This is a genomic window from Pseudohaliea rubra DSM 19751, from assembly GCF_000764025.1.
Classification (GTDB): Bacteria; Pseudomonadota; Gammaproteobacteria; order Pseudomonadales; family Halieaceae; genus Pseudohaliea; species Pseudohaliea rubra.
The window spans coordinates 1-107,962 of sequence record NZ_KN234750.1 but is presented as its reverse complement, the minus strand read 5'-3'; the positions used below and the strand labels follow the sequence as shown (position 1 = coordinate 107,962).

At 66.6% G+C, this 107,962-nt stretch carries 75 protein-coding genes and 1 tRNA gene; 44 read left to right on the top strand and 32 right to left on the bottom strand.

What is annotated here, in order from left to right:
* Window positions 1-310 precede the first annotated feature (310 nt).
* From HRUBRA_RS04020 to HRUBRA_RS04010, 3 genes are all read left to right on the top strand, one after another.
* A complete protein-coding gene (locus tag HRUBRA_RS04020; RefSeq protein WP_201771525.1) occupies window positions 311-1,042 on the top strand; it encodes a DUF6733 family protein in 732 nt (243 codons plus the stop codon).
* Between the two features lie 313 nt (window positions 1,043-1,355).
* Complete coding sequence (locus HRUBRA_RS04015) at window positions 1,356-1,880, top strand: bactofilin family protein (RefSeq protein WP_168139629.1); 525 nt, start codon at window positions 1,356-1,358, stop codon at window positions 1,878-1,880.
* Window positions 1,881-1,903: 23 nt separating this feature from the next.
* Window positions 1,904-2,506 (top strand): hypothetical protein, encoded by a 603-nt coding sequence (locus tag HRUBRA_RS04010; RefSeq protein ID WP_052094353.1) that lies wholly within the window; start codon window positions 1,904-1,906, stop codon window positions 2,504-2,506.
* Window positions 2,507-2,511: 5 nt separating this feature from the next.
* Here the strand turns inward: HRUBRA_RS04010 and HRUBRA_RS04005 are convergent, their stop codons facing one another.
* The gene (locus tag HRUBRA_RS04005; RefSeq protein WP_035514721.1) at window positions 2,512-3,786 is read right to left on the bottom strand and encodes an MFS transporter; all 1,275 of its coding nucleotides are present in this window, start codon (window positions 3,784-3,786) and stop codon (window positions 2,512-2,514) included.
* A gap of 220 nt (window positions 3,787-4,006) precedes the next feature.
* On the opposite strand from HRUBRA_RS04005, the gene HRUBRA_RS04000 reads away from it, so the two are divergent.
* The 16 genes from HRUBRA_RS04000 (at window position 4,007) to HRUBRA_RS03930 (ending at window position 41,465) form a co-directional block, all read left to right on the top strand.
* Window positions 4,007-6,133, top strand: coding sequence for a type I secretion system permease/ATPase (locus HRUBRA_RS04000; protein WP_035514719.1), 2,127 nt, complete (start codon window positions 4,007-4,009; stop codon window positions 6,131-6,133).
* The gene (locus tag HRUBRA_RS03995) at window positions 6,130-7,575 is read left to right on the top strand and encodes an HlyD family type I secretion periplasmic adaptor subunit (RefSeq protein ID WP_236629776.1); all 1,446 of its coding nucleotides are present in this window, start codon (window positions 6,130-6,132) and stop codon (window positions 7,573-7,575) included. The genes HRUBRA_RS04000 and HRUBRA_RS03995 overlap by 4 nt, the downstream gene beginning before the upstream one ends.
* An 8-nt stretch (window positions 7,576-7,583) precedes the next feature.
* The gene (locus HRUBRA_RS03990; protein ID WP_035514717.1) at window positions 7,584-8,210 is read left to right on the top strand and encodes a helix-turn-helix transcriptional regulator; all 627 of its coding nucleotides are present in this window, start codon (window positions 7,584-7,586) and stop codon (window positions 8,208-8,210) included.
* 253 nt (window positions 8,211-8,463) lie between these two features.
* Window positions 8,464-15,084, top strand: coding sequence for a retention module-containing protein (locus HRUBRA_RS03985; RefSeq protein ID WP_035514715.1), 6,621 nt, complete (start codon window positions 8,464-8,466; stop codon window positions 15,082-15,084).
* Between the two features lie 268 nt (window positions 15,085-15,352).
* The gene (locus HRUBRA_RS03980; protein WP_035514713.1) at window positions 15,353-24,394 is read left to right on the top strand and encodes a retention module-containing protein; all 9,042 of its coding nucleotides are present in this window, start codon (window positions 15,353-15,355) and stop codon (window positions 24,392-24,394) included.
* Window positions 24,395-24,919: 525 nt separating this feature from the next.
* Window positions 24,920-29,962, top strand: coding sequence for a retention module-containing protein (locus HRUBRA_RS03975; protein ID WP_035514710.1), 5,043 nt, complete (start codon window positions 24,920-24,922; stop codon window positions 29,960-29,962).
* Window positions 29,959-30,084 carry a hypothetical protein gene (locus HRUBRA_RS15730; protein WP_322786717.1) on the top strand — a complete coding sequence of 42 codons (126 nt, stop codon included), beginning with the start codon at window positions 29,959-29,961 and terminating at the stop codon, window positions 30,082-30,084. The genes HRUBRA_RS03975 and HRUBRA_RS15730 overlap by 4 nt, the downstream gene beginning before the upstream one ends.
* Window positions 30,081-31,904: an immunoglobulin-like domain-containing protein gene (locus HRUBRA_RS14595; protein ID WP_052094352.1), complete on the top strand. Its 1,824-nt coding sequence runs from the start codon at window positions 30,081-30,083 to the stop codon at window positions 31,902-31,904. Before HRUBRA_RS15730 ends, HRUBRA_RS14595 begins: the two co-directional genes overlap by 4 nt.
* Window positions 31,905-32,121: 217 nt before the next feature.
* On the top strand, window positions 32,122-33,771 hold the full coding sequence (locus HRUBRA_RS03965; RefSeq protein ID WP_052094351.1) for a peptide ABC transporter substrate-binding protein: 1,650 nt from the start codon (window positions 32,122-32,124) through the stop codon (window positions 33,769-33,771).
* 1 nt (window position 33,772) lies between these two features.
* Window positions 33,773-34,708 carry an ABC transporter permease gene (locus tag HRUBRA_RS03960; RefSeq protein WP_035514708.1) on the top strand — a complete coding sequence of 312 codons (936 nt, stop codon included), beginning with the start codon at window positions 33,773-33,775 and terminating at the stop codon, window positions 34,706-34,708.
* Window positions 34,705-35,589: an ABC transporter permease gene (locus tag HRUBRA_RS03955; RefSeq protein ID WP_035514706.1), complete on the top strand. Its 885-nt coding sequence runs from the start codon at window positions 34,705-34,707 to the stop codon at window positions 35,587-35,589. Before HRUBRA_RS03960 ends, HRUBRA_RS03955 begins: the two co-directional genes overlap by 4 nt.
* A 5-nt stretch (window positions 35,590-35,594) precedes the next feature.
* Window positions 35,595-37,178, top strand: a complete 1,584-nt coding sequence (locus HRUBRA_RS03950) for an ABC transporter ATP-binding protein (RefSeq protein ID WP_035514704.1) — start codon at window positions 35,595-35,597, stop codon at window positions 37,176-37,178.
* 96 nt (window positions 37,179-37,274) lie between these two features.
* Window positions 37,275-38,129, top strand: a complete 855-nt coding sequence (locus HRUBRA_RS03945) for a class I SAM-dependent methyltransferase (RefSeq protein ID WP_035514702.1) — start codon at window positions 37,275-37,277, stop codon at window positions 38,127-38,129.
* Window positions 38,130-38,139: 10 nt separating this feature from the next.
* Window positions 38,140-39,621 carry a 1-hydroxycarotenoid 3,4-desaturase CrtD gene (gene crtD / locus HRUBRA_RS03940; protein ID WP_035514701.1) on the top strand — a complete coding sequence of 494 codons (1,482 nt, stop codon included), beginning with the start codon at window positions 38,140-38,142 and terminating at the stop codon, window positions 39,619-39,621.
* A gap of 11 nt (window positions 39,622-39,632) precedes the next feature.
* A complete protein-coding gene (purT, locus tag HRUBRA_RS03935) occupies window positions 39,633-40,823 on the top strand; it encodes a formate-dependent phosphoribosylglycinamide formyltransferase (protein WP_035514699.1) in 1,191 nt (396 codons plus the stop codon).
* Window positions 40,824-41,012: 189 nt separating this feature from the next.
* Window positions 41,013-41,465 (top strand): Hsp20 family protein, encoded by a 453-nt coding sequence (locus HRUBRA_RS03930; protein WP_035514697.1) that lies wholly within the window; start codon window positions 41,013-41,015, stop codon window positions 41,463-41,465.
* A gap of 292 nt (window positions 41,466-41,757) precedes the next feature.
* Here HRUBRA_RS03930 and HRUBRA_RS03925 read toward each other — a convergent pair whose 3' ends face one another.
* The 12 genes from HRUBRA_RS03925 to HRUBRA_RS03870 form a co-directional block, all read right to left on the bottom strand.
* Window positions 41,758-42,198 carry a SufE family protein gene (locus tag HRUBRA_RS03925; protein ID WP_035514695.1) on the bottom strand — a complete coding sequence of 147 codons (441 nt, stop codon included), beginning with the start codon at window positions 42,196-42,198 and terminating at the stop codon, window positions 41,758-41,760.
* A gap of 19 nt (window positions 42,199-42,217) precedes the next feature.
* Entirely contained in the window at window positions 42,218-42,760 is a 543-nt protein-coding gene (gene sufT / locus HRUBRA_RS03920; protein WP_052094350.1) for a putative Fe-S cluster assembly protein SufT, read from the bottom strand.
* 4 nt (window positions 42,761-42,764) lie between these two features.
* Window positions 42,765-43,121, bottom strand: a complete 357-nt coding sequence (locus HRUBRA_RS03915) for a HesB/IscA family protein (RefSeq protein ID WP_035514693.1) — start codon at window positions 43,119-43,121, stop codon at window positions 42,765-42,767.
* Between the two features lie 11 nt (window positions 43,122-43,132).
* The gene (locus HRUBRA_RS03910) at window positions 43,133-44,377 is read right to left on the bottom strand and encodes a SufS family cysteine desulfurase (RefSeq protein WP_035514691.1); all 1,245 of its coding nucleotides are present in this window, start codon (window positions 44,375-44,377) and stop codon (window positions 43,133-43,135) included.
* The gene (gene sufD, locus HRUBRA_RS03905; RefSeq protein WP_035514689.1) at window positions 44,374-45,675 is read right to left on the bottom strand and encodes a Fe-S cluster assembly protein SufD; all 1,302 of its coding nucleotides are present in this window, start codon (window positions 45,673-45,675) and stop codon (window positions 44,374-44,376) included. Before sufD ends, HRUBRA_RS03910 begins: the two co-directional genes overlap by 4 nt.
* Window positions 45,675-46,424 (bottom strand): Fe-S cluster assembly ATPase SufC, encoded by a 750-nt coding sequence (sufC, locus tag HRUBRA_RS03900; protein ID WP_035514688.1) that lies wholly within the window; start codon window positions 46,422-46,424, stop codon window positions 45,675-45,677. The genes sufD and sufC overlap by 1 nt, the downstream gene beginning before the upstream one ends.
* Window positions 46,425-46,484: 60 nt before the next feature.
* Window positions 46,485-47,924, bottom strand: coding sequence for a Fe-S cluster assembly protein SufB (sufB, locus tag HRUBRA_RS03895; protein WP_035514685.1), 1,440 nt, complete (start codon window positions 47,922-47,924; stop codon window positions 46,485-46,487).
* 33 nt (window positions 47,925-47,957) lie between these two features.
* Window positions 47,958-48,446 (bottom strand): Fe-S cluster assembly transcriptional regulator IscR, encoded by a 489-nt coding sequence (gene iscR / locus HRUBRA_RS03890; RefSeq protein ID WP_035514684.1) that lies wholly within the window; start codon window positions 48,444-48,446, stop codon window positions 47,958-47,960.
* Between the two features lie 367 nt (window positions 48,447-48,813).
* Complete coding sequence (locus HRUBRA_RS03885; protein WP_035514683.1) at window positions 48,814-50,805, bottom strand: ATP-binding protein; 1,992 nt, start codon at window positions 50,803-50,805, stop codon at window positions 48,814-48,816.
* 1 nt (window position 50,806) lies between these two features.
* Window positions 50,807-51,625 (bottom strand): enoyl-CoA hydratase/isomerase family protein, encoded by an 819-nt coding sequence (locus HRUBRA_RS03880; protein ID WP_035514682.1) that lies wholly within the window; start codon window positions 51,623-51,625, stop codon window positions 50,807-50,809.
* Between the two features lie 15 nt (window positions 51,626-51,640).
* Window positions 51,641-53,275 (bottom strand): acyl-CoA carboxylase subunit beta, encoded by a 1,635-nt coding sequence (locus HRUBRA_RS03875; RefSeq protein WP_035514677.1) that lies wholly within the window; start codon window positions 53,273-53,275, stop codon window positions 51,641-51,643.
* On the bottom strand, window positions 53,272-55,107 hold the full coding sequence (locus tag HRUBRA_RS03870; protein ID WP_035514676.1) for an acyclic terpene utilization AtuA family protein: 1,836 nt from the start codon (window positions 55,105-55,107) through the stop codon (window positions 53,272-53,274). Before HRUBRA_RS03870 ends, HRUBRA_RS03875 begins: the two co-directional genes overlap by 4 nt.
* A gap of 145 nt (window positions 55,108-55,252) precedes the next feature.
* On the opposite strand from HRUBRA_RS03870, the gene HRUBRA_RS03865 reads away from it, so the two are divergent.
* A complete protein-coding gene (locus tag HRUBRA_RS03865) occupies window positions 55,253-56,002 on the top strand; it encodes a TetR/AcrR family transcriptional regulator (RefSeq protein WP_035514675.1) in 750 nt (249 codons plus the stop codon).
* A gap of 90 nt (window positions 56,003-56,092) precedes the next feature.
* Here HRUBRA_RS03865 and HRUBRA_RS03860 read toward each other — a convergent pair whose 3' ends face one another.
* From HRUBRA_RS03860 to HRUBRA_RS03845, 4 genes are read right to left on the bottom strand one after another with little or no spacing between them, the layout of a single operon-like run.
* Window positions 56,093-58,285: a TonB-dependent receptor gene (locus HRUBRA_RS03860; protein WP_035514674.1), complete on the bottom strand. Its 2,193-nt coding sequence runs from the start codon at window positions 58,283-58,285 to the stop codon at window positions 56,093-56,095.
* A 33-nt stretch (window positions 58,286-58,318) separates the two neighbouring features.
* Window positions 58,319-59,935, bottom strand: coding sequence for an AMP-binding protein (locus HRUBRA_RS03855; RefSeq protein ID WP_035514673.1), 1,617 nt, complete (start codon window positions 59,933-59,935; stop codon window positions 58,319-58,321).
* A gap of 4 nt (window positions 59,936-59,939) precedes the next feature.
* On the bottom strand, window positions 59,940-60,602 hold the full coding sequence (locus HRUBRA_RS03850) for a TetR/AcrR family transcriptional regulator (RefSeq protein ID WP_052094349.1): 663 nt from the start codon (window positions 60,600-60,602) through the stop codon (window positions 59,940-59,942).
* Entirely contained in the window at window positions 60,599-61,780 is a 1,182-nt protein-coding gene (locus tag HRUBRA_RS03845) for an iron-containing alcohol dehydrogenase (protein WP_035514672.1), read from the bottom strand. The genes HRUBRA_RS03850 and HRUBRA_RS03845 overlap by 4 nt, the downstream gene beginning before the upstream one ends.
* A gap of 155 nt (window positions 61,781-61,935) precedes the next feature.
* Between HRUBRA_RS03845 and HRUBRA_RS03840 the strand changes: the two genes are divergently transcribed.
* The 4 genes from HRUBRA_RS03840 to HRUBRA_RS03825 are packed head-to-tail and all read left to right on the top strand — an operon-like array spanning window position 61,936 to window position 65,748.
* Complete coding sequence (locus HRUBRA_RS03840; protein WP_035514671.1) at window positions 61,936-63,570, top strand: acyl-CoA mutase large subunit family protein; 1,635 nt, start codon at window positions 61,936-61,938, stop codon at window positions 63,568-63,570.
* A 15-nt stretch (window positions 63,571-63,585) separates the two neighbouring features.
* On the top strand, window positions 63,586-63,966 hold the full coding sequence (locus tag HRUBRA_RS03835) for a cobalamin B12-binding domain-containing protein (RefSeq protein ID WP_144244373.1): 381 nt from the start codon (window positions 63,586-63,588) through the stop codon (window positions 63,964-63,966).
* 10 nt (window positions 63,967-63,976) lie between these two features.
* The gene (meaB, locus tag HRUBRA_RS03830; RefSeq protein ID WP_201771524.1) at window positions 63,977-64,951 is read left to right on the top strand and encodes a methylmalonyl Co-A mutase-associated GTPase MeaB; all 975 of its coding nucleotides are present in this window, start codon (window positions 63,977-63,979) and stop codon (window positions 64,949-64,951) included.
* Window positions 64,948-65,748 (top strand): enoyl-CoA hydratase/isomerase family protein, encoded by an 801-nt coding sequence (locus HRUBRA_RS03825; protein ID WP_035514670.1) that lies wholly within the window; start codon window positions 64,948-64,950, stop codon window positions 65,746-65,748. The genes meaB and HRUBRA_RS03825 overlap by 4 nt, the downstream gene beginning before the upstream one ends.
* Before the next feature lie 128 nt (window positions 65,749-65,876).
* Here HRUBRA_RS03825 and HRUBRA_RS03820 read toward each other — a convergent pair whose 3' ends face one another.
* Complete coding sequence (locus HRUBRA_RS03820; RefSeq protein WP_084592432.1) at window positions 65,877-67,373, bottom strand: wax ester/triacylglycerol synthase family O-acyltransferase; 1,497 nt, start codon at window positions 67,371-67,373, stop codon at window positions 65,877-65,879.
* A 22-nt stretch (window positions 67,374-67,395) separates the two neighbouring features.
* Window positions 67,396-69,693 carry a glycerol-3-phosphate 1-O-acyltransferase gene (locus tag HRUBRA_RS03815; protein ID WP_035514669.1) on the bottom strand — a complete coding sequence of 766 codons (2,298 nt, stop codon included), beginning with the start codon at window positions 69,691-69,693 and terminating at the stop codon, window positions 67,396-67,398.
* A gap of 163 nt (window positions 69,694-69,856) precedes the next feature.
* On the opposite strand from HRUBRA_RS03815, the gene HRUBRA_RS03810 reads away from it, so the two are divergent.
* The gene (locus tag HRUBRA_RS03810; protein ID WP_035514668.1) at window positions 69,857-70,384 is read left to right on the top strand and encodes a retropepsin-like aspartic protease family protein; all 528 of its coding nucleotides are present in this window, start codon (window positions 69,857-69,859) and stop codon (window positions 70,382-70,384) included.
* A gap of 4 nt (window positions 70,385-70,388) precedes the next feature.
* Here the strand turns inward: HRUBRA_RS03810 and HRUBRA_RS03805 are convergent, their stop codons facing one another.
* Window positions 70,389-70,694, bottom strand: coding sequence for a DUF6482 family protein (locus HRUBRA_RS03805; RefSeq protein WP_236629777.1), 306 nt, complete (start codon window positions 70,692-70,694; stop codon window positions 70,389-70,391).
* A gap of 137 nt (window positions 70,695-70,831) precedes the next feature.
* Between HRUBRA_RS03805 and HRUBRA_RS03800 the strand changes: the two genes are divergently transcribed.
* The 4 genes from HRUBRA_RS03800 (at window position 70,832) to HRUBRA_RS03785 (ending at window position 75,423) form a co-directional block, all read left to right on the top strand.
* Window positions 70,832-71,773: a GIY-YIG nuclease family protein gene (locus tag HRUBRA_RS03800; RefSeq protein WP_144244376.1), complete on the top strand. Its 942-nt coding sequence runs from the start codon at window positions 70,832-70,834 to the stop codon at window positions 71,771-71,773.
* On the top strand, window positions 71,770-73,245 hold the full coding sequence (locus HRUBRA_RS03795) for an FAD-binding domain-containing protein (RefSeq protein ID WP_035514666.1): 1,476 nt from the start codon (window positions 71,770-71,772) through the stop codon (window positions 73,243-73,245). Before HRUBRA_RS03800 ends, HRUBRA_RS03795 begins: the two co-directional genes overlap by 4 nt.
* 95 nt (window positions 73,246-73,340) lie before the next feature.
* Window positions 73,341-75,179 carry an AsmA family protein gene (locus tag HRUBRA_RS03790; RefSeq protein WP_035514665.1) on the top strand — a complete coding sequence of 613 codons (1,839 nt, stop codon included), beginning with the start codon at window positions 73,341-73,343 and terminating at the stop codon, window positions 75,177-75,179.
* Between the two features lie 7 nt (window positions 75,180-75,186).
* Window positions 75,187-75,423: a hypothetical protein gene (locus HRUBRA_RS03785; RefSeq protein ID WP_035514664.1), complete on the top strand. Its 237-nt coding sequence runs from the start codon at window positions 75,187-75,189 to the stop codon at window positions 75,421-75,423.
* Here HRUBRA_RS03785 and HRUBRA_RS03780 read toward each other — a convergent pair.
* The 3 genes from HRUBRA_RS03780 to HRUBRA_RS03770 are packed head-to-tail and all read right to left on the bottom strand — an operon-like array spanning window position 75,420 to window position 79,355.
* A complete protein-coding gene (locus HRUBRA_RS03780) occupies window positions 75,420-75,791 on the bottom strand; it encodes a YMGG-like glycine zipper-containing protein (RefSeq protein WP_035514663.1) in 372 nt (123 codons plus the stop codon). The genes HRUBRA_RS03785 and HRUBRA_RS03780 overlap by 4 nt on opposite strands.
* 52 nt (window positions 75,792-75,843) lie before the next feature.
* Window positions 75,844-77,448 carry an amidohydrolase family protein gene (locus tag HRUBRA_RS03775; protein WP_035514662.1) on the bottom strand — a complete coding sequence of 535 codons (1,605 nt, stop codon included), beginning with the start codon at window positions 77,446-77,448 and terminating at the stop codon, window positions 75,844-75,846.
* A 32-nt stretch (window positions 77,449-77,480) separates the two neighbouring features.
* Entirely contained in the window at window positions 77,481-79,355 is a 1,875-nt protein-coding gene (locus tag HRUBRA_RS03770) for an N-acyl-D-amino-acid deacylase family protein (protein WP_035514661.1), read from the bottom strand.
* A gap of 135 nt (window positions 79,356-79,490) precedes the next feature.
* Here HRUBRA_RS03770 and HRUBRA_RS03765 point away from each other — a divergent pair, with 135 nt between their 5' ends.
* The 4 genes from HRUBRA_RS03765 (at window position 79,491) to HRUBRA_RS03750 (ending at window position 84,350) form a co-directional block, all read left to right on the top strand.
* Window positions 79,491-80,963: a protein adenylyltransferase SelO gene (locus HRUBRA_RS03765; protein ID WP_035514660.1), complete on the top strand. Its 1,473-nt coding sequence runs from the start codon at window positions 79,491-79,493 to the stop codon at window positions 80,961-80,963.
* Between the two features lie 75 nt (window positions 80,964-81,038).
* Complete coding sequence (locus HRUBRA_RS03760) at window positions 81,039-81,710, top strand: class I SAM-dependent methyltransferase (protein WP_035514659.1); 672 nt, start codon at window positions 81,039-81,041, stop codon at window positions 81,708-81,710.
* Window positions 81,711-81,788: 78 nt separating this feature from the next.
* Window positions 81,789-83,420: a tRNA-dihydrouridine synthase gene (locus HRUBRA_RS03755; RefSeq protein WP_035514658.1), complete on the top strand. Its 1,632-nt coding sequence runs from the start codon at window positions 81,789-81,791 to the stop codon at window positions 83,418-83,420.
* Between the two features lie 72 nt (window positions 83,421-83,492).
* Window positions 83,493-84,350: a sterol desaturase family protein gene (locus HRUBRA_RS03750; protein ID WP_052094348.1), complete on the top strand. Its 858-nt coding sequence runs from the start codon at window positions 83,493-83,495 to the stop codon at window positions 84,348-84,350.
* Between the two features lie 187 nt (window positions 84,351-84,537).
* Here HRUBRA_RS03750 and HRUBRA_RS03745 read toward each other — a convergent pair.
* The 4 genes from HRUBRA_RS03745 to HRUBRA_RS03730 form a co-directional block, all read right to left on the bottom strand.
* Window positions 84,538-84,614, bottom strand: a tRNA-Val gene (locus HRUBRA_RS03745).
* A 149-nt stretch (window positions 84,615-84,763) separates the two neighbouring features.
* On the bottom strand, window positions 84,764-86,461 hold the full coding sequence (locus HRUBRA_RS03740) for a bacterial transcriptional activator domain-containing protein (protein WP_144244372.1): 1,698 nt from the start codon (window positions 86,459-86,461) through the stop codon (window positions 84,764-84,766).
* On the bottom strand, window positions 86,454-87,392 hold the full coding sequence (locus HRUBRA_RS03735; RefSeq protein ID WP_035514656.1) for a glycosyltransferase family 2 protein: 939 nt from the start codon (window positions 87,390-87,392) through the stop codon (window positions 86,454-86,456). The genes HRUBRA_RS03740 and HRUBRA_RS03735 overlap by 8 nt, the downstream gene beginning before the upstream one ends.
* Before the next feature lie 82 nt (window positions 87,393-87,474).
* Window positions 87,475-89,187, bottom strand: coding sequence for a hypothetical protein (locus HRUBRA_RS03730; RefSeq protein ID WP_035514655.1), 1,713 nt, complete (start codon window positions 89,185-89,187; stop codon window positions 87,475-87,477).
* A 138-nt stretch (window positions 89,188-89,325) separates the two neighbouring features.
* Here HRUBRA_RS03730 and HRUBRA_RS03725 point away from each other — a divergent pair, with 138 nt between their 5' ends.
* From HRUBRA_RS03725 to HRUBRA_RS03710, 4 genes are all read left to right on the top strand, one after another.
* Window positions 89,326-91,047: an HAD-IB family hydrolase gene (locus tag HRUBRA_RS03725; RefSeq protein ID WP_035514654.1), complete on the top strand. Its 1,722-nt coding sequence runs from the start codon at window positions 89,326-89,328 to the stop codon at window positions 91,045-91,047.
* A gap of 44 nt (window positions 91,048-91,091) precedes the next feature.
* Window positions 91,092-92,096, top strand: coding sequence for an NAD(P)H-dependent glycerol-3-phosphate dehydrogenase (locus tag HRUBRA_RS03720; RefSeq protein ID WP_035514653.1), 1,005 nt, complete (start codon window positions 91,092-91,094; stop codon window positions 92,094-92,096).
* A gap of 28 nt (window positions 92,097-92,124) precedes the next feature.
* Window positions 92,125-93,783, top strand: a complete 1,659-nt coding sequence (locus HRUBRA_RS03715; RefSeq protein ID WP_084592431.1) for an alkaline phosphatase — start codon at window positions 92,125-92,127, stop codon at window positions 93,781-93,783.
* A 76-nt stretch (window positions 93,784-93,859) separates the two neighbouring features.
* Window positions 93,860-94,672 (top strand): M48 family metallopeptidase, encoded by an 813-nt coding sequence (locus HRUBRA_RS03710; RefSeq protein WP_035514652.1) that lies wholly within the window; start codon window positions 93,860-93,862, stop codon window positions 94,670-94,672.
* Here HRUBRA_RS03710 and HRUBRA_RS03705 read toward each other — a convergent pair.
* Both HRUBRA_RS03705 and HRUBRA_RS03700 read right to left on the bottom strand, forming a co-directional pair.
* The gene (locus tag HRUBRA_RS03705; protein WP_052094347.1) at window positions 94,669-95,820 is read right to left on the bottom strand and encodes an alpha/beta hydrolase family protein; all 1,152 of its coding nucleotides are present in this window, start codon (window positions 95,818-95,820) and stop codon (window positions 94,669-94,671) included. The two genes, HRUBRA_RS03710 and HRUBRA_RS03705, sit on opposite strands and share 4 nt — an antisense overlap.
* Window positions 95,821-95,892: 72 nt before the next feature.
* Window positions 95,893-97,104: an acyl-CoA dehydrogenase gene (locus tag HRUBRA_RS03700; protein ID WP_407681008.1), complete on the bottom strand. Its 1,212-nt coding sequence runs from the start codon at window positions 97,102-97,104 to the stop codon at window positions 95,893-95,895.
* 79 nt (window positions 97,105-97,183) lie between these two features.
* Here HRUBRA_RS03700 and HRUBRA_RS03695 point away from each other — a divergent pair, with 79 nt between their 5' ends.
* Window positions 97,184-98,017 (top strand): response regulator transcription factor, encoded by an 834-nt coding sequence (locus HRUBRA_RS03695; RefSeq protein ID WP_035514753.1) that lies wholly within the window; start codon window positions 97,184-97,186, stop codon window positions 98,015-98,017.
* Window positions 98,018-98,296: 279 nt separating this feature from the next.
* The gene (locus tag HRUBRA_RS03690) at window positions 98,297-99,670 is read left to right on the top strand and encodes an aspartate aminotransferase family protein (RefSeq protein WP_035514650.1); all 1,374 of its coding nucleotides are present in this window, start codon (window positions 98,297-98,299) and stop codon (window positions 99,668-99,670) included.
* 24 nt (window positions 99,671-99,694) lie between these two features.
* Here the strand turns inward: HRUBRA_RS03690 and HRUBRA_RS03685 are convergent, their stop codons facing one another.
* The gene (locus tag HRUBRA_RS03685) at window positions 99,695-100,054 is read right to left on the bottom strand and encodes a nuclear transport factor 2 family protein (protein WP_035514649.1); all 360 of its coding nucleotides are present in this window, start codon (window positions 100,052-100,054) and stop codon (window positions 99,695-99,697) included.
* A 129-nt stretch (window positions 100,055-100,183) separates the two neighbouring features.
* Here HRUBRA_RS03685 and HRUBRA_RS03680 point away from each other — a divergent pair, with 129 nt between their 5' ends.
* The gene (locus tag HRUBRA_RS03680) at window positions 100,184-100,717 is read left to right on the top strand and encodes a chalcone isomerase family protein (RefSeq protein WP_052094346.1); all 534 of its coding nucleotides are present in this window, start codon (window positions 100,184-100,186) and stop codon (window positions 100,715-100,717) included.
* 1 nt (window position 100,718) lies between these two features.
* Here the strand turns inward: HRUBRA_RS03680 and HRUBRA_RS03675 are convergent, their stop codons facing one another.
* Window positions 100,719-102,353 carry a glycerol-3-phosphate dehydrogenase/oxidase gene (locus tag HRUBRA_RS03675; RefSeq protein ID WP_052094345.1) on the bottom strand — a complete coding sequence of 545 codons (1,635 nt, stop codon included), beginning with the start codon at window positions 102,351-102,353 and terminating at the stop codon, window positions 100,719-100,721.
* Window positions 102,354-102,441: 88 nt separating this feature from the next.
* On the opposite strand from HRUBRA_RS03675, the gene HRUBRA_RS03670 reads away from it, so the two are divergent.
* Window positions 102,442-103,578, top strand: a complete 1,137-nt coding sequence (locus HRUBRA_RS03670; RefSeq protein WP_236629775.1) for an MBL fold metallo-hydrolase — start codon at window positions 102,442-102,444, stop codon at window positions 103,576-103,578.
* Between the two features lie 3 nt (window positions 103,579-103,581).
* The gene (locus HRUBRA_RS03665; RefSeq protein ID WP_035514648.1) at window positions 103,582-104,472 is read left to right on the top strand and encodes an alpha/beta hydrolase; all 891 of its coding nucleotides are present in this window, start codon (window positions 103,582-103,584) and stop codon (window positions 104,470-104,472) included.
* A gap of 6 nt (window positions 104,473-104,478) precedes the next feature.
* Here HRUBRA_RS03665 and HRUBRA_RS03660 read toward each other — a convergent pair whose 3' ends face one another.
* Complete coding sequence (locus HRUBRA_RS03660) at window positions 104,479-105,678, bottom strand: iron-containing alcohol dehydrogenase (protein ID WP_035514647.1); 1,200 nt, start codon at window positions 105,676-105,678, stop codon at window positions 104,479-104,481.
* 133 nt (window positions 105,679-105,811) lie between these two features.
* On the opposite strand from HRUBRA_RS03660, the gene HRUBRA_RS03655 reads away from it, so the two are divergent.
* Both HRUBRA_RS03655 and HRUBRA_RS03650 read left to right on the top strand, forming a co-directional pair.
* Window positions 105,812-106,813: an NAD(P)H-quinone oxidoreductase gene (locus tag HRUBRA_RS03655; protein WP_035514646.1), complete on the top strand. Its 1,002-nt coding sequence runs from the start codon at window positions 105,812-105,814 to the stop codon at window positions 106,811-106,813.
* A gap of 45 nt (window positions 106,814-106,858) precedes the next feature.
* Window positions 106,859-107,962 (top strand): PKD domain-containing protein (locus tag HRUBRA_RS03650; RefSeq protein WP_236629774.1); only part of this gene is annotated, 1,104 nt, incomplete at its 3' end.

Here is a 107,962-nt window from a genome sequence, read left to right as displayed (position 1 = left end):
CCCCCCCCGATCCATCCCCGCCCTCCCTGAGAGGCCCGCAAGCGGTACCTGCCAGCGCTGCAAGCGGCCCAAGGCAAGCCGCCCCAAAAAAAGGCGTCGTCGAGCTACGCGCACCATTCCAGAGCGGCCGCCCTCCGAAAAGCCCCTATTGATGGCAGTTTTCTTATTAAAATCAACTTGTTGAAAGACTTGGCACAGTCCCTGCTTATCCCCTTCACGGAGGATTCAGGAGCGGCGTCTTTAACGAGAAGCCAGACAAGGACACATGAGCCGCTCCCAATTCGTGATAGCAATGACTGAGGGTATGACCATGATCTGCAAACAACTTGCTCGCTTGTCCACCGCCGTCGTCCTCGCCGGCATCGCCCAGGGCGCACTTGCCCAGGATGATGACCGCCTGGACGTGTCTGTCTCTTACAACACGGATGCCTTTTTCGGCCCGAACCCTTTTGCCGGTGTCTCCTATGACACAGGGAAAGGCTATGACCTTACCTTTTATGGCATCGCCTGGGGCGCCGGCACCGGCGGCGCGTGGGGCAACTGGACCGAGTTCGGCGTCGGTGTCGGTTTCGAAATGATGGAGGGTGACCTCTACGTGAACCCGCAAATCGGTTTCACCAACGGCAACCTTGTTTCCTCGGGCACCGCCGATGATGGCGTGGTCGGCGACGCCATCGTCCCCAACCTGACGCTCGTCTATGACGACGGCGAGTGGGAGGGCAATCTCTACGCCGGCTGGTATGGCGAGCTTCGCGACGAGGCACCCGACGGCGGCACCACGCTGGAGTACCTGCACTACTGGGTAAACGGCGGCAAGAAGTTCGCCGACTACTTCTCGGTCGGCCTGCACTTTGAGGAGCTGTCCCTGGAAGGCGGCTCAAACGTGAGCAGCCAGGACGGCTACCAGTGGCTAGGACCCTATATCCAGATCGCCAAGGAAAACGCCGGTATGCGCTTCTCCTTCGGCACGGACCTCACCAACGATGACGATTCGTTCTCTACGAGCGACTTCTACAAGCTGCAGTTCTTCTACAGCTTCTGAGCCCCGGGTCGGGACCGGTAACGGCCCCGACCCATGCTTTTCACTCCTGCGAGGAAAGGCACGATAAGAGCTCCCCGGTTATCGACCCTGGCCGGTAACCGGGACGCAACAGCCTTCCGCATAGAAGCCCGCTAGCCGCATCGATCTTTTTTCTCCTTCCTACCGGCCTGCATGTTGCGCTCGGCCTTGAGGGCGTCATGCTCCGGCCGGGGCAGCGTCCGGTTTGCGCGCACCCCGGGGCTGTACTAGCATCGGCAATTCCCGGCGACCGTGGGTCCGCCGGCAACAGCATAAAACAACAGGGGGCGGTATCATGTTCGAGCGTAAGAGTGCGCGGCCCGAGGCCGAGCCTGCGCCCTCCGCGGAGACCGGCGCGCCGGCGTCACAGCCGGAGCAGGCAAAGGCACCCACCCAACGAGCACCCAGTGAGGCCAGGGCCATGATCGGTTCGAAAGTGAAAATCACCGGCGATATCGAAAGCGCGGAAGACCTTCTTATCGAAGGCGAGGTCAACGGCACGGTAACCCTGCCGGACAACGAGCTGGTCATCGGCAACTCCGGTCGCGTCAGCGCCGACGTCGAGGCCAAGACCATCCGCATCGAGGGCGAAGTCCAGGGCGACATCACCGGGCGCGAGCGGGTGGTGATCACGGCCTCCGGCAACGTGCAGGGCAACGTCAACGCGCCCCGTGTCATGCTGGAAGACGGCGGGCGCTTCAAAGGCAGCATCGACATGGGCGGAACAAAGGCCGCCGCTGCGCCCGCTCCGAAGCCAGCCCCGGCGGAAGCGGTCCCCGCGCCCAGGGCCGGCGCACCCGGCGTGGAGAAGGCCGGCTAGTCGCACAGGGGCCGGACGCTGCGATGACCACAGCCTCGGCTTGCGGGGAAGACTGGCGGATCCTGCGCAGCCGCTTGCTGCCCCGGCTGCTCGGTGCAGAGCGGCTGGAGAAACTCGGTGCCCCGCGCATTCTCGATTTCGGTCGTGCGAATGCCGACAGCCTCAGCTACTTCGGCAACCACCCGTGCCGGCTGCAGGTGCTCGACGCAGCCGATGCGCTCCAGTCCCTCGCAGCCCGCCCCCGGGACGCAGACAGCCAGCCGGCTACCCCGGATGACTTTGCCGCTCTCTTCGGAGAACTTGCAGGCCAGCGCTTCGATATCGTCCTGCTCTGGGACTGCATCAACATCCTGCCGTTGGCTGACCTGCCCGCTTTTTTCCGCTTTCTCGGCGAGCACCTGCACGACGGCTGCCGTGGCCACGGCTTCATTCTGCACAAGCGCACCGTGGAACCCCGGCTTCGGCACTTCGGCGTCGCCGGCGAGGACGTGCTGCGCCTGATCGCCGAGCAGCCCATGACCCTGCACCTGCACAACCGCAAGGCCATCAACGAGGCCATGGTGCCGCTGACCATCGAGCATGCCGTGCTGCATGGGGACGGCCGCCAGGAGATTCTCTTCGGCTAGGTTCTTCAGGCCACGCTTGTCGCCGATGGCGCGTTTGCCGCCTCCTCCGGCACGACCTCCTTATCTTCCGGATGCAACACCGAGCCCACAACCGCCACCGGCGCCTGCATGGTGGTAGTCGTCTTGTACTCCGCCGGCAGAGCGGGAATCGTGAGCACGCGCCAGATACTGATCGCCGCCATGAGGAACAGCAGCCCGGCCATCAGCAGGAAGAAGCTCTTCAGCCCGAAGTTGGCCTGCACGAAGGACACCGTCAGGGGCCCCGCCACCGAGACAATGCCCGACAGCAGCACGATCGTGCCGCTTGCCGGCGTGATCTCCGCCGGCCGGAGGTGGTCGTGGATCAGCGCCACGACCAGCGAGTACTGCGACAGGCAGAAGCCCCCGAACACGAAGGCAACAGCATAGAGCCGCGGGCCCGCGCTGGTTTCCGCCGAAGCGTAGACGGCAGCGACGCCGGCGAGAATGCTGGCGATGCCGAGGACCCAGCGGCGGTCAACGTGGTCGGAAAGCTGCCCCAGGGGCCACTGCATTACCATGGCACCGCCGAGGATCGCACCCATGAACAGGGCGACTTCCTCGGCACTGAGGCCGAGCTTGGCCGCATAGACGGCGCCCATGCCATAGACCATGCTGCCGCACCACTGGATAAGCACGAGCCCGATGACGCCCATCTTGGCGCGGTACCAGAGGTGCCCCAGGCTGACCCGCTCCGAGGTCTCGATCACCGGTGTGCGCAGCACCGTCATCAGGATAGGCAGGGCCGCGACGCTCACCAGAACCGAAACCAGCACGAAAAGGGCAAAGCCGCTGGGGTCCGCGAGGGTGAGCAGAAACTGTCCACCCGCCGTCCCGCCAAGGAGAATAACCATGTAGGCTGCGAGGATGCGGCCCCGGCTTTCATTGGTCGCCGCCTCGTTAAGCCAGCTCTCGGTCACCACAAAGATGGTTGAGAAAGCGAGACCCGTCACCAGACGCATGGCGGCCCAGGCCCATGGATTGACGAAGCTCGCGTGCACCAGGATGGTGACGGAAGCCACCGCGGAAACAGCAGCAAAGGTGCGTATGTGCCCTACCCGGTCGATAAGCCGCGGCGCCCACACGGAGCCGAGCAGAAACCCGGCGAAGTAGGCCGACATGACCAGACCCGTGAGCCCGTCCGCGAAGCCTTCCTGCTCTGCCCGGAAGCCGAGCAGCGTACCCTGGACGCCGCTCGCCAGGCCGACAAGCAACAGGCCGAAGAAAAGAGGCCAGAGGGAAAGAAGCGTACGCGCAGCCATGGTTGTCTACCGGTTCGGGGGCGGCGAGTCTACGAACCCGGCAGCTGCCTGGACAAGTGCCAAAGACGCGGAAAAATACACCTTTCAGGGCTGTGAACCGGTTCCGTTCCTGCCGTGGCCGCACAGAGCAATATCCCTTATGCTAACGGTCGCTATCGAGACTGATGCATTATGCGCTTTATGCTGAGAACGGCCATCGCAACGCCGGAGCCGACATCGCGTGCAGGCTGACGACACAGACCACCTCCTTGAGTGCCTGCTGGGCCTGTGCCGGCTGCATCGGCTGCCCACCACCCGCGAGGCGCTGCGCGCCGGCCTGCCCCTCGCCGACAGCGGCCTGACGCCCTCGCTCTTCGACCGCGCCGCCAGCCGCGCGGGCATGACCAGCCGCATCCTGCGGCGCGCCCCCCGGGCTATCGATCCGGCCCTTCTGCCCGGCATCGTGCTCCTGGAAGACGAGAAGGCCTGCCTGCTCCTCGGCTGGAGCGAAGACAGCGAGCACGCGAGGGTTGTCTTTCCCGAGCTGAACGATGCCGAGGTCGAACTCGAGGCCGGGGAGCTTGAGCGCCGGGCCACCGGCGATGTGATCATCTGCCGACCACGCTTCCGCTTCGACGCCCGCACGCCGCGCACCGGCACGACCGATCGCGGCCACTGGTTCTGGAGCGCCCTGCGGGAAAACACGCCCATTTACCGGGACGTGCTCCTGGCGGCCTTCTTCATCAACGTGTTCGCCCTGGCGCTGCCGCTGTTCACCATGAACGTGTACGACCGGGTGGTACCGAACTACGCCGTTGAGACACTGTGGATGCTGGCGGCAGGGGTGGTGGTCATCCTCCTGGCCGACATCACGCTGCGCACCATGCGCGGTTACTTTCTCGACCTCGCCAGCAAGCGCGTGGACGTGAAGCTGTCCGGCCGCATCCTCGAGCGCGTGCTCGGCATGCGTCTCGAGCACCGGGCGCCGTCCGTCGGCTCCTATGCGGTGAACCTGCGCGCCTTCGAGACCGTGCGCGACTTCATTACCTCGGCAACGATCGCCACCATGATCGACGTGCCCTTCGCTTTCATCTTTATGGCCGTGATCGCCTGGATCGCCTGGCCGGTGCTGATACCCATCGCCATCGGCCTCACCATCGTGCTGGTCTATGCCATGATCCTCCAGGGCAAGCTGCACGAGCTGTCGGAGACCACCTTCCGGGCAAGCGCCCAGCGCAACAGCACGCTCATCGAGAGCCTGGTAGGTCTCGACTCGATCAAGGCCATGGGCGCCGAGTCAATCATGCAGCGCAAGTGGGAGGACGCCACGGCCTTCCTCAGCCACGTCGGCGTGCAGCTCCGATTGCTTACCAATTCCAATGTCAACCTCACCCAGTGGGCGTCGCAGATGGTGACCATGTTCGTCATCATTACCGGCGTCTACCTGATCACCGCCGGCGACCTGACCATGGGCGGCCTCATCGCCTGCACCATGCTGTCCGGCCGGATTATGGCACCCATCTCCCAGGTGGCAGGGCTGCTGACCCAGTATCACAACGCGGAAATCGCCCTGAAGTCTCTCGACGAGGTCATGAAGACGCCCATGGAGCGGCCGGAGGGCGCGCAGTTTCTGTCCCGGGAGATTTTCCGCGGCGATATCGAGTTCAAGAACGTCAGCTTCAGTTATCCGAATGCCGCCATGGCCTCGCTGGAGAATGTGTCTTTCCGCATCAAACCCGGCGAGCGCGTCGCCATCCTCGGGCGCGTCGGTTCGGGAAAGTCGACGCTGCAGAAGCTGGCCATGGGCCTGTACCAGCCGACGGACGGGGCGATCATGATCGACGGCATCGACCTCCGGCAGCTCGACCCTACGGAACTGCGCTCACGGATCGGCTACGTGCCCCAGGATGTGACCCTGTTCTACGGCAGCCTGCGCGACAACCTGACCCTGGCTCATACCGGCGTCAGCGACACGGCGCTGGTGCGCGCGGCCGAGATCGCCAACCTCGGCGAGTTCATCAACCGCCACCCGGAAGGCTTCGACATGATGATCGGTGAGCGCGGCGACTCGCTCTCCGGCGGCCAGCGCAAGTGCGTCGCCCTGGCCCGCGCCATCGTCGCCGACCCGCCGATTCTGCTCATGGACGAGCCCACGGGCTCCATGGATCATTCCACGGAAACCGCCGTGCGCAAGCAGCTCGAGGAATACATCCAGGGCCGAACCTGGCTGGTCGTCACCCATCGCAACTCGCTCCTGTCCATGGTCGACCGCATCCTCGTTATCGACAACGGGAGACTCGTCGCCGACGGCCCCCGCGACAAGGTCATCGAGGCCCTCCAGCAGGGCCGCATCGGGAAGGCAAAATGAGCGACGGGGAGCCCAGAGACGTCGACCAGAACACGCCGCCGCCGGCCCCGATGCCAACGGCGGACGCAGGCAAGCCGCACCGCAGCGGCGCCGGGCGTCGCTTCGTGGACCGGCTTTTCGCACCCTGGATGCGGGAAGTAGAGGCAGATGCGATCAACTGGCAGCAGGACGCCCACCAGGCGCGCATAGAGCAGAACCCGCTGCGCGCCCGGACCCTGCTCTATGCCGTGGCAGTGACCGTGATCGCGCTGGTTATCTGGGCGGCGTTCGCCGAGATAGACGAAGTGACCCGGGGTAGCGGCAAGGTGATTCCAGCCCGCCAGGTACAGGTCATCCAGTCCCAGGACGGCGGCGTGATCCGGGCCATCAACATCCGGGAGGGCCAGGTGGTTCGGGAGGGAGACCTGCTCGTGCGCCTGGACCAGACCCGCTCGCGCTCGACGCTGCGCGAGAACCTTGCCGAAGCCCAGGGCCTCAGGGTAAAGGCGCTGCGCCTGCAGGCCCTCATCGACGAGGGCCCGTTCAATCCCGGCCTGGACCTTATCGAGGCCGTACCCGAGATCGTGGAGGAGGAACGGGAGCTTTACGAATCGAGCCGGGCGCAGCTGGGGCTGCAGCAGCAGATCGCCCGTGAGCAGCTGACCCAGCGCCGGGAGGAACTGTCCGAGGTGACCGCGCGGGAGGGGCAGATGGCGCGCTCCCTGGCCCTCTCCCAGCAGGAGCTGGACGTCACCCGGCCTATGGTCGCCTCCGGCGCCGTGTCGGAGGTGGAGATTCTCCGCCTGGAACGGGAGGTGAACCAGCTGTCCGGGGAACGGGATCAGGCCCGGGCCCAGATGAAGCGGATCGAGGCAGCGATCAACGAGGCCGAGCGAAAGCTGGAAGAAGTGACCGTGGAGTTCCGGAACGTGGCCCGGGAAGACCTCACAGAGACCCTGAGCCGCATCAACGCGCTCAAGCAAACCCGCAGCGGGCTGTCGGACCGCGTGGATCAGACAGCTGTCCGCTCGCCCGTCGACGGCACCATCAAGCAGCTGTACTACAACACCATTGGCGGCGTAGTCATGCCCGGCAAGGAGATCGTTGAAATCGTGCCCCTGGACGACACGCTGCTGGTCGAAGTGCGCATCCAGCCCAGGGATATTGCCTTCCTGATCCCTGGCCAGGAGGCACTGGTAAAATTCTCCGCCTACGACTTTGTGGTCTACGGCGGCCTCGACGGCGAAGTCGAACACATAGGCGCCGACACGGTGCTGGACGAAGACGGCAACCCCTTCTATAAAGTCAACGTACGCACCCAGGAAGCCAGTCTCGGCAAGGACAAACCCATCATTCCCGGCATGACCGCGGAGGTGGATATTCTCACCGGCAAGAAGACGGTGCTGGCCTACCTCATGAAGCCCGTGCTGCGCGCCAAGCAGTACGCACTCTCCGAGCGCTAAGCCAGTCCATGGACCAGATCTTCCTTTCCGACGGCAACACCCTCACCTCCCGCTGGCGGGAAGCCTTCCCCCACGCACAGGTCGTAGCGCCCCGGGCTGCTGCCGGCGTCACCGGCGCCGGCGAAGCCCTGCTCTGGCTGGATGGGGGGCGCCTGAGGGACCGGGAGGCCCTGGAACGCGAGGTGCGCCGGGCCCTGCAGGTCTCACCCCGGGTCGTCGTGCTGCGACCGGCGCCCACGGAGAGCGAGGCCTTTGCCCTGCTCTCCCTCGGGGTGAGCGGCTATGGCCACCTCGCGGCGACCCCTCACCAGCTGAAGGAGATTGCCGGGGTCGTCGAAGACGGGGGCATCTGGATGCCGCCGGACCTGCTGCGGCGCCTTGTCGGCCTGTCGCGGCGTGTCATTGCACCGGCCCCACGCGATGCCGCCGGCGTCGGCAGCCTCACGGAGAAGGAATTCGCCGTGGCCAGCATGGTCGGTGGCGGCGCCAGCAACCGCGAGATTGCCGAGCGCCTGGCCATGTCCGAGCGCACCGTAAAATCCCACCTGTCATCGATCTTCCGCAAGATGGACGTGCGCGACCGGGTGCAACTCGCCCTCGCCATGAACGATATCCCGGTCGACAGCAACGCCTGACCGCTCTGCAGCGCTCGCGCAAACCGCGGCACCGCCTGCCTTCCTACACGCTTACCACGCTACCCGTCAGCACACACTCTGCCTGCGGCTGGCCTCTATAGTGTGATGCATATCACACTTTTGTCTTTTTTGGTCCCCTCTGCCCAATAGTACGATGCGAAATGCGAACTATGCGTCCACATTTGGGATGCATTGCACAAATTCGCGCCTGAGCTTGAGGCCGGCGCCCGCACAAAGAACAGAGGAACAGTCCATGGCCACCCCAGTGATCGCTACCATCGCCACCATCGAAGGCACCGCCTACGCCCGCAACGCCGAGGGCGCGCTGCGCCAGCTCCGGGTCGGTGACGAACTCCGCCGGGGCGAGACCCTGGTCACTCCCGAGGGCAGCCGGGTTGATGTCGACCTCGCCGACGGCCAGCAGATCGCCATCGCCGACGTCCCGGAAGTCACCATGGACAGCGACATGCTCGCCGAGTTCGCCGCCTCCGCCGACGAGGCCGCGCTGCGCGACGACACCCTCGACGAGGTGATCGCCGCCCTCGAGGGCGATGGCGACCTCTCCGAGATCCTTGAAGCCACCGCCGCCGGCGCCGGCGCAGACGGCACCAACGCCGGCTCCACCTTCATCCGCCTGTCCCGCATCGCCGAGGACACGCCCGAGTTCAGCGGCGTGCGCGACGGCAGCGGCAACGAGGACGCCCTCCTCACGAGCCAGGCGGACGCCATCATTGGCGCCGATGCCGTCGAAGACTTCGAGGAAACATCCCAGGACACGCCAGTCACCATCGCCGTCCTCGACAATGACAACTTCGTCGAGGGCGCCGTCGTTACCGCCGTCACAGACCCGGAAAACGGCAGCGCCACCATCAACCCCGACGGCACGGTCACCTACACCCCGGATCCCGGCTTCTTCGGTGAGGACACCTTCGTCTACAACGTGGTCACGCCCGACGGCAACGTTACCGATAGCGCCACCGTTACCATCGTGGTTGTCGGCGAGGCAGAACCCGCCCCCTTGCCGACCCTCAGCATCAACGATGACACCGTCGTCGAAGGCAACACCGCCGAGGTCACCGTCACCCTGTCCGCTCCCAGCGAGGATACGGTTACCGTAGGCTTCGCCAGCTCCGACGGCACCGCGACCGTCACCGGTGGCGACTACAACCCGGCAACCGGCACGCTCACCTTTGCACCCGGGGTGACCGAGACGACCATCCTCGTTCAGACAAACAACGATGAGCTGCAGGAAGGCACCGAGTTTCTCAACCTGACGCTCGCGGATCCGGTCAACGCCGGCATCGCCGACGGCGAGGGTATCGTCGAGATCATCGACGACTTCACTCCCACCCCGCCGACCATCAGCATCGATGAGGTGACCGTCCAGGAAGGTGCCGTTGCCGAGCTGACCCTGACGCTGTCCGCCGCCGCGGACACACCCGTGACGGTCGATTTCGCCACAGCGGACGACACAGCCACGGTCACCGGTGGTGACTACAACCCTGAGACCGGAACCGTTACCTTCGCCCCGGGCACGACCACCACTACCGTGCAGATACAAACCAATACTGATGACGTCGAAGAGGGCACGGAACGCGGCTTTGTGAACCTGTCCAATGCCGTTGGAGCAACCATTGCCGAGTCCCAGGGCATCTTCAATATTATAGATGCAACGGAGCCGCCGCCTCCTCCGCCGCCGCCCCCGCCGGAGGCTCCGACAGCCGAGCCGGCGGATCTGCTGGTTGAAGAAGCTGCCCTCGCGGCCGGCTCGAACCCGGCCAGCGATGCGGAAACCGTCACCGGGGGCCTTGCGGTCAGCGGCGGCAGTGGCAGCTACACGTTCTCCATCGTCGGCGGCGGAGCCGGAAGCAATGGCACGCTGACCATCGACCCGGACACCGGCGCTTATAACTACACACTGACCACGCCCTTCGCGCACACGCCGGGCGTCGATGACGGGGTCACCACCGAGGACAACGTCGAGTCCTTCGAGATCCTGATCAGCGATGCGAATGGCACCTCCACCACGGCCACGATTACCGCCGACATCGTCGACGACGTGCCGACGGCAAGGCTCGCGAGCGAGATTCCACCCGAAGACGGACAGGAGCAAGCCCCGACGGGCACGCCGAGCCTGCAGGTCGACGAGACCCCCGGCGCCCAGGATGACCCGGAGGACAATGTTACTGACCGAAGCTCGACGGCGGCATTCAGCGGACTTTTCGCCGATGACAGCGACGGCTCGACCCCGGCAACCTCAGATGACGTCCAGTTCGGCGCTGACGGCGCCGGCAGTGTTGCCTATAGCCTGAGCGTTACCGTCGGGGCTGGCGGCGATGCGGTAGGCGAAGACGGCGTCGAATCCGGCCTCTATGCCGTGGATACGGTCAACGGCGGCCAGGGCGAGCAGATCCGCCTCTACGACAACAGCGGCACTCTCGAGGGCCGTATAGGCGGCGCTCCCGGCGAGGTCGGATCGGTGCTGTACTTCACTATCGCCGTGGACAGCGCAAGCGGCGCCATCACCCTTACCCAGGCCGATGGCGTGGCCATCTGGCACGGCGATGCAGCCGACCCCGATGACGTCGCCTCGCTCGACGGCGAGGGCGATCTCGCCGAGGGCGGGACGGTCAGCTACCAGATCGACCTGGTGCAGACGGTGACGGACTTCGATGGTGATACGGACAGTGCGAGCGTTGACCTCGCCGCCGGCATCGTCGATGAGCAGACGCAGGAGACCAGCTACGCCTTCAACTTTGGAGATGATGGCCCGAGTGCGACCGATCTCGGCGCCCTTGCGGAACCGACCAATGCTGCCGAGGGGGCGACGATTACCGGCAGCCTCGACTTCACGACCGGTGTCGATGGAGGCTCTGTCACGCATGTAAAGGGTATCGCGCTGGCCTTCGACGCCGACGACGGCGGTTACAGCCAGTCGATCGATATCGACGGCGGCTCCGTTAAAGTAAAAGCCGACGGCTCCTACTCATTCACCGCTGAAGACCCCAGCAACGAGTCGGCAACGGCCACCTTCACCGTCACAGACAACGACGGCGACACGGCCCAGGCGGCCATGTACTTCCAGGTCACGGACGCCAACGTGCCCACGGCAAACCCGGACAGCGCCGCAGTCGATGATGAAGGCCTGGCCGGCGGCATCGCCGGCGGCACCTTCGACGACGAGACCACCGACTCCGCCACTTTCAGCGACACGCTACCCATCACCACCGGCGGTGATACCCCGGTCACGGTCGACTTCGCCGCGATGGACGGCGAGACCGGCACGGTCGGTCAGGAAACGGTCAGCTACGGCTGGAGCACCGGTGTCCTGACGGCAACGATCACCAGCAGCCCCGACGCCGCTCGCGATGGCCTGACGCTGTTCACCGTGACCGTCGATGACGCTACGACCGGTGACTACACCGTCGCCCTGGACCGCAACGTGCTGCATGCCCAGGGGCCGAACAACGAGAACGAGACCGATCCCACCGTCGACCTCACCTATACGGTGACCGACTCTGACAACAGCGAAGCGTCCAGCACGCTGACCATCAGCTTCGACGACGATGAACCGACCGCCACTGACCTCGGCTCCGAAGCGGCACCGATTCAGGTCGCCGAGGGCGTATCCACGCCCGAAGGCACGCTGGTCTTCGCCGGCGGCGCCGACGGCGCCACGGTGACCCACGTCAACGGCACGGCGCTGGTTTTCGATGAGACCACCGGCTTCAGCCAGGCGGTCTCGATCGGCACGGCCGGCACGGTGACCGTCAAGGCCGACGGCACCTATGTCTTCACCGGTAACGACCCCACCGACAACCCGCTGGATGGCCGGACTACCTTCACCGTGACCGACGCCGATGGTGACACGGCCCAGGCGAACATGTACTTCCGGGTCACGGACGCCAACATGCCCACGGCAAACCCGGACAGCGCCGCAGTCGATGATGAAGGCCTGGCCGGCGGCATCGCCGGCGGCACCTTCGACGACACGAGCACCGACTCGGCCACCTTCAGCGACACGCTGCCCATCACCACCGGCGGTGATACCCCGGTCACGGTCGACTTCGCCGCCATGGACGGCGCGACCGGCACGGTCGGCCAGGAAACGGTCAGCTACGGCTGGAGCACCGGTGTCCTGACGGCAACGATCGATGCCAGCCCGGACACGGCACGCATCGGCGAGACGCTCTTCACCGTGACCGTCGATGACGCCACGACCGGTGACTACACCGTGGCCCTGGCCCGCAACGTGCTCCACGCCCAGGGACCGAACAACGAGAACGAGACCGATCCCACCGTCGACCTCACCTACACGGTGACCGACTCTGACAACAGCGAGGCATCCAGCACGCTGACCGTCAGCTTCGACGACGATGAACCGACGGCCGCGGCAGACAGCGACGCCATTATCGGCACCGACGACCTTGTTATCGGCAATGTGCTGACAGGGCTGAGCGAGGCGGGGACGGGGGGTGTCGATGCGCAGGGCGCTGATGGCGCCGAGATCACGGCGGTCAGCGGCACGCCGGTCGCTGGCTACACCGAGAGTTACGACTACGCCGTCGTGGGTAGCTACGGCATCCTGGAACTGAACGCAGATGGCAGCTACCAGTACACCAGGACATCCGGCTCGAATAGCGGCGGCAACGACGTATTTACATACACGCTGACCGACGCGGATGGGGACGAAGCGACTGCGGATCTCACGGTCAACGTCGACGCTGGCCCGACGGGGCCGGCAGCAGACCTGGTGCTGGAGAGTATTGACGAGTCTGAGCTGGTTGGCCTGAACTCGGGGGACCCCTTCCCCTCAACCTCTGATACCCTGCAATTCACCCAGGGCAGCAGCAGTATCGACAGCTTTGCCTTCGGCGATCTGAGCTCACTTAATGGCGACTCTGATCCGAATACCGCAGGCGGTGAGATCGTGTGGGTCCGCGTATCTGACACCGAAGTGGTCGGCTATATAAACGGTGACGAAACCACTGGAGAACCGGCAGTAAGGCTGACGTTGACCTCAGACCCGCTGAATGCGACCGCCACGGCAACTATGACGCTTCTGGAGCCTTTTGCAAATGCTTTCGGTGACGACATTGCGACAAACTTCGAAGCCGGAAGCATCGATGTGATCGCAACAGATACGGCCGGGCTGCAAGCGACGGGTACGGTCATCCTGTCCAGCATTGACGACGTCCCGGAGGTGGGGACCGTTATTGATCCCGATCCGATCACCAATACATCAGGAGAGACAGCGGAGGGCGCAGTGCCTCTGGATGGCGGTGCGGACGAGATTGCCTCGGTCACCGTGACCGGGCCGACAATCGATGGTATTGCCTACAACGAACCGGTCGTTGATCCCGTCACTGGCGCGGTCACACTGACTGCCGTGACAGATGACGCAAATGCTACCGAGGTGTTCAAGATTGTCGTGCAGACAGACGGAAACTATGTCTTCACGCTCATCACGCCGGAAGCAGCTACCGAAACGGAGGTCGGGTTGCTCTCGCCTGTTTCCAGCAACGCACCGACTAACACCTATATCTTCGAGAGCACCGACGGTGAACAGGTCTCTGTCACGGGTAGATCCGACACCGGGGACGGCTTGGTGAACACGAGCACGAACGGCCTGGGCGTAGACAGCCAGAACCTGGATGACACAGAAGTGCTTTCCTTTTCGCTCGATTCACCGGCCCTGAATGTCACCTTCAGCACCTTTACAGCGCAGGGTGGCGACTTCGAAGTGCGGGCCTACGATGCCACCGATGCACTGATCAAGACGGAATCGGACAACATCGGACCCGACGGCGATATCATTGCGACCTTCCCGAGTGACGCCAGTCGCATTGAACTGGAGGCCGTCGACGCGAAAGCGAAGATCTCGACCATCACCTACGATGTGCGGATTCTCCCGGACGGCGCCGAGTATGAATTCCTGATCTCAGGTACAGACAGCGATGGCGATTCGACCACGCCAACGGCGACCACGGTCACGATTGAGCCCGGTGTTGGCTCCGGGTCCTTGGTCGACGGCGTGGTGGAAGGTATCAGCTACACGACCTCGTCCGCTCTGTCCGGCGAAACAGGCACAGACGGCAACTTCAGCTACCGTGCGGGGGATACCGTCACCTTCAACATCGGAAACCTGGTTCTAGGCAGCTTCTCCGCCGACGAGGCACTTGCCGATGGCAAAGTGTTCCTGCAGGAGATCGCAGGCGTCGGCCTTGAGAACCTCAACGACGAGTACGTCGAGAACATGGCCGTGCTGCTGCAATCACTGGACAATGATGCAGATCCCTATAACAACATTGTCATCAACGACGGCGTCCACCAGGCATTTTCTGACGACAGCTTCAACCTCGCAACAATATCTGATGGCGATCTGCGGGATGTACTACTCGAAAACGGCTACGCGCCGGTGTCGGAAGGCGAGGCCATGGAGCATGTCAAGGATATGATCATCGAGCACGCGGGCGAACAGGCCTTCGAGGCTCGTGTCGACGATGGCACGGTACTGCTGGCGAGTGAAGGCGACGATGTCTTCGCCTTCGACCTGGCAGCGGCTGATGACTCAGTATCCGATATACGTATCGCCGGCTTCGGAATGGACGGGGCCGACTCGCTAGACCTGCGGGACCTGCTGGTCGGCGAGGAAGCTGCCGATAACCTCGGTGCCTATCTCGACGTCAGCTACGATGGCGCGAACACGATCATCAAGGTGAGCGCAGAGGGCGGCTTTACCGGCGGCGAGGTGGTCGCAAGATACGTGGACCAGACCATCACCCTCGAAGGCGTAGATCTCGTGGGCGACCTTGGTGGCACCGACGCCATCCAGGCCATGATCGACGCAGGCAAGCTGACCGTAGACCAGTAGTCTCATATTGCAAGAAATGCGGCCCCTCACTGGTGACAGTGCGGGGCTTTTTTTGGTCTTAAAATCCCAAAAAATCATAAAATTCTTTTATAAACAATTATTTAGTGTGTCTCAGGTCACAGTTTGCGTGATCTATCCACACATCTGCCCCAAAGTACGAAGCGCAACGCATTACGCGAAACCATGCTGTTACTGAACCGACAGGTCCCTGCTCGCCGTGCGGCGGGGAATCGACCTTCAACAGTCAAACAGCATGAGGAACGCAATCATGGCCACAGCCGCCATTGCTACCGTCACCGCCATAGAGGGCACCGCCTACGCCCGCAACGCCGAGGGTGAACTGCGCCAGCTCCGGGTCGGCGACCAGCTCCGCCAGGGCGAGACCCTGGTCACTCCCGAGGGCAGCAACGTCGAGCTCGACCTCGCCGACGGCCAGCAGATCGCCATCGCCGACGTCCCGGAAGTCACCATGGACAGCGACATGCTCGCCGAGTTCGCCGCCTCCGCCGACGAGGCCGCGCTGCGCGACGACACCCTCGACGAGGTGATCGCCGCCCTCGAGGGCGATGGCGACCTCTCCGAGATCCTTGAAGCCACCGCCGCCGGCGCCGGCGCAGACGGCACCAACGCCGGCTCCACCTTCATCCGCCTGTCCCGCATCGCTGAGGACACCCCCGAGTTCAGCGGCATCGTCGCCGCCTCCGGCCTCGATGCCAATGCCGTCGTCGACCAGGGCGAGCCCATCATCGGCGCCGAACTCCAGCCCGATGAAGCCACCACACCGGAAGAACAGCCAGTCACCATCGCCGTTCTCGACAACGACGACTACGTCGAGGGTGCCATCGTCAGTGCGGTCTCCGCGCCAGACAACGGCGTCGCCACCATCAACGATGACGGCACTGTCACCTACAAGCCGAACCCCGGCTTTACCGGCCAGGACACCTTCACCTATACGTCCATCACCCCGGACGGCAATGTCACCGGCACGACCACGGTCACCGTGGATGTCACCCCGACCAGTGAGCCGCCGCCTCCGCCGCCTCCGCCGGAGCTGCCGACGTTCGCTATCACCGACGTCACCGTCGTCGAGGGCGACCTTGCGGAAGTCACCGTGACCCTGTCCTCAACAAGCGAGAACACCGTCACCGTCAGCTTCGCAAGCTCTGACGGCACCGCAACAGCCGTCAGCGGCGATTACGACCCCGCCAGCGGCACCCTGACCTTCGCCCCCGGCGTGACCGAGCAGACCATCCTCGTCCAGACCAACCCCGACGATCTCGAGGAAGGCACCGAGTTCCTCAACCTCGAGCTCACCGGACCCACCAATGCCGTCATCGGTGATGGCAACGGCATCGTCGAGATCACCGACGACTTCACCCCCGTGCCGCCGACCATCAGCATCGACGAAGTCACCGTCGCCGAGGGCGACGTGGCCGAGCTGACCCTGACCCTCTCCGCCGCCAGCGGCGAGGCCGTCAGTGTCGACTTCGCCACCGCGGACGACACCGCCACAGTCATCGGCGGTGACTACGACCCCGAGACCGGGACCGTCACCTTCGCCCCGGGCACCACGACCGCCACCGTGCTCGTGCAGACCAACACCGACGAGCTCCTTGAGGCCACCGAGCGCGGCTTCGTGAACCTCAGCAACCCGGTGAATGCCACCCTCGACAACGACCAGGGCATCTTCAACATCGTCGACGGCAACGAACCGCCGCCCCCGCCTCCGCCGCCTCCGCCGCCGGGGAACGAGCCCCCGGTCGCCCAGGGCGATAGCGCCGAGACCGGCGAGAACACGCCCGTCGACATCAACATCCTCGGCAACGATGCCGACCCGGACGGCTCCCTCGTGCCCGGCTCCGTGGTCATCATCACCCAGCCCGAGAACGGCACCGTCACCGTCGACCCGGTGACCGGCGAGGTCACCTACACCCCGGACCAGAACTACTCCGGCACCGACGCCTTCACCTACACCGTGCAGGACGACGACGGCGCCACCTCCAACACGGCCACGGTCTCCGTCGTGGTAAATGAAGGCCGCAACGTCGCCCAGTTCACTGACAACTGGGTCAACGGCGTCGAGTACACCACCTTTGACGGCACCGGGGCCGTTACCGGCTCGGGCCTGACCGGCGACCAGGGGCCGCCTGGCTCCTTCGCTTATAACGATGGCGACAGCATCGTCTTCAAGGTCGGCAACGTCACCGTGGCCGAGTTCAGCTCCGAGAACGCGCCGTGGACCGGTGATGCGGTCCTGTTCATCCACGACTTCGCAGCCGGCGGCGACCTCACCGAGACCAACGCCATGTACCTGGAGAACACCGCGATCTTCCTCCAGGCGCTCGATGATGACCTCACCGATACCACACCCGGTGACGGCTCGCTGGGAACCAATGACCTGGTCGACCCGACAGCGGCCTTCAACTCCGCTGATGGCGGCATCAACATCAGCCAGGCCACCCGCGATGCCTTTGCCGACTATGAGGTCGACGGCAACGGTCGCGCCGCGGCGCCGGGCACCGGCCAGCCGCTGAACCTGGCCGACTCCGGCAAGGTGATGATCCAGGATGCCCTGGCCCACGTCGGCATCGACTTCACCCGCGTGACCGAGGCGGACCCGGACAATGGCGCCGATGGCAACTTCGAAAACGTGTTCGAGACCATTGCCATGCAGCACGTCCAGGACACCGTGGACGCACTGACGGACGGCACGGGCCGCGAGACAGCCACCTTCGATGCCCGCCTCGAGGACGAGATCGTTGCCGGCGATGGCGTGATCACCTACTTCTCCAACACCATCGACGTCAACGATCCGGCGAACAACCAGATCGAGTTCGACGCCTCCAGCCTGCTCGCCAACGCGACGCCGCAGCAGGTGGCCAACACGGCCAACATGGAGATCGAGCTCACCGACGACATCGGCGCCTACGTCACCCTCGACGGCGTGAAGACGCAGGTCGGCGAGGTGGTCTATGACACCGCCACCCGCACCGGCGCCATCGAGTTCGACCCGAGCGCGATCACCAACGAGCAGATCGCCGCCGGCGCCCTCGACACCCTGGAGTTCGAATACCGGATCTGGGACTGGACCGCCAATACCGTGGTCAAGGTCGAGCCCCTGGACCTGTACAAGGCCAAGATCATCGCAGAAGTGGACGATGTTCCGGAAAGCACCCAGTACAACCAGTTCACCATCACGCACAGCCTGGTGGGTGACCTGCAGGGCGAAAACGGAGAGACCTTCCAGTCCACTATCTTCACCACGGATCAGGAACTCACGGTACGCTTCTCGCCCGAGGGACTCGGCCCGGCCATCGCCGAGTACGGTGATGACTTCACCGTACCTGTCGAATACAGCACCGACGGCGGTGTCAGCTGGCAGGCACTGGACACGGTGGGCACCTGGATCTCCCCCGGCTCTACCCTGCCGCTGCCGGAGTTCAGCTTCACCTGGCCTGCGAACACCGAGTCCGTGCAGTTCCGTATTCCGATCTTCGACGACCTGGTCGACGAGACCGAAGGCGAGACTTATACGGGCAGCGATTACCCCGACCTGCTCGATCCCGCGCAGCAGATCGAGATCATCGATATCACCCTGGGCGGCAACGACAACTTCTTCACGGAGAACCTGCAGCCCGGGATTATCGACAACGACCCGACGGGAAACGATCTGCCGGTTATCGGGATCGACTTCGTCATTGTCAGCGAGGGCGACGGCGAGGCCGTGTTCACCTTCTCACTGACGGACGACGACCCCGCCCGGGCCGATGACATTACTGTCGACTACAGCATGGCGGACCTCAGCACCACCGAGGGGCAGGATTACACCGGCGTCAGCGGTACCCTGACCTTCGCTCCGGGTGTTACCACCCAGACGATCACAGTGCCCATCATCGATGATCTGCTCATCGAAACGCCCAACCCGGAGTTCGCCCTGGTCAACCTCAGCAACCCGACCAATGCCGTGATCGGCGACCCGCAGGGCACACTGCGGATCTTTGATAACGACGGGCCCTCTGTTTTCGAGGCGGGACTGCCCGATGGCAGCAGCCCGGACCCGGCGGATCTGGTGGTCAACGGCGGCCTGGACCTTACCGAATTTGACGACATCGGTATCCAGACGGTCCGCGTGAGCGACCAGGATGTGACGGGTGGCGGCACGGTGACCACGCCCTACGGCGAGTTGGTCATCACCGAGACAAACGGCAGCTACAGCTGGGAGTACACCCTCGAAAACCGCGCCGGGCACGATGAGGCACCCGGCAACGTGAATTTCGAGCTTTTCCCGGTAGAGATCGTCGGCGATGACAGCGTGGTCCGCGACGCGGGCCTGTTCGTGGTCAACATAGTCGATGATGCGCCCACGGCTGTCGATGATACGAACGCCCTCCCGGCAGACGATGCAGACGGCATCATTGAAGGCGACGTCTTCACCAACGATGCTCTCGGCGCGGACCGCCCCGCAGCGATCACCGGCGTTGCCGTCGGCGATACGGACACGCCCCTCGACAATGCCGCCACCGTTGGCGCCGTCATCGCCGGGACCTACGGCAACCTGGTGCTCGCCAGCGACGGCACCTACGAATACACCCGCACCGCGGCCCCCGAGCTGAGTGGTGACGACATCTTCACCTACACGGTCGTCGACGATGACGGCGACGTCAGCACCGCAACGCTCACTATCGACGCCGACGGTGATGTCGTGCTCGACCTGCCTCCCCAGGCCGGTGAAGGCTCGGCTGCCGTCGACGAGGCCGGCCTGGACGGCATCGGCTCCGATGCCAGCAGCGACAGTGAGACCACTGCAGGCAGCTTCAGCTACAGCGCCGCCGACACGCCCGTCGATATCATCATCGGCGGCGTAACCGTGGTCGAGAACGGTGTTCTGACCGGGAATGATCCCGTGAATACCGGCACGGGGCTTCTAACCATTACCGACTTCGACGCGACGACGGGCACGCTCGACTACAGCTACGAGCTGACCGCGCCGGTTACCGACGTCGACGGTGTGGTGGAGACCGACTCCATCGAGGTCACCGTCACTGACGAGGACGGCGATTCGGACACGGGCTACATCAACATCAATATCGAGGATGATGTGCCCACGGCGCAGGACGACAGCGACACCGTTGACGAGGACAGCTCGGTCACCATCGATGCCTTCGCCAATGACAGCGAAGGCGCCGATGGCGTCGACCTGACCACCGGCGTCGCCCTCGACGGCGCCAACGGCGGTGCCACCAAGGGCACCGTGACCTACAACAACGACGGCACCTTCACCTACCAGGCGAACCCCGGTGAAGAGGGTGCGGACAGCTTCGACTACACCATCACCGACGCCGACGGCGACACGTCCACCGCGACGGTCTCCGTCACCATTGGCGATGACACCACGCCGACGGCCGTCGTCGACTACGACAACGACACGCCCGAAGCACAGGCAGGCCCCGGCGTCACCGACGACGACGACGTTGCCGGCGGCACGGCGATCACCGAAGGGTCCCTGCTCATCACGGTGGCACCGGACACCATCGGCTCCGTGAAAATCGATGGCCAGGATGTCACCGGTGGCGGCACCGTGACCCTCACGGGTGTCGGCGTGCTGACCGTGAACCCAGACTACACCTGGTCCCTCGAGCAGACGGCGGTGCAGGATCACACGAGCTCTGACCCGATCAACCTGTCGCTGGCTGTGGAAGTCACCGATAACGATAGCCCGGCGTCGCCCGCAACGACGACCCTCGACATCCGCATCGACGACTCGGCGCCGGCCGCCGAGGACGACAGCGACACCGTCGACGAGGACAGCTCGGTCACCATCAACGTCTTCGCTAATGACAGCGAGGGCGCCGACGGCGTCGACCTGACCACGGGCGTCGCTCTCGACGGCGCCAACAGCGGCGCCACCAAGGGCACCGTCACCTACAACAACGACGGCACCTTTACCTACCAGGCGAACCCCGGCGAAGAGGGTGCAGACAGCTTCGACTACATCATCACCGACGCCGACGGCGATACGTCCTCCGCGACGGTCTCCGTCACCATCGGCGATGACACCACGCCCGATATCGAGGTGATCTACGACGCCGGCGGGCTGGTGCAGGATGCCGATGCTGCGGGCTCTGCCCAGGATACGACAACCGGAAAGATCGACCTGAGCCTCGGGCCGGATGCACCGCCCGGAACCCTGACGATCCTGGCGTCCGCCGTGGGTGGGGCCACGCCGGTCGACATCCGCTCGGGCGGCTCCATCACGGGCCTCTACGGCACACTGGAAGTCACCGGCCCCGACGCGGGCGGTGATTTTGACTGGACCTACACGCTGGACGAACCCCAGGACCATGGCGCGCCGCTGTCAGCGACCGACGCGCTCCTCGAAGAGTTCTTTGCCATCGCCGGCACCGACTCCGACGGCGACCCCCTGAGCGCCACCCTGACGGTTGGCGTCGAAGACGATGTGCCGACCATGACGGTCGACGGCACCAGCAGCGTGGTCGAGGGTAGTGCTGCAATCAATGGCACCTGGGATAACGACAACTACGGGGCCGACGGTGCCGCCAGCGTCAAGGTACTCATCGGCAGCGACGAGTACGATCTTGCCGAGGACATTGCCCTCGCCGAGGGTACGCTCAACGTCGCCAGCGACGGTACCTGGAGCTTCACGCCTGCCGGCGCGCTCGACCAGCCCGTCAGCGTCACCTTCAGTGTCGAGGTTACCGACAACGACGGCGACGTCGCCTCCGACGACCATACCATCGATATCACAGATGGCTCGGGGCCGGGCGGCGGCGATGAGATTACGCTTGCGACCGACGAGGACAGCATCACGGACTCCGATACGGATATCGTAACCTTCTCGCTCGGCACCGATGCGCTTACCAGCATGGCTTTCGGAACAGACCTCTCAGGCCTCAACGACAATGACGGCGAAATCACCTGGGTCCGCAACAGCGGCACGGAGATCGTCGGGCAGATTGGCAGTGCAACCGCCATCACCCTGACCCTGACGCCGGATCTCCTGGCCGGCACGGCCTCGGTTGAGATGGCGCTCGCTGACAACGTCACCCATGCCAACGCCGCCGGAGAGAACACCCTGGCCCTGGGCAGCATCGACGTGATCGCGGCCGAAGCCGACGGCTCTGATGCCTCCGGCTCCGTCAGCCTCGAAGTGGTCGACGACGTGCCGACCATTCAACTGGATGGCCAGTTCAGCGGCAAACTCATCATCGATGAGGCCGACATCGTTGCGAGCGATACGGCAGACTTTGCCTCCGCGTTCACCAACGACTACGGCGCTGACGGACAAGGCGCGGCGGACAGCCGCGTGTTCAGCCTCGCCGTAGGCAGCACCGCAAGCGGCCTGGTGGATACGGCAACGGGTGACGCGGTTGTATTGAGCCTGGACGGTGATGACGTTGTCGGCGAAGTGGACGGCAGCGGCGAAGAGGTCTTCCGCGTCACCGTGGATGCCAACGGCGAAGTCACGCTGACACAGTCTCGCGCTGTGCAGCACCCGGACACCAACGACACCGATGAAGTCATCACTGTCGATGCCGGCGCCATCAGCCTGGCGCAGACCATCACCGACGGTGACGGCGACACGGCCGAGCAGGCGCTCGACATCGGGCTCCGGCTTGGCTTCCAGGACGATGCGCCGACAGGACCTGCGCCGACGTCAGTGGACCTGAATGTCCCGGTGAGCGAGGTTTCCGTCGGCAACCTGACAGCCGCCTGGGACAATGTCGATGGCGAAGACGGCAGCGTCGACATCACCGACAACAACTCCAGCGACGACGGCTTTATCCAGCTTCAGTGGGGCACACCTGCCTCCAGCGGCGGCGGGCGCTCCGGCTATGATTTCAGCTTGAGCAGCTCGCCCATCGTGCTCGACTCCGAGTTTGACCTCGGGACCTTCACCCACAACAACTTCCCGATCACCGGGACGACCCTGGACGACACGGACCTTGACGTCAGCTTCGATATCGTCATCGACAACGTGGCGACCACGGTCGACATTGTCGTGGAAATCGACCACAACGAAACGCCAAACGACGGGCCGAACCCTGACGACATCATCACCATCACGAACTTCTCTGCGACGATTGCCGGCACCGGCGGCACGCAGCAGGAGATCACGGTGGGTGACCGAACCTACGTGCTGCAAATTGACGGTTTCCGGGATGGCAGCGGCGACCCGGTAAACCAGGTCTTCACGGAGGAAGGCGAGGCCAGCACCTTCACGCTGCAGGCACGACTGCTGTCGACCGATGACCTGCCCGAAGCCGGTGGCCAGATCTCCGGATCGATCTTCGGGGCGGACGGCCCCGCGGACGATGAAATCGTCTGGCAGGGTGAGAGCGGCGGCGAGGTGCAGGGCACCTATGGGATCCTCGCCGTTCAGGCGGACGGCAGCTGGACCTACACCATGGACCGCGACCAACGGGATGCCTTCTCGGGCAATCAAACGGAGACCTTCGACTTCTTCGTCGTCGACCGGGATGGTGACCAATCGGCCTCGAGCCTGAGCATCAACCTCAACGAGGTGGCAAACCAGGCACCGATCTCCCTCGACCTCGACGGCGACGGCGTCGAGTACCTGTCCCGCGACGCCGGCGTGGTGTTCACGGACCAGGTCACCGGCGAGGCGGTCAACACCGCCTGGGTTGCCGGCGACGACGGCCTGCTGGTGATCGACGCCAACAACTCCGGCACCGTGGACGAGGCCCGCGAGTACGTGTTCACCGAGTGGAGCGAAACCGCAGAGACGGATATGGAAGCCGTCGCCGAGGTCTTCGACAGCAACCAGAACCAGATGCTGGATCCCGGTGACGAGGCCTGGAGCCAGTTCGCGGTCTGGCAGGATGCCAACAGCGACGGCGTCACCGATGCCGGCGAGCTGGTCTCCCTCGACGAACTCGGCGTGGAGAGCATCGCGCTCACCTACCACGACGACAGCGAGGCGACCGAGGCGGCCGACGGCGACGTGAAGATCTTCGGCCAGTCCGAGGTTACCTGGGCAGATGGCGAGGTCACCATCGCGGAAGACACCAGCTTCGCGATCAACGTGGCCGACCTGATCGCCGAGGAAGACGGCGCCGAAGCTATCGACAGCTATCTGCAGGCCACCTTCGATGACACGAATACCGTCGTCGAGGTCAGCCGAACCGGCAGCTTCAGTGACGGGGACGGTGCGCGGGGGCAGCCTGACCAGACCATCACTTTCGAAGGGGTGGACCTGGTGGGCGACCTCTCGAACGCCGATGCGATCCAGGCAATGATCGATGCCGGCAAGCTGAGCGTCGATCAGTAAGCCACGCCGGCGGTAGCTAACCCCGCGCCGGGCAACCGGCGCGGTGTTTTTTTGGGTTCATCGCAGATTTCCGGGGGGGCAGCCTTAGCTGGCCGTGGCGCTGCCCGAGATTCATGCATCGCAGTATTCCGGGCCGGCTGCGGGAGGGTGCCCCCAGTCGCTCCACGATAGTCGCTTGGTGGGAACACCCTCCCGCAGCCAGCCCTGTCGTCTTGGGTCTCTGCCGAGCCCGAAGTACGCGAGGCGCTAGGGGTGACCACGTTTTCCGCCCCGGAAATCCGCAAAGAATCTTTTTTGTGCTGCGGCATGCGCACCCCCCACGAGCTGCGACAGCAAAAATGACCTTTATTGCAACGCATAACGCATTGCATGATTTTTTCTGTGTGCGCAGCGTCACATTCCTTTCACCGCCGGGGACCAACTGCCCAAAGGTACGATGCCGACAACCGCGTTCCCCGCGATGCTCCCCAGTGCTGAAAAAGGCGCACCCGAAGCGCCATCAAACAACAGACAAGGAACTCTGCCATGGCGCTTACAGTCATCGCCACAATCACTGCCATCGACGGTACAGCCTATGCCCGCAACGCCGAGGGTGCGCTGCGCGAGCTGAGGGTGGGTGACGAACTCCGCCAGGGCGAGACCCTGGTTACGGCCGAAGGCAGTCAGGTCGAGCTGGCGCTCGCCGATGGCCAGACCATCGTCTTCGCAGAGGTGACGGAAGTCACCATGAGTATGGATATGCTGGCGGACGGCGCGGCCGACGCCCGGGAATCCGCGCTCCAGGCCGAGAGCCTCGACGAGCTCGTCACCGCTCTCGAGAACGGCGGCGACCTCTCGGAGGTCCTGCCCGCCACCGCCGCTGGCGCGGACGGCACCAACGCCGGCTCCACTTTCGTGCGTCTCGCCCGCATCGCCGAGGATACGCCCGAGTTCAATAACCTCCGCGACGCATCCGACCTCGAAGCCAACACCGTTGACGGCCAGGGCGAGCCCCTCATCGGTGCCGATGTCCAGCCCGATACCGCGACCACGCCGGAGGACGAATCGGTTACCATCGCCGTTCTTGACAATGACAGCTACGTCGAGGGCGCGGTGGTCAGCGCTGTAACGCGCCCCGCCAACGGCGTCGCTGCCATCAATGAAGACGGCACCGTCACCTACAAGCCGAACCCCGGCTTTACTGGGGAAGACGTCTTCACCTACACCTCGCTCACCCCCGACGGCAATATCGGCAGCACGACCACGGTGACCGTCAACGTCACGCCGCTGGAACCCGCACCGACGCCGGAGCCGGAGCCCGCGCCCGAACCGGAGCCCGTACCTGAACCAGAGCCCGTACCCGTACCCGAGCCGGAACCTGAGCCGGAACCCGAGCCCGAGCCGGAACCCGAACCCGAGCCGGAACCCGAACCCGAGCCGGAACCCGAGCCCGAGCCGGAACCCGAGCCGCCGGTACCAGGCCCCGAAAATCAGCCGCCGGTCGCGAGTGACGACAGCGCCAACACTGACGAGAACAACCCGGTGGAAATTGCCGTGCTTGGCAACGATGCCGACCCGGACGGCACCCTCGTGCCCGGCTCCCTGGTTATTGTCAGCCAGCCGGAGAATGGCTCGATCACCGTTGAACCCGACACGGGCGCGGTCACCTACACGCCGGATCAGAACTACTCGGGCACCGACGCTTTCACCTACACGGTGCAGGACGACGACGGCGCGACCTCCAATACCGCCACGGTCTCGATTCTAGTCAACGAAGGGCGGGGAATCGCCCAGTTCACCGACAACTGGGTCAACGGCATCGAGTACACCACCTATGACAGCGCCGGTGACGTCACCAGCTCCGGCCTGACCGGCGACCAGGGCTCGGCTGGGTCCTTCTCCTATGAGGAAGGTGAGCGCATCGTCTTCAAGGTAGGCAACGTCATCGTCGGTGACTTCAATGCCGACCAGTCAGCGCAGTGGCTCGATGACGCCGTCCTCTTCATTCATGACATTGCCGGTCTGGCACTGTCGAACACCAACGCCAACCAGCTCGAGAACACGGCGATCTTCCTGCAGGCCCTCGATGACAACCTCACCGATGGCGATCTCTCCGACGGCCTGCAGACCAATGCCGTCAGCAACAGCGCCGATGCCTTTGCCGACGGTATTAACATCAGCCAGGCCACCCGCAATGCCTTTGCCAACTATGAGGTCGACAGCAACGGCCGCGCCGCGGCGCCGGGCACCGGTCAGCCGCTGGACCTGGCCGATTCCGGCAAGGTGATGATCCAGGATGCCCTGGCCCACGTCGGCATCGACTTTACCCGCGTGACCGAGGCTGACCCGGACGACTCCGACGGCCTCCAGAACGTGTTCGAAACCGTCGCCATGCAGCACGTCCAGGACACCGTCGAGACCCTCACCGACGGCACGGGTCGCGATACCGACAGCTTCGATGCCCGCATCGAGGATGCCATCGACGCAGAGAACGGTGTCGTCACCTACCTCTCCCGTGAGCTCGACATGACCTCGACGGACGCCGCGGACCAGCAGATTGCCTTCGATGCCACTGGACTGCTGGCCAACGCCACGCCGCAGCAGGTGGCGACGACGGCCAACATGGACATCGAGCTCACCACCGACGTCAATGCCTACGTCACGCTCGAGGACGGCAGCCGGAAAGCCGTGGGAACCGTCAGCTACGACGACAGCACGCGCAGCGGCTTTATCCAACTGGACCCGAACGCAGTCAGCAACGACGAGATCGACAGCGGCGTCCTTAACTCCCTCGCCTTTGAGTACCGCATCTGGGACTGGACGGCCAACACGGTTGTCGAAGCGCAGCCCCTGGATCTCTACAAGGCCAAGCTCAGTGCCGAGGTGGACGACGTCCCTGAGAGCGCCGAGTACAACGCGTTCACCATCACCCACAGCCTGGTCGGTGACCTGCAGCGCGAGGACGGCAGTTTCTTCCAGGCTGATGTCTTCAGCAACGACCAGGACCTCACGGTGCGCTTCTCGCCGGAGGGGCTCAATCCTGGCGTTTTTGCCGAATATGCCGACGACTTCACCGTCCCGGTCGAGTACAGCACCAACGGCGGCGCCAGCTGGCAGCAGATGCTCCAGGTAGGCACCTGGAGCTCTCCAGGCTCCTCCCTGACGCTCCCAGAATTCGGCTTCACCTGGCCGGCCGGGGTAGAGAATATCCAGGTCCGCATCCCGATCTTCGATGACGCGGCGGACGAAGGAGACCCGGCCTACAACGGCGACGATTACACCGACCTCGCTGGCCAGGGCATCGAAACCATCGATATCACCATAGGCGGCAACAGCAATTTCTTCACGGAGAACCTGCAGCCCGGGATCATTGACAACGACCCGGACAGTGACCTGCCCGTCGTCGACGTCGACTTTGTCTCAGTCTTCGAGCACGACGGCGACGCGGTCTTCACGATCAGTCTAGACCGCCCCGCTACGGACGATGTAACCGTGTCCTACGAAACGCTGGATCTCGGCGCACAGGCGGGCGCTGACTACCGGGCGACCTCAGGCTCCATCGTCATCCCGGAGGGTGAGACTTCTGTCACCATAGCCGTACCCATCATTGACGACACCATTGTCGAGGAACCGGACCCAGAATTTGCGCTGCTGAACCTCACGGGGGTCAGCGGCCCGGCAATGCTTGGCGACCCGCAGGGCACACTGCGTATCTTCGACAATGACTTCGGCATCTTCGGCGTCGACAGCGTCGAAGTCATCGAGGGGAACATAGCTGAGATAACGGTCACGCGCTTCGGTGATCCGGGCGTGGAACAGCAGGTGACCGTTTCCACCATCGTGCCCGGCGGCAGCGATAGCGCCGAGACCGACGACTTCACCGCAACCAGCCAGACCCTGACCTTTGCACCGGGCGTCTCGACCCAGACCTTCCAGATCCAGACGACGGATGACGAGATCCTGGAGAACGCGGAAACCTTCCGCGTCGAGCTCTCCAACCCGACCAACCAGTCCATCGTCGACCCGGGCCGCGCCATGGGCACGGTCACGATCAACGACAATGATACAGCGAGCGTGGTTATCGATGACGCGCAGACCGAAGAAGGCAGCAGCGCGGTCTTCTCTGTGACCATGAGCCAGGCGTCGGCCAGCGCGGAGGACATTACCTTCACGGCATCGGTGGTCGGCGAAGACACCGCGGAACCCGAAGACTTTGACGCCGACAACCTGGTCGTCAGCTACGACGACAGCGGTACCGAGACCTTTATCACCGCCAACGGCGACAGCAGCTTTACCGTCCCGGCCGGCGTGACGGCGCTGACTGTGAAAGTGCCGACCATCGATGACGACACCTACGAGGGCGACGAAACATTCACGCTCTCTGCAACGGCTGCCAATCCGGCCTACAACACCGATGACACCGGCCAGGGCACGATCGTCGACGACGGCTCGGCGCCCGATGGCGACGACGACAACGACACCCCGGATAACGATCGGCCGGCCTTCAGCATCAACGATGTAACGGTCGAGGAGGATGCGGGTACGATTCAGTTCACCGTTACCAGGGCCGGTGCTACCGAGCTGACCTCGAGCGTGCAGTACACGGTGAGCGAGGGCTCTGCCCTTGAGCCCGAGGACTACGGCGCGCAGGATCCGCTCAGCGGCTCGCTCAGCTTCGCGCCGAACGTGACCGAGCAAACGATCACGCTGAAGGTGGTCGATGATGCGTTTCGCGAGGATGCAGAGAGCTTCACCGTCACCCTGTCCAACCCCGTAGAGGCCACAATCACAGACGGCTCGGGCATCGGCACCATCACAGAAGCTGACCAGCCTATTACCACCACCATGACCCTGAGCGCTGATGATGTCGACGAAGGTGATGACATCACCATCACCGCCACGGTCGACCAGGCACCGGAGACGGACCTGGTCATCACCCTGTCAAACGACGAGACGATCACCATCGCGGCGGGTGACCTCAGCAATTCAGTGACCTTTGCGAACCCGAACACGGCGGATGATTTCATCGACGGGGAGACGCTGACCTACAGCATCAAGGAGACCACCGGGGGCAACTACGAGGATCTGGACACCGACGACACCGTCGATGTCGTGGTCAGCGACAACCCGCTGGGCACCACCACCGTGACCCTGAGCGCTGATGATGTCGACGAAGGTGATGACATCACCATCACCGCCACGGTCGACCAGGCACCGGAGACGGACCTGGTCATCACCCTGTCAAACGACGAGACGATCACCATCGCGGCGGGAACGTCCAGTGCCTCGGTGACCTTTGCGAACCCGAACACCGCGGATGATTTCATCGACGGGGAGACGCTGACCTACAGCATCAAGGAGACCACCGGGGGCAACTACGAGGATCTGGACACCGACGCCACCGTCGGTGTCGTGGTCAGCGACAACCCGCTGGGCACCACCACCGTGACCCTGAGCGCTGATGATGTCGACGAAGGTGATGACATCACCATCACCGCTACGGTCGACCAGGCGCCGGAGACGAACCTGGTCATCACCCTGTCNACGAGACGATCACCATCGCGGCGGGAACGTCCAGTGCCTCGGTGACCTTTGCGAACCCGAACACCGCGGATGATTTCATCGACGGGGAGACGCTGACCTACAGCATCAAGGAGACCACCGGGGGCAACTANTGGTCAGCGACGACCCGCGGGGCACCACGACCGTGACCCTGAGCGCTGATGATGTCGACGAAGGCGACGACATCACCATCACCGCTACGGTCGACCAGGCGCCGGAGACGAACCTGGTCATCACCCTGTCAAGCGACGAGACGATCACCATCGCGGCGGGAACGTCCAGTGCCTCGGTGACCTTTGCGAACCCGAACACCGCGGATGATTTCATCGACGGGGAGACGCTGACCTACAGCATCAAGGGGACCACCGGGGGCAACTACGAGGATCTGGACACCGACGCCACCGTCGGTGTCGTGGTCAGCGACTATGATAGTAGTGACAGTGACAGTGACAGCTACAGCGACGATCAAGAGGACCAACCGCTTACCGTAGCTGATGATAGCGAAACTCTCACAGAAGCCGAAACCGAAGGCGGCCTGACCGTTAGCGGCAAAGTCAACGTCCTCGAAAACGATAACGACCCGGACACTTCGGACCAGCCGCTCTTTGTGCAGGCGGCCGATGTCGACGCCGTGGGCGCGGAAAGCAGCGTGCTGGGCACAATAGCCTTTGCAGAAGACGGCAGCTACACGCTCACCTTGAACGCCGACGGCCAGGCCGCCGCAGACGCGCTGGATGATGGCGAAAGCCTTGTCGTCACTGCGGACTACACTGCCGAAAACCAGAGCGGTGAAGTTGCTACGGCGACTCTCGAGGTCACCATTGAAGGCAGTACAGACGACGGCAGTGACAGCCACAGCGACGACGCCAACGACGAATCCGACGACGACCAGCAGCTACCCAATGGCATCTCACACGTGAAGTTTCTGTTCACGGATGATGACAACGGCGAGGTTTACTCGGTGAAGATCGATAACTATGACGGCGACACCAAGGATCCGGGCGATCCACAGCAATATCTGAGTGCCGTGGAAAGCTTTTTGGAACAGGAACTGGAGCGACAGGTGACCTTCGATGCTTATTACATCAAGGCCGCGACTGAGGTCTACGACGCCGAGGGCAACAGCCAGGGCACTTTCGACAACAAGAGCAAAGATACTGTCGACCCGCTGAGCAATCAGGCTGACTACACCGTAGACACAGACGATGTCGTCGCCCCCATCGCCCTCGACCTGGACGGCGACGGCGTCGAGTACCTGTCCCGCGACGCCGGCGTGGTGTTCACGGACCAGGTCACCGGCGAGGCGGTCAACACCGCCTGGGTTGCCGGCGACGACGGCCTGCTGGTGATCGACGCCAACAACTCCGGCACCGTGGACGAGGCCCGCGAGTACGTGTTCACCGAGTGGAGCGAAACAGCCGAAACGGACATGGAAGCCGTCGCCGAGGTCTTCGACAGCAACCAGAACCAGATGCTGGATCCCGGTGACGAAGCCTGGAGCCAGTTCGCGGTCTGGCAGGATGCCAACAGCGACGGCGTCACCGACGCCGGTGAACTGGTGTCCCTCGACGAACTCGGCGTGGAGAGCATCGCGCTCACCTACCACGACGACAGCGAGGCGACCGAGGCGGCCGACGGCGACGTGAAGATCTTCGGCCAGGCCGAGGTTACCTGGGCAGATGGCGAGGTCACCATCGCGGAAGACACGAGCTTCGCGATCAACGTGGCCGACCTGATCGCCGAGGACGACGGCGCCGGCGCTATCGACAGCTATCTGCAGGCCACCTTCGATGGTACGAATACCATCGTCGAGGTCAGCCGAACCGGTAGCTTCAGCGAGGGGGACGGTACGCAGGGACAGCCTGACCAGACGATCACCTTCGAGGGTGTGGACCTGGTGGGCGACCTCTCCAACGCCGATGCGATCCAGGCAATGATCGATGCCGGCAAGCTGAGCGTCGATCAGTAAGCCATCCTGGCGGTAGCTAACCCCGCGCCGGGCAGCCGGCGCGGGGTTTTTTATTGCGGGCAAGAGCGCTTGCAGGCCTGTTTAGCGACACCATTCGGCGGGCTTTGCTGCGACGAGCCCGCTGTTCCAGGCGAGTCGCTCCTGCGGGGGTTGGCGAGCTTGGGCGACACCGATGACTTACGTATACTGCCCGCTGATCCGGTGATGGCGCGATGTCTTGCCCAAGCCTTCTCTCATAGCTTTTGCCCTGTCTTTCTTGCTTGCGCTCACCGCCTGCGGCGGCGGCGGGGAAACGAATGTCGAGCGCGGCAACCGGGAGGGCATCCTCCACTACGGCAACGGCAGCGAACCGCAGGGCCTTGATCCGCACGTCGTCACCGGCGTACCGGAGAATCACCTGATCCGCGCCCTCTTCGAAGGGCTGGCCGTGAAGAACCCGCATACGCTGGAGCCAGAACCCGGCGTCGCCGAGTCCTGGAACGTGAGCGAGGACGGCCGCGTGGTGACCTTTCACCTGCGCGCAGACGCCCGCTGGTCCAATGGCGATCCGGTAACCGCAGAGCAATATGTCTGGTCCTGGCGGCGGGCCCTGCACCCGGAGATGGGCAACCTTTACGCCTATATGCTCTACCCTGTGAAGAACGCCGAAGCCTTCGCCACCGGCAAGCTGGCCGACTTCGGTGAGGTGGGGGTCAAAGCGCTGGACCCGCGCACCCTTGAGGTGACACTGACGGAGCCCACGCCCTACTTCATCCAGCTCATGGACCACTACAGCACCTTCGCCGTGCACCCGGAGACCATCCTTGCGCACGGTGAGATGACCGACCGCTTTACGCGCTGGACACGGGTCGACAACATCGTCAGCAACGGGCCCTTCGAGCTTGCCGAATGGAAGCTGAACCGCCGCATCCGCATGACAAAGAGCGAGACCTACTGGGACAAGGGCCGGGTGCGCCTCAACGGGGTCGTGTTCTACCCGACGGAGAACGAAGTCAGCGAGGAGCGGATGTTCCGCGCCGGCGCGCTTCACTACACACAGTCTCTGCCCCTGAACAAGATTCCCATTTACCAGGCAAGGGAGGACTCTCCCTATGTTCAGGCGGCCTACCTGGGTACCTATTTTTACCTGGTGAACACGGAGCGCCCACCGCTGGACGATGTGCGGGTGCGCAAAGCACTATCCATGGCCGTGGACCGGGAAACGCTTTCACAGACCGTGATGCAGGGCTCCGTGGTGCCCGCCTACAGCATTACCCCACCCGGCACCCTCGGCTACGAGCCGCCCCGGGTCTTCGACCACGATCCGGAGGCTGCCCGGCGCCTCCTCGCCGAAGCCGGCTACCCGAACGGCGAGGGTTGGCCGGCCGTGGAGCTTATCTACAACACCCAGGAAGCCCACCGGAAGATCGCCGTCGCCGTGCAGCAGATGTGGAAGGACGTGCTCAACATCGAGATCACCATCGCCAATCAGGAGTGGAAGGTCTATCTAGATTCCGTCAGCACCATGAACTTCGACATCGCCCGCCGTGGCTGGATCGGCGACTATGTGGACCCGAACAACTTTCTCGATCTTTACCTCTCCGGCGGGGGCAACAACAACACGGGCTTTGCAAACCCCGTCTACGACGACCTGATCCAGAACCGGGCGCCCCGGGCGAAGAGCCGGGAGGAGCGCTACCGCCTGTTCCGGGAGGCCGAGGCCATGCTCATGGAACAGATGCCGATCATCCCCATTTATACCTACACCAGCCGCCACCTCATCCATCTGAGTGTCCGCGGCATGCCGGCGAACCTCATGGACTCACTGAACCTGCGCTACGTCTGGCTGGACCCGCACCAGGGCCGGACCAATGAGGAGACGAAGTAACATGGAGCGCTTTATCGCGCTCCGCCTCCTGCAGGCGATCCCTGTGATCCTCGCCGTGATCACCGTGACCTTCTTCCTCGTCCGCGTCGCTCCCGGCGGTCCCTTCGACAGCGAAAAGGCAGTCATTCCGGAGGTAAAAGCCGCGCTGGAACGCCAGTACCGCCTCGATCTGCCGCTGCTGCAGCAGTACACGGCCTACCTCGGCGACCTGGCCCAGGGCGACCTCGGCCCTTCCTTCAAGTACCCCGGACGCAGCGTCAACGAGCTGATTGCCGCGGGACTGCCGGTCACCGCCGAGCTCGGCCTCTATGCGCTGCTGGTAGCGGTGCTCATTGGCGGCAGCGCCGGTATCTTCGCATCCCTGAAGCCCAATACAGCGCAGGATTACCTGCCCATGGCCGCGGCCATGATCGGCATCTGCATGCCCACCTTCCTGCTCGGGCCGCTGCTGGTGCTGGTCTTCGGTATTCACCTGGAGTGGCTGCCGGTCTCCGGCTGGGGGGATATCCCCGGCGACAAGCTGCTGCCGAGCATCACCCTCGGGGCCGCCTACGCGGCCTATATTGCCCGCCTGTCGCGAGCCGGCATGCTCGAGGTGCTGAACCAGGACTATATCCGCACGGCCCGGGCCAAGGGCCTGCCGGAGTGGCAGGTGGTGGTAAAACACGCCCTGCGCGGCGGTCTGATCCCGGTCGTCGCCTTTCTCGGCCCGGCCTTCGCCGGCCTGCTCGCCGGCTCCTTCGTGGTAGAGACCATCTTCCAGATCCCCGGCCTCGGCCGCTTCTACGTACAGGCGGCCTTCAACCGGGACTACACCATGATTCTTGGCACCACGGTGTTTCTGTCCACGCTCATCGTGCTGTTCAACCTGGCCTCGGATATCCTCGCCGCCTGGCTTAATCCGAGGCTGCGGCACCAGTTCGGGAGCTCGCGATGAGCGACGTCGCGTCCACCCTCGAGTATGCCGAGGCCGGCACATCTCTCTGGCAGGATGCCTGGGTGCGGCTGCGCCGCAACCGGCTGGCGGTGTTCGGACTGGTCGTCATGGCGACCCTCATCGTGCTCGCCCTGCTCACCCCCTGGATCGCCCCTTACGCCTACGACGCGCAGGATCTGGACCTCGGTGCGACGCCACCCTCCGCAGCCCACTGGCTGGGCACGGACGTCTTCGGCCGCGACATGCTGACGCAGATCCTCTATGGCGGCCGCATCTCCCTGGCCGTCGGTTTTGTGGCCACGGCCGTGGCCCTTCTCATCGGCGTGACCTGGGGCGCCATCGCCGGCTATGCCGGCGGCAAGGTCGACGCGGTCATGATGCGCCTGGTGGACATCCTCTATGCGCTGCCCTTCATGATTTTCATCGTCCTGCTCATGGTTGTCTTCGGCCGCAACGTGCTGCTCCTGTTCCTCGCCATCGGCGCCGTGGAATGGTTGACCATGGCGCGGATCATGCGCGGCCAGGTGCAGAGCCTGCGCCAGCAGGAGTTTGTGGAGGCGGCGATCTCCATCGGCCTGCCGACGACCACGATCATCCGCCGGCATCTGGTGCCCAACGCCCTCGGGCCCATCATTGTCTACACCACGCTGACGATCCCCCAGGTCATGCTCCTCGAGGCGTTCCTGTCCTTCCTGGGCCTCGGTATCCAGCCGCCGCAGACGTCCTGGGGCCTGCTCATCTCCTACGGTGCCGAGACCATGGAGGAGTATCCCTGGCTGCTCATCTTCCCCGGTGCGGCGCTGACCCTCACCCTGTTCTCCCTGAATTTCCTCGGCGACGGCCTGCGCGATGCGCTGGACGTGCGCGGGGCGAAGGACTGAGCGCCGTGGCCCTGCTCAGCGTCGACGACCTGAAGGTCAGCTTTGTAGGCCGCGCCGGGGTCACCCGCGCCGTGGATGGCATCAGCTTCACCGTGGAGAAGGGGCAGATCACTGCCATCATCGGCGAATCCGGCTCCGGCAAGTCCGTGGCCTGCTACAGCCTGCTGGGGCTCGTGCCCATGCCCCCGGGGCGCATCGACGGCGGCCGCGCCCTGTTCGAGGATCGGGACCTTCTGGCCATGAGTGAGCGAGAGCTGCGCGAGGTGCGTGGCCGCGATATCGCCATGGTCTTCCAGGATCCCATGACCTGTTTGAATCCCTACCTGCGTATCGGCGAGCAGCTCATCGAGCCCCTGGTCTACCACCAGCGCGTAAGCAAGGATGAAGCCCGGAAGCGGGCCCTCGAGCTCCTGGAGGAGGTCGGCATCCGCGACCCGGCGACGACCATCGACAACTACCCGCACGAGTTCTCCGGCGGCATGCGCCAGCGGGTGATGATCGCCATGGCGCTCATCAATGAGCCCAAACTGCTGATCGCCGACGAGCCCACCACGGCCCTCGATGTCACTATCCAGGCGCAGATCCTCCGCCTGCTGGCCGACCTGCAGAAAAAGCACGATATCGGCGTGATCTTCATCAGCCACGACCTCGCCGTGGTCGCCGACATCGCCGATCAGATCGCGGTGATGGAAAAGGGCCGGATTGTCGAGCACGGGAACCGGCAGAAGATTTTCCACGGGGCCGAGCATCCATACACGCGGAAGCTGCTGGCGGCCATTCCTGCCGGCAGCAGACCGGCCCCGGAGGCGAACGGCGATGTCCTCGTGGACGTACAACGGTTGCGCACCTGGTTCGGTGACCCGGCGGCACCCGTAAAGGCCGTGAACGACGTCAGCTTCAGCGCGCGCCGGGGCGAGGTCCTCGGCCTGGTCGGCGAGTCCGGCAGCGGCAAGTCCACCATCGGCCGCTCGCTCCTGCGTCTGGCGCCGGTCACCGGCGGCAGTATCTGCTTCGACGGCACCGAGTTGACCGGCCTCGAAGGCAGGGCACTGAAGGCCATGCGCCGGCGCATGCAGATGATCTTCCAGGACCCTTTCGCGTCCCTGAACCCGCGAATGACGGTGTACGACACGCTGGCAGAACCCCTGCTCCTGCATCGCATCGCCAACAGACGCAGCGTCGAGGAAAAGGTACTGAAGCTCATGGACGACGTCGGCCTGGCCCGGGCTTTCGTGCGCAAATACCCGCACGAGTTCTCCGGGGGCCAGCGCCAGCGCATCGCCATCGGCCGCGCCCTCGCGACCCGGCCGGACTTTGTCGTCGCCGACGAGCCCGTATCCGCCCTCGACGTGACCATCCAGGCGCAGATTCTCGACCTGATGCTTGAGCTCGGCAAGGAGTACGGGTTGACCATGCTGTTTATCTCTCACGATCTGGCCGTGGTGCGGCACATCGCCGATCGGATCATCGTTCTTTTCCGCGGCGAAATCGTCGAAGAAGGCACCGGCCAGCAGCTCTTTGAGGCGCCGCAGGAGGATTACACCCGGCGGCTGCTCGACAGCATCCCCGGGCGCGGCCTGCTGGCCTGAGGGTCGATGCACCGCATCGACGAGACACAGGACGCATTTTTTCACTCCGGGCGCCAATGCCAGCGTTGCCGCCGACATGAACAGGAGCCTCACACGATGAGCAATGAAGAACAGATCGCCTACTGGAACGGTGACGCCGGGCGCAAGTGGGCCGAGAAGGATGACATGATGGCTGCCATGCTCGGTCCCATCGCACGGGCGCTTCTCGAGCACTGCGATCCCGCCGGAGCGTCCAGCGTCCTCGATATCGGCTGCGGTGGCGGCAGCGAGACGCTGATGCTCGCCGAACGCCTCCGCGCAGGCTCCCGCGTTCTCGGCGTGGATGTATCCGCACCGCTGCTCGCCGTGGCGGCGCAGCGCCTTGCCGAAGCCGGGGAATTGCCCGTAGCGATGGACTTCCTCCAGGCGGATGCTTCCGAGTACCCCTTCGAAGCCGGCAGCTGGGACTTTCTCTTTTCCCGCTTCGGCGTCATGTTCTTCGATGAGCCGGTCGGGGCCTTTAGCAACCTGCACCGGGCGCTGGCCCCCGGGGGCACGATGGCGTTCTGCTGCTGGCAGCGCCTGCAAGACAACCCCTGGGTCGCTCTGCCGCTCAAGGCGGCGCTGGAGCATCTGCCCCCGCCCCCGGCGCCGGAGCCACACGCCCCGGGGCCCTTTGCCTTCGCAGACCGGGAGCGGCTGGCCCGCATCCTCAGCGAGGCCGGCTTCACCGCGGTGACCATCGAGCATCGCGACGTGACCATGGGCTGGGGCAGCGGCGGCGACCTGGCGCAGACGACGCGGGAGATGCTCAATATCGGGCCCGTAGGCCGCCTGCTTGCCGAGGAGAACGAGGCCGTCCGCCAGCGAGTGTACGACAGCGCGGCGAACGCACTTACGGCCTATTTCAGCGACGGACGCATCAGCCTTCCCGGGGCGACCTGGTTCGTCACCGCCCGGCGCGGCGACTGAGTCCGGCGCCATGGCTGAACAGGGGGTCGTCATCATCGGCGCCGGGGTCGGAGGCCTTGCGGCCGCCATCGACCTCGCTCGCGCCGGGCGCGCGGTCACCGTGGTGGAGCGGGGCGCGGCGCCGGGCGGCAAGATGCGGCGCATCCAGGTGGCCGGCCTCGGCGTAGACGCCGGGCCCACGGTGTTCACCATGCGCTGGGTCTTCGACGGCCTGCTCGCGGGCGCCGGCACGACGCTCGAGGAACACCTCGCGCTGCATGCACCGGAGCGGCTGGCACGCCATGGCTGGGAAGACGGCAGCCGCCTCGACCTGTGGGCGGACAAGGAGCGCTCGGCTGCCGCCATCGAGGCCTTCGCCGACGCACAGAACGCCCAGGGCTATCTTGATTTCTGCGAGCGCTCGGCAGACGTCTATGCAACGCTGCGTGACAGCTTTATCGACGCCCAGCGCCCGAACCCGTTGAGCCTCGTCGGCCGCGTGGGCCTGCACCGGCTCCCGGCCATGTTCCGTATCCAACCCTTCAAATCGCTCTGGGGCGTGCTCGGCGAGCACTTCACGGACCCTCGGCTGCGCCAGCTCTTCGGACGCTATGCCACCTACGTCGGTTCCTCACCCCTCGCTGCACCGGCCACCCTGATGCTGGTCGCTCATGTGGAGCAGGACGGTGTCTGGCTGCTGCGCGGCGGCATGCAGGCGCTCGCGCATGCGCTGAAGGATGTGGGCGAGTCCCTCGGGGTCCGCTATCGCTTCGAGACTGAAGCCGAGCGGATCGAGGTACATGGTGGCGCGGTCACAAGCGTTACCCTCGTCGGGGGCGAGCGCCTGCCGGCGGAACGGGTCGTGTTCAACGGCGACGCCTCGGCCCTCGGCCGCGGCCTGCTCGGGAACGCCGCACTGCGCGCAACGCGACCCGTCGACGCGCACCGGCGCAGTCTTTCTGCGGTGACCTGGTGCCTGGCGGGCAGGCCCGAAGGCTTCCCGCTGGACTTCCACAACGTGTTCTTCGGCTGCAATTACCCTGCCGAGTTCAAGGCGATCTTTCGCGACCGGACGATTACGGCGACGCCAACAGTCTACCTCTGCGCCCAGGATCGGGGGCCCTGGCCGGCAGCGGGCGAGGACCGGGAGCGCATGTTGCTGCTGGTCAACGCCCCCGCCGATGGCGACCGCGGCGGGGTGAGTGACGACCTGCTTGCCGAGTTGCAGCAGCGGGTCACGGGCCTCCTGGAGCGCTGCGGCCTGTCTCTCGCGCTCGGCGGCGAGGACTGCCGCGTCACCCGCCCGCAGGATTTTGAGGCCCTGTTCCCGGGCTCCGGCGGCGCACTCTATGGTCGCGCCTCCCACGGACCGCTGGCGAGCTTCGCACGCCCCGCAGCCCGGAGCCGGGTCCGCGGGCTTTACCTCGCCGGCGGCAGTGCCCACCCCGGCGCCGGCGTACCCATGGCCGCCCTCTCCGGCCGCCTCGCTGCGCAGGCTCTCCTCAACGACTAAAGGACCTCCCCATGACAACCATCGGTACGCCCTTCACGCCTTCGGCAACCCGCGTGCTGCTCTGCGGTGCCGGCGAACTCGGCAAGGAAGTGGTCATCGAGCTCAAGCGCCTGGGCTGCGAGGTGATTGCCTGCGACCGCTATGCCAATGCGCCGGCCATGCAGGTCGCCGATCGCAGCCACGTGCTCTCCATGCTCGATGGAGACGCGCTGCGCCGGGTAATCGAGGCGGAGCAGCCGCAGCTGGTGGTACCGGAAATCGAGGCCATCGCCACCGCTACGCTGGCCGAACTCGAAGCCGAGGGCTATCAGATTGTGCCCACGGCCCGCGCCACGCAGCTCACCATGAACCGGGAGGGTATCCGCCGGCTGGCGGCGGAAGAGCTGGGGGTACCGACCTCACCCTACCGCTTCGCCGGGTCCGAGGCGGAGTTCCACGCCGCAATCGCTGAAATCGGTACACCCTGCGTGGTGAAGCCCGTGATGAGTTCGTCCGGGAAAGGCCAGAGCACCGTCAAGACACCGGCCGATGCGCCGGCGGCCTGGGCCACCGCACAGGCCGGCGGACGCGCCGGCGCCGGCCGGGTCATCGTCGAGGGCTTCGTTGAATTCGACTACGAAATTACCCTGCTTACGGTGCGGCACCGGGACGGCACAAGCTTCTGTGCCCCGATCGGCCACCGCCAGGAAGATGGCGACTACCGGGAATCCTGGCAACCGCATCCCATGGCGCCCGCAGCCGAAAAAGCCTGCCGCGTGATTGCCGAGCAGGTCACCGGCGCCCTTGGCGGCTACGGGCTCTTCGGGGTCGAGTTCTTCGTCAGCGGCGATCATGTCTTTTTCAGCGAGCTGTCGCCGCGCCCGCACGATACCGGCATGGTTACGCTGGTATCCCAGGATCTCTCCGAGTTCGCCCTCCACGCCAGGGCCATCCTCGGCCTGCCCATTCCCGCCATCGAGCAGCGCGGGCCCGCGGCGTCAGCGGTGATCCTGCCCACAGGCGACAGCCAGGATATACGCTACGGCAGCCTGGACAGCGCCCTCGCCGCACCGCAGACAGACCTGCGCCTGTTCGGCAAGCCGGCCATCGCCGGGCGCCGGCGCCTGGGCGTTGCCCTCGCCCGCGCGCCCTCCATCGACGCCGCCCGGGACAAGGCCAGACAGGTGGCGGCAACCGTCGCGGTCAGTTTCGGCGACAGCTGACCGCCGCCCCGGGGTCGGGGAAGCAGGGACCTTGCAAGAGGGCCTTCGCACCACTCAGGGCGCCTCCAGAGCTACCCGTTCCGGAAAGCGGCGATCAGCCTTGAAAGCCGGACACTGCCCCCCCATATCCTCTACGCGGGTGCTCGATGAGGCCCGCGAACTGATATTGCTTCTTTGGAGGATATGACAATGCGTAGCACCATCGATTTTACCCCGCTCTACCAGTCAGCGATCGGCTTCGATCGCATGGCGTCCCTGCTGGACAACCTTGCCCGCGACGGCAAACCCAGCTATCCGCCGTACAACATCGAGCTGGTGGAGGAAAACCAGTACCGCATCACCATGGCCGTCGCCGGCTTCGCCGAGGAGGACCTGGAGATCACCACGGAGCAGAACACGCTGGTGATCGCCGGTCGCCAGAAGGCCCGGGACGACCAGCGTGAGTACCTGTACCAGGGCATCGCCGAACGGAACTTCGAGCGCAAGTTCCAGCTCGCCGAGCACGTTCGCGTGGAATCGGCCCGCCTCGAGAACGGCCTGCTCCACGTCGAGCTGAAGCGCGAGATCCCGGAGGCCATAAAGCCCCGCCGCATCGCCATCGGCAACGGCAGCGATCTGCTGGAGCAGCAGGACGCCGCCTGAGGCGCATGCCGCTGCGAAAGCAGCGGCGGATCGAAAGGCGCCAGTCCGTGCGGGCTGGCGCCTTTTTTGGGTTCATAGTAGCTTTCCGGGGCAGATGGCGGAGGATGTCCCCGGCCTTACCCTTCGGGAACGCTCCCCGAGACTCATACATCGCAATGCCCCGGGCCGGCTGCGGGAGGGTGCCCCCACCAAGCGTGTATCGGGGAGCGACTGGGGGCATCCTCCAGCACCTGCCCCGGAAATCGACGATGAGTTTTCCTGGTGTGTCGCAGCTTTCCGCGACAGCTCGACCTCAGGCTGCGCTATCAGCGGCCTCGCGAATACGCGCGACCATGGCACGCAGCCCGTTGCCCCGGGTCGGCGAGAGGTGGCGAAGCAGTTCGAGCGCCTCGAAGTAGCCGTCGATATCGAAGGCGAGAATCTCTTCGGGCGTGCGGTTGTTGTAAGCGGCGAGGACCACACCGAGCAGTCCCTTCACGATGAACGCGTCCGAGTCGACGGCCAGCTGCAGCCGGCCGTCCTTCTCCGTGATATCCATCCAGACCTGGCTCTGGCAGCCGCGCACGAGGCGATCCTCCGTGTGCAGCGCCTCCGGCAGCACCGGCAGTTCCCTGCCGAGGTCGATAATATAGCGGTAGCGATCCTCCCAGCTGTCGAAGAAGCCGAGGCTGTCGACGATATCGTCGCTGGTGATGGCTTCGCCGAAAGGATTCGCGGGGGCGCTGTCGCTCATAAAAATCTCGTGCCAGGCACTAGTAGAACATGCCCGTTTCAAGCTGGGCTTCCTCGGACATCATGTCGCGATGCCAGGGCGGATCGAAGACCAGCTCCACGGTCACCGCGCGCACATGAGGCACCTGTCGTACCCGGTACTCCACATCGCCGACGAGCACTGGACCCATACCGCAACCGGGTGCTGTAAGGGTCATGGCGATACCCACCTGGCCCGACGCCTGGTCGATATCGACCTTGTAGATCAGACCCAGGTTGACGAGATCCACCGGGATTTCCGGATCGAAGACGGTGTGCAGCGCTTCCCAGACCTGTTCTTCGCTGATGCGGCCGTCCGAAGGGGGCTCGAAGTCCAGCGCCATGGGCTCGAAGCCCAGAGCATCCGCATCTGTGCCGTCCACACGCACCATGTTGCCGTTGTAGACAACCGTGTAATTGCCGCCGAGGGACTGCGTGAGGGTGACAAACGTGTGTGCCGGAATCGTCACCGGGTCACCCACGGGCACAAGGCGCCCCGGGCAATCCCGGTTTGTGGTCAGTACCGTGCGTTCCTGGGAAGACACGACGCTATTCGACGCTGAAGCTCTCGCCGCAGCCGCACTCGGCCACGACGTTCGGATTGCGGAATTTGAGGGTGCGGTTAACCCCCTCGCGTTCGAAATCGATCTGTGTACCGCGCAGGAACTCCACCGCCGCTTCCTCGAGATAGAGCTCGATGCCGTTCTCGAGGTTGACGGTTACATCGCCATCCTCCGCCGACGTCACTTCCTCCATCACATACTTAAAGCCCGTGCAGCCGCTCTCGCGCACGCTGATGCGCACCGCCGGCAGCCCCTTCGCCTCGAGACTGGACCGGAAGTGCTCCGCCGCCGCCGGGGTCACGGACACCGGCTGACCGTGCATGTCGAAAGTCTCGACAGTCATCGCAATACCTCCTAGCTGAACAGCGTATGCGCCTTGCGGATGCCGGCCACCAGGGCCTCGACATCCTCCAGCGTGTTGTACATGGAATAGGATGCCCGCACCGTCCCGGGCACTGCAAGGCGCTCCATGAGCGGTTGGGCGCAATGATGCCCGGTGCGCACGGCAATGCCCTGCTCGTCGAGGAGCATGCCGAGGTCCGACGGATGACAGCCGTCCATCACGAAACTGAAGATGCCCGCACTCCGGGTCGGCGCGCCGATACGCCGCAGGCCCGGAATGTCCGCCGTGCGGGCGATGGTCTCGGCCAGGAGCGTCTCTTCGTGCGCTGCCGCCGCAGCGCGATCCACGCCGCTCAGGTAATCGATGGCAGCGGCAAGGCCAATAGCCCCGGCAATATGCGGCGTACCTGCCTCGAACTTGAACGGAAGCGCATTGAAGGTTGAGCCCGCGAAGCTCACGCGCTCAATCATCTCACCACCGCCAAGGAAGGGCGGCATGGCGTCGAGCAGCTCCCCCCGGCCCCAGAGCACACCGATGCCCGTGGGGCCGAAGAGCTTGTGGCCGGAGAACGTGTAGAAGTCGCAGCCAAGGGCCTCGACGTTGACGGGGAAATGGCCCACGGCCTGGGCCCCGTCGACGAGCACCAGGGCGCCTGCGGCTCTCGCGCGGCGGGCGATCTCCTCCACCGGATTGATCGTGCCGAGGGCATTGGAGACGTGATTCACCGCCACCAGGCGCACGCGGTCGTCGAGCAACTCGTCGAAGGCATCGAGATCAATCTCGCCCCGGTCCGTCACCGGCACCGGCACCACCTCGGCACCGGTGGCCTGCGCGGCAAGCTGCCAGGGCACGATATCCGAGTGGTGCTCGAGCCAGGGCACCAGAATCCGGTCCCCGGTGCGCAGCTGCTGCCGGGCCCAGCTGTAGGCGACGAGATTGATAGACTCCGTGGTGCCCCGGGTCCAGAGCACCTCGCGACTGTCGCTGACGCCCAGAAAGCGTGCAACGGATTCCCGGGCGGCTTCGAACTTCTGTGTGGCCCGGTCACTCAGCGTGTGCACACCGCGGTGCACATTGGCGTTGTCGCTGCGGTAGTAGTCGGCGATGGCTTCGATGACCACCTCCGGCTTCTGCGTCGTTGCCGCATTGTCGAGGTAGACCAGCGGATGACCGTTGATCTCCTGCGCAAGGATGGGGAAGTCGCGGCGCACGTCCGCCGCGTCGAACTCGACGACGATGCTCTGCGGTTGATTCACGCCAGGTGCCTCATGAGGGAGGGGTCGCGGGCGAAGCGGCTCGCCAGCAGCGGGCGCAGCGCGTCGCGCAGGGGCTCCAGGCGCGCACTCTCGAGCACTTCATTGACAAAACCGAAGCTGAGCATGACCTCAGCCTCCGCCCGGGAAACGCCGCGGCTGCGCAGGTAGTGCAGAGCCAGCGTATCGAGCTGTGCGACCGTCGCCCCGTGCGCACACTGGACGTCGTCGGCATAAATCTCCAGCTCCGGCTTGCTGTTCACCTCGGCGTCGGCGCTGGTCAGGAGGTTTTTGTTCGACAATTCCGCCCGGGTCTTCTGAGCCTGCGGATGGATGTGGATGCGGCCATTGAACACGGCCCGGGCGCGATCGCCGATCACGCCCCGGAAGGTCTCCAGAGACGTGCAATGGGGTACCGCATGCTCGAGGCAGGTGTGGTAGTCCACGTGCTCGTCGCCGCGGGGAAGATAGATGCCATCAAGCTCCGCATGGGCGCCGGGACCGGCCAGGTTCACGACCAGATCGAGGCGCTTCAGATCGGCACCGAGACCGAGGCAGAAGCTGTTCAGCGTGGCGTCCCGGTCGAGGCGCGCGTGCACGCCGCCGATGTGCAGCGCGTGGCCCTGCTCCAGGTTAAGCCGGTAGTGATTGACGGTGGCGCCGGGGGCCAGCAGCAGCTCCGTGACCGCATTGCTGAAGCTCGGGGCACTGCCGCCGGCATCGGCAAAATGCTCGACCACCGACAGACAGCTGTTTTCACCGGCAAGGAGCAGCAGACGCGGGGTAACCGTGAACGGCTCGCCATCGCCGGCGGTCAGCCAGGCCAGCTGCAGGGGTTCGTGAATACTGGCGCCGGGCGCCACGGCGAGGAACAGGCCGTCGCCAAGCGCGGCGCCATTGAGCGTGGCAAAGGGATGACCGCCCGCCGGCAGGGCACTGCCCAGGTGCTCACGGATACGCGCGGCCTGGCTGTCGTCGGCTTCGGCGAAACGCACCAGCTCAAGCCCCTCGGGCAGCTTGTCGCTGGACAGGGCCGGCGCGAAATGCCCGTTCACAAAAACCAGGCGCAGGGCACCGATGTCCGGCAGCAGCCCGTCTACGGCAGCCCGGTCGAGCGCGACCGGCTGGCCGGGCCCGAAGTCCTGCTCCAGCGGGGCGATGCTGGTGTACTTCCACTGCTCGGTCTTGCGCGTCGGCAGGGGCGTTGTCTTCCAGGCCTGCCGCGCCGCATCGCGGGCCGGCGTGAGCCAGGCCGGTGCCGCGGCGGCCCCCGCGGCGAGGGTTTCATGCATGCTGCCCATCAGGCGACCTCATCATCCAGCCAGGCGTAGCCCTTGTCTTCGAGGTGCAGGGCGAGCGATGCATCCCCGCTGCGCACAATGCGTCCGCCGGCCAGCACGTGTACCCGGTCCGGCTGAATGTAGTCGAGCAGGCGCTGGTAGTGGGTGACGAGGATGAAGCTGCGGTCGGCACCACGCATACTGTTCACGCCCTCGGCAACGACCTGAAGCGCGTCGATATCGAGGCCGCTGTCGGTCTCGTCGAGGATACCGAGGGTGGGCTCGAGGAGCAGCATCTGCAGCAGCTCGTTACGCTTTTTCTCGCCGCCGGAGAAGCCCTCATTGACGCCGCGCTTCAGGAACGTCTGGTCCAGATTCGCCGTTTTGCAGGCAGCGCGCGCCTTCTTCATGAAGGTGACGGCGTCCAGGGATTCCTCCCCCCGGTGCTCGCGCACCGCATCGACGCTGGCCTTGAGGAACTCCATGTTGCTCACACCGGGAATCTCTACCGGGTACTGGAAGGCGAGGAATACGCCGGCGCGGGCGCGCTCTTCCGTATCCATGGCGAGCAGGTCTCTGCCGTCGAAGGTGACAGTGCCCGCGGTCACCTCATAGCCCGGGCGGCCGGCCAGAACGTGGCCAAGGGTGCTCTTGCCGGAGCCGTTCGGGCCCATGATGGCGTGCACCTCCCCCGGGGGAATTGTAAGGGACAGTCCCTTGAGGATGTCCTTGCCCTCCACGCGGGCGTGCAGGTTGTCGATGGTCAGCATCTGGTCTCTCCGTTCTGCGGCCTCGGAGGCCGCCCTGTTCCCTGTCCGGCTGCCGGGGCCTCAGCCCACGGAGCCCTCGAGACTCACCTCGAGGAGCTTGCCGGCCTCCACGGCGAACTCCATGGGGAGCTCGCGGAATACTTCCTTGCAGAACCCGTTTACGATCATGGACACGGCTTTTTCGGCGTCCAGACCGCGCTGCTGGCACAAGTAGAGCTGGTCGTCGCTTACCTTGGAGGTCGTCGCCTCGTGCTCCACTACCGCCGAGGGGTTCCGGCTCTCGATATAGGGGAAGGTATGCGCCGCACAGGCGTCGCCGATAAGCAGCGAATCGCACTGGGTGTAGTTGCGCGCGCCCTCGGCTCGCGGGCTCATGCGCACCAGGCCGCGATAGGCGTTGGAGCTGCGGCCGGCGGAAATACCCTTGGAGATGATCGTCGAGCGGGTGTTCCTGCCCAGGTGGATCATCTTGGTGCCCGTGTCGGCCTGCTGCATGTTGTTCGTAAGAGCCACGGAGTAGAACTCACCAACGCTGTTGTCACCGCGGAGCACACAGCTGGGGTACTTCCAGGTCACTGCGGAGCCCGTTTCCACCTGGGTCCAGGAGATCTTGGCGTTGGTGTGGGCGACGCCGCGCTTGGTGACAAAGTTGTAGATACCTCCGCGGCCCTCGGCATCGCCGGGGTACCAGTTCTGTACCGTGGAGTACTTGATCTCGGCGTCATCCAGTGCCACCAGCTCGACCACCGCCGCATGCAGCTGGTTCTCGTCGCGCATGGGGGCGGTACAGCCCTCGAGATAGCTCACGTGGCTGCCCTCGTCGGCAACGATGAGCGTGCGCTCGAACTGACCGGTGTTGGCCTCGTTGATGCGGAAGTAGGTCGACAGCTCCATGGGGCAGCGTACGCCCTTGGGGATGTACACGAAGGAGCCGTCGGTAAACACCGCGCTGTTCAGCGCCGCGTAGAAATTATCGCGCCGCGGCACCACGGAGCCGAGGTACTTCTTCACCAGCTCCGGATACTCGTGGACCGCTTCGGAGATAGAACAGAAGATAACCCCGGCTTCAGCGAGCTTGCCGCGGAAGGTTGTGCCCACGGATACGGAGTCGAAGACGGCATCCACGGCCACGCCCGCGAGCATTTCCTGCTCGTGCAGGGGAATGCCGAGCTTTTCGTATACCTCGAGGAGTTCCGGATCGACCTCATCGAGGCTCTTCGGCTTGTCCTCGAAGCTCTTCGGCGCCGAAAAGTAGGAAATGGCGCTGTAATCGATGGGCGGATAATGCACGTGGGCCCATTCCGGCGTGGCCATCTCCAGCCAGCTCCGGTAGGCCTCGAGGCGCCACTCAAGAAGCCATTCAGGCTCGTTCTTCTTTGCAGAAATGAAGCGGATGACGTCTTCGTCAAGACCCGGCGGCAGCGTGCTCGACTCGATGTCGGTCACGAAGCCAGCCGCATACTCCTTGCCGATACGGTCGTCGATAACTTGCTGGGACATGGTGCTTACCCCTCTATTGTATGCGCTTCCGGCTCAGGCGCGCCCGATGAGCAGGCTGCTGTCTTCCTCCCCGGTGCGCTCGCTGCTGCGACGCTGCTGGGCCAAGGAGATTTCGCGGATTTCATGGCGACCTACCAGGTCACCAAGGCTGATGTCCTGGAGGAAATCACGGATCCGGTCTGACAGATCCATCCAAAGGTGGTGCGTGAGGCAGGTATCACCGTCCTGGCAACCGCCCTTGCCGCCGCAGCGCGTCGCATCGGTATCCTCATTCACCGCGGCAATGACCTCGGCGATGCTGATGGAATCCGCATCCCGCCGCAACTGATAGCCACCACCGGGACCGCGAACACTCTTGACGAGATCGCGACGCCGCAGGTGCGCAAAGAGTTGCTCAAGGTAGGACAGAGAAATGCCCTGCCGATCCGAGATCGCCGCCAGCCGGATCGGACCCCGCTGCTGGTTGATGGCGAGGTCGAGCATCGCAGTGACCGCGTAGCGGCCTTTCGTTGTCAATCGCATGGCTGCCGTCCGTCCCTGCGTTCAGCGTGAGCGCAGGAGTATCCCTTTCCCTAGTATTTTAGTCAACTATAAGACCCTTCGCAAAAGTCAAGTAAAGGCGGCCGGAAAAGATACTGCGCTGATTCCGGGGCGAGGGCGGGATACTGCTCTCACAAAGCGTGTAACGGGGAGCGACTGAGAGCAGTATCCCGCCCTCGCCCCTGCCGCTATGCCAACTCTCAACACGGTCAAATTACCCGGGCGGTAGGGACGGGTGCGGTCGGGTGCCCCCACAAAGCGTGTATCGGGGAGCGTCCCGGCCGGGCAAGGCTGGGGGCACCCGACCGCGCCCGTACCGGGACACTGCGGGCACGCCCGCTCCGCGAAGCTAGTCCGCCGTGGCGATCTCGATGAGCACGGCGCCGGCACTGACCTGCTCGCCAACGCTGGCGTGCACGGCGCTCACGGTGCCGTCGACGGCCGCCTGCAGGCGGTGCTCCATCTTCATAGCCTCCACCACGGCGAGCTCGTCGCCGGCGCTGACCGAATCCCCCACAGCCACCAGGAGGCGCAGGAGATTGCCGTGCATCGGAGCGGTGACGCTTCCATCCCCGGTGACCGCCTGACCCGCAGCCCGCGCCGCCAGGACATCGGTGAGCACCGCCGCCTCACCGCGCCACTGCAGGCTGACCTCACCAGGCCCCGTGAAGGCGTAGGGAACCGTGGCCTGCAGACCATCCACAGACAGGCGCAGGCAGCCCTCGGCCGGGGCCTCGTGCAGCTCAAGCACCAGCTCACGCTCGCCCAGCGTGGCCAGAAAGCTATCCTGGGCAAGCTGGCGTAGCCGCACGTCCACGTGCTCGCCGTCGCGCTCGTAGCGCCGGCAGCTACCGATGATCCGAGGGCCCGTCCAGCCGGCGCAGGTCGCATCGTCGCTCACCCGCAGGTCCTCAGAATCCGCGAGGGCCTCAAGGTACTGGAGCAGAGCTGCGCAGCAGAGGTGCTCGTCCTCAAGCACCGGCGCACCGGAGCCGCCCGGGAAACGCTCGTCGATAAAGGTCGTGGTCGCCTCACCGGCAGCGAAGACCGGGTCCCTGAGCACCTGGAGCAGAAAGGTGCGATTCGACGGCAGGCCGAACAGCACCGTGCCCTCGAGCGCCCGGCGCAGGCGCCGGAGCGCCGTAGGCCGGTCCGGCCCGCTGGCGATCACCTTGGCGACCATGGGGTCGTAGAAGGGGGTGACGGTCTGGCCCGGGGCGAGGCCGTGATCGACGCGGATGCCCGCGCCGGTCGGGGGCACCCAGGCGGTGGCGGTACCGGTAGCGGGCAGGAAGCCGTTTGCCGTGTCCTCGGCGTAGAGGCGCACCTCGATGGCATGGCCGCGAAGGTCCACGGCTTCCTGGCCGATGGGGAGCACCCCGCCCTCGGCGACAGCGAGCTGCAGGGCGACAAGGTCGAGGCCCGTCACGGCCTCGGTGACCGGGTGCTCCACCTGAAGGCGGGTATTCATCTCGAGGAAATAGAAGCTGCCATCGCTGTCGAGGAGGAACTCCACGGTCCCGGCGCCGACATAGGCAATGCTGCGGGCTGCGGCCACCGCCGCCTCGCCCATGGTGCGCCGCAGGGCCGGCGTCATCACCGGACACGGCGCCTCTTCAACCACCTTCTGGTGCCGGCGCTGCACGGAGCAATCGCGCTCGCCGAGGTGGATATGGTTGCCATGCTCGTCGCCGAATACCTGCACCTCCACATGGCGCGCTGCGAGAAGGGCCCGCTCGAGGATGAGTTCGCCGCTGCCGAAGGCGTTCTCCGCCTCCGACCGGGCGGCGGTGATCGCGCCGGCGAGCGCCTCGGGCGCCTCGACGAGGCGCATGCCCCGTCCGCCACCACCGGCAGCGGCCTTGACCATGAGCGGGTAGCCCACCGCGCCGGCGGCGGCGAGAAGGGCCTCGTCGTCCGCGGCGGCCTCCTGGAAGCCGGGAATGCAGGGCACGCCGGCGTCGAGCATGCGCCGCTTTGCCGCTGCCTTGTTGCCCATAAGGTCGATCGCCTCCGGCGACGGGCCGATGAACACAAGGCCGGCTTCGTTGCAGGCTGCGGCGAAGCCGGCATTCTCCGACAGGAAACCGTAACCCGGATGGATGGCACCGGCGCCGACGCGCCGGGCCGCCTCGAGGATGCGCTCCCCGTCGAGGTAGGACGCCTTTACCGGCGCCGGACCGATGCGCACCGCGTCGTCGGCGGCGGCGACATGCGGCGCCCCGGCATCGGCATCAGAGTAGACGGCGATGGTGCGGTAGCCCGCGGCGCGGGCGCTGCGGATCACCCGTACGGCAATCTCGCCGCGGTTGGCCACAAGGACACTGTCGAAACGGCTCATGTCAGGCTTCCTCGCTGCCGGCCCAGGCCGGGGCACGCTTATCACCAAAGGCCCGCATGCCCTCCCGGGCCTCATCGCCGAGCATGGCGTCGGCGAAGCGCTCGGCGGCGAACTGCACCAGGGCTTCGCGCTCACCGCCGGCGGCGCTCTCGCGGATGATCTGCTTGGTCAGCGCTACCGCCCCCGGGGCGCAACGCCGGGACTCGTCAAGGAGCGAAGCCAGTCGCGCGTCCAGGGCCTGTGCATCAGCGAGGACCTCGTGCACAAAACCGAGGCGGGCCGCCTCAGTGCCGTCGAAGCGCTGCGCCGTGAGCAGCAGGCGCCGCGCCCGGGCGAGGCCCACGCGCTCGATCACCACGGGGGTGATCTGCGCCGGCGGAATGCCGAGGGTGACCTCGGTGAGGGCAAAGCGGGCATCGGCGGTAGCCAGCACCAGGTCCGCGAGGCAGGCGATGCCGAGCCCCCCGGCCATGGCAGCACCCTCGATGGCGACCACGAACAGCTGCGGCAGGCCGTCGATCGCGGCCATGAGCCGGCCGAAGGCCGCGTTGGCCTGCACGATCGCCGCACGCTCCGCACCGCCCTGGAACACCTCGCGGAACTGCTTCAAATCGCCACCGGCACAGAAGACCCCGCCGCGGCCACGCAGCACCACGAAGCGATACCGCCGGACCGCCGGCAGCGCCTCGAAAACCGCCTGCAGTTCCTCCGCCACCGCCGCGGACAGCGCGTTGCGCGTCTCCGGGCGGTTGAACCAGATGACGAGCGTATCGCCACGGCTCTCAAGGAGCAGTTCCTTGACCTCGGGCAGCTTTTCCATGGGCCTTACGCCTCCCTACATGCGGCCGACGCCAAAGGCGTTCGGCTGTACCACGCGATGTCGCGCCTCCCAGCAGGTCTGCAGGGCCATGCCCAGCACCCTGCGGGTATCCCGCGGATCAATGAGACCGTCGTCGAGAAGCCGCCCAGAGGTGTAGAAAGCCCCCGACTGCCGGTCGTAGTGCGCCGTGACGCGGGCCTCCTGCTCGGCGAGCATGGCCTCGTCCACGGGCTTGCCCTTGCGCGCAGCGCCGGCGCGGAACACCTCCGACATGGTGCGCGCAGCCTGCTCGCCGCCCATGACCCCGAGCTGCGTATTCGGCCAGGAAAAGACAAAGTCCGGGTCGTAGCCCTGGCCGCACATGCCGTAGTTGCCGGCGCCGAAGCTCGCGCCGATCATCACCGTGAGCCGCGGCACGCGGGCATTGGTTACCGCCTGGATCATTTTCGAGCCGTGCTTGATCATGCCCGCCTGCTCGTAGGCCGTGCCCACCATGTAGCCAGTGATGTTCTGCAAAAACAGCAGCGGGGTCTGGGCCTGGTCACAGAGCTGGATGAACTGTGCCGCCTTGCTCGCCCCGTCCGGATCGATGGGGCCGTTATTGCAGAGAATGCCCACGGGCATTCCGTAGATCCTCGCCTGCAGACAGACCAGGGTGACCCCGTAGCCGGGCTTGAAATCGAGGAAGCGCGAGCCGTCGACGATGCGCGCAACCACCTCCCGGGCCTCGTAAGGCTGACGGTAGTCCACGGGCACAATGCCGAGGAGCTCCTCCGTCGGGTAGTGAGGCTCCTCGTAAGCCCCGGCCGGGGGCGACGGACAGTGGCGATTCCAGCCGAGCTGGGCCACGAGGTCGCGGCAGATTGCGATGCCCTCAGCGTCATCCTCGGCAAGGTATTCCACCAGGCCGGTGACAGAGGCATGCATCGCTGCGCCGCCGAGTTCCGCATCCGCCGCGACTTCGCCCGTGGCGGCTTTCAGGAGGGCCGGACCGGCAAGATAGGCCTTGCCGTTGCCCTTCACCCCGACCACGTAGTCGCTCATGCCGGGCATGTACGCACCACCGGCCGCGGAGGCCCCGTGCAGCACTGTGAAGGTGGGCAACCCGGCGGCGGAGAGCCGGGCAAGGCGGGCGAAGATACCACCACCGAGCATCCACATCTCTACCTCGTAATCGAGGAGGTTGGCGCCGGCGCTCTCCACGAGGTGGACAAAGGGCAGCTTCTGCTGCAGGGCGATATCCATGGCGCGGATGCCCTTGCGCGTAGAGGTGCGCGTCATCGCGCCGGCATTGATACCCGAATCGTCGACCTGCACCATGCAGCGCACGCCGCCCAGGTAGCCGATGCCGACGATCTGTGTGGCGCCGGGCACGGAAGTCTCCGGATCCTTGTCGTCGACCAGGTAACCGGCCATGTTGCCGATCTCCAGGAAGGGCGAGCCCGGATCCAGGAGCCGTCCCAGGCGCTCCCGCGGCAGTAGCTGCCCACGCTTCTCGAAGCGCGGCCGCGCCGCGGCCGACAGCTGCTCGGCGCGCGCCAGGAGTGCCTGCAGACGCTCGACCAGGGCCAGCTGGTCGTCGCGGTTTGCCGCAAAGCGCTCGCTCGCGGTGCTGACCTGGGACAGGTAGCGTTGTCCGTAATCACTCATGCGGTCTCTCCCACAATGGCGTCGGCAAGGCCGTGGGCCGCGGCCAGGGATCGCGGCAGAGAAATGGGCTCGGCCAGGAGCAGCTGTGCATAGCTCTTGCCCTGCGGATCGGCGCGCAGGCTGGCCACACCACCGCCGCCAAGCACGCTGTGCAGAAGAAAATTGAAGGCGCCGGCGCCGGGCAGGTAGAAGCGCTCCACCGGCGCCGCCTGGCCCGGGACCAGGAAGTGGTCGAAGCAGGCGGCCACACGGCCGGCAGCAAGGGCGTCGGCAAGCCAGGGCAGGAAATCCCGGTGCCGGGCGATGACGCCGATATTGGCCTTGTCGCCCTTGTCGCCGCTGCGCCCGAAGGCAAGTGCCTCCAGGGGAACCGCAACGAGCGCCTCCGCCGCAGCCGGCGGCGTCGGGTCGGCGGGCGGCGGGCCCGGGTCCCGGGGCGCCGGCAGGGCCGGCAGGGCAAAGGGAACAGGGACGCCGTCGAGTTCCACGGTGATGGCAACGGCATCGCGCGGCAGCAGGAAGGAAAACAGGCGGACCACCGGGCTGGGCTTTGGCCTCGCGCCGGCAAAACCCGTGAGCCCCGGGGGCGCGGTAAGCGCCAGGCCCACCATCTCCTTGAGGAAAATACCGATACCCCGGGCGCTCGGGTGCTTGGCAGCGATCTTCAGGTCGACCTCCCGGGGCTCGAGGCTGCTGGCGCTGGCGCCGAAGTGCGACTCGGCACCGAGGATCTCCACACTGCTCTCCGCGAGCGGCGGCAGGCCTGCGCGTTCGAGCATGCGCGCCGTGCGCTTCAGGATAGCGTCGGCCAGATGCTCCGCTTTGCGCCGGGCATCGCGACCGATCATGGTCCAGAGCTGTCCGGCGCGGAAGCCGTCAGCCCAGGTCACGCAGGTCTTGTAGTGGTCGGGGGCGCCGTGGCCGCGGGCGCCCTGCAGGCGCACCCGGTCCGGGGCGACGGCCTCGAGGGTCACCGCGCTGAAGTCGCAGATAACATCGGGAAGCTGGTAGCAGCGGGGATCGCCGATCTCGTAGAGCATCTGCTCGGCCACCGTGCCCACGCTCACCAGCCCCCCGGTCTCCGGCGCCTTGCCGATCTCCACGGTGCCGTCAGCATCGATCCAGGCAATGGGATAGCCGGCCTCCGGAAGGCTGTCCACCACCTGCTCCCAGTCCGTGAAGTTGCCGCCGGTGGCCTGGGTGCCGCACTCGAGGATATGGCCGGCGAGACTGCCCTGGGCGAGCCGGTCACCCTCCTCCGCGGTCCAGCCGAAAGCGTGGATGCAGGCGCCAAGGGTCACGGCACTGTCGACGCAGCGCCCGGTAATGACAATATCGGCACCCGCATCAAGGGCAGCGGCGATGGGAAAAGCGCCGAGATAGGCATTGATGCTGGCGACCGTTTCCGGCGCCGGGAAGGCATCGCCGCTGAACATCCCGGTAACACCAGCCTCGTGGAGGCTCGCGGCGCGGTCCGTGAGGTCGTCGCCGAGAACCACGGCCACGCGCAGTTCGAGGCCGAGACGCGAAAGCTCTGCGCGAAGCGCCTCGGCGCAGGCGCGCGGGTTAACACCTCCGGCATTGGCGATGACCCGCACGCCCTGGCGGGCGATGGCCTCGAGGTTCGGCGCCATGGCCGCACTGACGAAGTCCGTGGCGTAGCCCTTGCTGTCATCGGCCGCTCGGGCGCGGGCGAGAATCGACAGGGTGATCTCGGCAAGGTAGTCGTAGACAAGGTAGTCCACGGCGCCGCTGGCAAGAAGCTGGGGCGTGGCGAGGGCGGCGTCGCCCCAGAATCCGGCGGCGCCACCGATGGCAATGCGTCCCGTCATGACCTGACTGCTCCCGGGGGCTGGTCGCAGAATTATGCATCGCTTAATATATTCAAGCAATACTCAAGCATCCCCGGGGCGATAGGCAGGCGTTTTACCCCGCCCCGACCGGGGGCTATGCTGCGGAGCCGGCCGGAGACAAGGCATGAACGCTAACAGCAAAACCACCAGTCGTACGCGCCTCGAACGCCGCGAGCAGGAAATACTCCGGGCGGCGACCGAGCTCTTTGCCAGTAACGGCTTTCACACCACCTCGACCCGGCGCATCGCCGAGGCCGCCGGGGTCTCCGAGGGCACCGTGTTCCACTACTTCGGCAGCAAGCACGACCTGATGCTGGCGATCCTCGACCGTTTCTATACGGAGCGACTGTGCCGCCAGGCCGAGACCATCCTCAATGAGGTCATGGGCACCCGCGAACGCCTGCGTGCGCTCGCCCTTAACCATGTACAGCAGCTCGCCGCCGACCGCGCCCTGATGATGCGACTGATCCAGGTCTACATCGGCGTCGACCTGCTCTATGTCCATGGCGACGATGAGGCGCCGGAAAGAGACTCGCCGATCCGCGCGCTGAACCGCGCCTATGTCGGCTATTTCGACCGCATCCTGCGCGAGGGCATGGCCCGGGGCGAGATCCGCGGGGATGTCGCCCTGCCGCCCTGCCGGGACCTTTTCTTCGGTGGTCTCGAGTACGGCATGCGCACCTACCTTTATCGCCACCGGGGCAGCGCCGATGCCGCCATCGGCGACTATGCCGAGGAGCTGGTGGAACCGCTGTGGCGCTACCTTCAGGCGGACAGGGTGACGGCTGGGGCCACGGCAGACACGGACAGGGAGTCGCTGACCCGACGCCTCGAGCAGGTCACCCGACGCCTGGAGCAGCTTGCCGAGGGCTGACGCCAGCCGGCCTGCGGTGGGGGTCGCGGCGAGACGCGGCTCTCACCACAGGCCGTGCGCTGCGGGAGGGGCACCTCCCGGGACATAGACTCAGAAGTTCAAGGCGGCGGTCACCCCGTAGGTCCGCGGCGGCATCATGGAGCCTACCCGCAGCGAATTGTAGAGCGGCGCCGTGATGATGTTGTTGGAGATCACCTCCTCGTCGCCGAGGTTGCGGCCCCATAGGGACAGCAGCCAGTTCCCGCCCGGCAGCGCGTAGTCGATGCTCGCATTCAGCAGCGTGTAGCTGTCCTGGTAGGCATCGGCCCGGTTCCACTCCGTGAACCAGATCTCGTCCTGCCAGTAGGCCTCGCCGCGCACGCGCAGCAGACCGCCGCCCGCTTCCGTTTCATAGTTGATCCCGAGACGCGCGGTGTACTCCGGCGCATTCGGCAGCGTGTTGCCCGAGAGGTCAGCGATGGCAAAGCCGTTGGCGTAATCGCCGTTGAAGAACTCCTTGTACTCGGCCGAGAGATAGGTGCCGTAGAAGTCGGCGCTGAAGCCGCCGCCGAGCTCTCCCGCAAGCTCGACTTCCAGGCCGTAGTTCTCCGCCTCCGCCGCGTTCACGGTGGTCACCGTGCTGGTCTCGTCCACGAAGGAGATCTGCAGGTCCTGGTAGTCGTAGAAGAAGCCGATAAGCGAGTAGGTCAGGGAGCCGTCGGCGCTGCCGCCCTTTAGCCCCACTTCCCAGGCATCGACGGTCTCCGGGTCCAGGGGCGCGCTGATGCTGCCGGTGTTGATGACCCCGGACTTGAAGGCCTGATTATAGGTCGCGTAGAGCATCATATCGTCCGACGGCCGGTACTGCAGCGTGATGCGCGGTGTGACGTCATCCCAGTCGGCATCCTGGTCCGTGTTCACGTCAAGGCCCGCCGCATCGAAGCGGAAGGTCCCGGTGCCCTCGCGTTCCTCGTAGTTGTAGCGCACACCGGCAATCAGCGTCAGGGCCTCGGACAGATCCCAGGTAACCTCGGCGAAGGCCGCGTAAGCGGTGATGTCGACATCGCCGTTCTGTTCGTAACGCCCGCTGTTCAGCGCATCACCGACGGGCGTGCCGCAGAGCGCGGGCGCGAGCAGGAAGCAGACGTTGTTCAGGGGTACCAGTACCTGACCATAGAGCTCTTCCTCGAAATACATGACACCGGCCAGCAGATCCATGCGATCGCCGTCGACGTTGAGGGTGAACTCCTGGCCAAAGGAATCGCTCTCCTCCGTGTAGTCATTCCGGCCGAAGAGGTCAGCATCAGTGGAATCCAGATCGTCGCGGAGAAAACGGTCGAGGTTCTGCAGGGACGTGACCGATCTCAGGCTCATGCGGTCGCTGAGCTCGAAATCCAGCAGCAGGTTGGCGAGATAGCCGTCGCGCTCGTTGAGGGCCTCCTGGTCCGAATTGATGTCGTAGAAGTCGCCGCCGACATCGAAGACGGTCTGGCCGCCGAGCACAGGTACTGCCGGGGGCAGACCGCCGGCAGTGCCCTCAGAAGGGCCGAAGTAGTGGAAGGCGAAGTTGCGGTCGTCCTCCTCGTAATACTGGAGGGACAGGGCGCCGCTCAGCGCACCGCCGCCATCGTAGGCCAGGGTGCCGCGATAGGCCTGGGCGCTGCGGTCGTCCACGTCCTCGCCGCTGAAGAGGTTCTCGCCATAGCCGTCGCGCTCCTCGATCTTGGTGGCCAGGCGCAGGGCCCAGGCATCGCCCAGAGGGAGGTCGACCGCGCCCTGAAAGGTCATGAGGCCATAGTTGCCGCCGGTGGCGGTGAGGTAGCCGCCGAACTCATCGCCCGGTTTCGCGGTCACCAGGTTGATGGCGCCGGCGGTGGCACCGCGCCCGTAGAGCGTGCCCTGGGGCCCGCGCAGGACCTCCACCTGCTCGAGGTCAAACATGCCTACGAGCTGGGCCGCCGGCCGCGGAATGATCGCGCCGTCCTGCAGAAACGACACGGAGCCCTCGCCGCCGATGTCGATGCTGGTCATGCCGATGCCGCGCATGAACACCCGGGCAAAGCCGAACTGATCACCGATGGACAGATTGGGCACCGACGCGGCCATATCGCGGATGTTCTCGATGCCACCGGGGCCGATATCCTCTCCACCGATGACGCTCGCACCACCGGCGAAGTCCTGCAGGCTGGTGCTGCGCTTGGTCGCGGTAACCACGACCTCCTCCAGCATGTCCTGGGCGGCGGCGTGGCCGTTGAGGCCCAGGGCCGCGAGGAGCCCGACTGAAAGTGCCGTTGCGGTTCTCATAATAGTTATCCCGTCTTGCTGTTGCGGTTGTCGTCAGGCTTTCAGCTTTTCCCTTTTAAGCGTGAAGCCATGGGCTTCCCGGTCCCAGCTGTCGTCGGTGACGCCCTCGCCGCGCAGCAGGTGTTTCTGCACCTTGGCCGAGGGCGTCTTGGGCAGCTCCGGGAGAATGCGGATGTAGCGGGGCACCATGAAGTAAGCCATGTTGTCGGCGAGGAAAGTGAGCAGCGCCGCCGGGTCGATGTCCTGCCCCTCAACCGGTGCCACGGCGACCATGACATCGTCTTCGCCCACGTCACTGGGCACGCCGTAGGCAGCCGCCTCGCGCACCGCCGGGTAGGCCACGACCTCGGCCTCCACCTCGAAGGAGGAGATGTTCTCGCCCCGGCGGCGGATCGCATCCTTGCGCCGGTCGACAAAGTAGAAGAAACCGTCCTCGTCCTGGCGGAAACAGTCGCCGGTGTGGAACCAGCCGTTACGCCAGGCCTCGGCGGTGGCCTCCGGGTTTTTGTAATAGCCGTGATTCATGCCCCAGGGCCGGTCCGTGCGCACGAGCATCTCGCCGATCTCACCGACCGGCACCTCGCAATCGTTCTCATCCACAAGCCGCACATCGACCCCCTCACGCTTCCTGCCACAGGTGCCGCGCTTCGTCGGGTTGGGCTCGGAGACAATCGGCGAAGAGATCTCCGTCATGTTGAAAATCGTGTACACATCGATACCGAAACGCTCGTGCATCTCCAGCGCCGTCTCCGTGAACGGCACCATGAAGGCCAGGCGCAGGCTGTGATCCCGATCGCCGGAGGAGGGCGGCGCCTTGAGCAGGAAGGTAGCCATGACCCCGAGAAGAAAAGCGCAGGTGGTCTTTGTCTCGCGAACAAAGGGCCAGAAACCGTCGGTACTGAAATTCTCCATGACGGCGATAGAGCCGCCGCGGGCCAGCATGACAAAGATGATGCCCATACCGCCGATGTGGAAAAGCGGCATGTTAACGAGGAATCGGTCATCGCTCTTCACAAAGTGCCAGGTTTCCGGCCCGGCATTGGTGTAGATGTGCAGGTAGGAGGACAGCACACCCTTGGAAGGGCCCGTAGTCCCTGAGGTATAGATGATGGACTGCGTATGCCAGGGCTCCACCGGCCGCTCGAGGGCCGGGCAGACGGTTTCGTGCTCCGCCAGAGCCTCGAAGGGCTCCAGCGGCAGGCGGATCGCCGGCGCCGGCCCTACATGGACCACCCGCTCGATCGGCCCCGTATCCACAGCGTCAAGGCGCTCCACAAGGTCGCCGTGAGCCACGAGCAGGCGCGCGTCGGAATTATGGAGCACGTGGGAGAGAAGCTTGCCCTTGTAGGCCGTGTTGAAGGGCACGAAGACCGCGCCGAGGTAATTGATGGCAAGGAAGCTGAGAATGCCCTCGCGGCCGCCGAACAGCCAGACCGCGACGTGATCGCCCTGGGTAACGCCCCGGGCCGCCAGGCCCGCGGCCACGGCCTCTACCCGCTTCTTGAGGTCCGCGTAGGACCACTGCTCGCCATTCTGGAAGACCGCGTAGACGGTGTCGGGCTGCTCTCGCGCCCAGCGCTCGATCAGATCCCGTACCACGCAGGCATCGCGGGCTGGAATGCGGGGGTCGGTGCAGGTCGACATGCTCATGGCTCTACTTCCGGATTTCAGGTTGAGGACGCGACGCGGGTGGTACTTCCTGGCGGCCTCGCACCGCCACCAGACGCTCCACACTGCGAATGATATGGGTAATGATTTCGGCCTCGGACCAGTGCCCCCCCGGCTGGTACCAGAGCGCCACCCAGCTCATCATGCCGCCGATCGTGGTCGCGGTGAGCGGCGGATCCTGAAGCCTGAACTCACCGACCGCCTCGCCGCTGGCAAGCACCTCGGCGAGGCGATGATCGAAGGCGGAGCGCTGCTCGCGGATGGCTCGTGCCTGCTCCGGCTCGAGGTTTTTCTCCTCGCGCTGGTAGACCACGATGTATTCCTGGTTCTGCACAACGATCCGCGTGACCTCGTCCACCACCAGCTTGAGCTGGTCCCAGGACGAACCGGGAATGGCGAGGCAGCGCTCGAGAGCCTCGGAGGACAGCGTAATCCCGACCCGGGCGATGTCGTAGAGGATCTCGCCCTTGTTTTTGTAATAGCTGTAAATAAAGGGCTTGGTCACCTGCAGCTTGTCGGCGATGGCATCAATAGTGGTGCCCTCATAGCCCTGCCGGTAGAACAGGTGGTTCGCCTCCTCGCGGATACGCCGGCGCTTGAACTGCGCCAGCTCGGCCTTGAGGTTGTTGCGGGACCCCGCTGCGGTCACGGCGCGTCGCCGGCAACCAGCTCGAGCACGGGCAGGACATCCCCGGCCTGACCGATAGGCCGCGGGTTGGTGCGGGCCCAGAAGTCGTGCATCGTATATTCGGCGACCCTCTCGAACTGGTCACGCCCCACGCCGACCTCGGCCAGGGAACGGGGCATGCCAAGACCGTGAATAAAGGCGTCCGCCAGCTCGCTCGCGGGCCGTCCGGGCTCGCCGAAGCAGGCACTGATGCGCTGCTGACGATCGCCGTTCACGGGCGCGTTGAAGGCAAGCACGGACGGCGCCATGACGCAGGAGCAATAGCCGTGGGGCACGTCGCAGGTGCCCCCGAGAACGTGCCCGATGGCGTGCGACAGGCCCATGGGCACACCGGCAATGATGGGAATCATGGACTGCCAGGCGCCCACCTGGCACTTGAGACGCGCGTCCAGGTCCGAGGGGTCGGCCTTGACCGCCGGCAGCCCCTCCACGAGCAGCCGCAGGGCGGAATCGGCCATCCCGTCGCAGAAGTCATTGGATTGGTGCGAACCCAGCGCCTCAAGGGCATGGTCCAGGGCGCGCACGCCGGTGGACAGCCACAGCCACTCGGGCGTGTGGACCGTCAGCGCGGGGTCCAGCACGATGGCGATGGGCGCCATGAGCCGGTGCTCGTAGCCCTGCTTGTGCTGTGTTTTCTCGTCCGTTGCCCCGGACAGCGGATTGAATTCGCCGCCGGAAAGCGTCGTCGGGCAGTTGATGACGCGCACGTCCGGCCCCTCGAACTCAGGCTTGATCACCTCGCCGGCATCGTTGACGTAGACGCGGTAGGGCTCGAGGTCGTCGTGCTCGCGCAGACCATGCTTCAGGCAGATGCTGACGATTTTACCGGCATCGGTCACCGAGCCACCGCCCACGGTGACAATGAGGTCCGCTTCGGCCTGCCGCGCCGCTTCTGCGGCAGCGAGCACCGCGCTGCGCGGGGCGTGCGGCGGCATGCCGTCCCAGCAGCCGGCGAGCCTGGGCCCGAGGGCGGTACGGATCGCGCTGATCTCGTCCGTTTCGCGTCTCAGGGTGCGGCTGACCAGCAGGAACACCCGTCGGGCACCAAGGCGCTCCGCCTCGGTCGCGATAGCAGTGCTGGCGCGCTCACCGAGATACACTTTTTCGGTGGCAGTCAGGAGGACACTCGATGGCGTCATGGCGCTTCCTCGCGTTGAATTATTGTGTCTCTTTACGCGTCATACATTAGCGTAAGGTTTTTTTACTGCTCGTCAAGCAAAAGTTCCCGCCAGTAGACAAACGCCGGAGGGACGTTTAAATTGCCACAAGCATTTTCGACATGAAAGATCGCGCTATGAACGATAAAAACAGCGACGGGAAGGCCTGGGTGAGCACCTCGGGGATTCCGCTCAAGCCCTTTTACCGGGACGAGGATATACCGCCGCAACACCGCGAACGCCTTGCCGCCGCCCCCGGGGAGCCGCCCTTCCACCGCGGCGCCTACCCCACCGGTTACCGCACCAAGCCCTGGCGCATTTTCCAGCTCAGCGGCTTCGGCAAGCCCGAGGACGAGAATGCCCGCATCAAGTTCCTCCTCGAGCAGGGCGAGACCGGTTTCATCATGGAGCACGATCGCAATACCGGCGACCACTGCTATAACGTGGATCACCCGGAAGTGGTCGCCCGGCGCGAAGACGTCGGCCTCACCGGTGCAGTCATGCAGAGCGTCCGCGACATCGACATCTGCATGAAAGACCTGCCCATCGAGACCAGCTATGCCCACGCCGGCGGCGCGGTGGTACAGCATGCGCCCTTTGCCCTCGCCGGCTACTGGACCGTGGCGAAGCGCCGTGGCGTGGCCCTGGACCGGCTGCCCGGCACGGGGCAGAGTGATTACTTCCTTACCTACCTCGGCTGCGTCACCAAGCAGCAGGTCCCGACAGACACGGGTCTGCGCTTCAACGCCGACATCATGGAGTTCTGCGACCGGCACCTGCCACGCTGGGTACCCGTTTCTATCGCCGGTTACAACGCCGCCGACACTGGCCTCAATGCGTTCCAGGAGCTCGGCGCCCTGTTCGCCAACGCCGTCGAATACCTCGAAGAAATCCAGCGCCGCGGCACCATGCCCCTGGCCCGCGCCGCCCGCGGCTGCGGCGGCGTCAGTTTCCGCATGTCCATGGACCTCTTCGAGGAGGCGAGCAAACTACGCGCGGCCCGACTCATGTGGCAGCAGCTGCTGGCGGAACGCTACGACATCCGTGACCCCAAGGTGGCAAACCTGCGCATTCACTGTGTCACCGCCGGCTCCCGCATGACCTATCAACAGCCCATGAACAATATCGTCCGCGGCACTATCATGGCCCTCGCCGGCGCCCTGGGCGGCGTTCAGTCCCTCGGGGTATCGGGCTACGACGAGGCCCTGTCCATCCCCAGCGAACACGCGCACCAGATGTCCGTGCGTATCCAGCAGATCCTGCAGGAAGAGACCAACGTCTCGGCGGTCACCGATCCCCTGGGCGGCTCCTGGTATGTGGAAACCCTCACTGCGGAGCTGGTCGAGCGCGCCTGGAGTTTCTTCGATGAGATCCAGGCCCAGGGCGGCTTCCTGGCCTCCCTGGACTCCGGCTGGCTGCACGAGAAAGCGGCCGAGAACCAGCACCGGGAGTTCATGGCGCAGGAAACCGGCGAGCAGGTGATCGTCGGCGTCACCGCGCACAAGGACGATAGCTCACCCTACGAGGTGGACGGCTTCATGGGCGTCGACGACGCCTTCGACGTCGCCCTCGAGCGGCTGGAAGACGTGCGCCGGACCCGCCACGAGGCCGGCGCAGCTGCCGCCTTGCGCCAGCTCGAGCAGGTCTGCCGCGGCAGCGACAACATTATGCCGGCGATGATGGACGCCCTGGATGCGGAGGTCACCCTCGGCGAGATCGGCGACGTCTGGCGCGATGTTTTCGGCGACTGGGCAACGCCCATCCAGACCTGAGGTGAGGACAAAACAGTGAGTGGCAAGCGGATTCTCATGGCGAAAACGGGCCTGGACGGGCACTGGCGCGGGCCGACGATCGTCGCCCGGGCGCTCCGGGATGCGGGTTTCGAGGTCATCATGATCGGCATGGCACGACCCGAGGAGGTTGTGCAGGCCTGCGTCGACGAGGATGTCGACCTGGTCGGCCTGAATATCGGCGGACACATCGATGTTGCGGTTCGCGCGGTCACCGCCCTGCGCGAGGAACGGCCCGAGCTGCCGGTGTTCTGCGGCGGCGTCGTACCGCCGCACGCGAAGCGCAAACTGGAGGCGCTGGGGGTCGAGGTCTACCCCCCCGGTTCCCAGCTCCCGGACATCGTCGGCGCCGCCCGGCGCCTGACCGGCCTGGGCTGACTGCACAGCCGTGGCCGGGCCGGACGCCATGGCGGAGCTCGTCGCCGAGGCCGTCGGCGGCAGCCGCAGCGCCCTCGCCCGGCTGATTTCCGTCGCCGAGCGCGGCGGTGAGGGATCCGCCGCCCTCGAGGCGGCCCTGCTTCCCTGCCGGGGCGAGAGCTACAGCATCGGCATCACCGGCGCCCCGGGGGCCGGCAAATCCACCCTGGCCAGCGCCCTTACCACGGAGCTGCAGACGGCCGGCGAGCGGGTCGCCCTCCTGGCCGTGGACCCCTCTTCTCCCCTGACCCGCGGCGCCATCCTCGGCGACCGGGTACGCCTGCAGCCACATCTGGGAAACCCGGAGGTCTTCATCCGCTCCATGGCCTCCCGCGGCCACCTCGGCGGCCTGGCCATGGCCACCTGCACCGCCCGCCGGGTGCTCGAAGCCTGCGGCTGGCCCCTGGTACTCATTGAGACCGTAGGCGTGGGCCAGGCCGAGCTGGACGTGGCCGGGGCAACAGACACGGTCCTGGTGGTGCTGAATCCCGGCTGGGGGGACGAGATGCAGGCCAACAAGGCCGGGCTGATGGAAATCGCCGACATCTTTGTTATCAACAAGGCGGACCGCCAGGGCCTCGAGGCCACCCGCCGGGACCTCGAGGCGGCCATCGCCGCCAACGCGCCGACCCGACGCCCGGCCATCGTCGAGACCGTGGCCACGGAGGGTACCGGCCTGAACGCACTCCGGGAGGCCATCGCCGACCACCGGCAGCAGACCACCGCCTCCGGCGAACACCAGCGGCGGCGCCAGGCCCGCGCCGTCACGGAACTGCGTGACCTCGCCCGCGCGCGCCTGGAGCTCGCCCTGGAAGCCCAGCTCGCGGGCGCAGCGGGCAAGGCCCTGGCCGACGCTGTGACCCGGCGCGAGACCGATGTAGACAGCGCCGCCCGGCGCCTGTTGGCGACCCTTTTCACCCGCAGCGATCCGGAGCAAGCCCCATGACCAGCGATGCCCCCCTGCTCATCGACCACCGCGGTGCCGTGGACTGGCTCACCCTGAACCGGCCGGCCAGCGGCAATGCGCTCAACCCGGCGCTGGTCGATGCCCTGGCCGGGTACTTCGAAGGGCTCCCGGACCGACCGGCCACGCGAGCGGTCGTGCTGCGCGCCAACGGACGCCACTTCTGTGCCGGTCTGGACCTCACGGACACGGCCTTCAACCCGCCGGAGCGGGGCCCAGGGCCCCTCTGGGACATCCAGCGGCGCATCGCGCGCATCTATCCGGCCATGCGCCGCTGCCCACAGCCGATCATCGCCCTCGCCCAGGGCGCGGCCTGCGGTGGCGGCTTCAGCCTGCTCATGGCCTCGGACATCCGCATCGCCGGCGAAAGCGCGCGCATGAACGCCGCCTACCTGCGTATCGGTCTCACCGGCTGCGACATGGGCTCGAGTTATTTCCTGCCCCGGCTCGTGGGCAGCTCCCTGGCCTCGGAGCTGTTGCTCACAGGCCGCTTCCTCGAGGCGGAGCGCGCGCTGGCCACGGGCTTTGTATCCGCTGTGGTCCCCGATGCAGAACTGGCGACGGCGGCGGCGTCCTACCTGGACGACATGCTGGCAGCAACGCCCATGGGCCTGCGCCTGACCAAGGAGGCGCTGAACCACGCCCTCGACGCCCCGGGGCTCGAGGCCGCCATGGCCATGGAGAACCGACACCAGTCTCTTCTCGCCCTCTCCGAGGACGCTGCCGAAGCTGCGCAGGCCTTCGTCGAGAAGCGGGCACCGCAGTTCCACGACCGCTGAGGCCGCCGGCCCTGCCGCCTCAGCTTCAGAAGTACGCGAGGCGCCGGGGGTGAGTGCGGAATACTTCTCTCACCAAGCGAATATCGTGGAACGTCCCGGCCGGGCAGGCTGAGAGAAGTATTCCGTACTCACCCCGGAAATGTGCCAGGATCCTTTTTTTTCCGGCCCGGCGCTGCCTTCCTTCGGCGCCCGCCAGGCACTGCCGGCAGGTCCCGGTACTCCGCCAGGGAATCCTCGATGCAACGCATGAAGACATCGATATCCGGCAGGATCTCCCGGGTGGAGATGACATTGAAGCCGATCTCACCGTTGTAGCTCGGGGTGGCGATAAACAGCCCCATGCCGTCGGCGAGGGGCGCCAGACCGAGATTATGCACGACCCGGGCTCCGTTCATGTAAAGGGGCACCTGGGGCCCGGGCACGTTGGAAATAAACAGGTTGCAGAAACGCGCCGTCACCCCGCTGTGCAGCACCAGCCGGCTTGCGAGCACCTGCGTGGCCGCCGGAACGTGCCGGGTCAAATCCGTCATCACCCGCGCCGACACGCCGGCGCGAGCTGCCTTGCTGCGGACCGTGGCGCGGTGAATCCTGCGCAGACGCTTCACCGGGTCCTTCTCATCGGTAAAGATGCGCGTGGTCATGGCCGTGATGTTGTTGCCGGAGCCGGCGCCGTCGTCACCATCGCGCGCCCGGGCGTTCACGGGCACCCAGGCCACCAGGGATTCCCGAGGCAGTTCTCCGTGGTGCTGGAGATAGCGGCGCAGCGCACCGGCGCAGACGGCGAGCACCACGTCGTTTACGGTGGCGCCGGGCACCTGTTCGCGCACTGCGCGCAGTTCTTTCAGGGGCGCAAAACAGGCTCCGAAGGCCTTGTGCGGAGAAACGGGAACATTGAAACGTGTCGGCGGCACAGCGACCCGGTCCCGGTCCGCCGCCGCGCCCCGGCGCAACACGGACTCCTCGGCGCTGCGCAGGAGACCCGGGGCGGCCCGGAGCACACCACTGGCGAGGCGCAGCGGCGAGCGCAGGTTGTTGCCCACGGCCCGGCGGGCGATAGCGAACAGGGACGGCACTCCCGGCGGTACCTCCGGGGGCTCGTCAAGGGGCACGGCCGGCGTGCCGGCGGGATCGGTATCGGCGAGGCTGGCAAAGAAGCGGGTCAGGGACGTGCCGTCACCGGCTGCATGGTGAACCTTGGTGGCGATGGCGTAGCTGCCCGCCGGAAGCTCCGGAATATGGTCCAGCCCCTCCACCACGTACATTTCCCAGGGCGGCCGGTTCATGTCGAGAGGACGGGAGTGGTAGCGCGCCAGGTGGATACAGAACTGGCGCCAGTCCCCCGGCGCCGGCAGCCGGCCGTGGGTGACGTGGTACTCGAGGTCGAAGTATTCGTCCTCGACCCAGTAGGGATAGTCGAGTTCCAGCGGCAGGCGCAGCAATCGCCGGGTGAAAAGGGGGTTGTAGCGCAGCCGCGCCTCCACGTGGGCGAGGATGTCCTTGAAGCGGACCGTGCGGCCCCCGGGCACCGTGCCCGGATCGTAGATGGCCACGGCAGTCACGTGGGTGAGATTATGGGCCGTCTCGAGATAGAGAAACTGGGCGTCCTGGGCACTGAGCTGCTGCATGGCAGAGACCTCCTCAGGAAAGCTAGGGCAAGGCAGCGGCGCGGATACGCTCCACGCGACGCTGCAGGGTACGGAATTCCTGCGCGAGGGCGAGGCGATCCTCGCCACGGGGGCCCGCACCGGCCTCCGTGAGGCCGAAGTTCGCCATCAGCTTATAACCGTTCGTGAACAGCAGCTTGCCGATGGACGCCTCCGAGCTGATGCGCCGCTGCAGATAGGCCTGGTGGCCGTAAGCGAGGCTCTGCAGGAGGCATTCCCGCTCGTCCAGGGCGCTGTCGTGGGGCTGGCGGGCGAGGACGTCCGCCACCACACGGTAAGCCTCGATATAGGGCAGCATGGTGCTGTGCGCGACCAGCGGACCGAAACCGTCGAGGACCTCCCCGGCGCCGCCGGGTTCCTCCAGTCGCGCTTCCCAGTCCGGCCGGTAGCGCGCCAGCTCGCGGGCAATATTCACCCGGAACTCCTCTCGCGGTGCATAGAAGAACTCGAACTTGAAGAAATCCCGGAGTCGCTCCGCCTCGGACCAGAAGGCCTCGGCGCCGGCCAGCTTGCGAAAGACCATGCGCATGAGAGCCAGCTCGGCAAGGGCCTTGTCCACAAAGAAATGGGCGATCGTATTACGGTAGTAGCTGGCCACACCGTGTTGCTCGCCGGCGATCGCGTAGACACGCTCGGGACCATCGTCATAGCGCGTGAGCACACCGTTGGCGATCATCTTGTCGACGATGAGGTCGAGCGGCCCCTCGTCATCAAGGGCCAGATGCTTGGCGAGGCGGATGTCGCGCTCCCGGGCCCAGGCGACCAGGGCCCGAAGCTCCGCCAGCAGCTCATCACTGGTCAGCGCCCGGGGCGCCGCACCCAGGAGCACCATGCACAGCAGCGCCGGGAGCGTGATCGGCGTCACCCGGTTGACCTCCAGGCCCACCCGGAAGGCGACCTTCTGCAGCTCGCGTTCATCGTCGACGGACGGCACCGTGGGCAGGATCACCGGTTCGCCGAAGTCGACGTAGATCTGTCCCATGGGCTGGCGCAGGCCGCGCAGATAGCCGATGAACCAGCGCAGGCTTTCGGGCTGCTTGCTGGCGCCAGCCTGCTCCACCGCATAGTCGCGCACATCACCGATAAGGTCGTAGTTGATGGCGATGGGGATGATATGCAGGTTGCGCGCATCGGTGGCGTGGGCCGACTCCATGACGTACTTGAGCAGGCCGTAGCGCGGGGGCATCAGCTTTCCCACCCGCGAGCGCGTGCCCTCGAAGGCCCAGCTCAGCGGGAAGCGCTTGTCCATCAGGTAGCCGATGTAGTGACGCAGCACGAGTTTATACAGCGGATCGTCGCGGAAGCTGCGACGGATGAAGATGGCCCCGGCGCGCCGGGCGAGAAAGCCGAGGCCGGCGAAGGCCATGTTCACGCCGCCGAGGATGTGCGGATTGGGGAAGTCATTGTCGAAAAGCATGGAATTGACAGCAAAGCCGTCGACATGGGTCTTGTGCGTCCACAGGAGCGCCGCCGGGTTTTCCCGCACCAGCTGGCGAATCCGCTCCAGCCCCTCGCGGTCGATAACCACCTCGGAATCGTAGCCAAGAGACATGATCAGATGGTTCAGCTGCGCCATGACATCGAGCCAGAAGGGCGCCGGCCGGGCGACCAGCTCGCGCATGATGACCTCGGACTCCTGTCGCAGCTGCGAGACGGGCCTGCCCGTCTCCACGCTGAGGTCGTCGAGGGCCGCGCGGAAACGCGGGCTGGCAATAAGGTTCTGGGAGACGCGCCGGGGCACCTTGTAGCGGCTGCCCTGGAGCCGCCGTTCGGCGATATCGAGGGCGAGGCCCGCCTGCGCGGCAATGAACTCCGCCTGCTGCCGCGAGCCCTCGATGCTGCCGTCGCGCTGCATCAGCCGTTCGCGCAGATCGCCAAGGGAGGCCGGCTCACCGGCGATGCACACGGCACGCTCCGGATGCTGGGCCAGGATGCGCCGGGCGCGCCAGATACCGGGGCGGCGCGGGTTGCCGAAAAGCAGATCCCGGGGCCGGGGGCGGATGGTCTTGGCATGAAGGGAGCTGCGCCAGACAACGCGCAGAGGCAGCACCTGTATCTCATCTGCGGCCCCGCCGAGAAGCGGCTCCAGGGGCATGGCGTCCAGGTGCTCCGGGCTCCGGGCGATGCGCATGACGACCCGCTCTATGGTTGCCATGCAGCCGTGCTCCGCCAGGCGCTCCTCCAGCCAGCGATCCAGCAGGCGCCGCTCGATGCGGTGAGCAGCATCGATGATGACAATCGCGCGGCCTGCGCGCAGGGACTGCCAGGGATTGCTGTCCATCTTTACCGTCCCGTCCTGGGTGTCGCTGGCACAGCCGCGGGGGTGACAGAGTCAACGGTGGATGGTATCACGGCTGTGCCGCGCGCCAAGGGCTCGGTGGTCCGTCTGGCGGGGCGGGCGTAGCAAGAGAACCAGTGAGCACAGGCGGACTCGAAACAGAGCCATGACAGATCCGGTCAACGAACAGCGGCGCATGGGGCTGGGCATGCAGGTGATCGCCTGGCTGCTCATCCTCGGCATGCTCACCTGGTACTTCACCGGCCTCGTGGAGCGTCAGCACAATCCGAACCAGCAGGTGGCAACCACGGTCACCGGCGACGGCGTGCGCGAGGTGGTACTGGCGCGCAACCGCCAGGGGCACTACGTGACCACCGGCGCCATCAATGGGCAACCGGTGATCTTTCTGGTCGATACGGGCGCCACCGGCGTCGCCATTCCGGCGCACCTCGCTGAGCAGCTGGAGCTCCCGCGGGGCAGAGCCTTCATCACCCGCACCGCCAACGGCGACAGCACCAGTTATGCTACCCGCCTCGACAGCGTCAGCATCGGTGACATCGAACTCCGAAACGTGGAGGCGGGCGTGGCTAGCGGTCTTGCGACCCGGGAGGTGCTCCTCGGCATGTCTTTTCTGCGCTACATCGAGTTCGCCCAGCGCGGCGATACGCTCACCCTGCGCCAGTACCCCGGCTGAGCGCTCAGCGCCCGGCGCTCTGGTCGCGCAGCTCCAGGGGCACTTCCAGCGTATTATCTGCCGACGCCCAGGACTGGCCGCACATCTCGTCGTAGGCGCTGCGCTGACGCAGCACCGAGGGCCACGCCGCGAGCGGCGCGAGGCGTTCCTTCATTGCCTGGAGGTTGCGCGTCTTGAGAACGCTGCCATCCTCCGCCGCGAGCAGGATACGCTCCCCGCCCAGCTCGACGCTGGCGATGTAAAGGCTTAGATCCACGGACTCCACGATCAACCGGCCTATACCGGCGCGCCGAGCCTCTGCCACGGTCATCTTCACAGCTGCTGCCTCCCGAACCCACGGATAGCCTGACCGACAGTTTACAGCGTTCACGGCCCGCCGGCAGAAGCAGACCGGACAGAACCTGAACGGCGCTGGGCGGGGCCGCCGCGCTCCGTGATCATGCCGTGATGGAGTCTCCGCCAGACACAATCCGCCTGACGCGCCGGGGCCGGCCCCTCGCGGGTACCGGCGCCGCTGACCTGCCGGCCTGCGCAGGCGTTTACCGCTTCTTCGACCGGGGCGGCGCCCTGCTGTACGTGGGCAAAAGCATCGATCTGCGCAGCCGGGTGTCGACGCATCTGCGCGCCGCCCGCAGTCCGGGGCGGGAGCAGCGCATGCTCCATGCGCTGGCGCGCATCGACTGCGAGCCCTGCGCCGGGGAGCTGGGTGCCCTGCTCCGGGAAAACGCCGCCATCAAGGCAGAGCTGCCCCTGTACAATCGACGGCAGCGACGCCCCCGGCGCCTTTGGACCCTCCAGCTGACGCCGGGGCCCGGCGGCTTCCTGCAACCTGCAGCCACCTGCTTCCCCGACGGCGAGGCGCTTGCCGACGCACCGCTCGGCCTTTACCACAGCGAACAGCAGGCGGCCGCGCGGCTGCGCACCCTGGCGCGCGCCGAAGGCCTCTGCGTCCGGGTCCTTGGCCTCGAGGGTGGCCGCGGACCCTGCTTCCAGTTCCAGCTGCGGCGCTGCCGCGGCGCCTGTGCCGGCAAGGAGAGCGCGGCCGCGCACAACGCCCGGTTGCGGGCCGCGCTAGCGGATCAGCGCCTCGCTGCCTGGCCCTTCGAGGACGCCCTGCTCCTTGAGGAGCGGGCGCTGCGGCCCGCTCCGGGCCAGCCCCGGCAGCAGTGGCACGTCATCCGCGACTGGAGCTACCTAGGCAGCTTCACGCGCCGGGATAGCGCCCGCCGCATCGCCGGCGCGCGCTCCGGTCCCGTGGACCGGGACACCTATCACATTTTACTGGGCGCGCTGCGCCGGGGCGCCGTGGCCCTGCGCTGCGCCGCCACGGACCGCTGCCTCGACAACCCCTTCGGCGGGCGCCCCGACCGCGACGAGGGCGCGGCATGAGCATCGATGTCGTCTGGTTCAAGCGCGACCTGCGCCTGGCGGACCATGGGCCGCTGACCGCGGCACTCAAACGCGGGCGGCCGCTGGTGCTGCTGTATATCCTCGAGCCTGCCCTGCTCGCCGACCCGCACTACCGGGACCGGCACTGGCGCTTCGTTTGGCAGTCCCTCGAGGATCTGCGCGCTCAACTCGCACGCCGGGGCGCCCGCCTCGCCATCGTGCACGGGGAAGCGACTGCCGTCCTCGCACAGCTGCAGACGGCGACACCGATCGATACGCTCTGGTCTCACGAGGAGACGGGCCTTGCGGTGACCTTCGAACGCGATCGTGCGGTGGCCCGCTTCTGTGCCGGGCACGGCATCCGCTGGGCTGAATTCCCCTGCAACGGGGTCAGCCGGGGCCTTGCAGACCGGCACGGCTGGAACCGGCGCTGGGGGCAGACCATGCGAGCGCCCCAGGCGATGCCCCACTGGGGAGGCTACCGACCGCCCCCCGGGGCCTGCGAACAGGTCCTGGCAGCGCTGGCGCCGGCCTCCCCTCCGGCATCCTGGAGCCGCACCGAAACGCTGTTCCAGCGCGGTGGTGAAAGCGCTGCCAGGCGCACCCTCGACAGCTTTCTTGCGCAGCGCGCAGGCCGCTATCAGCTCGACATCTCGCGGCCGGGGGCGAGCCGGCGCAGCTGCTCCCGCCTGTCGCCCTATCTGGCCTGGGGCAATCTCAGCGTGCGCCAGGTCTTCCAGGCTCTCGAAGCGCGCCGCCGGGAACCGGGCTGGGGCCGCGCTCTGGCTGCCTTCGAGTCGCGGCTGCACTGGCACTGCCACTTTATTCAGAAGTTCGAGATGGAGTGCCGCATGGAGCGCGAGGACCTGAACCGGGGCTACCTCGCCCACCCCCGGGGCCGCGACGAGACGCTGATCCGTGCCTGGCGGGAGGGCCGCACAGGGCTGCCCCTCATCGACGCCAGCATGCGCTGCCTCGCCGCCACCGGGTACATCAATTTCCGTTCCCGGGCCATGCTGGTGAGCTTTCTGTGCCACCACCTGTGGCAGGACTGGCGCACCGGGGCGACGCATCTGGCCTCGTTGTTCCTCGACTTCGAACCGGGGATCCACTACGCCCAGCTGCAGATGCAGGCGGGCGTAACGGGCATCAATACCATCCGCATCTATAACCCGGTGAAGCAGTCGAAGGAGCAGGATCCGGAGGGCGAATTCATCCACCGCTGGGTGCCGGAACTGGCCGAAGTGCCGGCACCGCTGGTGCACACCCCCTGGGAACTCACGCCCCTGGAGCAGGCTCTTTATGCCAGCGCTGACTACCCGGCCCCGGTGGTCGACCCGGTCGCTGCCCAGCGCCGGGCCCGGGAAACACTCTGGGCGCTGAAGAACGATCCCGACGTACGTGCCGAGCGTGAGCGCATCCTCGACCGCCACGTGGAGCGGCGCTTTCGCGATGCTGCCGCCCCCGGCTGACCGCCTCCCCGGCCAACGGGGTACTGCGGGCTGTGCGACAACCCGGCGAGGGGACTACCATGGGAGCGTAAACCGACCCTGTCCGGAGAGCACCCATGGCACGCAGTCTGCGTTTCCTGTTCATCATCGTTGTCGTCCTGGCGCTCATCGCCATCGCCGGCTACCTGCTCATCGACCGGGAGCACCTCCTGGCCATCGCCAGCGATCGCCTCGAGGCGGAAACAGGCGCACGGCTCACGGTGCGGGGGGATGTATCGCTGACGCTCTTTCCGCGCCTGTCCCTGGCCCTTGGTGACGCTACCTTGCAGGCCCCCGATGGCGGGCCTGAGCTCCGCGCCGGCAGCCTCGGCATCGGCCTGGCGGTGATGCCCCTGCTCAGCGGCAGGGCCGAAATCGACCGTCTCTACCTCGAGAACGCCGAGGTCACTACCGTGGCCGACCCCGCGACGGCCCGCGCCGCGGCGGCAGACACCACCGTGGGGCTTTCCGACGCGGAGCTCGATGCCTTCTATGCGGCCAGGCGTAGCGCGCGAAAAGCCGGAGCCTCGGGCATCGAGGTACTGGCCCTGCCGCTGGCCCTCGATGTAGGCGAACTCAGCCTCCGCAACATCCGTCTGCGCACCGTGGACGCGGCCGGCAACACGCTCTCGGAAGTGCAGCTCAAGCGCTTCAGCGCCCGGGGCGTGAATACCGCAGGCCGGGAAACACCGCTGCAGTTACTCCTCAGCATCCCCCGGGGGACAGGCGAGGCGCCGCTGGAACTCATCGCCGACGGCCGCCTGCGCACGGACCTCAACGCCGGCCGCGTCAGCCTCCCCGCCCTGTCGGTCACCGTCAGCGGCGCAACCGCGGAGCCGCTGCAGCTTGAGCTCAGCGGCGAGGTGAACCTCAACCGCAGCGTCGGGGACTTCGAGGTCGACTTCGCTGTCGCCGACACGCAGGGGCAGGGGACGGTGCGCTATGCGCAGTACGAAAGCCCCCGGATCGATGCCACCCTCGATCTCAATCGCTTCACCCCCGCGCTCCTTGTCCTCGCGGGCCCCGACGCGGCAGCGGCAGAGCCCGCGAGCGATGGCCGGCTGCCCTATGACACGCTGCGCAGCCTCGACACGGCCGCCCGGCTGACCATCGACGAAGTCCAGCTCGGTCCGCACCGGCTCACCGCAGTCCGCGCGACGCTGCGCGCGATGGAGGGCAACGTTGCGCTGAGCGGGGTCAGCGGTGCACTGCACGGCGGCACCATCGGCCTCGAGGCCACCCTTAACGCCCGCTATGCCCCTGCAACGCTGGAAGCCCGCGGGGCAGTCAGCGCGCTGGCCCTGGGCAGCGCCCTTGAGGCCCTTGAAAGCCCTGTGGCCGCCAGCGGTACGGCAAGCCTGACCTGGGACGTGAACAGCCGCGGCGACGATAGCGAAGCGCTGCTGCGGGCCCTTACCGGGCCGGTTACCCTGCGCACGGACGCTGTGACCGTGAAGAACATCAGCGTGCAGCGGGACTTCTGCCGGATGGTGGCGCTGGCGAACGGCGATCAGCTCACCGAGCCCTTCCCCGCGGACACAGCCTTTGAGATGCTGGAGGCCGATCTGACCCTCGGTGGCGGGCAGGCTCGGCTGGAGCGTCTGGCGGCGACGCTCCCCGGTATCGCCCTGGGCGGCCGGGGCAACCTGGCCCTCCTCGACGGCGACTTCACCGCCACCCTCGGCGGCCGGCTACAGCCGGCCCTCGGCGAGCTCGACCCGGCCTGCGCCGTGGACGAGCGGCTCACCGCCCTCACCTTCCCGGTAGTCTGCGAGGGCAACCTCTCCGGCAAGCCGAAGGACTGGTGTGCCCTCGACACGGAGGCCGTGATCAGCGACGCGCTGAAAAACGAGGCAAGGGAAAAGCTGCAGAAAAAAGCCGGCAAACTCCTCAACAGGCTCTTCGATAACAACTGAGGAAGCAATGGAAACGCGTAACCAGCGGCTTATCCGCGAGCTGCTCGACGAGCGGGAGGAGCCTTCCGACACCTCCCTGCGCGCCCAGTCCTTGCGTCGCGCTCAGGCCGACGAGCCGCCGCGCACCATGACCCCCTTCGAATGGGAGCAGTGGTACGCCGAACACGGCGTACCGGCCAGCCACCGGCAGAAAGCCGCCGCGCCGCGCCGAAAGCCCTGGTGGCGCAGGCTCCTGGGGCGTTAGTTGAGGACCCGGTAACCCCGGCCGCGCAGGCACTGCTTCACCACCTGCGCTTCTTCCCGTTCGCCGCGGTCGGCGCCCTTGACGGCGCCGGAAACGGCACCCACGCCGGCACCGCGGGCCGCACTGTCGCGACTGCCACCGGTGATAGCACCGATAGCGCCGCCGATGACCGTACCGCTGGCCGCACCCTTGGCGACCTTCTCCCCGGTGCGCACCTGCTCGGCGTAGACCCGGCACTCGGCCAGGTCCTGGCGATAAGCGGCCATGTCGACGCCCTTGTCGTCGATGATGATTTCCTTTGTGGTGGTGCAGCCGCCCAGGGCCAACACCGCTGCCGCCACCACCCCTGCACCTCGCCAACGTGCCATAGCACCTCCTGCCTGGCGCGACTGCGCCCCTGCGTGCTGAGCCTGATCCATGCTAGCCCCCGGCCTGCGCCTCGTCGGCCTTCTGCGCGGCAACCAGCGCGCGCACGTCGGCCAGCAGAGCCTGCGCGTCAAAGACAATACCGTCGCGCACCGTGTAACGCACACCGCCAACCCGCTCCATCGCACCGGTGCTGCGGTTGAGGCGGCGATGCCCCGTTCCATAGAGGAGCTTGAAGTTGGCCAGTGGGTTTTCATCCAGGATCACCAGATCGGCCTTCTTGCCCACCTCAACGCTGCCGGTCTCGCCGGCGATGCCCAGCAATTCCGCACCGTTTAACGTGGCGGCCTGCAGCACCTCCAGGGGATGGAAGCCGGCTTCCTGCAGGAGTTCCAGTTCACGGATATAGGAAAAGCCGTAGACCTTATAGATAAAGCCCGCGTCGGAGCCGGCCACCACGCGACCGCCGGCGTTCTTGTAGTCATTCACGAAACGCATCCATCGCCGGTAGTTCTGCTTCCAGGCGATTTCATGCGCCGTGGTCCAGTCGAAGAAATAGGAGCCGTGGATCGCCGGGTTCGGTTCGAAAGCGCGCGCCATGTAGGGCATGGTGTAGGCGTCGTGCCAGTCGGCATTGCGAGCGCGCATCACATCGCGGCTCGCCTCGTAGATGGTGAAGGTCGGCGAAAGAGTGAAATCCAGCCCCACCAGCTCGTCGATGGTGCGCTGCCAGGTGCCTGAGCCCGGGGCCGCCGCCTGCAGCCACAGGCGGCCGGCCTCGCCGAAGCGGTCCTGCTCGTCGCCGTAGTTATAGTCGAGGGGGTAATCCTGGATCACCCGGTCTTCGAACATCGCCTCCGGCAGGCCGTACCAGTGCTCCATGCTGTCGAGGCCGAGGCGCGCGCTGTCGAGAACGTTGGTCTGCACCACGGAGAGCTGCGCGTGGTGGTAGGAGGTCTTCATGCCAAGGCGCTTCGCCTCTTCCATGGCGGCAGCGAAGGGCTCCGGCCGGGCACCGCGGAACTTCACGCCATCGGCACCGCGCTTGCGTACGGCCTTCACCCAGGCGCGGGCGTCCTCGGCCGTCGCCGTCTCCGGCGGGAACATGGCGTGCACGCGCAGCCGCGGCGCGCTGATCTCGCCGGCGGCCGCCCGCTCCCGGTGCGCCAGAGTCCAGCCCAGGCCCATGACCGCGCCCACATCGCGGACCGTGGTCACCCCGTGGGCCAGCCACAGCTTGAGGACGTACTCCGGGTCCGTGAGGGCACCTGCCGCGGCGTGTGACGGCGTGCCCAGGTGGACGTGGGCATCGATGAGCCCCGGCAGGACATAACCCCCGGCCACATCGATAACCTCGCCCTCCGCGTTCAGATCAGCGGGCCGGCTGCCGGCGATGCGGGTGATTGTGTCGTTCTCGATGGTGAGGGTGACCGGGCCGATGGGCGGCGCGCCGGTGCCATCGACGAGCATGGCGTTGGCCACGGTGAGCCGTGGGAACGGCCCGCGGGCCTCGTCGCCCCGGGGCGGGGCGTTCCGCGGCGGGTCGACCTTGCCGCTGGCGAGAACACGGCTGATGCCTTCCTCCCCCGGCGTAACAGCAAGGGCTACAGGCGTAACGAGGGCGAGGACAAGCGCCAGGGCGCGGTGAAGGCGGGGCATGCGGTTCTCCTTGTTCGGTCAGCGGCGCGCGGTCAGGCAGCGCGCAGGGCGCGGCCCAGGGGACGGCTGCCGAGCGCCGGCGTGAAGGCGTCGTCCTCCCAGACGGACTCCCCGTGAATGAACACCTGGCGCACGATACCCTGCGGGCGGTTCACCAGCTGGTGGTGCTCGAAGAGATCCCGGTAGATGTACTCGCGGGTGTCGTTGCAGTCCCAGTCGCGCAGGCGCTCCGGGTCGATGAGGGTGATATCGGCCTGGGCGCCAATATTGAGCGTACCCACGTCCAGGCCGAAGAACTCGGCGGGCTCCCGCGTCAGCCGGCGCACCATGCGGCCCACCGTATCGAGGCCGTGCTGCTGGGCCAGCTTCAGGGACATGAGGTTGCCGTCGAAGAAGGCCATGTTGGTGATATGCGCACCGGAGTCGTTGAAGCCCGGCAGCGCCCGCTCGTGCAGCAAGTAATCCAGCGTCGCCCGGTTGCCCACGTTGCCGACGTCCGTCCAGAAGCGGAAGCCCTTGTCGTACGCGCGCAGGAGGTGAAGCATGAAGTCGGCGTCGTCGCCGAGCGGCTTCGGGAAGGCCGCCAGCGCCGCCTCCTCCTCCGCGGAGCGCGCCGCATCGTCCGCGCCCGCCTGATAGGCGAGCACCCGCTCGTAGACCGCCTGCAGCGTCTCGCCGTCCCAGTCGGACACCGGCGCACCGTCGAAGACCAGCCGGTCCAGCTCCCGCACCACCATGTGCTCCGGGAAGCCGAGCTTCGCCTTCAGATGGGCCAGGTTGCGGCCGCGGCGGCCGTGGTGCCAGTCGGCGCGGAAGGCCTCGACCCAGGCAGGGTCGTCGAGGAGCGCGCGGCGGCCGGCCACGTCGTCGTATTCCTTCGCGATGAGCCGGCAGGTGCTGTCGAGCTCCTCGTACATGGGGCTGACGATGCCGTCGGACCAGATGCGGAAGTTCGTGCCCAGGGCCTGGAAGTGCAGGTTGCCCTTGAACAGGGGGCTGTTCATGAGCCCTGCGAAACCGAGGAAGGCACGGGCGGCCCGGGGAGCGAGGGCGAACTCCATGACCGAGAGCGCCGAGGTCTTGAGCGTCTTGCCGAACAACCGACCGCTGGTGAGCGCGAAATAGAGCAGCGCCGTGGCCCGGTTCTGCAGGATCGGCGTCGTCTGCCAGACCCGGTCGTGGCCGCGCACCGTCTTCAGCAGGCGCTTCAGCTCGCCGAAGCTGGCGAACTGCGTGGGGATACGCTTGTCCGTGTGCGGGTCGTTGGCGAGATAATGGAAGGGCAGGCCGTCGGTGCTCATGCCGACATAGCCCTGGCGCAGGGCGGCCTCGAGCAGCGCATCCATGCGCGCAAGCTCGGCGTCCGTGGGCGCGCGGCTGATGCTGTCGTCCAGTCCCATGGCCTCGATACGCAGCATGGAGTGCGGCACGAAGGCGCCGATGTTGGGCCCCAGGGGCAGGTCGTCGAAATGGTCCAGGTAGTCGCCCGTGTTGTCCCAGGTGATGGCCTCGACACACTTGCGCAGCACGCTCTTGGGGATGTTCTCCACCCGGGTGAAGCAGTCGATGATCGGCTCCTGGCCGCCGAAGGCCTGGGTGCCGAAGCAGGTGCCAAGGCTGCAGTTGCCCACGAGGACGGTGGTAGTGCCGTGGCGCACCACTTCCGGGAGGGTTGGGTCCAGGTCCACCTCCAGGTCGAGATGCGTGTGGATATCGAGCAGCCCCGGCATGAGCCAGAGGCCGCTGGCGTCCACGACCCGGCCGGCGTGGTTTGCCGGCAGGGCACTGCCCTTGGCGGCGATGCGGCCCTTGCGCAGGGCAATATCCAGGCGCCGGGGCGGAGCGCCGCTGCCGTCAAAAACCGTGGCGTTGCGGATGAGGGTATCCCAGGATTGCGCATCACTCATGAATTCACCCAACGAAAACAGGGGCTTAAGGGGAGCGGCGGCGCTTTCGCGCAAGCACTTTCGCCGCTAAGGTTACCTCTGTGATGCCTGCCGCGCCAACTTGCCGGCCTCTCCCAACCAGGAGCCGCCAACGCCATGAACGCCCCCGCACTACCCTTCGACAACAGCTACGCCCGACTGCCGGCACGCTTCTACGCCCGCCTGGCACCGACCCCGGTCCGCGAGCCGGGGCTCCTGCGGGTCAACCGCCCGCTCTGCGAGACCCTGGGCATTGACGCCGACTGGCTGGCTTCCCCGGGGGGTATCGCCGTCGTGGCCGGTAACGCGATACCCGGCGGTGCGGAGCCGCTGGCGGCGGCCTATGCAGGGCACCAGTTCGGCCAGTACAACCCGCAGCTAGGCGACGGCCGCGCCCTGCTCCTCGGCGAGCTCCTCGATCGCGACGGCCGCCGCTTCGACCTGCAGCTCAAGGGCTCCGGGCCCACCCCGTGGTCCCGGGGCGGCGACGGACGCTCCCCCCTTGGGCCCGTGCTGCGCGAGTACCTCGTCAGCGAGGGCATGTACGCCCTCGGGGTGCCCACCACCCGTGCGCTCGCGGCGGTGACCACCGGCGAGCGCGTCATGCGCGACGGCATCGAGCCCGGCGCCGTGCTCGCCAGGGTGGCGAGCAGCCACATCCGCGTGGGTACCTTCCAGTACTTCGCCGTGCGCGGCGACCGGGAAGCGCTGGAAACACTCCTCGGGCACGTGATCGAGCGCCACTATCCGCAGGCCCGCGACGCCGCTAACCCCGCCCTGGCAGTCCTCGAGGGCGTGATCGCCCGACAGGCAGGGCTCATCGCCAGCTGGCAGCATCTGGGCTTCATCCACGGCGTCATGAACACGGACAACATGCTGCTCTGCGGCGAGACCGTGGACTACGGCCCCTGCGCCTTCATGGAGGCCTTCCACCCGGAAACCGTGTTCAGCTCCATCGACCACGGCGGCCGCTACGCCTACCAGAACCAGCCCGGTATCGCCCACTGGAACCTGGTGCGCCTCGCAGAGACGCTCCTGCCTCTACTGCATGATGACCAGGAAGAGGCCGTGGCCCTTGCCCAGGACACCCTCGCTGCCTTCCCGCGGCAGTTCAGCGAGGCGCACGCAGCGGGGCTTGCGCGCAAGCTGGGGCTTAGCGGCCTGCGCCCGGACGACGATGAGCTCGTGGAAGGCCTGTTCGCCGCACTGGCCGAGGACGGCGCCGATTTCACGCTCGCTTTCCGCTACCTGTCCGAGGAGGGCGGACCAGAGGCCGCCGCGCTCGCTGACCTGTTCCAACCCGGCGACGCCCTGCGCGCCTGGCTGCCGCACTGGCGCCAGCGCCTGGCGACCGCCGGGGAGGACGGGGCAGCCCGTCGCGCCCGGCAGCGCGCCGCAAACCCCGTATTCATACCCCGCAACCACCTGGTGCAGGCGGCCATCGAAGCCGCCGAGGACGGCGACCTCGCCCCCTTTCACCGCCTCGCAGAGCGCGTAGCCAACCCCTACCGCTGGGACCCGGCGGACGCCGACCTGGCCCGCCCGGCCCGCCCGGAGGAGCGGGTACAGCGAACCTTCTGCGGCACCTGAAGGGCGCGCGGGCGCTGTCGCCGCCGGGCCCGCGGTGGTAGCATCGCGCGCACGGAGCGACAGGCGAGCAGCCCCATGTATACCCGCGACAATCCCAGCCCCGAATACCTCGCCATGGTGCAGATGTACGAGACCCTGCACACGGCCGGCGAGCAGGCCGAGGGCAAGAGTGCCGAGGAGACCTTTCCCGGCAAAATGCTCGTGGGCCACGTCCGTGAGATCAAGGCGCTCATCGAACGCACCGGTGCCCGGGACCTCCTCGACTACGGGGCCGGCAAGGGGCTCGCCTACAGCGAGGGCAACCTGCGCATCGACAACCAGCTCACCGTGAGCAGCCTGCAGGACTACTGGGGCCTTGACGAAATCCGCTGCTACGACCCTGGCCATGCACCCTTCGCCCAACTGCCGGACAGGCCCTATGATGCGGTGATCAGCACCGACGTGCTCGAGCACATCACCGAGCCGGACGTGCCCTGGATCATCGAGGAAATGTTCAGCCTGGCGCGTAAGTTTGTGTTCGCCAATGTGGCCTGCTACCCGGCGGTAAAGCACCTGCCGAACGGGCAGAACGCCCACTGCACGCTGCACACCCCCGAATGGTGGGCAGGCCTTGTGCATGGCATCGCCATGCGCCACACAGACATCGCCTACCGCTTCGTCATGACCGACAAGTCCGGCCCGCGAAAGAAACTCGGCCTGTCGGGCAAGCGCCGCAAGGTCAACCACGTCTTCGAACGCCTCGTCTGAGCGCCGCCGCCTGCCGCGGCGGACGACAGACGGTATAATGCCGCCCTACCGCTCACCGCCTGCGACCGCGGAGTTTCCTTGACTATAGAATTCTTCGGCAAGCGCCTTTCCGGGCCCTTCACAATCCCCTCGGGCATCGTCACCACGGCGGGCCCGATCATGCAGTATTTCCTCGACCGCGTGCCGCAGGTGGGTGTGATCACCACCAAGAGCATCGGCCCTGTGCCACGCACCGGCAACCGCGAGCCCGTGTACAGCCAGTACGCGCCCGGCTGCTTCGTCAACGCCGTAGGGCTCACCAACCCCGGCCCGGAGGCCTCCCGGGAGATCCTCGCGGGCCTGAAGGTACCAGCGGACCGCTTCCTGCTCACGTCGATTTTCGGTGGCACCGTCGAAGAGTTCGTGGCCGTAGCTGAGCTGCTGGCGCCGGTCTCTGATGGCCTGGAGCTCAATCTGTCCTGTCCCCACGCAACGGGCTACGGCATGGCCATGGGCCAGGATCCGGCTCTGGTGGCGGAGATTGTCGCCGCCGTAAAGGCAGCCGTAAACGTGCCGGTGATCCCCAAGCTTACCCCGAACACGCCGGATATCGGCGCCATCGCCCGCGCCGCCGAGAAAGCGGGCGCCGACGGCTTCTGCGCCATCAATACCGTCGGTCCGGGCTATACCAGCGCCCACGGCCACCCGGTGCTGTCCAACGGCGCCGGCGGCATGAGCGGCAAGGGCGTGCTGCCCCTGGCGCTGAAGTGCCTGCGCGAGATCCGCGCCGTGAGCGACCTCCCGATCATCGGCTGCGGCGGCCTGTCCAGCGCCGAGGACGTGCGGGCGGCCCGGGAAGCGGGGGCCACCGTGGCCGGTATCGGCTCGGCGCTCACCGGGATGACCACCGATGACATCGAGCACTATTTCCGCGTCCTGGAAGACGATCTCGATAGCGGCAGTGCCAGCGCCGAGGCACAGGTGCGCTACGACGTCGACATGCATTTCCGGCCCGTCACCCTCGTGGACAACACCCGGGTCTGCGAGGACATCGCCCTGCTCACCTTCGACCGCAAAGTGAACGTGCAGGCTGGCGAGTTCGTGTTCCTGTGGATTCCCGGCCTTGGAGAGAAGCCCTTCTCGGCGCTGACCGACGATCCCTTTACGCTGGTAGCCATCGACGTCGGCCAGTTCACCCATGCCCTCATGGATCTCCCCGTCGGCACCGAGGCCTACGTCCGCGGCCCCCACGGCATCCCCGCGGACCCGCCGGAGGACGCGCATATCATGGCCGTCGCCGGCGGCACGGGCCTCGCGGCCGTCTATCAGGTGGCCCGGGATTTCGGCAACGCGGAGATCTTCACCGGCGCACGAAGCGCCGAGCGCCTTTACTTCCTCGAAGAATGCCGCGCCGTGGCCGACGTGCACGTATCGACGGATGACGGCAGCGCCGGCTTCCACGGCCGGGTCACGGAGCTGCTCCGCGAGCGCCTGCAGGCCATGACGCCGGCAGAGCACGAGAAGCTGGTGTTCTACAACTGCGGCCCGGCACCCATGGTCCACGCCGCCGAGGCCGTGCAGCGCGAGTTCTGCCAGCCTTCGCAGATTTTCAGCGCCATCGACTATCTGACCAAGTGCGGCGTGGGCATCTGCGGCGCCTGTGCCGCACCGGACGGGCGCCGGCTCTGCGTGGACGGGCCCTTCCTGGGGGCGGCCGGCCCAGGCTCGTAACGCCGGTAGTCCACATGCGTTCCCAACGTCCTTCGGTTACCCTCTAGGGGATAGCCACCCGTACCACAGGCCATGGAAACCGAGATCATCGCTTCTTCGCCGGCCACCGCCATCTACACGGTTACCTTTGTGACCTTCGCCCTGTTCATGGCCTGGGAGGCTGCGGCACCGCGTCGCCGGAATGGCAGTGGTCTCGTCTGGCGCTGGGGCAACAATTTTTCTCTGGGGCTTCTCAACTGGTACCTGATCGCCACGGCCAATACCGCGCTCATACTCTGGCTGGCGCGCTGGACCGATGTCGAGGGCATCGGTTTACTGGCGCACCTGGCCATGCCGCACTGGGCAGGCTTCCTGCTTCTACTCGCGAGCACCCAACTTCTCTCCTATTGGTTGCACCGCGCGTTCCACCAGGTGCCCTGGCTCTGGCCCATCCACGCCGTGCACCACTCAGACACCGAAGTAGACGTCTCCACCAGCTACCGCCACCATCCGCTGGAACCGCTGCTTACACTGCCCATCAGCCTGCCCATCGTGCTGCTCCTGGGCCCCTCGCTGGAGGCGGCGGCGGCCTACCGGGTGTTCGCCGTCGCAGCAAGCGTCTTCAGCCACAGCAATGTGGGCCTGCCGGAGCCTATCGAGCGGATACTGCGCCGCTTTCTGCTCACACCCGATTTCCATCGCACCCACCACTCGGCGGAGCAGCGCTACACCAACAGCAACTACGGGTCCCTCGTGCCGTGGTTCGACTATCTCTTCGGCACCGCGCGGCACCGGCCCCACGGGGAGCAGGCGACCATGCCCCTGGGCCTCGAGTATCTGCGCGAACCGACCGATTCCCGCCTGGACCGGCTGCTGATGACGCCGCTGGAGGTGCCAGCCGCGGCGCGCGAAGCCGAAACGATGGCAGACGCACCTGCGCAGAGAACGTGACAGCGGTCAGAAACGGTCAAAAGAAGAAATAAGCTGACTTGCGCCGGGGGTGACGTCGCCATGTGGCGGCGCCTGAAACGCCTCTTTGGTCGCGCTTTATAGAGCGGCACTGCAGCTGCCCGAAGTGCAACGACCTACAAACTACCACCTACAAAAAAGCCCCGCGGATGCGGGGCTTTTTTGTAGGTGGTAGGACCAGCCAGATTCGAACTGGCGACCTCTACCATGTCAAGGTAGCGCTCTAACCAACTGAGCTATGGTCCTATATGTCAAGCGCGCGATTATAGTAGTAACCGTCCTGCGGCTCAATAGACGGTAACTCGGCAGCCGCCGCCCCAGGGAGGGGCGAAAGTAGTGCATTAATGAACAGGACAGGCAGGCAGCACCCATAAAAAGCTCCGTAGTTTGAAAACTCAGCGCAGGTAGCGGGTGGGAAAATAGCGGCGGCAGCCGGCGATCACCAGCGCAGCATCGGCAGCTCGATCCTGGCCCCGCAGCGCGCTGGCAAGCGTGGAACAGGCCCCCTGGTGCCACGGTACCGCATCCAGGGCACGCCGCGCAGCGCCCTCGGCCGTGTCCCAGGCGCCCCGGCGGAGCGCTTCCCGGGCCCGGGACAGCTCCAGCGGATAGCCCTGTGTGAGGGTTATGGCTTCCGGCAGCGCGGCCCCCCGGCGCGCCATCAGGGCGCCACGGAAGCCCGCATAAACCAGCTGCCAGCGCCCGGTGGCGGCGAGTTCGGCCAATAGCCGGGGGCCGCCGGCGCTTTCCAGCGGCCAGAGAAAGAAATCGGCGCCGGAATCCTCGACCACCGAAATCCAGCCCGGCCGCGCGCGCGCCACGCGCAGGTAGGCGAGGTAGGTGTCGTCGTCGTAGACCGTATTGGCTCGCCCGTCGATGAAGACACGCAGTGCCCCGCCCGTGCGCCAGTGCAGGTAGCCGCCCCAGTTGTAGTAGGCGAAGGTGTCACCGGCCAGGTGATTACCGGTGATCACATCGACAAGATGTTCCGGGTAGGCGTATTCGGCGGTGAGGTAATGGTAGGCGGGACCCGCCGCAAGCGGCAGCGGAGCGAGGCGTAGCAGCGCCAGCACCAGCGTCGCGCCGGCGAGGAACGGCGAGAGCCGGCGCAGCGGTGCCACCCTGAACAGGGCAGCCAGCAGCGGTGCCAGGAGCAGCGCCAGGGAAAGACCGAAGAGGGGGATGAAACGCCGGCTGGTTACGGCCATGGCAACCGTGAGTGCACAGAGCGCGAGGGCGGACCAGGGCAGGCGCCCCCGGCCAAGGCAGGCGACCACCCCATGAGCCACGATAGCCGCCGCGGCGACCCCAAGGGCCGGCACAAACAGTGGCGCGCGGATCCCTCCGGGCAGGAAAGGCGACAGCCACTCGCCAAGGGAACGGTAGGGGGAATCGGTAAAGGCGTACTCGATGGGCTGCACGAAGACTACGATGCCGTCGGGGTTGAGCAGGCTGGTAAGGGCACAGGCGAGTATCGTTACGCCCCGGGCCCGCAGGGCACCCGGGGACGGCGAGCGCCAGGGAAAGACGAGGAGCGCCAGCGCCATGAGCCCGAACACGAAGCCGCCGTGGAGGTTGGCCCAGAGCAGGAACAGCAGGCACAACGGCAGACGCCGGGGGGGCCGCTCCAGCGCCAGGTGAAGGAGCAGCACCACGCCGGCAAGGGTATACAGATGGGGGCGCACGTCGATGAAGGGAGCCGCAAGGGCGAGCGCAACGGCGGCGGCGAGGACCGCAGCGCCGCGGTCGCCGCCCATGCGTTCGAGCACAAGCGCCAGCCCCAGGTAGGTAGCGACCACGACCAGCCACTTCCAGTACACCAGCGCAGGGACGCCAAAAACATTCGCCCAGCCGTAAAAAATCAGGTCCGCAAGCCACTCGTGGTTGCGCCAGGGCTCCCCGGCAGCACTGTAGGAGAATGGGTCGTCAAGCCACACGGTGCCCTGCGCCAGCATCTCCCGGCCGGCGGCCAGATGCCACCAGAGATCAGACCCCATCATCTCCGTATAACCGAAGGAGAGATAGAGCAGCACCCCGGCGACCAGCCACAGCGCCCGGGTGACCACGGCCGGGGACGACCGCGGCTCAGTCATCCGCGCCGGGCCGATAGCCCTTGACCAGGTACAGCGGCCGACGCTTGCTCTCGTCGTAGGTACGGCCGAGGTACTCGCCGATAATGCCGAGACAGATGAGCTGCACACCCCCGAGAAACAGCACGACGATAAGCAGCGACGGATAGCCGGGCACCGGGTTGCCGTAGAGCAGCGTACGCAGGAGCAGATACAGGCCGTAGAGGAAGGCGAGCGTCGAGGTGGCAAGCCCCAGCCAGGTTGCGAGCTTCAGCGGCGCCGCGGAGAACGAGGTAATGCCGTCGAGCGCGTGATTCCAGAGGCGCCAGTAGCTCCACTTGCTCTTGCCCGCCGCCCGGGCCTCGCGATGGTAGGTGACGCAGGCCTGCGGGAAACCCACCCAGGCGTAGAGCCCCTTAAGGTAGCGGTGCGACTCGGGCAGCGCCCGCACCGCATCCACAGCACGGCGGGAGAGGAGCCGGTAGTCGCCCGCATCGGCCGGCACCGGGACGGCGCTCAGGCGCCCCATGACCCGGTAGAACCAGCGCGCGCTGCCGACCTTCAGCCAGGACTCGCCGCGCCGCGAGGCACGCACCGTGTAGACGATATCGAAGCCCTCGCGCCAGCGCCGGAGCAACTCCGGGATGAGCTCCGGCGGGTCCTGCAGGTCCGCGTCGATGACGATCACCGCCTCGCCGCGGGCATGATCGAGGCCGGCGGAGACGGCGGCCTCCTTACCGAAATTGCGCGATAGAGAGAGCAATGATACGCGCGAATCTTCCGCCGCCAGGGCCTCCAGCCAGGGGCCGCTGCCGTCGTCGCTGCCGTCGTCCACGAACAGGAGTTCACTGCGCTCCCCGGCCGCCGCCAACACCTCCGCGAGGCGCCGGTGCAGCGCCGGCAGCACGGCGCGTTCGTTGAATACGGGAATGACGATCGTGACCAGCGCAGTCATGCGGCCCTGCCGACCCCTCCGGAAACGCCGAGTATGGAGCGCGCCGGCCGCGGCTGTCCAACGAAGGCACGGTGCGGCGCGCTCACCCCTCAGGCCCCCGGATGCGGAACACGACCAGGTCGCCGACAAAGAGCTGGAAGGTTCCGTAAAAAGCCTTGTGCAGCACCAGTTCGGGCATGATGTTATGTACCGGGAAGACCCGCAGGCGCTCAAGGCGTGGGTCCTCCCCGGCCAGGGCGCGACGGTAGAAGCGCGCCCGTTCCGGGGTGGTCTTGACCAACCGCTCAGGACGCCCCGCAAGCGGACCGTTCAGCTCGTTGGCGAAGGCCGTGTCGTACCAGTTCTCCGACAGCACCAGGTACTCTGCCGTGGCCAGCCCTGGCTGTGCGCCGGCGGCCAGGGCCGGGCGGAACAGCGCATGACGGGCGGCCCCCGGCGGCGGATTGACATAGAACGAGATAAAAACCCGCTCCGGCCGCGCCTCGGCATACCAGCTGCGCAGGGCGATGCGCGGATCCCGATGGTAGTCGGCCACGATATCGAGGCCTAGAAGCGCGCTCCAGCCCAGGCAACCACCCAGAAGCCAGGGACGCCAGCGCCGCCCGGCGCGCCAGAGGCCACAGGCGGCGAGGAGCGCAGCGACTGGCAGCAGGGGCAGGAAGTGCCGGTAATAGGTGACCGGGGCCAGGAACGCCAGGTACAGGGCGAAGGCGACGATCGGAACGAGGAACACCCGCCAGGCCCGCGCCTGCGCTGTCGCCCCGCGCAGGCTGGCAAGCCCCGCAGGCAGGCACAGGCAGGCCGGCAGGCCGAGGCCCAACAGAAGCACGAGAAGACCATCCAGCGGGTTGCGCAACAGCTTGTGCCAGCCGATGGCGCCGTAACCGGTGCCGAAGCGCCCCTCAAGGGCCCCGGTCGTCCAGGCCGCGAACAGCGGCCAGTGTGCGAGACCGGCCGCCAGCGGGGGCACGAGCGCCCAGAAGACGCGCAGCCGGGGGTGCATACGGCGCCAGGGCGGCAGCAGGTACCAGGGCAGCAGCCAGAGAAAACCGGCGGGTCTTGGCAGCTCGCTGTTAGTCGCGAGCGCGAAGACAAGGCCAGCGCCAAGCACCGTAACCACCAGGCGCCGCGGGCTGAAGCCGCAGGTGACCGCGGCCAGGGCCCGCCCGCCGACCAGGCCGGCATAGCCCAGCGCCGCGAACAGCCAGTACTTGGTCGCCACCGCGGCGGCGAGGAAGAGCGGGCTCGCCAGCAGGGCCAGGCGCCCTCCCCGGGCAGCGGCCACGAGGAGGGCAAGGAACAGATAAATGAAGAACACGGAGGCAGCGTCGACGGTCCCGGAGAAGGACTCGGCCGTATGGAAGCCGGACACGGCAAGCAGCGCCCCCGCGACCAGTCCGACCGGGGGGGCGTCCGGTCGCAGCTGCCAGCCGATGAGCACCAGCACGGGGGCCGTGAGCGCACCGAGGAGGGCGGACCAGCCCCGCGCCACAAGCAGGTGCGGGGGGCTGTGGCAGAAGGCCTTCGCCCGGGCGGGATCTCCCGCAGTGCCCGCCGCGGGCACCACACCGGCCAGGGCCGCAAGGGCAAGCGTCTGGCGGCCCACGAAGGCCGGGTAATCGAAGCCGCCCAGGGCGGCCCGGCAGGCGCCGCCCTCGTCGAAATTCACCAGGTTGAAGGTGCCGGGGCCGTCCCAGCCCCAGCCCACGGTGAAGGCACCATGGAGCCGCGGCAGCAGCGCCAGCAGGAAGACGAGCAGAAGAAGCAGGCGATAGCGCGGAGCGACATCGGACATGGGCAGGCGCTGCGTCGATAGCGACCCCGCCAGTCTAGCAGAGGGCACCTCGCCGGGCCCGGACGCGTGCTAGACTGCTTTCCCGGCCGGCGCCAGCCAGGGCGCGGCGCGGCATACGCCAGGTAAAGGAGAGGGGTCATGGCGACGATCGACGAACTGCTCGCAGCCATCGAGGCGGCGCCGCGCGGCCCCGGTGTCTGCGCCCTCTTCGATTTCGACGGCACCATCATTTCGGGCTACTCGGCCACCGTCTTCCTGCGCGAACAGATCCGCAGCGGCCAGCTGAGCGGGCGGGAGGTGCTGGAGGTGTTCACCGCCATGGCTCAGTTTGGCCTCGGCAACCTCGGCTTCTCGGCCCTCATGGCCGCCACCGGGCAGCTCCTGCGCGGCATCGACGAGGCCTCCTACCGGGCCGTGGGCGAGGACCTCTACCGCAAGCAGATCGCCCGCCTGGTCTACCCGGAGGCGCGGCGCCTTATCGCCGCGCACCGGGCTCGGGGCCATACCGTGGCCATCGTTTCCTCGGCCACGCCCTACCAGGTCGAACCGGCGGCGGCAGATCTCGACATCGAGGAGGTCATGTGCACCCGCCTTGCGGTGGAAGACGGATACTTCACCGGTGCCGTAGAGCGACCGACCTGTTTTGGCCAGGGCAAGGTAGACGCCGCCGAAGGTCTCGCGGCGCGGGTGGGGGCTGATCTCGACCACAGTTTCTTTTATTCCGACAGCACTGACGACATCCAGCTTCTCGAGCGCGTCGGTAACCCGGTGGCGCTGAACCCCAGCGCAAAGCTTCGCGCGGTCGCCCACGACCGGGACTGGCCGAGCGCCAATTTCGGCAGCCGCGGGCGGCCGACCATGGCCCAGTTCCTGCGCTCCATCGCCGCCACCGTAAGCCTGGTGCCGAGCTTCGCGGCGGGCCTGCCGATCTACGCACTCACCGGCTCCCGGCGCGACGCCCTGAACTTCTCCCTGTCCCTGTTTGCCGATGCGGCCAGTGCTCTTATCAACCTCGACCTTGCCGTGCAGGGCGAGGAGCACCTCTGGGCCCGGCGGCCGGCGGTCTTTGTCTTCAATCATCAAAGCAAGGCCGACGTGGTGATCGTCGCCCGGCTCCTGCGCCAGGACATCGCCGGCGTCGGCAAGCAGGAGATCAAGCGCATGCCGGTCATCGGCAAGGTACTGGAGCTCGGCGGCGTGGTCATGATCGACCGTAAAAACGCAGCCAGCGCCATCGATGCCATGGCGCCGCTGGTGGACGCCATGCGGCAGGAAGGCAAGTCCGTGGTGCTCGCGCCCGAAGGCACGCGGACCATCTCGCCAAAGCTGGGGCCCTTCAAGAAGGGCGCCTTCCATCTCGCCATGCAGGCCGGCGTGCCCATCGTACCCATCGTGATCCACAACGCCGGGGACGTCGCGCCGAAGGGTGACTTCGTCTTCCGCCCGGCCACGGTCGATGTGGACGTGCTGCCGCCCGTGGAGACCAGCGCCTGGGAGCCCGAGACCATCGACGAACATGTGCGCGAGGTGCGTAACCTGTTCCTGCGCACCCTCGGCCAGCCGGAGGAGCCGGCGCCGGCCAGCCCCCGGCGGCGGCGGGCGCCGCGGAGGACCGCCCTGGACAGGGCCGAAGCCGCAGACGAGGCCGGGAAAACGCCACCGGCAGCGAAAAAGGCGCCGGCAAAGAAAACCACCAGAAAAAAGGCTGTGACAAAAAAGGCCGCGGGTGCAGCCGCGCCAGGACGAAAAGCCGCGGCAAAGGCGCCGGCCGGGAAAAAACCCGCCTTGAAGGCAGTGCGCCGGGCCGCAGCGAAGCGGCCCGCCGCCCGGCCCAAGCTGCAAAGTGGCGACAAACCCTGACAATAAGAGCCCGCCGCCGCGGGCAGCAACTGGGGACAGCAAACATGAATGACCTGAATATCGGCGTGATCGGGGGCGGCTCCTGGGGCACCACCGTGGCTTCTCTCGTCGCGCGCAACGCCCCCGTGACGCTCTGGGCACGCAACCCCGATACCGTGCGGGAGGTTAATGAGCGACACACGAACGAGACTTACCTCCCCGGGGCCACCCTGCCGGCCGGGCTCCGGGCCACCAACGACATCAGCGACGCCGTCTGTAACGCGGATGTCATCGTTATGGGTGTACCCTCGCAGAACTTCCGCAGCGTGCTGGAACAGGTCCGCGACCATATTCGCGCCTGGGTGCCCGTGATCAGCCTGACCAAGGGCCTGGAAAAGGACACAAACCTGCGCATGACGCAGATCATCAACGAAGTCCTGCCAGGGCACCCGGCGGGCGTACTCACCGGGCCCAACCTGGCCCGGGAGATCATGGCCGGCCAGGCGGCAGCCGGGGTCATCGCCATGGACGATCCAGTGATCAATCAGGCGTTGCAGAATGTGTTCAAGAGCGGCCTTTTCCGCGTCTACACCAACGAGGACGTGATCGGCTGCGAGCTTGGCGGCGTGCTCAAGAACATCATCGCCATTGCCGTGGGCATGGGTGACGGCCTCGGCGCCGGCGACAACACCCGGGCCGCACTGATTACGCGGGGCCTTGCGGAAGTGACCCGCCTGGGGGTCGCCATGGGCGGGCAGGCGCCGACCTTCGCCGGCCTTGCGGGCATGGGCGACATGATCGCCACCTGCACCAGCACGCAGAGCCGCAACCGACACGTGGGCATGGAACTGGCCAAGGGCCGATCCATGGAAGACATCGTGAACGAGATGTTCATGGTCGCCGAGGGCGCCAAAAGTGCCCCGGCGGTCATGGCGCTGGCCGAGAGCCACGGCGTCGAAATGCCCATCGCCAGCGACGTCTACCGCGTGCTCACCGGTGAGACCAATGCCCGCGGTGTCTACCGCGGCCTGCTGCGCGTATCCGCCGGGGCCGAAAGCGAGCCCGGCTGATCCACACAGACCTGTCAAGGAGCCCCCCATGAATCCCCGCACCGTCTTCTCCTGCCTCTCAGCGGCGTTCCTCGTCGCCTGTGCCAGCGCCGATCCGGACAAGGCCAATCCGGACAATGCCCAGCCACCGGCTGCCGCTGCGGTCCCGGCGCACCAACAGGAAAACGCCTGGTTCCGCACCGGTGTGGAGGCGGTCGCCGCGCGCGGGGCCGCCGGCGGCACGGCGAAGAACGTGGTGCTGTTCGTCGGTGACGGCATGGGCGTCTCCACGGTCACCGCCGCCCGCATCCTCGCCGGCCAGCAGGGCGGCGGCAGCGGCGAGGAGCATCTCCTGAGCTTCGAGCGCTTCCCCTTCACCGGACTCGCCAAGACCTATAATGTCGACGCGCAGACACCGGACTCCGCGGGCACCATGAGCGCCATGATGGCCGGCGTGAAGACCGACATGGGCGTGTTCGGCGTCGATGAGCGCGTGACCCGCGGCGACTGCGCGAGCACCCGGGGGGCGAAGGTGGTGACGGCCCTGGAGCTCGCTGAGCTCGCCGGCAAGGCCACGGGCGTCGTGTCAACGGCCCGGCTGACTCACGCTACCCCCGGTGCCACCTATGCGCACACAGCGGACCGGGACTGGGAGGACGACAGCGCCCTGCCCGCAGCGGCGGCAGCGGAAGGCTGCCGGGACATCGCCAGCCAGTTCGTGGCCTTCGCCGGGCAACTGGCCGGGCGCTATCCGCAGGCGCGCGTCGACGGCATCGAAGTGGCTCTCGGCGGTGGCCGCCGCCACTTCCTGCCGACCGAGGGCTCCGGGTACGGCACCGGCCGCCGCGGAGACGATGACCTCGTCGCCCGCTGGCTGGAACAGACACCCGGCGGCCACTACGTGGCGGACCGGGCCGCGCTGCTCGCGGCACCGGCGGAGGGGCCCCTCCTCGGCCTCTTCAGCGACTCCCACATGAGCTACGAAGCGGATCGGCAGGATTCCGAGCCGTCGCTCACGGATATGACAGTGGCAGCGCTGCAGCGCCTCGCCGACCACCCGGAGGGCTTCTTCCTCATGGTCGAAGCCGGGCGTATCGACCACGCCCATCACGCCGGCAACGCCGCGAACGCGCTCGGCGACACCATCGAACTTTCCCGCGCCGTGGCGGCCACCCTGGCGCGGGTCGACCCGGCAGAGACCCTGGTGATCGTCACCGCGGACCACAGCCACACGATGACCATGGGCGGCTACCCGCGGCGCGGCAACCCGATCCTCGGCAAGGTCGTCTTCCCCGGCCAGGAGGCACCGGCCCTCGCCGTGGACGGCCTGCCCTACACGACCCTCGGCTACCGCAACGGCCGCGGCTTCCGCGACTACGGCGACGAAACCGACGCAGACAAGACCTACGCGGCGGCGCCGCATGCGGGCCGGGTGGACCTCACCGAGGTCGACACCGAGGCCCCCGGTTTCCACCAGGAGGCGCTGGTGCCCACGGACTCGGAGACGCACGGCGGCGAGGATGTGGCCGTCTACGCGATCGGGCCCGGTGCGGCCGCCGTGTCCGGGGTGCAGGAGCAGAGCAACCTCTTCCACGTCATGAACGCGGCCGCGGGGCTCGCGGCCGCCGCGGACGCGGCCCTGGGCGGGGGCACGGAGGCCGGAACGGCAGACGCCGGGCACTCACCCTATCGCGGGCGGGCGCGCTGAGCGGCAGCGAGCGCAGGGAACGCCGGCCGTGCTCTGCTAGTCTAAGATCTCTAGCGGGATTTTCCGGAGCTACGTCATGAAAGCACTCCTCGGCGCCCTCCTTCTGGGTGCCTTCATCGCCGGCTGCGCCACCAGCCCCACCGGGCGCAGCCAGCTCATGCTGATCTCCCCGGAGGCGGCCATCGTCGAATCGCGCAAGGCCTACCTGACGACGGTCCAGCAGCTCGACAAGGAAGACAAGCTCTTCGACGATCCGCTCCTCGCGGACCGCGTCGCCACGATCACCGGGCGCCTGGTTACAGAAGCCATCGCCCGCTATCCGCGCAGCGCAGACTGGCAGTGGAGCGTCGCCATCATCGACGACCCGGAGACGGTGAACGCCTGGTGCATGGCCGGCGGCCGCATGGCCGTCTACACGGGCCTGTTCGATAAGCTCAAGCTGACGGACGACGAATTCGCCCAGATCATGGGGCACGAGATCTCCCACGCTCTGGCCAACCACACGGCGGAGCGCATGTCCCGGGCCATGGCCATCAACCTCGGGGTGATCGCCGCCGGGGTGTCCTCCGACCACCCGGGCGTGACCATGACCGGCGCGGCGCTGGCGGCGAAATTCGCCCTGGAGCTCCCCAACAGCCGCACCGCGGAGGCCGAGGCGGACCAGCTGGGCCTCGAGCTCGCGACCCGCGCCGGTTACGCGCCGGACGCCGCCGTCAGCCTGTGGCAGAAGATGGGCAGCCTCGGCGGCTCGCGGCCGCCGGAATTCATGAGCACGCACCCGGCGCCGGAGAACCGCCAGCGCGAGCTGGCCGAACTCGGTGCTGAAATGCAGGCCCTGAACCCCAACGGCCGCATGGCGGCCGTGCACCCGGTGGAAATCGTCCGCTAGGGCTTTTGCGCGAGGGCGCCGGGCGCGGTGGCGTAGCTGAGCTCCGGCAGCTCCGCCGGCAGCGTTTCGCCCAGGAAGCGCTCGGCGGCGGCCCTGGTCGCCGGCAGCACCGCCAGGCTGCGCTCGAAGAACGCCCGCGCTACCAGTTTCGTCAGCGCCTGCTGGTGGAGCACGTTCATGGCCGGCGGCAGCGGGTCCACCGTGCACAGCTCAACGCGGGCGGACAGATCAATGCCCTGCGCTGCGGTCCCCAGCAGCTCGCCCCAGTCCGCTTCCTCGCCCTCGTCGATGTTGCGCTTGACGGCCCAGCAGCCGAGCGCGTCGGGGTTGTCCATCCAGCGCAGCCACGCGGTACCCCCGGCAAAGCCCGTGTGCGAACCCTGCGCGAGAGTCACCAGCTCGCCCCCCGGGACCTTGGCGGGGATGGGCCGCGCGTTCGCCTCCCAGGGCACGAGGACATCGTCCCGCCCGGCAAGCATCAGAAAGGCCGTCTCGTCGCCCGCGAAGAAACGCGGCGTGAAGAAACTGCTGGGCCCGGCGATGGACAGCACCGCGTCGATGCGCGGGTCGCCAAGCGTGGGGTGAAAGCCCGCCAGCGTGGCGGTCAGCCCGCCGAGAGACACGCCCAGGGCCCCGATGCGTTCGTCATCGATGGTCGCGGCGAGAACGTCGCCGGCGTCGTCGCTGCGGGCGACGAGGTGGTCGATGAGAAAGCTGACATCCCCGGGCTGGTTGACCACATCCGCGACCCGCGGCCCGCCGGGGGCGCCCCAGTGCGTCAGCGGATGGTTTACCGCAGCGACGACGAAGCCGTGGCTGGCCAGGTGCTCGGCGAGGTAGGCGCCGTTGCGGTGATTGGAGGTGAAGCCATGGCTGTAGATCAGCAGCGGGTAGGGCCCGCCTTCCGTGGGATACCACAGGTGCCCTTCCAGCTGCCGCGCCGGCGCGCCCGGGAAATCGCCGTTGGCGTCCGTGGGCCGTGAGCGGTCTGTCAGCTCCAGGGGCAGGCGGGCAACCGGCAGGGGCCCACCGGCCAGGCGCCGGGCGCTGTCGCTGGCCGCCGGCAGCGGGGCCGGGTTGCTCGTGGCGAGCAGCCCCGCGACGGCGAGTGCTGGCAGGAGCAGGATAGCGAGCAGCCGTTTTTTCACCGGATTCTTCTCCTCGTTGCACCCGGGCTTCGGGCCAGGGGACTCTGACGCCGGGCCTCTGACCCGGGGTCGCTAAAAAGCCGGAATCCCGGTCTGCGCCCGGCCCAGGATAAGCGCATGAATATCATGCGTACCCTCGTAGGTGTTGACCACCTCGAGATTCACCAGGTGGCGCATGACCGGGTACTCGTCGGAAATGCCATTGGCACCGAGCATATCCCGCGCGTCCCGGGCGACGGCCAGGGCCTTGCCGCAGGAATTGCGCTTGAGCAGGGAGATGAGCTCCGGGGCGATGCCCTCCCCGTCCAGCAGCTGACCGGCGCGCAGACAGCCCTGCAGGCCCAGGGCGATCTCCGCCTGCATGTCGGCGAGCTTGCGCTGGATAAGTTGCGTGCCCGCCAGGGGCCGGCCGAACTGTTCCCGGGCCAGGGTATAGTCCCGGGCCGTGTGCCAGCAGGCCTCGGCGGCGCCGAGGGCGCCCCAGGCGATGCCGTAGCGGGCATTGTTGAGGCAGCCGAAGGGCCCCTTGATGCCGTGCACACCGGGCAGCAGCTGTTCCTCGGGAACGAAGACTTCGTCCATGACAATCTCACCAGTCACGGAGGCGCGCAAGGCGAGCTTGCCGTCGATCTTCGGGGCTGAGAGGCCCGGCATGTCGCGATCGAGAATAAAGCCGCGGATAACACCATCATCGGTCTTCGCCCAGACCACGAACACATCGGCGATGGGGCTGTTGCTGATCCACAGCTTGGTGCCGCTCAGCCGGTAGCCCCCGTCCACGCTATGGGCCCGCGACCGCATACCGCCCGGATCCGAGCCGTGGTCGGGCTCCGTGAGGCCGAAACAGCCGATCAGCTCCCCCGCCGCCAGCCCCGGCAGGTAGCGCTCGCGCTGCGCCTCGCTGCCGTAGGCGTAAATCGGGTACATGACCAGGGACGACTGCACGCTGAGCATGGAGCGGTAGCCGGAATCGACGCGCTCGACTTCGCGGGCGATAAGGCCGTAGGACACGTAATCGACGCCCGGACAGCCGTAGCCCGAGAGCGTGGCGCCAAGGAGACCGCGTTCACCCAGCTCGCGGAAGATCGTCGGGTCCGTCTCCTCGCGGCGGAAGGCATCGCGTACCCGTGGCCGCAGGCTGTCCTCGGCGTAACGGGCAGCGGCGTCGCGCACCATGCGCTGCTCGTCGGTGAGTTGTCGTTCCAGGTGAAAGGGGTCGCGCCAGTCGAAGGCTTGCCAGGAGGAGGCCATGGGCTGTCCGGTGCCGGGATTCAGGTTTTTCATTATAGAGGAACCCCGGTGGGCACTGCGCGCCCGGCGCGGGCGCGCTATGATCGGCACACGCTTTTGCGGGGCCCTGGCCATGACACAGACGGATACCCTGGCGGCCTTCAGCGACGGCCTCGCCGACACCCTGCCCACGGTGGGCGAAAGCGCCTTTCCCGCCACCCTGGTCGCCCTGCTCCGGCGCCTGGTGCCCATCGACGACGCCACGGTGCTTCTCTACCCGGCCCAGGGGTTGCCGCTCATCGAGTACAGCGAGGTACCTGAGACCACCGGTGCGTCCACCCTGGACCGCTTCATCCAGGGCATGTTCCTTCTGGATCCCTACTACACCGCCGGGCAGGAAGGCCGTCTCGGCCTGTTCCGGCTATCGGAACTCGCGCCCGAAGGATTCCGGGAGAGCGAGTACTACCGCACCTGGTACCGCTACTGCGGCTACCGGGATGAATGCGGCTACCTCATCGCCCTCGCCGACGGCGGTTTCGCCAACATCGCCCTCGGCCGCACCGATGCCCGCGGCCGCTTCAGCAAGGCCCACCGCGACCGCCTGGCCGCGGTCTACGGCACCGTCGCCGCCCTCGCCCGCTCGCACTGGGCCGGCAACGCGAGCCGCGCCGCCGGCGAGGAGCTGCGCGAGCGCCTCAACCTCGCCCTGGCCGAGTTCGGCTCGAGCCTGCTCACGGAGCGCGAGTCGCAGGTGATCAACCGCGTCCTCCACGGCCACAGTACGAAGACCATTGCGGACCGGCTGGGGATCTCGGTGGAAACGGTCAAGCTGCACCGCAAGCACGCCTATGCCAAGCTGGAAATCAATTCCCAGGCCGAGCTCTTCTACCTGTTCCTGGACTCGCTGATCAGCGCAGGCGACTACGCCGGCGGCGACACGCTGGTGGATTACCTGCGCAAGCCCTGAATCGGGCTGGCCTTTTCCTGGAACCGTCGGGTGCCAGCATTACCGGCCGCGCGCCGGGGGGGAGGCTCCCCGGGACACGCCGGTTCGCCATCCATGGCGGCTCGGGCTCGGCGTCCTGCCTCGCACGGTCCCGGGGAGCCTCCCCCCCGCCCCACGGCCTGCGCCGTGCCGGGACTGGACGCGGACCATCCTACCTACACCATCGTGTTACTGGCTCCGCGGGAACGCTGTGCGACACTTGTGCGCTGACTCAAGCAAAGCGTCCAGCGAGGAACCGCCATGAACAAGCCCGTCGACACGGCGACGCTGAAGGCCCTGGACCGGGCCCACCACCTGCATCCGTTCACGGACCTGTCGGGCTATGCCCGCGACGGGGGCCGGATCATCAGCCGGGCGGAGCACATCTACATCTACGATTCCGACGGCAACCGCATGCTCGACGGCATGTCCGGGCTGTGGTGCTGCAACCTCGGCTACAGCCAGCCGGCGATCGTCGAGGCGGTCACGCGCCAGCTGGGCGAACTGCCCTATTACAACAACTTCTTCCGCTGTTCGAACCAGCCGGCGGTGGAACTCGCCGCGGCGCTGGTGAAAGTCACGTCGGAGCGCTTCAACCACGTGTTCTTCACCAACTCGGGGTCCGAGGCCAACGACACCAACATCCGCCTCGTGCACCGCTACTTCGACCTCCTCGGCAAGCCGCAGAAGAAGCAGATCATCAGCAGGCGCAACGCCTACCACGGCAGCACCATCGCCGCGGCATCCCTCGGCGGCATGAAGGCCATGCACGAGCAGGCCATCGGCCTGTCCTACGTGCACCATATCAACCAGCCGCACTGTTTCGAGCTCGGGGGTGAGCACAGCCCGGAGGACTTCGGCGTGGCGGTGGCCCGGGAGCTCGAGGAGAAAATCGACGAACTGGGCGAGGACAAGGTCGCCGCCTTCATCGCCGAGCCGGTGCAGGGCGCCGGCGGGGTCATCGTGCCGCCGGAGAGCTACTGGCCCGAGATTCAGCGCATCTGCGACGAGCGCGACATCCTGTTCATCGCCGACGAGGTGATCTGCGGCTTCGGCCGCACGGGCCGCTGGTTCGGCAGCGAGACCTACGGCATCCGGCCGGACCTCATGACCTTCGCCAAGGCGGTGACCAACGGCTACATGCCCCTGGGCGGCGTCATGGTCAGCGACAAGCTGGCGGACGTGCTACTGGCCAGCGGCGGCGAGTTCGCCCACGGGCTCACCTACTCCGGGCACCCGGCGTCCTGCGCCGCGGGCCTGGCGACGCTCGCCATCATCGAGGAAACGGGCGTCATCGAGCGCGCCGCGACGGCGCTCGCGCCGCGGCTGCAGTCGCAGCTGGCCGCCCTCGCCGACCACCCGATCGTCGGCCAGGTGCGCGGGCTGGGCATGTTCGCCGCGGTGGAACTCGTGCGCGACAAGGCCACCCGGGAGCGGCTGGCGCCGGAGTCGGAGGCGGCGGTGTACTGCCGCGACTGGGCCAACGCGCACGGCCTCATGGTGCGCCAGACCGGCGACGCCATGATCATGGCCCCGCCGCTGGTCAGCCATCCGGAAGAGATCGACGAGCTGATCGCCCTCCTCACTCGGGCCCTGGACGCAACGGCGGCGCACTACGGAGTCCGCGGCAGCTAGGGGCCTGACCGGGACGGGCCCGGCTCAGGTGAACAGGGCGCTGTTGTCGATAAACACGAGGTAGCGTGCCACCCGGCCCCCGTCGAGGTACAAAACGTTGGCGAAGGGCACGGTGAGGGCGCTGCCGTCGCGGCGCTCGTAGCGGACCTCACCGTGGCAGGTCACCCGGCCTTCACTTTCCCAGAGGGCGTCGATGCGGTGGGCCACACCGCCCAGAGCCTCGAAGAAGGCCCTTACGTAGGCTTCGATGGCGGCGCGCCCCTGCACCGGGGCCGCATTGCCGAATTGGAACTCGGCATCGTCCGCAAGGAATGCGGCAAAGGCCTGAGCGTCGCGCGCATCGATGGCGGCGAAGAGACGATCGGTATCGAGGCTGGCGGTCACGAGCGGCGCTACTCCTTTCGCTGGCCGCAGAACCCTATAGCAGCGCGTCCGGGGCAGCAAGGGGAACCCTGAACCGGCAGCCGGGGTCCAACGTACTCGTTCTTTACTTCTCCCGGAGAGTGATCGGGCATGAAACTACTGCGCAACACCACCGCAGCGCTGGCTATGGCCCTGGCCGCCGCTGTCATCGCCGACCCGGCGCCAAAAGCGACTGCAGACCCCGCCGGGCCCCTGGCCCTCGTTGGCGAGGCGCAGCTCGACGTCATGTTCTGGTCCATCTACCGCTCCCGCCTGTATTGCCCCGACGGGGTCTACGAGCCCGGCGTGCGCCCGCTGCGCCTGGAGATTGAGTATCTCCGGGCTATCCGCAGCGAAGACCTGGTGAAGCGCACCGCCGAAGAGTGGGAGCAGCTTGGCATCGAGGACCCGGCGCAGGAGCGCTGGCTGGCGACGCTGAGAGAGCTCTGGCCCGATGTCGAGAAAAACGATGTGCTCGCGGTGGAACTGGAAAGTGACGGCCGCGCCACCTTCCTGCACAACGATTCCCGTCTCGGCACGGTGCCCGATCCGGCCTTTGGCCAGGCTTTTGTGGACATCTGGCTATCCCCCGAGACCAGCCGTCCGGAGCTGCGCCTCGCGCTGACAGGCGATCGCGGAAGCTGATTCAGCCTGTCACTGCGCGCTGCGCGTCGCTGGCCCCGCCGAAGTATTCCTCAAGACGCGCCTCCGCCTCGCTGCCGAAGAAGATCTCGCAGGCCTCGCGCAGCCCCGGCGCGTTGCGGATAACGTCCTGGCGCACGACCAGCTCGATTTTGGAGCGCCGGCGCAGGAAGTCCTCCAGCGTGACGATCATTTCCCGCCGCGCCGCCAGTTCGATCTCGCAGCGGGTGTACTCGGCGTTCTCGATCAGCAGCTTCGCACTGCTCGCGTCCTCGCGAATGCGCTCGAGCAGCATGAACGCCGCATTGCCGTAGCGGCGCCAGAAGCGCTCGGAGAGGGGCTCCGGGGAGCTCGGGTCCGTGAGGTCGTCGAGGTCCATGAGCCTGGCTTCGCGCAGGAAGCGCTCGCGGGCATCGATCCCCGGCTCACCGTACCAGGGCGCCTCGGGCTCCGGGGCGGCGATGCCGAGGGCCGCGATATGCGCCGCCACCTCGTCGCCGACATTCAGGCAGTCGGTGAGCTTGCCGCCGAAGATACTGAGCTCCCGGCGGGCCTCGTCGACCTCGATCACGTGCTTGCGGGACAGCTGCACCCAGTCCACGTCGCCGGCCTCGCCGGCGACAGCGAGGGGGCGTACCCCGACGCGCTCGGCGATCACGTCATCGACCGTGAGCGGCCGTTCCAGGTCCAGCAGCGCATTGACGTTGGCGAGAACAAACTCGCGATCCTCGGGCGTCACACCCACCAGCGGGTCCGATACCTGGGTATCGGTCGTGCCGATGCAGGTCACGGGCCCCATGGGAATCAGGAAAAACAGGCGGCCATCGCTGGCAAAAAAGGTGAGCACGCGCTTGTTGTCGGTAATCCGGTCGACGATGAGGTGGATGCCCTTCGACATGGCGTGGTGGTATTGCGTTGTCGTGCCCAGCTGCCTGTTGAGTGGGTCCGCCCAGGGGCCACAGGCGTTGATCAGCGCCCGGGCGCGCACGGTGAAGCTCTCGCCGCTGCGCACGTCGCGGGCCGAGACCATCCAGCATCCGTCGTGGAAGCTGGCATCGTCGACGCTGACGTAGTTCGCCGCGAGGCAGCCGCAGTCCAGGGCCTGACGCACGAAGCCGAAGACGAAGCGCGCGTCATTGTCATACAGGTAGGCGTCCGAGTACTCGAGGCCGCCGGCGGCGTTGCTGGTGTTGACCACGGGCTCCACCGCCTCGATGGCCCGGGGCGACAGGTAGCGCGGCGGCCGCGTCCTGCAGCGGCCCATGAACCAGTAGAGCACGCTGCCAAGGAAGACGAAAAAGGGCCAGAAGCGGAAGCCCTTCTGGATCGTGGTAAAGAAGCGGATCTCCTTCACCGTCGACGGGTAGGCGCGCATGAGCTTGTTGCGCGACCGGCAGAGCTTGTTCACGAGCAGATACTCGTGGCTCTCCAGGTACTTGATACCGCCCCAGGCGAGGTTGCTGGAGTTGGAGCTCACGCCGCTGGCGAAGTCGTCGCGATCCAGGAGCCCCGTAGCGATGCCGCGCCCGGCAAGCGACGCCGCCGCCACGGCCCCGTTGATGCCACCGCCGACGATGAGGACGTCAAGCTCCCGCTCCTTGAGGCGGGCGATGTTGCTGCTGCGCAGCGTTGCAGACATGGCGGCTCCGCGTGCTCGTGTTTTGCAGGGCGTCTTGTCCGGGGTGGACACACGCACCTCCCACCACCACTATAGACGCTTGTTTCCCGTGAACAACCGAGTGATGCCCGCCGAGCCCAACGCCTTCGACAGCCCCCCAGACAGCCCCGGAACCGCCAGCGACAGCAGCGAGACCTTCCGCGGACTGACCTATCCCTACGGGCGGCAGGTGGATCCGGCCCCGGGCGAGCCCTGGAAGATCGCCGACGGCGTGTACTGGGCGCGCTTCCGCATGCCCATGAGCCTGGATCACATCAACCTCTGGCTCCTCGAGGACGACGACGGCTGGACCGTGGTCGATACCTGCCTGGACATCCCCGACGCGCGCGAGACCTGGGAAACGCTGTTCAAGGGCTTCATGGGCGGCAAGCCCGTACGCCGGGTGATCTGCACGCACATGCACCCGGACCATGTCGGCCTCGCCGGCTGGCTCACGGAACGCTTCGGCTGCGCCCTGTGGATGTCGCGGGAGGAGTACCTCATGTGCCGCTCCCTGGTCGCCGATACGGGCCGGCCGGCGCCGGCCGTGGCGCTGGATTTCTACCGCGCCGCCGGCTACAGCGACGACGACATCGGCGAGTACAAGAAGCGCTTCGGTTTCTTCGGCAAGGCTGTCTCACCACTGCCGGACAGCTTCCGGCGGCTTGTGGACCGGCAGACCCTGACCATCGGTGGCCGCTACTGGCTGGTGGTCGTGGGCAGCGGCCATTCGCCGGAGCATGCCTGCCTCTATTGCCCTGAGCTGCGCCTGTTCATCGCCGGTGACCAGGTGCTGCCGCGCATCTCCCCGAACGTCTCCGTATTCCCTACGGAGCCCGAGGGCGACCCGCTGCGCGAGTGGCTGCGCTCGCTGGCGCGGATCCGCGAAATGCTCCCGGACGACCTGCTGGTGCTGCCCGCGCACGAGGCACCCTTCTACGGCCTGCACGTGCGCCTGACGCAATTGCTGGAGAGTCACAACCGGGACCTCGATGCGCTTTTCGACCACCTCGACGAGCCGCGCCGGGTCGTCGACTGCTTCCCGCCCCTGTTCAAACGCGAGATCCGTGGCGGCTCCCTGGGGCTGGCCACCGGCGAGGCCCTCGCGCACCTGAACTGCCTGCTCTACCGCCGCCGCATCGTGCGCGAGCGCGACGACGACGGCGTTCACTGGTACCGCCAGCTGCCCTACACCAGCGAGGATTGAGCCGTGCTCCAGGCACTCAAGGTGGCTGCCCTGCGCCGCTACTACCGCTTCGAGACCTGGCGGGCCTGGCGCGGCAGCAACGTGCACGCGGAGCCCGGCGCCGTCGCCCTGCCCACGAGCGAAGGCACCGTACACGGGCACCTTTATCGGGGCGGGGAACACGCCGGGGAGCGGCCAGTGATCTGCTGGTTCCACGGCGGCGGCTGGGTCATCGGTGACCTGCAGACCCACCACCCGTTCTGCAGCGCCCTGGCCACGGCAACGGGCTGCCACGTGGTCTCCATCGACTATCGGCTGGCCCCGGAGCACCCCTACCCGGCAGCGCTGGACGACTGCAGCGCTGCCGTGCGCTGGCTGCGCCGGCACCTCGCGGACCTCGGCCCGAGCAACGGACGCCTGATAATCGCTGGCGACAGCGCTGGCGGCAACCTGGCCGCGGGCTGCGCCCTGGACCGGGCGACCGGCGGCGCCGGCGAGGGCCTCGCCCCGGTAGCCGGCGTCCTGCTCATCTACCCGGTGACCGACCACTACACAGCGGGGTACGAGTCCTACACCGCGCGGGCCGACTCGCAGCGGCTCACCGCCAGCCTCATGCGCTGGTTCTGGGACACTTACCTCGCGGGCGCGGACCCGGCTTCAGCCCTCCCTGCGCAGCCGCTCAGGGCCGACAACCTCAGCGAGCTGCCACCCACGCTGGTGATCACCTGCGACCGCGACCCGCTGCGGGACGAGGGCGTGGCCCTGGCCGAGCGCGCGACCGCCGCCGGTGTGCGGATCACCCACCATCACTACGACGGCGCCGAGCACGGCTTCGCCTGCGGCATGGGCATGACGCCGGAGGTGGAACAGGTCCTGCAGCAGATTTCCTCCTGGCGCCATTCCCTCGCGGGCTGAGCGGCCTCAGGCCGCGATCTTGCCGAGGATGGCGCGGGTGCTGCCGGGGTCGAGGAGCCGCGGCGCGAAGTAGCCCGCGGCCTCGTTCACCGCGAGGTCGACGAGGTAGTCGAAATCCTCCGCCTTCACTTCTTCCGTGGTCTCCGGAATGCCCACCGCCGCGCTGAGCTCGCGCACCGCGGCGATAAAGGCATCCGCCTGCTGCGCGCGCGGCTCGCCGGCGTCCGCGGCGCCCACGAGCACCGCCAGCTCGGCCAGCTTTTCCTCGGCCTCCTTGCGGCAGAACTCGAGCACGTGCGGCAGCACCAGGGCGTTGGCGAGCCCATGGGGGATGCCGTACTTGCCGCCGATCTGGTGGGCGATGGCATGCACGTTGCCGACGTTCACCTGGTTGATGGCAATCCCCGCGTAGTAGGCCGCCATGGCCATGGCGTCGCGGGCCTCCCGGTCGGCCCCGTCGTTGTAGGCCGTGCGCAGGTGGTCGAAGATCATCCTGATCGCCCGGCGCGAGTACTCGGTGCGCGTGCCCCGGTCCCAGGTCGAGATGTACGCCTCGATGGCGTGGGTCAGCGCATCCATGCCCGTCGCGGCGGTGATCGCCGGCGGCATGCCCAGCATGAGGTCGGAGTCCAGGGCTACAGCGGCCGGATGCAGCGCCTTGCCGGAGAGCACACCCTTCTCCCTCGTCTCGCTGTTGGAGATCACCGCGCCCATGGTGGCCTCGGAACCGGTACCGGCCGTCGTCGGGATCACGTAGATGGGCATCACGTCGTGCTTCACCTTGCCGAAGCCCACCCAGTCGCGCGGGTCTTCGTCACTGCAGCCACCGGCGGCGATGACCTTGGCGGCATCGATGGAGGAGCCACCGCCCACGGCCAGCACGGCCTCGGCGCGATGCGCCTTGAGAGCGGCGATGCCCTCATCGACCTGGGTGAAGGTCGGGTTCGGCTGCACGCCGTCGTACCAGGCGATATCCGCGCCGCCGGCGACCAGGGCCTCCACGGCCTTGTCGGCAATGCCCAGGTCGCGCAGCGGCTTGTCCGTGACCACCAGCAGGCGGCGCTGACCGCCGCGGAGGATATGCTCGCCGAGCTGACGGCTGCTCCCCGGGCCCGCGAAGGCCAGGTAGGAAACAGACGGGGCAAAGGCCACGAGGACCTTGACCAGGGCGAAGTAGAGGCTGTGCTTGATTTTTCTTATGAGCATGGACGGCAATCTCCAGTGCGTGCCTGCGGGGGTGTCGCGGGCCCGGTGTTTACAATGCCCACAACAGCTGCAAGGGTAGCAAGCCCGTTGAGAGCGTTAAACTGCACAGCGAGCACCTGAGCGAGAGCAGCCCATGCACGACACCCTACCCACTCACCGCCACTACATCGCCATCGCTGAGGACGACGCGCGCAGCCTGGTCCTCGAGCAGGATGCCTGTCCCGCTCCCGGGGCCGGCGAGGTTCTCATCCGGGTCGCCCGGGCGGGCATCAACCGCGCCGATCTCCTGCAGCGCCGGGGTCTCTACCCGCCACCGGCGGACGCCTCGCCGATCCTCGGCCTCGAGGTCGCCGGTACCGTCCTCGCCTGCGGCGAGGGCGTCAGCGGCTGGGCGCCCGGAGACCCGGTCTGTGCCCTGACTCACGGGGGCGGCTATGCGGACGTCGCCGTGGCCCCCGCCGGCCAGTGCCTGCCGGTGCCGGCAGGCTACAGCCTCGCCGAAGCGGCAGCCCTGCCGGAGGCACTGCTCACACTCTGGCACAACCTGTACCAGCGCTGCAGGCTGCAGGCTGGGGAGAAGGTACTCATTCACGGTGGGGCGTCCGGTGTCGGCACCCTGGCGGTTGCCGTTGCCGCCGCCCTGGGCGCTACGGTCTACAGCACCGCGGGCACGGCGGAGAAATGCCGCCGCCTCGAGGCCCTCGGCGCCACCCGGGCCTTCAATTACCGGGAGGAGGACTTCGAGGCGGCCCTGGAGGCCGCTGGCGAGAAAGCCGCCATGAACGTGATCCTCGATATGGTCGGCGGCGACTACGTACAAAAAAACCTGAACGTCGCGGCGCCGGAGGGGCGCCTCGTTTCCATCGCCTTTATCCGGGGACCGAAAACGGAGCTGAACCTCGCCCCGCTCCTGCTCAAGCGTCTCACGCTCACCGGCTCCACGCTCCGCGCCCAGTCTTTCGCCCAGAAGGCGCGCATGGTGGAGGAACTGCGCGAGGCGGTCTATCCGAAGCTCAACAGCGGCGCCGTGCGCCCGGTGATCGACAGCGAGTATCCCCTGGCCGAGGCCGAGGCGGCCCAGGAACGCATGCAGTCCGGCGAGCACATGGGCAAGATTCTCCTCGCTGCTCCGTAACGCTATAGTGGCCGGCGGGCGGTCTGGGAAGGGCAAACAGCAGGTATGAGGATACGGGTATCGAGCCGGGGCACCCTCGCGCTGCTGGCAGCCGCGGCGCTGCTCGCCGCCTGCGGCGGCGGCGGTGGTGGTGGTGGGGAGGCGCCGACACCAGACCCTGCGCCGGTGAACCAGGCACCCACTGCCGTGGCCGGTCCGGACCAGGACGCCACTGCCGGCGATCTCATCAGCCTCGACGGCAGTGGCAGCAGCGACCCGGACGGCAGTATCAGCCGCTGGGCCTGGACCGTCAGCGAAGGCCCGGAGCTGGAACTCGACGGCGCCGACAGCCCCCAGGCCAGCTTCACCGCTCCGCTCTCGTCGAACAGCTACGAGGTGGTCCTTACGCTGACGGTCACCGACGACGACGGGGCCGACGCCAGCGACAGCATCACCGTGAACGTCCAGCCCCGGGAGGCCGCCCGCCCGGTGAGCCTCGGCGGTCGCCTGATGCCCTCTGTTAACCAGGTCCTGGACTCCGACACCAATGACCCGGCAAATCGTTACCGCGCCAACGACAGCCGCGCCGAGGCACAGTCGGTGGGCAATCCCGTCACCATTGGCGGCTACGTGAACCTCCCGGGCACCGGCGCCGACGGACGCTCCGAAGTCAGCGGGGATCCGGAGGACTTCTTCGCCGTAGCTCTCTTTGAGGGCCAGTCGATCACGCTCCTGGTCGCCGATTACCAGGAGGCGGACGCTGATCTCTACTTCTATGACGACAGCGGCGCTATCGTCGACTTCTCCATCGAGTTCGGCGAGCTGGAGCAGGTGGCAGTCCCCGCGGACGGTCGCTACACGGTGAACGTCTCGGCCTTCGATGGCGCCACCAACTACACGCTCGCTATCGGCAGCGCCGCGACGGTAGCGGCGGCGCCGCGACCGGCCCTGGTACCGGGCGAGGTGATCGTGCGCTACCGGGAAGACGACGACAGCGCGAAACTGCAGGGCAGTGCGCTCACCGCCGGCGACCGGGTGGCGGAGCTGGGTCGCCGCATGGGCCTTGCCCGCATGGCCGGCGGTCGGGGCCGGGAGCGTCTCGTGGCCCTGGAGCGGGCTACCGCCGGCTCTCCCTGGGCCAGAGCCCGTCAGGGCCGCGCGGTGGCCAAG

What these genes read in the sequence shown, in the direction of transcription:
- HRUBRA_RS03715 (WP_084592431.1), top strand. Translation starts at nt 92,125, where the DNA reads ATGAATCCCCGCACCGTCTTCTCCTGCCTCTCAGCGGCGTTCCTCGTC.
- HRUBRA_RS03785 (WP_035514664.1), top strand. Translation starts at nt 75,187, where the DNA reads ATGGAAACGCGTAACCAGCGGCTTATCCGCGAGCTGCTCGACGAGCGG.
- HRUBRA_RS04010 (WP_052094353.1), top strand. Translation starts at nt 1,904, where the DNA reads ATGACCACAGCCTCGGCTTGCGGGGAAGACTGGCGGATCCTGCGCAGC.
- HRUBRA_RS03765 (WP_035514660.1), top strand. Translation starts at nt 79,491, where the DNA reads ATGAACGCCCCCGCACTACCCTTCGACAACAGCTACGCCCGACTGCCG.
- HRUBRA_RS03855 (WP_035514673.1), bottom strand. Translation starts at nt 59,935, where the DNA reads ATGAGCATGTCGACCTGCACCGACCCCCGCATTCCAGCCCGCGATGCC.
- HRUBRA_RS03885 (WP_035514683.1), bottom strand. Translation starts at nt 50,805, where the DNA reads ATGAGCCGTTTCGACAGTGTCCTTGTGGCCAACCGCGGCGAGATTGCC.
- HRUBRA_RS03880 (WP_035514682.1), bottom strand. Translation starts at nt 51,625, where the DNA reads ATGGAAAAGCTGCCCGAGGTCAAGGAACTGCTCCTTGAGAGCCGTGGC.
- HRUBRA_RS04015 (WP_168139629.1), top strand. Translation starts at nt 1,356, where the DNA reads ATGTTCGAGCGTAAGAGTGCGCGGCCCGAGGCCGAGCCTGCGCCCTCC.
- HRUBRA_RS04020 (WP_201771525.1), top strand. Translation starts at nt 311, where the DNA reads ATGATCTGCAAACAACTTGCTCGCTTGTCCACCGCCGTCGTCCTCGCC.
- HRUBRA_RS03740 (WP_144244372.1), bottom strand. Translation starts at nt 86,461, where the DNA reads ATGACTGAGCCGCGGTCGTCCCCGGCCGTGGTCACCCGGGCGCTGTGG.
- HRUBRA_RS03810 (WP_035514668.1), top strand. Translation starts at nt 69,857, where the DNA reads ATGACAGATCCGGTCAACGAACAGCGGCGCATGGGGCTGGGCATGCAG.
- HRUBRA_RS03720 (WP_035514653.1), top strand. Translation starts at nt 91,092, where the DNA reads ATGAATGACCTGAATATCGGCGTGATCGGGGGCGGCTCCTGGGGCACC.
- HRUBRA_RS03915 (WP_035514693.1), bottom strand. Translation starts at nt 43,121, where the DNA reads ATGACTGTCGAGACTTTCGACATGCACGGTCAGCCGGTGTCCGTGACC.
- HRUBRA_RS03795 (WP_035514666.1), top strand. Translation starts at nt 71,770, where the DNA reads ATGAGCATCGATGTCGTCTGGTTCAAGCGCGACCTGCGCCTGGCGGAC.
- HRUBRA_RS03820 (WP_084592432.1), bottom strand. Translation starts at nt 67,373, where the DNA reads ATGCAGCAGCTCAGTGCCCAGGACGCCCAGTTTCTCTATCTCGAGACG.
- HRUBRA_RS03840 (WP_035514671.1), top strand. Translation starts at nt 61,936, where the DNA reads ATGAACGATAAAAACAGCGACGGGAAGGCCTGGGTGAGCACCTCGGGG.
- HRUBRA_RS03760 (WP_035514659.1), top strand. Translation starts at nt 81,039, where the DNA reads ATGTATACCCGCGACAATCCCAGCCCCGAATACCTCGCCATGGTGCAG.
- HRUBRA_RS03960 (WP_035514708.1), top strand. Translation starts at nt 33,773, where the DNA reads ATGGAGCGCTTTATCGCGCTCCGCCTCCTGCAGGCGATCCCTGTGATC.
- HRUBRA_RS03825 (WP_035514670.1), top strand. Translation starts at nt 64,948, where the DNA reads ATGACCAGCGATGCCCCCCTGCTCATCGACCACCGCGGTGCCGTGGAC.
- HRUBRA_RS03990 (WP_035514717.1), top strand. Translation starts at nt 7,584, where the DNA reads ATGGACCAGATCTTCCTTTCCGACGGCAACACCCTCACCTCCCGCTGG.
- HRUBRA_RS03725 (WP_035514654.1), top strand. Translation starts at nt 89,326, where the DNA reads ATGGCGACGATCGACGAACTGCTCGCAGCCATCGAGGCGGCGCCGCGC.
- HRUBRA_RS03780 (WP_035514663.1), bottom strand. Translation starts at nt 75,791, where the DNA reads ATGGCACGTTGGCGAGGTGCAGGGGTGGTGGCGGCAGCGGTGTTGGCC.
- HRUBRA_RS03735 (WP_035514656.1), bottom strand. Translation starts at nt 87,392, where the DNA reads ATGACTGCGCTGGTCACGATCGTCATTCCCGTATTCAACGAACGCGCC.
- HRUBRA_RS03770 (WP_035514661.1), bottom strand. Translation starts at nt 79,355, where the DNA reads ATGAGTGATGCGCAATCCTGGGATACCCTCATCCGCAACGCCACGGTT.
- HRUBRA_RS03980 (WP_035514713.1), top strand. Translation starts at nt 15,353, where the DNA reads ATGGCCACAGCCGCCATTGCTACCGTCACCGCCATAGAGGGCACCGCC.
- HRUBRA_RS03955 (WP_035514706.1), top strand. Translation starts at nt 34,705, where the DNA reads ATGAGCGACGTCGCGTCCACCCTCGAGTATGCCGAGGCCGGCACATCT.
- HRUBRA_RS03695 (WP_035514753.1), top strand. Translation starts at nt 97,184, where the DNA reads ATGACACAGACGGATACCCTGGCGGCCTTCAGCGACGGCCTCGCCGAC.
- HRUBRA_RS03800 (WP_144244376.1), top strand. Translation starts at nt 70,832, where the DNA reads ATGGAGTCTCCGCCAGACACAATCCGCCTGACGCGCCGGGGCCGGCCC.
- HRUBRA_RS03660 (WP_035514647.1), bottom strand. Translation starts at nt 105,678, where the DNA reads ATGCTCATAAGAAAAATCAAGCACAGCCTCTACTTCGCCCTGGTCAAG.
- iscR (WP_035514684.1), bottom strand. Translation starts at nt 48,446, where the DNA reads ATGCGATTGACAACGAAAGGCCGCTACGCGGTCACTGCGATGCTCGAC.
- HRUBRA_RS03985 (WP_035514715.1), top strand. Translation starts at nt 8,464, where the DNA reads ATGGCCACCCCAGTGATCGCTACCATCGCCACCATCGAAGGCACCGCC.
- HRUBRA_RS03680 (WP_052094346.1), top strand. Translation starts at nt 100,184, where the DNA reads ATGAAACTACTGCGCAACACCACCGCAGCGCTGGCTATGGCCCTGGCC.
- HRUBRA_RS03775 (WP_035514662.1), bottom strand. Translation starts at nt 77,448, where the DNA reads ATGCCCCGCCTTCACCGCGCCCTGGCGCTTGTCCTCGCCCTCGTTACG.
- HRUBRA_RS03815 (WP_035514669.1), bottom strand. Translation starts at nt 69,693, where the DNA reads ATGGACAGCAATCCCTGGCAGTCCCTGCGCGCAGGCCGCGCGATTGTC.
- crtD (WP_035514701.1), top strand. Translation starts at nt 38,140, where the DNA reads ATGGCTGAACAGGGGGTCGTCATCATCGGCGCCGGGGTCGGAGGCCTT.
- HRUBRA_RS03655 (WP_035514646.1), top strand. Translation starts at nt 105,812, where the DNA reads ATGCACGACACCCTACCCACTCACCGCCACTACATCGCCATCGCTGAG.
- HRUBRA_RS03945 (WP_035514702.1), top strand. Translation starts at nt 37,275, where the DNA reads ATGAGCAATGAAGAACAGATCGCCTACTGGAACGGTGACGCCGGGCGC.
- HRUBRA_RS03805 (WP_236629777.1), bottom strand. Translation starts at nt 70,694, where the DNA reads ATGACCGTGGCAGAGGCTCGGCGCGCCGGTATAGGCCGGTTGATCGTG.
- HRUBRA_RS03730 (WP_035514655.1), bottom strand. Translation starts at nt 89,187, where the DNA reads ATGTCCGATGTCGCTCCGCGCTATCGCCTGCTTCTTCTGCTCGTCTTC.
- HRUBRA_RS03875 (WP_035514677.1), bottom strand. Translation starts at nt 53,275, where the DNA reads ATGAGTGATTACGGACAACGCTACCTGTCCCAGGTCAGCACCGCGAGC.
- HRUBRA_RS03700 (WP_407681008.1), bottom strand. Translation starts at nt 97,104, where the DNA reads ATGAAAAACCTGAATCCCGGCACCGGACAGCCCATGGCCTCCTCCTGG.
- HRUBRA_RS03710 (WP_035514652.1), top strand. Translation starts at nt 93,860, where the DNA reads ATGAAAGCACTCCTCGGCGCCCTCCTTCTGGGTGCCTTCATCGCCGGC.
- HRUBRA_RS03845 (WP_035514672.1), bottom strand. Translation starts at nt 61,780, where the DNA reads ATGACGCCATCGAGTGTCCTCCTGACTGCCACCGAAAAAGTGTATCTC.
- HRUBRA_RS03790 (WP_035514665.1), top strand. Translation starts at nt 73,341, where the DNA reads ATGGCACGCAGTCTGCGTTTCCTGTTCATCATCGTTGTCGTCCTGGCG.
- HRUBRA_RS03865 (WP_035514675.1), top strand. Translation starts at nt 55,253, where the DNA reads ATGAACGCTAACAGCAAAACCACCAGTCGTACGCGCCTCGAACGCCGC.
- sufD (WP_035514689.1), bottom strand. Translation starts at nt 45,675, where the DNA reads ATGGGCAGCATGCATGAAACCCTCGCCGCGGGGGCCGCCGCGGCACCG.
- HRUBRA_RS03925 (WP_035514695.1), bottom strand. Translation starts at nt 42,198, where the DNA reads ATGAGCGACAGCGCCCCCGCGAATCCTTTCGGCGAAGCCATCACCAGC.
- HRUBRA_RS03860 (WP_035514674.1), bottom strand. Translation starts at nt 58,285, where the DNA reads ATGAGAACCGCAACGGCACTTTCAGTCGGGCTCCTCGCGGCCCTGGGC.
- purT (WP_035514699.1), top strand. Translation starts at nt 39,633, where the DNA reads ATGACAACCATCGGTACGCCCTTCACGCCTTCGGCAACCCGCGTGCTG.
- HRUBRA_RS04005 (WP_035514721.1), bottom strand. Translation starts at nt 3,786, where the DNA reads ATGGCTGCGCGTACGCTTCTTTCCCTCTGGCCTCTTTTCTTCGGCCTG.
- sufB (WP_035514685.1), bottom strand. Translation starts at nt 47,924, where the DNA reads ATGTCCCAGCAAGTTATCGACGACCGTATCGGCAAGGAGTATGCGGCT.
- HRUBRA_RS03675 (WP_052094345.1), bottom strand. Translation starts at nt 102,353, where the DNA reads ATGTCTGCAACGCTGCGCAGCAGCAACATCGCCCGCCTCAAGGAGCGG.
- HRUBRA_RS03995 (WP_236629776.1), top strand. Translation starts at nt 6,130, where the DNA reads ATGAGCGACGGGGAGCCCAGAGACGTCGACCAGAACACGCCGCCGCCG.
- HRUBRA_RS03870 (WP_035514676.1), bottom strand. Translation starts at nt 55,107, where the DNA reads ATGACGGGACGCATTGCCATCGGTGGCGCCGCCGGATTCTGGGGCGAC.
- HRUBRA_RS03690 (WP_035514650.1), top strand. Translation starts at nt 98,297, where the DNA reads ATGAACAAGCCCGTCGACACGGCGACGCTGAAGGCCCTGGACCGGGCC.
- sufC (WP_035514688.1), bottom strand. Translation starts at nt 46,424, where the DNA reads ATGCTGACCATCGACAACCTGCACGCCCGCGTGGAGGGCAAGGACATC.
- HRUBRA_RS03750 (WP_052094348.1), top strand. Translation starts at nt 83,493, where the DNA reads ATGGAAACCGAGATCATCGCTTCTTCGCCGGCCACCGCCATCTACACG.
- HRUBRA_RS03930 (WP_035514697.1), top strand. Translation starts at nt 41,013, where the DNA reads ATGCGTAGCACCATCGATTTTACCCCGCTCTACCAGTCAGCGATCGGC.